The organism is Wolbachia endosymbiont (group B) of Episyrphus balteatus, assembly GCF_947250575.1.
GTDB lineage: Bacteria > Pseudomonadota > Alphaproteobacteria > Rickettsiales > Anaplasmataceae > Wolbachia.
Genome location: NZ_OX366325.1, coordinates 173,015 through 288,357, shown reverse-complemented (window position 1 = coordinate 288,357; position 115,343 = coordinate 173,015). Strand labels below are relative to the sequence as shown.

The following is a 115,343-nucleotide window of genomic DNA, read 5'->3' as shown; positions in this document are numbered from 1 at the left end:
GTGCGATCAGCCAAACCGTTTGCTTTAACAATTGCTCCATAAAATAATGCGTTCTGTCTTACAGATTCTCCTATTGATTTAAAAATTGTCGGTTTAGCTGCATCTTCCACAGACCAAAAAGCGTATGAACACCTAACACCATTAACAAGAGCAGATGTACCTCTAATGGCATCACGTGCTTGCTCAACAGTCGATATAGGTTTTTCACTTTTTGGCTTTCTCATATGATGGGCAGTAATTATTGATGCTCCAGTGCTACCTGCTAAATCAGATAATAAAGACATCAAATAATCGCCTACGGCTGGGTCAGTATTTAAATCAGCATGCACAAATGATGCAAGTGGATCAAATACGATTAATTTTAAGTCTTTTATTTTATTAAGTTGTTTTGTTATAGATTCAAATTCAGGAGAAGTCTCTATAACTTTACCTGAAACACTCTTTATGATTGTAAGTGATCCACTAACATTTGGTAATGGTACAATAAAGAGCCTATCCTTATATTTTAATCTCTCGCATTGCGAATCAAGACGTTCTAAACGACGATGTATTTCACTCATATCATCTTCTGCAGAGAATATTACAACAGATCCATGTTCAGTAACTAAAGGACCAAAACCACATGGCTGATCTTTTCTACTCGCAACTTTCAGTGCTAAATCAAGCAGAAGCATACCTTTACCAGTATCTCCCATTGCAGCTAGAATAGATGTCACTCCTAAAGGAAATAACCCTTCAACAAGAAACTTTTGCTCTGGTACTGGACCTATAAAACGTTCTACGCTCCATTCTTGAATATTAAGCAATTGCTTAACAATTACTTTTCTCGAGTTACTTTCAATGAATTCAGAAATATCTATATTTGTTTGTACGCTATCTGCTGCATCCCATCCCTTTGGTTTATTCTCCGGTATTTCAAGAAGAGTAAGTGATAAAACACCAAGAAAAGTAAGCTTTTTCACAACTTTCTCAGCATATTGTTTACCTGGTTCATCATTGTCTGGCCAAATAATAACATGCTTACCCTTAAGTGGTGACCAGTCTGTTTTTTCTATTGGTGCATTTGCTCCTAACATTGCAGTTGTGGCAGTCATACCTTGCTCTATCAGAGCATCTGCACACTTTTCACCTTCAACTAAAATCACCTTATCAGATTTCATGATACCTGGAATATTATATAAAGGTCTAATTTGTGGTGGAGTAAAACTAGACCTTTTTACATCAAAAGGAAGATATCTTTTTCTTGAATCAGTGTTATAACGATAAACTGTAGCAATCACTTGATCACTTTCATCGTAATAGTTCCATGATGCCGTTGGTTGTCCCAGAGTGTTATTTTTTTCCGAATAACCAATCCACTTAGCAATATCTTCTATCGTGTCAGTAAATTGATTTTTTCCAGTAACAGCAGCCCAAAGATCAAAAATATCTCCTCCTTCTTCGGTAGAAAAATCGTGCCATAATCCTGCTTTATTGCCAGTTAACTCTACTATCATACTTTGTCCTTTATTGCCTTGTAGATTACCTACATAGAACTTATCACCACGAAAAGTTCCTCTTGGCAGTAAATAAGAAAGACATGACCTTATATTTGATAGGAGTTGAGTTTTTAACTGTTCTTTCTCCCCTAATAATTTATAACGTCCATTTCTTTGTGAACAACAAATATCCATATCTACCTGAAGAATTTGTGTTTTTTATGTTCTAGCTATAACATTAGCAGTTTTCCAACATCCATTAATCTTGTTGATGAATTTTGTTGGTATAGATCTACCGTTTCTAAGTTCATATACTACTTGCAAGATATTTGTACGTTTATTGGGTTGAAATATTACTATTCCAGATGTATAAAAACTTCTTAAAGCATTAGCACCAACGAGAGCTTGAAATGGATTCTTTTCCAATGTAGAGGTAGATACTTTTTTGGTGTGATTTGTAATGATTATTCCAGCCATAGGGTTAATCTTGGAACGTAGTTTTTCTATTGCATGCTGCAGACCATTGTTAACGGAATTATAAGGAGAATCAATCACAACTAAATCAAACTTTTCAGCTATCATATCTTTTATTTTTTCTATACCTTCTTCATTTAAGGTTAAGTTCATCTTGTTCGTCACAACTAAGTTTTCTTTTGCTAAATGAGGAAGTTTGTTGAGTTGTTGTATACGTTCTCTAATATAGTCATATTCCATTTCATTTTGTAGATAGAATATTTTTAGCGGTCTTGTAGGTTTCATGCCAAGAAATGATCTTCCTGCGGCCAGATGTACTAATAGAGAAAGAAGAAAATGACTTTTGCCAATCTTTGGAGTACCACCTATGACCAAAAGACCACCTGGTGTCAAAATTCTTGGGCCTATTATATCTTGTGGCATTGGTGATTTGTCGTTTAAGTAATGGTTTATAGAAAATGCTTTTTCTTCGTTTTGTTTTTCTTGCAGTATGGAACTTCTTTCATCTTTACCGTTCAACCATGTCTCAGCAGAATCTATATTACCTTTAACTAAAGTCCAAAGATCTATTATATTTCCTTTCTTTTCTTCGATCAGGTTGTACCAATTTCCTGCATTTTCTCCTTCCATTTCAACTATTATCTTATTTCCATTTCTACTTCCAATATAGAATTTATCTTGGTAAGATTTGCCATCAGGCAACAAATAAGATAAACAATCTTTGATATTATCAATTAATAACGATTTTACTTTCAAAGCATTTTTAGATGAAAAATCCATAAAGTTCTCCTTGTTTATTCCAAATTTGTTCAACATATTTTTTAGACGTTTAAAGTCAAGATTAGCCAGCTCACAAACAGTTTCAAAAGATCGTGAGCGAATCCATTGACAAGCCTCTTTTTTAAGTTTAGGGTTTCTTCCTACTGCATCCTGAATAGCTCTAGTAATAACAGCAGCCCACAACTTTCCTTCGTCATACTTCAAAATGGCAACCAATCATCTTGAAAACTTTTTTGTAATTCTGGAGTAATAACTGTAGTAATCCTATTTCTATCTCCGTATGTATTATTAGTTTCAACGCCTACTTTCGCTGTAAACTCTAAATCGTTGAAATCAGCTATAGAGTTGATTTTTCTAGCAGTAACTGCTTTCTCTGAAGTGTCATTTGCATGAATATTTCTGGATGATTCCAAAATACTACGCAGCATAGAACGTCCAGATTCTCCCCAGATGTCTTCTTCACCTTCTGCTTTGCCATTTTTGATACCTATAATCTGAAAAATCTTGCGTTTTGCATATGGGCCTTCAGTGACAGTAAATTCTACATTTAAATAGATACTGCCAGTAGTGTAGTTTTTAGTGAACCAATTTTCATAACCTCCAGGCTTTATTGCCATTTTTACCTTGACTATTGTACCTTTTGGTATTAAACTGCTTTGCAGTTTCGCGTTATTAAAATCAGTTAAAAAATCTTGTAGCATACGCTCTCCTATAAGTTGACTTTAAAGTGAAAATTAGCTATTCCATTAGCTGCCAATGACCATTTATCTTATCGACAAGTTTATTTTGCACGCGTTCACCATTACGAAGCTCAAATACTATCTGGCGTACACTACTTTCTTCATCATGAGCAAACATCACCATACCAGTACTGTAAAATCCACGTAAAGATCCAGCACCACTTAGGCCTTGGAATGGATCTTCTTCGAGCATCTTTTTTGATAATTTTTTTGTATGATGAGTAAGTACAATACAAGCATCTGGATTGACAGCACTGCGTAGCTTTTCAAGAGTCTTTTGCAGAAAAAACAGCATAGCACTATTGTCATTTTCATTTCCATATTCACTGCTAAAGATGTTACGTAATGGATCTATGGCCAAAACATCAGGTTTAAAGCGTTCATTTACAATCTCCTTAATTTCACTTATTTCATCATGATTAAATGATAAGTGCACTTTTGGCGTAATGATTAAGTTGTTAGCAGCTACATTCAAAAGTTCATTATCAAGTTGTTGCAAACGTTCTTTCATATATTCATATTCAATTTCAGTTTGCATGTAGAAGATTTTCAAAGGTCTATTTGGTGTCATACCGAGAAATGATCTACCAGCAGCCATGTAAACAAGCCAAGAGATCAAAAAGTCGCTTTTGCCAATCTTAGGAGGGCCACCAAATACTAACAAACCTCTTTTAGTTAGAATTCTTGGTGAGATTATATCCTCTGGTATTGGCGATCGATCGTCCAAGTATTCTTTCACACTGAAAAAAGGAATTTTTTGACCAATAGTTAAAAAGTTTTGTAGCATATAATAACCTCCTATATGTTGGGCGTGACAGGTTGAATTGCAAAAGCTTTAGTTTTAATTTTTGTAAGAAGTTTTCCTAGATGCGGTTCTTCAACCATATTAAGGCAACCACTTCGATCTTTAGCAGGATATCCCCAAGAATTAATCGTCTGACAGACAAATGAACGAACCTCTGTACCATCATCTTTCTTGATTCCAACCATACTGATTACCTCATCAACAATACCTGGAATTTCACTTGCAGTTTTAGCTCCTTCACATTGAGGTAGCCAAGTTGAGCGATTGAAATCATCGAGGTATTGTCCAAGAGTTCCAACTGTAATGATGTCTTTATTTGGAATATGTTGAAACTGATTGAGCCAAGCCATCATTTCTTGAGCAAGTAACCCGTAAGCAGCTCTCATATCTTGTTTTCCTGATCTTTCAGAAAAAGCTTCAGGTTGCATTTTTGCCCACAATAGACATAAACGCGAGGCTACTGTAATACTATCGATAAAAATACATCGATACTTGAGAAACTCTGAAGCAAGCTCTTTGTATTTACTGGATACATGCTCATAGTGTTTTTGGCTATATGCTGAGTCAGATTTTAACGCAGGATTAGGACCACCTATGAGACATGCAATATCTCTTGCCTCATTCCAAGTACGAATACTTACAGAATCCCCTTGCCAATCTTGAACAGCAAGTAAACCTGCCTCAAAATCAAGACAAAGTGTTGGTTCATTTATGGTCTTTAAGAGACTAGTTTTACCTATACCATAAGGACCAAAGATGACCATTTTTATACCTGTTTGAACTTTTAGCCGTTCATTGCTGTTCATTATTTTCATTTTTCTCCCAGTACCTAAATATATATGTACGATGACCTAGGCAATTCGTCCGCAATTTGCAAAAAAAAATTTTGAGCAAATATAATCGAGAGCTTATAACTTCTCTAAAACTGAGAATTTATCGCGTATTCGTTCTAGTGTGCGATAGATAGTTGTCTTTGGTATTTTGGTTATTACAGAAACTTCAGTAATAGTAAATACCTTAAGTAATTGACATAAATTACTATCTTTTTCAGACAAAGTTGAAATTATATTATTTATGTCAGTGCGAATTATCGCTTCGATTTCCGAGTTCCTATGATCTGGAATATCGTCGTTTATATCATCAAAAGTTATATTACGTTTTAGACATAACTGATTGCGTAACATATTGCGAGCACAATAATTAGCTAATCTAGCAACGAAAGTACTAAAACTACTTCTTTTCTCATCGTGCTGGTTAAGATATTGCCAAACCTGACAAAAAAGCTCTTGTTCTATATCTTCGAGACTTTCGTTAATAAAACAGCTTTTGGATTTAAGGCGCGAAGCTTGAAATCTCACATGTTTAACAATTGTAGAATCGATTCCTTGATAAGAATTCTTCATAAAAACTCCAAAAGTTTCATGAATAGAGATTTTTACCAAGACTTTGTATGACTAATTTATTATAAAAAAGTAGTAATAATTTTTTTATCTAAAAGAATAAAATCTTTAAAAATTAAAATAAGATTTAAACGTTTTGATACACTACTGAAGCTACTTTTTCATAGGTAAAAAACTACCAATTTCGTACCTAATTTCTGAGTTACTAATTAGTATTTCAGAAAGCAGTAATCGTTAAGTTATTGATAATATTGTCTTTTTTATGTTCTATTCCTAAAAGCCGTTTCTAAAGTTAAGTGGCTAAAATCGGCCAGTAAAGAGGGTTTACGGATTACTGAAGTCTTATATATATTATATATATATTTAAATACAGGTAAAATATAATATATAATAATATAAATATTGGCGTAATATAAGTTATGTAAAATAGTTATTAAGATAAGTAAAGATGAAAAAAACTCAAATGGCAGGATATGAAATTTTTTTTAATTTTTTTTCAAAATTGCGGACGAATTTGCGAGTCATCGTACATATATATTATACAGGGCATTGAACTTTAATTACACAAAGGAGTTTTTGTACGTCAATCTTAACGCTAGATCTCGGCAAGCAAACCGGCTGGGCAATTCTAACAGATGGAGTAATTGAAAGTGGAAGCAAAAGCTTTCATGGTAGCCGTTTCAGTGGAGGTGGAATGTGTTTTTTAAGTTTTCACAATTGGCTTAATTCTTTGAAACATGAGTTCACTGCAGTGTATTTTGAGGAAGTAAGAAGACATCTAGGAACTGATGCAGCGCATTGCTATGGCGGTTTTCTCGCAGTTCTGTCTGCTTGGTGTGAAGAGAACAATATTCCCTACCAAGGTGTTAATGTTAAAACTATAAAACGCTTTATAACAGGCAAAGGCAATGCAAGTAAGAGTGAAGTTATTGAAGCGATACGTGAAAAAAGTTTTTCACCTAGAGATGATAATGAGGCCGATGCTTTGGCATTAATGTTCTATATTAGTAAAGATATTAATAAGACAAAAAACCCATAAAAAGTGGGTCCTTTCGGCCATAATGGCGGGTTTGGTGGGTTCGACCCCAGGCCTTCTTTAGCGTCAGAGATATTTTGAATATTAACTTTTTAATTATTAAGATATGAATTTAGCAATCCACTATTATCCTACTCAAAATCTGGTCGAATATGAGCGTAATCCACGTAAAAATGATGACGTAGTAAATAGAATGTGTGCTTCAATCAGGGAATTTGGCTTTCGTATACCAATAGTTGCAAAAAGCGATGGCACTGTGGTTGATGGTCATTTAAGACTTAAAGCAGCAAGAAAACTTGGTATGGAAAGTATACCAGTGGTCTTAAGTGATAATTTAAATGAACCACAAACTAAAGCTTTTCGATTACTGGCAAATCAATCAGCTAATTGGGCAAAGTGGGATGATGAGCTTTTGAAAGTAGAAATTCAAGAGTTAGAAGATTTACAGTTTGATCTTAAAATGACTGGATTTGAATTAGAAAAAGTTCAACATTTCCTTGATGATTTAGATAGTGAAAAAGAAGATTTTTCTGACTTGGTTGGTGATGACAAAAAGGTAGAAATAACAAAACCAGGTGATCTATGGATTTTAGGTGATCATCGAATCTATTGTGGTGATAGCTCTGTAGTTGAATCATATAAAGCGCTGTTAGATGATAAAATGGCAGACATTACTGTTTGTGATCCTCCATATAACGTTGATTATGGTAGCAGTCAAGAAAGAGAGGATAAAAAGATACTAAACGATAATCAAGGTGAAAAGTATGAGCTTTTTCTCTATGATATTTGTACTCATATTTTAGCATATACTAAAGGTGCAATTTACATCTGTGCATCATCATCAGAGTTTTCAACGTTGCAAAAAGCATTTGAGGAAGCGGGAGGAAAATGGTCAACTTTTATCATTTGGGCGAAGAATCACTTTACGCTAGGAAGATCAGATTATCAAAGACAATACGAAGCAATGCTTTATGGATGGAAAAGCGGCAATAAACGTGAGTGGCATGGCGGTAGAAATCAAAGTGATCTGTGGTTTTATGACAAGCCAACGCACAATACACTACATCCAACGATGAAGCCAGTAGAGCTAATGGAAAGAGCAATAGTAAACAGCAGTAGACCAGGAGATATAGTACTTGATCCATTTAGCGGCTCTGGAAGTACACTAATTGCCTGTGAGAGGACAGGAAGAATCTGCAGAACAATAGAGCTAGATCCCAGGTTTGTAGATGTAACGATAAAACGTTGGCAGGTGTATACGGGGAGAGATGCTATTCTTGCTGATACTGGAAAGACTTTTGCACAAATTCAAGAATCAAGACAGTAAGGGGCGAAATAAGGAAAAAAAGAGGGGAAAGAAAGTTGGAAGAAGGGAAAATCACGCAGACGGAATGGGCAAGAGAGATAGGAGTATCAAAGCAATATGTCTGTTATTTAGTAAAAAAAGGAATAGTTGAGTTGGAGGATGGTTTGATCAATAGAGAACAAGCAAATGAAGCGGTGGCAGCAATAAGAGATCCAAGTCAGCCACTTAGGAGGAAAAATCCAGAAAACGAAAATACAAATAACCTTTCTACAATGTTGCTAAAAACGCGAATAAAAAATGAGATGGAACGTGGTAAACTGCTTGAGGCGAAAGCTAAGGCTGAGATTGGTGAACTTGTAGCAGTAGAGGAAGTAAAGCGCGATGCATTTAATGTAGCAAGAGTTGTCCGTAATAATCTGCTTAATATTCCAAATAGAGTTTCAGCGCTGCTTGCATCACTGAGTGACACTGAAAAAATTCATGGAACATTGACCGAGGAAATTACAAACTCACTTGAAGAGTTATCTAATATTAAATTTTAAATAATGGCTGATAACTTAAGTTTAGAATTAATAAAATGCCTCATCAATCAACCTGGATTAGATGTTAATGTTAGAGGATTAAATGGAAAAACCCCACTACATTGCGCTATAGAGTTTGATGAATTAAGTATGGTGGATCTGCTACTCACAAAAAAGAATATCAATCCTTTTGTAGAAGATAATGAAGGTAAAACATCTCTTGATTACGCCAAAGAAGCGAAAAAAGCAGAGATATTACAAGCGCTAATTAGTAACAAATACGGGTCAGAACAAGATAGCTTACTTCATTTGGCTGCAATGATAGGTGAAGTGAATGCAGTTAGATATTTGATAGGAAAAGGTATTGACGTTAATGTACGAAATGCTTTGCATCATACTCCATTACATCTAGCAGCAGGCATAGGACATGAAAATGTTGTCAAAATTTTAGTGGAAGAAGGAAAAGCCGAAATAGATGTCTTTGATGCACGAAATCAGACACCAATGCACTATGCAGTTAATAATAAAAAGTTGGAGATAGTAAAGTTACTGCTAAAGCTAGGAGCAGATGTAAATAGCGCGCGCATGGGACAAAACTCAATGAAATTGTCGCCTGTGCATATAGCTGTAAGTAATACTAATTATGATGAAAGAGACTTATGTCTTGATATCCTCAAATGCTTAATAAGGGAGCCTAATGCTCAAGTAAATTTGCAAGACTACGAAAATAAAACACCTCTACATTACGCTGAAAGACTTAAAACAATAGAGGTCTTACTAACTCGAGAAGATATAGACCCTCTGGTAAAAGACGATAGCGGCAAGACACCATTTGATTACGCTAAACCTGAGATAAAGAAGGCTTTGATGAGTAATAAGTACGGTTCTGAAAAGAATAGTCTACTCCATTTAGCTGTACAAACGGGAGAAATTGAGATTGTAGATGCAATTTTAAAAGAAGAAATCGATATTGATATTGTAAATAATAAAGGTCTATCACCGATTTACCTTGCTGCGGAAAAAGGGCATTTACATGTAGTAAAGTTATTGCTGAAAAAAGGAGCAAATTATACACCTGTTCTGCACTTAGCAATCAAATCAAACAATTTAGAGTTACTCAAAGTTTTGTTTACTGAAAAAAATGGGGCATTGCTCTGCAGAGATACCGTTGTTAATTTTCCAACCATTCATAATAAATATATAGCACAGAGAGAAATAGCAGATAAAAGGATGAAAAAACATAATAATATTGTCTGCATCTATGTTTCAATTAGTGCAATAGCAGTAGCGGCATATATAGGTTTAACGGCAACAACAATAAGCAGTGCAATCATTTTTGCAACAATAACAGGAGTATTTGCGCTTGTTATAGCAATAATGATAAGTGAGATGAGCAAAAGATATATAGAAAAGGAATTTCAGAAAAAGATGTTTATGGAATTGGAGGAGTGTAGTTCTACTGTTAATGATATCGAGATAGAACCAATTATGAGTAGATGCAGACAATGATATACGCCACATCTTTTTCTGAAGGTTTAAGACCAGATCCACTACTTAAAGTATCAGAGTGGGCGAATGAGTATCGAGTTCTAGCATCAACTGCAGCATCAGAGCCAGGTAAATGGAGAACAGAAAGAACTCCTTATTTAAAAGAAATAATGGATTCACTATCACCATCTTCACCTGCAGAAAAAGTAGTATTCATGAAAGGAGCGCAGATTGGGGGAACAGAAGCTGGTAACAATTGGATTGGCTACATCATAGATCAGACACCAGGTCCAATGCTGGTAGTACAGCCAACAGTTGAAATGGGAAAGCGTTGGTCAAAAGGAAGATTTGCGCCACTGATTGAAAGTACACCATGTTTAAAAAGTAAAGTAAAAGACCCAAGGTCAAGAGACTCAGGAAATACTGTGCAAAGTAAGGAGTTTCCAGGTGGAATAGTAGTAATAACCGGAGCAAATAGCAGTGTAGGACTTCGTTCTATGCCAGTAAAATATCTCTTTCTTGATGAGATAGATGCATATCCAGGAGATTCAGGAGGAGAAGGAGATCCAGTTTTACTCAGCATAGCTCGTACCAATACATTTGCACGGCGAAAGATTTTTTTAGTATCAACACCAACGATTCATGGAATAAGCAGAATTGAGAAGGAATTTGAAGCAACAGATAAGAGATATTTTTTTGTACCATGTCCGCATTGTAATTACTATCAAGTTCTAAAATGGTCACAAATAAAATGGGAAAACAACGACTCAAGAACAGCACATTATGTCTGCACTGAATGTAGCGGCAAAATAGAAAATCATCAAAAGACAGAGATGCTTGAGCGTGGAGAATGGAGAGCTACAGAGGCAAAAGAAGGGGAGAAAAAAGGATTTCATCTTTCAAGTCTTTATAGCCCAGTTGGTTGGTATAGTTGGCAACAAGCAGTAGAAGATTTTCTTCATGCAAAAGAAAGTGAACAATTACTAAAAGTATGGATAAATACTACGCTTGGAGAAACTTGGGTAGATAAAGGAGAAGTACCTGATTGGAAGCAATTATTTAACAGGAGAGAATTTTTTCAGATTGGCACAGTACCAAGGAGAGAAGTGGTACTTACTGCAGGAGTAGATGTCCAAAAAGATCGTCTAGAGGTGGAAGTTGTAGCATGGGGAAAAAGTCGTGAAAGTTGGTCAATAGACTACCGAGTATTTGAAGGAGATACAGGAGGTGGAGAAGTATGGGGAAAGCTTTCGGAGCTCCTCAATCATCATTTTATCGGTGAAAATGGGCTTGAATATATGATAAGTATGATGGCAGTAGATGCTGGATATGCAACGCAAGAAGTATACAACTGGGTAAGAGGTCATCAAGGATCTGGAAGAGTAATGGCAGTTAAAGGTGTAAATAAAGCCCTAGTGCCACTTAGCAGCCCAAGTAGAGTTGATATAACAGTTGGTGGTCAAAAGCTAAAAAGAGGAATAAAGCTCTGGCCAGTAGGAGTATCGATATTAAAGTCAGAGCTTTTTCAGCTACTTAATATTTTAAAAGAAGAAGAGAAAGTGCCAGCAGGATATTGTCATTTTCCTGAGTATGCACCCGAATATTTTAAGCAGTTAACGGCAGAGCAATTAGTCAGTAAGGTAGTAAAAGGATACACCAAACAGGAGTGGCAAAAGGTAAGAGAAAGAAATGAAGTGCTAGACTGCCGAATTTACGCAAGAGCAGCATCTATTGCGCTTGGAATCGATCGTTGGCCAGAGAGTAAATGGAATAGTTTAAGTGAAAAGCCAGAAAGCAAAAAACCTAAAAAAGTGAGACAAAGCAAATGGTTGAATGAGAAGTAAGATGTACAGCGAAGAGTATTTAATTCAAGTCGAAGAAGCGATAAAGAAACTACAAAACGGAGAGCGAGTAGTATCAATTGCATATGGTGACCATGTGGTGAGATATGCTGAAGTTCAGATAAATGACTTGCTGAATTTACGGCAACGTATTAAGGCTGAACTGAAAGTTGCAGGTATGAAGCCTAAACGAAAGATTATTTTTGCAACAAATAAAGGAGTTATATGAGGGAAAATTTTCTGAGAAAAGTTGTAAAAGAGGAATATTCTGAATTTTTAGAGCAATTAAAAACTTTCATAAAACTATGGGACAATAGAGAGAGTTCAGTAAATGGAATAATAGATTTGTCACATTGGCAAGAAAATGTGGATTTTGAGTTAGCTAAAGAGAGTGGTATAGTTGGAGTAATTCATAAGGCAACGCAAGGAACAGAGTACATAGATTCAAAATACAAAGAAAGAAGAAAAGAAGCTGAAGACTTGGGTCTATTATGGGGTTCATATCATTTCGGTGTAGGGGAAGATGGAAAGGATCAGGCAAATCACTTTTTGAATACAGTGGGTAAAGCTAAAAATACAATTGTTGCTCTTGATATTGAAGAGAACGAAAGTGGAAAAAATATAGAACCAAGACAAGCAGAAGATTTTATTAAAAAAGTTCAAGAAGAAACAGGGCGTTCACCTTTAGTGTATGGAGGTGCTAATTTTTTGAAAGATTTTGCCACACCAATTTTGACTAAATGTCCATTATGGATAGCAAGATATGGAGATCAACCTGTTTTACCGCAAGGCTGGAATAAGTGGATTTTATGGCAATACACCGACGGTAAAAATGGTCCAGAGCCACATGAAGTAAGTGGAATCGGAAAATGTGACAGAAATAAATTTAACGGCACATTAAAAGAATTAAGAGAATTTTGGTTAGTATGATGCTGAAAAATTTCAAACAACTATTTAGCAAGCCAAAAATCAAAAGTTCAGCCTGGGATGCAGCAGGGTCAGGAAGAAGATTTTTTCACTTTCAACCAGAGTTAGGAAGTATAAACAATTTGCTGTCTCAAAGCCTTGAAACTTTACGTAGTAGATCACGTGATATGGTGAGAAAAAATCCATATGCAGCAAATATTATTGATACAATAGTAAGTAACTCTATTGGAACAGGAATAAAGCCGCAATCAAAAGCAAAGAATGCAGAATTTAGAAAGAAAGTGCAAGAATTATGGCTAAAATGGACAGATGAAGCAGATAGTAACGGAGTAAGTGATTTTTATGGTCTGCAGGCTCTAGTATGCAGAAGTATGATAGAGGGAGGAGAATGTTTTGTACGTTTAAGAACGAGAAAGCTGGAAGATAGATTTTCTGTACCATTACAACTGCAAGTACTTGAGTCTGAACATTTAGATAATAAAACAAATCAAACTTTAGGAAATGGTAATGTAATAAGAAACGGGATTGAGTTTAACAGGCTTGGGCAAAGAGAAGCATACTACCTATTTAAAGAACACCCTGGTGAAAATACCTTTGGAGAGTCAGTAAGAGTGCCAGCAAACGATGTTTTACATATCTATAGACCACTAAGACCTGGGCAAATTAGGGGAGAGCCATGGCTTTCTAATATACTGCTAAAGCTTTATGAACTTGATCAATACGATGATGCAGAATTGGTAAGAAAAAAGACTGCTGCGATGTTTGCAGGGTTTATTACAAGACTCGATCCTGAAGCAAATATTTTAGGTGAGGAGCAAGCAAATGAGCAAGGAGTAGCACTATCTGGCCTAGAACCTGGAACAATGCAGCTTTTAGACCCAGGAGAAGATATAAAATTTTCAGAGCCATCAGATGTTGGAGGAAGTTATGAAGCGTTTATGAGACAGCAACTCAGAGCAATAGCGATTGGTACAGGGATAACATATGAGCAGCTAACAGGAGATTTAACCGGTGTTAATTATTCATCCATTCGAGCAGGGCTGATAGAGTTTCGCAGAAGGTGTGCAATGTTACAGCATAACGTGATAGTGTTCCAGTTTTGTAGACCTATTTGGAATAGATGGCTAGAATTAGCAGTGCTTTGTGGAGAACTAAGTATAGATGAAAAAGTAGCAAAAGCAGCGAAAGAAGAAGTGAAATGGATACCACAGGGATTTGATTGGGTGGATCCTTTAAAAGATCAACAAGCACAGCAAATGGCAGTAAGGAATGGCTTCAAAAGTCGATCGGAAGTAGTATCAGAAATGGGTTACGATGTAGAAGAAATAGATCAAGAAATAGCAGAAGATCAGAGTCGTGCAAATAGTCTCAACTTAATGTTTGACTCTGATTGTAAAGGATTATGATGCTCTTAGGAAAGCCATTAATGCTTGAACCAAGGAGTTTTGAGCTACTATCGCTATACAAAGGAAAACAGCCAATTTTCAAAAATCACTCTATCAAAAGTAACGTAGAAAGAACTGCAATTATACCAATTCATGGAATCTTGACGAAAAAACCAGGTGCGTTTGATGAAATGCTTGGGATGACATCATATGAGCAAATAGAAGAACAAATTGCACAAGCATTAGCAGATAGTAGTATAGAGACTATTTTACTGGACATAGATAGCCCAGGAGGAGAGGTAAATGGAGTATTTGACTTAGCTGATTTTATCTATAGTGCAAGAGGAAAAAAGAGGATAATAGCGATAGCAAATGATGATGCATATTCTGCAGCGTACGCTATAGCTTCTAGCACTGAGAAGGTATTTGTGAGTAGAACTTCAGGAGTAGGAAGTGTTGGAGTAATAGCAAGTCACATAGATCAAAGTAGGTTTGATGAAAAGCAAGGTATTAAGTATACCACAATCTTTGCTGGTAGTCGAAAGAATGATTTAAATCCACATGAGCCAATGACGTCTGAAAGTCTGGGAAGCTTACAAAAAGAAGTAGACCGACTATATGAAATGTTTTTGCAGCTAATAGCAAGGAACAGAGGTCTTTCAATTGAAAAGATTCGATCAACAGAGGCAGGGCTATATTTTGGGGAGAAAGCAGTAGAAATAGGCCTTGCAGACGGAATGACAATTCTTTCATCTATTAATAAAAATAGGAGTATTACTATGAATGAACAAACTACAAATGACCTAGAAACTGATAATTTAACCAAGTATCGTACTGAAGTTCTTGAATTAATACGTTTATGTAATTTATCGAAGATGCCAGAAAAGATAGGAGAATTTATTGAGCAAAGTGTAAGTGTTGAGCAAGCAAGGGAGGTTTTAATGGAATTACTTGCAGAGCGAACGAAAAAGACAGAGATACTGAGTGCAATACCACAGAATTCAGGAGAAGAGTTGATGATGCAGGTAGCGAAAAGTCGTGCGCAATCAAACATTTAAAGTATGTGTATAACCGCCGTGTATAACAACCACAAATATGGCGGTAAAAAAATAAAAAAAGGAGAGAAAAAGACATGATAAGTATAACTGAAGGAAATAATTTAGGAGATCTTCTGAAATATGAAGTGTCCAACTTATATTCAAGAGATCAGATAACAGTAGCCAAGGGACAAAATCTAAAGCTGGGAACAGTAGTTGGTTATGATACTAAAGATGGTTTTATTAAAGCTTTAAATCCAACTGCCACAGATGGTACACAAACGGCGATAGGAGTGATAGCAAGCGATGTAAACGCAAAGGAAAATAGTAAAGGAGTAATTATTGCTCGTGGTGCAATGCTAGCTGATCATGCAGTTGTGTGGCCAGCAAATATTACTGAAGAACAGAAAGCTACAGCAATAAAGCAACTTGAAGGACGAGGAATCATTATCCGTAAAGCGGCCTAAAGCTATATTAAACAATAAAAAACACAAAGGGGGAAAAGAAAAAATGCAAAATCCATTTACAAATACAGCATTTAGCATGACGGCACTAACAAATGCGATGAATATATTGCCGATAAATTATGGACGGGTTGAAAATTTAAATTTATTTCCAAATAGGTCAGTAAGATTTAGACATATTACAATAGAAGAACATAACGGAGTTTTAAGTTTACTACCAACGCAAGTTCCAGGGGCGCCAGCAACAGTAGGAAAAAGAGGAAAAAGAAAGGTAAGAACGTTTACGATTCCACATATTCCACATGATGATGTAGTACTGCCAGAGGAAGTACAAGGAATAAGGGCATTTGGATCAGAGAGTGAACTGAAAGCGCTGGCAGATGTAATAACTGACCATTTGCAGCTAATGAGAAATAAACATGCAATAACGTTGGAGCATTTGCGGATGGGAGCGCTGAAAGGAATAATTTTAGATGCTGATGGGTCAGAATTACTAAATCTGTACAACGAATTTGAAATAACACCAAAAGTAGTAAATTTTGCACTAGGAACAGCGACAACCGATGTCAAGCGTAAATGTCTAGAAGTATTGCGGCATATTGAAGATAATCTAAGTGGTGAATATATGACCGGGATTCATGCTTTGGTAAGCCCTGAGTTTTTTGATGCATTAACTTCGCATAGTAAAGTGAAAGAAGCATACGAAAGATGGCAAGAAGGAGCAGCACTTCGGAATGATATGAGGTCAGGATTTACGTTCTGTGGCATAACATTTGAGGAATATAGAGGGCAAGCAACTGACCCTGAAGGAACGGTTAGAAGATTTATTGAGAAAGATACAGGGCACTGTTTTCCAGTAGGAACAGCAAGCACATTTACAACATATTTTGCACCAGCAGATTTTAATGAGACAGTAAATACTCTTGGACAGCCACTATACGCAAAACAAGAGCCGAGAAGATTCGATAGAGGGACCGATTTACATACGCAGTCAAATCCTCTGCCAATGTGCCATCGTCCGGCCATTTTGGTAAAAATTACTGTGTAAATTTGTGAACGTATTGTAATCTTAGCAGTATATTTTTATTTATAGGTAAAATATGACAGAACTATTAGGAAAAATAATTCCAATATTAATTATAAAAGACGCTACGTCTGCTATTGAATTATATAAACAAGCCTTAAATGCAAAAGTATTGGAAATTCACTTTGATGAAAACAATAAGAATATGGTAATGCATGCAGCAATACAGATAGGTGATTCATTAGTATATATCGATGATGTACAAAGTAATTCTATCGCTGGCGGGAATGTTTTACAAGCTGCTAAGCTATGTGTCTATGTTGAAAATGCTGACGAGTTGTTTAATAAGGCAGTAAGTAAAGGAATGCAAGTAGAAAAGTCGTTAGAGAATATGCATTGGGGTTACAGATTTGGTGTAGTAAAGGATGAATACGGTATTCAGTGGTGTTTCTCCAGTCCATTGAAAAAGTAGCAGAAGGTGAAAAACATATCAAAATTATTTAAAGATTGCTTCGAACATCTGGGGCAGCAAGCTTTGTATGAGTCAAAGGATAAGTCATATATGGTACAAGTATTAAAGCAAGAGCCAGATAAATTATACGAGATTGGTGAAGGACAATTTGTGGGAGAGATGCTTTTTCTTGAGGTAAGCATTTTTGATATACTGAGGCCAATTGTAGATACCGTCTTGCAAGTCAACAAAAAAATTACAAAAATTGTTCAAGCTGTATCATAAAATTAAAAAATACTTCCAATTCACATTTTGTGTAACGGTACACAGATTATAGTTAGTGAATATGTTGATAAGTAAATTTCCGCTTTTTTGTACGTATAAAATTAATTTACTTATCAACATATTCACTAACCAGTTACAAAATTTGTGTAAGATACTATTTTACATAATTGGAGCGTTTTTTGATTTTAAAGCACTAAACTTTCAGCCAAACTCCTAGCTCTGTAGTTTTTGATATGATCTGGATCAAAAGCCTTCTTTGACCTTAAAACACCAAAAACAATATGGAGTAACTTACGCATTGCAGCTCCCACAATGGCCATGTTATGCTTGCCTTTCTCTTTTAACCTTTTGCAAAAAGTCATAATAGTAGGATTATGATTCTTAGCTACTATGGCAGGAAAGTACATTGCCTTACATAATGTTCGTGAACCGGATTTACTTAATCTGGGCTTGGCATGTACAGACGTACCTGACGTTATATTTCGTGGTATAGCTCCAGCATATGCTGCCAATTGCCTGGCATCCTTGAAAGCTTTTATGTTAGGAACTTCAGCCAAAATAGCTACTGCTGATTCTTCTCCTATTCCTGGAATGGTCAATAGAAGTTGAAAATTTTCCAACAATTCTTTGTGTTTATTTAATAGTTCACGTAAGGAGTTTTTTATTCTTTCTATTTTTTGTTTTATGTTCATTGCAAGGTCTTCCCAAGCATTTGCAACTTCTTTAGGCAGTCTCTCTTTTTTTTCTAAGTGGTTATTTACTAATGTCAATTCATCTTTTAACGCAGCCGAGCAACGATAAAGATGCTTTAATTTCTTTAACTCAGGAGAAGGTGGTGCCCAACGAATAGGTTCCTGTCTTTGGCAATAATCGGCAATTATCTCTGCATCAGTCTGATCATTCTTTTGTCGTATAAGCTTACTTTTTGCATAAAATCTTATACAAGCTGGATTAACAACACTCACAAAATGTCCAGTATTGTGTAGAAATTCAGCTAAGGCTTCACTATAACAACCAGTAGCTTCCATGCAGGCTTTTACTTGTTCTACATTATGCTTTTGTAGAAAGCTCAGTAAACCTTGAAACCCATGATCATTATTCTTGAAACTCCTTTTCCTGGTTTCACGTTTTCCTTTGTTGCTTATGAATGAAAGAGAAACATCAAAGCGATCTTTTGATATGTCTATACCCAAAAAGTTGTTGATCATATATAACTCCATACGTTACTATTAAAATGAAAAGTAAGGCTAACCTTGTGGATACAGAATTATAACCATTTAGGTCTTTCTACGATACCGTTCAGCCTATACTTTTGAGAAGGGAACTCTTGTCTACCACACAGATTTTATATCTAAGGAGATATTCAAAGTTCTTCCCTTCTCCACCTAATGCTTAAGCTTAAAACATCAGATGCTTTTGACAAGATACAAGGAGATATTTTTGTTATAGGTGATTGCAAATACAAAATACACACGCCACCACTTAGGGATAAGTCTGGAATGATCTGGAGAATCGAAGCATCTGGGGTGTAAAATGTCTGTGCATATAGAAGTTGAGGTAATAGAAAGTGTAAATGCTAAAAGAAAAAAAATAGAATTAGCAATAGTGAGAGCATTAAACAAAACAGCACTATGGTTAAAAGCGCAAGCAGCTAAGGAAATCAGTGAGGAAAAGAAGATAAAATTAAGTTTGATAAGAAAGAGATTAAGAATTTTTAAGGCGAAAACTAGCAGATTAGAAGTGTTAATTAGAGCAAATCTCTATGACATTAGAGCATCGGCAATTGGCAAAATACAAAAAACAAAAAGAGGATCGAAAGTAGGAAAGCATGAGTTTATAGGAGGATTTGCAGCAGTTATGCCAAAAGGAAATAGCGGTATGTTTAAACGTGAAGGAAGAGCAGCATTTCCAATAAAGGAAGTAAAACTACCACTGGAACCAGAGGCTTCAAGGATAATAGGGAATCTTGTTAATTATGAAGTTGAAGAAGTCTTTACAAAGTTTTTTGAACGTGAATTGAGCTATAAAGGATGAATTTGAAAGATTTACATGATAAAATTTGTACCACGCTGAAGAGAGAAATACCAGCAATTCAAACTTGTGAAATTTATCCATCGATAAGAAAAGAATTATTAGCGCCAGCGTTATTTGTAGAGCTTGTGAGTTTAGAATCGGGAAAAGATCCTGGAACAGAGGAATTAGCGCTGAAAGCAAGATTTGAAGCACGCATTGTGACTGATAGCACAATAGAAAATGCCCCTATTATTGTCAGAACATTAGCAGCAGAAGTAGCAAGAGTAGTAAATAAAAATACTTGGAATGTGGAAAATGTTTCACCAGGAGAATTTATCTCTGCGGAAATTGACGGATTTAGACCCGAATTAGATGCGTATTTGTTGTGGTTGGTTGAGTGGAGTCATCAGCTTCATTTAGGTAAATCGATATGGACAGAAAATAAGATTAAACCACATACGATTACAATAGGAGAAAATGTTAGAGAGTAATTTTGCTATTTCAGAGCTGCAAAGAAAATTAGCAAACATTGTACGAATAGGGCTTGTAAAAGAAGTAGATTATGAAAAAGCAAAAGTAAGAATTAAAATAGGCGAATTTTTAACAGATTGGTTGCCATGGATAACAAGCAAAGCAGGAAAAGATAGAAATTGGTCTCCGCCAGGTATTGATGAGCAAGTAGTGATACTTTCCCCGCTAGGAGAATTATCTTTAGGAGTAGTACTTCCTGGAATATATCAACAAAAGTACTCTGCTCCAGAAAATAAAAAAGAGGTGAGTAGCTTAACATTTCAAGATGGAACAAAGTTGTCATACGATAAAGATAAACATCATTTAGAGATTGAAGTAGTAGACAAAATAACACTGAAAGCTGGGGAATCGAGCATAGAAATGACAAAAAGTGGAATAAAACTGAAAGCAGAAAGGATCGACTTAAATTGAACAAAGGAATAGTAAGGTTAGGAGACTATTGTGGAGAAGCTATACCACATTTCTGCATTAGCGGAAGTAATAATGTTTTTGTAAACGGTAAGTCAATATGTAGACAAGGAGACAGTTTTAGTGAAGGAAAAGTAATGATTCAAGGATCAAAAATAGTGTTTGCAAATGGTCTTAGTGTAGGAAGAGTAGGAGATATAGTTTCATGTGGGTTTAAAGTAATAAAAGGCAGTGAAAGCGTCTTTGCAAAATAGAAATGAAGGGTATGGATGCTAAAACAGGAAAGACGTTAGAAGGAATAGAGCACTTAAAGCAGTCGATAATTGATATACTGACCACTCCTATTAACAGTAGAATAATGAGGAGAGATTATGGCTCAAGATTATTTGAATTGGTGGATAAGCCAATAAATCGTGATTTTACACTAGAAATTTATGCAGCAGTAGCAGGAGCACTAGAAAAATGGGAGAGAAGGTTTAAATTAGAGAAAGTGAAGATAACAGAAGTAAAAGAAGGGAGAGTAACATTGAATTTAGAAGGTGTCTATCTTTCAGAAGGTAAGTTCATAAATATTAATGGAGTAGTTGTTTAAAAATGCAGCAGCCAAATATTATCGAACCACTGAACTTTGAAGAGATTTTTGCTCGGATGAAAGAAGAATTAATAAGTCGAGATAAAAGTTTTACAGCACTAATTGAAAGTGACCCAGCGATGAAGATTTTAGAAGTAGCAGCCTGGAGAGAGCTTTTGCTGAGACAAAGAATAAATGAAGCGGTAAAAAGCAATTTACTCAAGTTTGCAAGGGGAGAAGAGCTTGATAATTTAGCTGAGTTTTATGGAGCAGAGAGGCAAGATGGAGAAGAAGATGAACGCTTCAGAAAAAGAATCAAGGCAAGAATAGTTGGCTCAAGCACAGGAGGGAGTAAAGAGCATTATCGGTTTCAAGCACTCTCAGCAGATAGAAGAGTAAAGGATGCGCTGGTTGAGTCAAAAGTGCCAGGAAGTGTAGAAATCTCAATTTTATCCACAGAGTTATCCACAGCGTCAGAAGAGCTACTAGAAATTGTAAAAAAGCAGGTTACTAGAGATGATATAAGGGTTTTAACCGATACAGTAAAAGTGATAGGTTGCAATATTATGGAAATAGATATTCACAGCAGAATGAGCATAAGTCCTGTAATATCAAAGGAGGAAATCAAGAAGCAATTTATTAAGAAGTTTGAAGCAAGCAAAAGGTTGGGATGGAACGTAACAAGATCATGGATAATAGCAAATTTGTTTGTAGAGGGTGTAGAAAACGTAGAATTAATCGAGCCAAGAGAGGATGTTGTGGTTCTGGGGAATGAGTGTGCAGTGCTTGGCTACGTCAAGTTAGATAGGATTTAAAACGTATTTTTTTTGTTTTGTGCCAGTGAGGGGATTGCGTGCAATAAGTGGTTTAAGGTTTACTGGATCCAATGTTAGGGAGACGAAAGTATTGATTTTCTTCCAGAAGTTGTAACTTGTTTTTTAAAGTATGGATAATATGGTCAAATATTATGGAGAGTGTTTTCGATATTAAGAACATCTTTATTTTTCTGCAATGATCTCTTGCTTACTCATAAGCTACCTAAATAAAGGAAGTTAAAGCAACTTGAAAGAAAAGACAAATGAAAAGTTTATTACCGCCAAACGCAACAAAGCAAGAGCAAGCACTGGTTGATGCAATAGATTATAAGGTTGATCCAAGCTGTATCAGAGGGTTTAAGTTCAACCTGAAAGAAGAAACATTACCATGGATAATAGAAGAATATGGTTTAGAAGAGATATTGCGCTGGGTAAAAAATAAAAGAAGGGCGATAGTAGAAGGAGTAAAATTTCAAAGACTGAGAGGAACACCTGCATCACTTAAAATAGCACTAAAGTGGGCAAATATAGAAGATATTACAATTATCGAAGAACCACCTGGTAAACACTTCTTTGAATTACAAATAGGAATAAAAGATGTTCCAAATGACTTTTTTGTAGATGCAGTAGTAGAACTTGCAAAACTATCATTACCAGCAAGATCAAGGCTAATGAGGATTTTTAATGACTACTATAACGTTGATAGGTTTATATTAGATGAAAGTATATTCGGCAGCTTATTATCAGACTATTCAGGTAGAAAAGTTGAAAAAGATGGACCAGTGTTATCGTTTGGAAGAATAAATTTTTTCAGTTCTAGAGGTCCGTTAGTAGAGATTGTAGACAACTATTTAAGAGAGCATTATGAACAAACATTTAGTAATGACATATATCGATTAGATGTAGCAGTACTTGGAGAAACAGAGCCTCACACAAAGAATTATAACGGTATTTATGAAAGAAATCATTTGTGGTACAACTTAAAAGCACTATATCCATTACCACAGAGTTTATTACCATCGATTAAATTTGCAAAAGCGCAGATAGTATTATCAGACAGTTGGGATTTAGGAGACATAAATACGTGCTTTCCAGTTAGTAGCGTAGAAGAAAGAGGAAATAAATTTGTATTGGGAAGCGATAAACTTTCAGGGCAATATTGGAATTTAAAACACAAGCCAATTTTAGAAAGATTTAGCGTTACTCATAACTATAAAGTAGAAAATTATACAGATCAGAAGGTCAGAAAATATGTTTTAGCAGAACACAACGTTTACTATAAAAATGATTTGGATTCAGAGCAAAAAGACTCAATACACGAATTAGAAAAGCACATTTTAGTATTTTACCCGGGAGTACTGAAGTGGCATGAACATCGACATTTGCACAGAAGTTGGAAAGATAGTCGAATAATATCTTTAATAAGTTAAGTACTTATATTTAGATCCTCATATATATTATTAATAATAGGTAAAAGTGTATGAAATAAAAAGAAAAAGACTTGCTTTCTCATGCTAAAAAGGACATGACTTGAATAGCAGCAGGTAAATATAAGAAATTTGTCTGGTGCTAGAAAAGCTAATTTTGTGAGGTATGAAATGAGTTTTAGCAAGTTTTTTAAAGAAGTATCAAGTAAAAATATTAATAAAAGAAATGAAGAAGGAGAGACGATCTTGCATCAAGCAGTAGAAATCTCTGATTACAAAACAGTGAGATTATTAATAAAAAAAGGAGCAGAGGTAAATGCAAGAGATAAAAATGGTTATACACCTCTACACTGTGCAGTATTCGCAAAGAGTTTAGAAAATGTAAAAGTGCTGCTAAGGTCGGGAGCAGAAGTAAATGCCACTCAATATGTCACTGGATGTACGCCACTCCACTCTGCGTGCAAGATGGGAGGAGCAGGAGTTGAAATAATAAAAGAGCTGGTAAAGGCTGGAGCTGAAGTTAATCAACTGAATAAGTACGGCGCAACGCCAATGTATTACATCTGGGAAAGTGAAAAGTATCGTCTATGTGATAGCAAAGAGAGTGAAAAGGCGAGTAAATTTTTGAGAGAAAAAGGAGGAATAACAAAAAGTAGAGAACTGACGTGCTATGGAATAGAGGGGCTAGTGGGAGAAATAGCAGACATGTTGAATGGAAGCTACATGCCGGAGCTAAAAATAATAGAGATAGGAGAAATAAGGAAGAGAGACAAATCGCTAATAAAGAAAGAATGTCAAAATTTAGCAAGCAAGATAATCAGCCAAGTGAATGCAATGATAGATGAGGTGGTAAAAAGGAAGGCTTAGGTTTAAAGAAAAGGTGGGGTAAGTTATGGTAAAGCTGGGTAAAAAAGATAAGTCACTATTAGAGAACTCGTTTAAAAATATTTATGAAAGAGACGAAAAAGGAAGAACAGCTCTACATTATGCAGTAGAGGTAAAAACAGTGAGGTTATTAATCGAAAAAGGAGTAGATGTGAATGCAGCAGATGTAAGAGGACATACAGCACTGCATCTAGCGATAACGGAGAAACGTCTAGAAACAGTTAGAGAATTGATAAAATCAGGAGGGAATGTAAATGCTGAAGAGTATGGCAATAAATGCACTCCGCTGCATCTTGCATGTATGGTCGGAGAAAAAGAAATAGTGGAGGAGCTAGTAAAAGCAGGGGCTGAAATAGAGCAAGCAGATAAATTTGGAATAACAGCGATGGATTATGCGAAAAATAGCAAAGAAATAGCCGAGGTATTAAAGAAAGAAACAGAGAAAATGGAAAGTTTGTTAAAAAAATAAGAGTCGTATCAGAAAGCGCAACAGCAGTTGGCAAAGGAAGGGCTAGACCAAATTTGAAGGCTGTAGCTGATAAAAGTTGGTCTTTTTCATAAGAGTAAATGGATTGATGGAAAAAAGGAGTGGTAAGGCTCCTTGCACTACAAAAACATTTGCAGGAGAAACTATGAGAAAAAGAACATTAACTTGCCGATACGAGCCAGATGAATTAGCGGAACAACATCTAGCAGACGCCTATGAGCTGTTACTAAGGTATGCGGTAAAAAGAAACAATGAAAAGGAGATAAAGAAAAATGATAACAGTGGCCTTATATGCAAGAGTTTCATCGAAGAGTCAAGCGCAGAACAATACAATAGAGAGTCAAATTGCCGAGCTCAAGCATAGAATTGCTGCAGATAAGCATGAGTTATTGAATGAGTATGAATTTAAGGATGATGGGCTTAGTGGGTGGAGTTTAGAACGTGAAGGTTTAGATGCATTACGTGATAAAGTAGGAGAAGATCAAATTGATAAAATTTATATTCATTCACCTGACCGACTATCAAGAAAATCTGCACATCAAATGATATTACTTGATGAATTTGAAAAAGCAGGAGTAGAAGTAATATTCTTAAATCATAAGACTGAAAATAATCCAGAGTCTAAATTGTTATTGGGAATGCAAGGATTAGTGGCAGAATATGAGTGTACAAAGATTATGGAACGTAGTCGTAGGGGAAAACTCCATAGAGCAAAAAAAGGCTGTGTAAGTGTAATTGGCATTGCACCTTTTGGTTATAATCGTATAAAGCATGTAGATAGAGAAAAGACAAAGTTTGAAATAAATGAAGAGGAAGCAAAAATAGTAAAGCAGATATTCATGTGGGTAGGGCAAGAGAGAATAAGTATAAGGGAAGTGATACGTAGACTAAGAGATAAGTCAATTAGAACAAGAACTGGAAAGAAGGTGTGGTGTCCAATAATAATTTGGAAGGTGTTAAGAAATCCAGCATATAAAGGACAAGCAGCGTTTGGTAAATTAAAGAGGGTTGAAAAAAGAGAAAGAAATAAACAAAAGGTTTCTATCTGTCGCACAGATGAGGACAGCTGGATTTATATACCAGTACCAAAAATAGTTGATGAAGGGTTATTTAATAAAGTACAAAAGCAACTGGATGAAAATAGAAAAAGAGCAAGGATGCAGAGAGAGGGAGGAAAAAAGAAATATCTATTACAAGGTCTAGTTGTGTGTCAAAACTGTGGATATGCGTATAGTGGTGCACAATGTGGAGTTGAAGGAAAAAAGTTTAGCTATTATCGCTGTAGTAGTACTATACGTATTACTGATGGTAGGGAGAAGTGTACTAATAAATTGGTCCGTACAGATATGTTAGAAACAGCTATATGGGAAAAGGTGAAAAATTTACTAAAAAACCCAGAGATAATAAAAAATGAGTATCACCGTAGAATTGCAGAAAATAAAAATGATGAATCATCAGATAAGAAGTTTGCAAGAAGGGAAAATCAAATAAAACAAGGCATCGAAAAGTTAATGGAAGACTATTATAGTCAAGAAAATGTAGGAGATAAAGGATATATAAGTGAGGAAGAATTTAAACAGACGATGAAAAGAATGAGGGAACGCTTAAGAGGGATAGAAGAAGAGAAGAAAAAGGTAGTTGATCAAAAAGCAATAGAGAAGGGAATGAACCTTATCATCAACAGTATAAAGAGTCTTTATTCCAGTGTAAAATCTAATTTGGAACAGCTAGATTGGCAAACTAAGCGTGGCATCATTAAAGCATTAGTAGAACGAATTCAGATTGGTTATGATCAGGTAGAAGTGGCGTTTAGAATCGAAGAACCAGCACAGGATGGAGAGATTTTTAATTTGCAACATTGTACTGGACGTCATGACAATAAGAGTATTTATCCTTTAGAATTAATTAAGAGAAAATTTTTTCTTGACTTGTTGTATAATTTGATAAAAGTGATCAAAATCTAAGCTTGCACTACCAATTAAAACTCCCAATAGATTTGGAATACTGAGCAAGTTTCCTATATTTTCTGAGCTGACTGAGCCACCATATATAATGTGTTTTTTACCAGTACACAATTTTATTATCTCTATCACCTCAGCAATTGCGTCATTATTTGGCACATTTCCTGTTCCTATTGCCCATATCGGTTCGTATGCTATGGTATATTCACCTTGTGTTGGCAAACGGTTTTTGCATTGATATTCTATTACTTCTTTTGTTTTTTTATTTTTATAATCTTCTGAGTTTTCACCTACACAGATGATTGGGTGTAATCCTGATTCTATTGCTGTTTTCGATTTAAGTTTTATTTCACTATCTTTTTCATGAGCCCTTTCAGAATGTCCAAGTATTACGTAACTACATCCTAGTTCCTTCAACATTCCTGCACTAATTTCACCTGTGTAAGAACCGAACTCTTTATGATGGCAATTCTGTCCTCCTATTTTAATATTGTTATTCAACTCTATATTGCTTGGAAATGATGTAAAAGGAGGGCAAATTACTAATTTAGAGGTAATTTCGTTGCTCTTGTTGTTAAGTTTGCCTATAAAGTCAACAAATGAAGAACGTGTTCCATTCATTTTCCAATTTGCTACTATTAAAAAAGACATCAATTTTTCTTATATGAATGAGAGTGCCGGCTGTCGGACTTGAACTGACAACCTACTGATTACAAGTCAGTTGCTCTACCAATTGAGCTAAGCCGGCATTAAATACACTGACAATATACAATTATTGATGAATTTTCGTCAACTAATTTTTAAAATACTGCATACTAAGATCATATGAAAAAATTTTCACTGAAGCCAAAAAAAGAGTCTAGGGCAAAATTTTATTTTATCGAATGAGATAATAAAAAGAATAGTTGCCTTAGCTGGTAGCCTGAAAGATTTTAATGTTATTGAAATTGGTCCTGGGTATGGTGCGTTAACAAGAGAAATATTGGCGTATAATCCAAAGTTTCTACTTTCTATAGAAAAAGATAGTAGTTTAGTGAAACATCACGAACAATTGCTAAATGAGCATCAGGGAAAATATAGAATTATAGAAGCAGATGCACTTAATGTTGTAGAAAAAGAGCTGGTAGAATGTCCAGTCAAAGTCATTGCTAACTTGCCTTACAATATCTCAGTAGCGTTATTTTTAAAGTGGTTAAATAATATAAAATTTTTTACGAATTTGACGTTAATGTTCCAAAAGGAGGTAGCAGAGCGTATTACAGCAGAACCTAATTCTAAAGATTATGGTTCCCTATCAGTGCTAAGCCAGTTACTATGCGACATAAAAAAGGAATTTGATATTGAACCTAAAGAATTTTTTCCAAGACCAAAAGTATATTCTTCAGTAATTACAGTAAAACCTTTACCCACTCCAAGATTTGCAGTAAATTTAGAAACCTTAACAAAGCTAACACGTGCTGTGTTCGCTCAAAGAAGAAAGATGCTGAGAAATAGCTTGCAAAGTATAACTAGTGATGTCTCAACTATTCTTGAGAATACTAAACTGAGTGGAGACGAACGTCCAGAAAGCTTAACTATTGAGCAGTTCTGTTTGCTAGCAAATAATATAATTATGCGATAAATATATTAGGAGCTACATCCCTCTTCTATCCTATTTTGATCTAAAAATAGCTGGAGCCAGGCTAATTTTGCAAAAGCTCTATTGCAATTTCATTAATTGGCGTATAAGCTTTAAATAAAGCATATGAAAAAAATGGAAGCTTGTTATTCGTTTGACGATGTACTTCTCTTACCGGCCTATTCTGATGTATTGCCTCGTGATGCAGACACAAGAACTTATCTAACAAATAATATAGAACTAAATATCCCTCTCATATCCTCTGCAATGGACACTGTCACTGAATCAGGCTTTGCAATAGCTATTGCCCAACATGGTGGAATAGGTTGCATACATAAGAATTTATCAATAGATGAACAAGTGTTAGAAGTAAGAAGGGTGAAAAAATATGAAAGCTGGATCGTGTATAACCCAATTACAATTTCCCCAGATAAAACAGTTGCAGAAGCAGTTTCATTAATGAGAGAGTATAATTATTCCGGCATTCCTGTAGTTGATCAACGCAAGTTAGTGGGAATTTTAACTAATCGAGATGTGAGGTTTATTGAAGACCAGAACATGAATATAAAAGTTTCCGAGGTAATGACAAAAGATAAGTTAGTAACAGTTCGAGAGCAGGCAGTAAACAGCGCCTCAGCAATGAAATTGTTGCATGCAAATAGAATAGAGAAGCTTTTGGTTGTTGATGAAAATTCTTGTTGCATAGGTCTAATCACAGTTAAAGACATCGAAAAATACAATAGATATCCAAATTCATGTAAAGACAGTAAAGGTCGACTCAGAGTTGCCGCTGCAATTGGTACTGGTGAAAAAGACGGTATAGAAAGATGTGAAGCTTTGATCGGAGAGGAAGTCGATGTGGTTATTGTAGATACCGCTCACGGTCATTCCGAGAACGTTATCAGCACCATTAAGGAAATAAAAAAGATGTATCCGAATACGCAATTAATCGGCGGAAATATTACAACAAAGGAGGCTGCTGAAGCGTTAATTGATGCTGGTGTTGATGCAGTAAAGGTTGGAATAGGGCCCGGATCAATTTGTACTACCAGAATAGTTACAGGTGTTGGTATGCCGCAATTCTCTGCAATCAAGAATGTTGCAGAGGTGTGTAGAGCAAAAAACGTCAGACTAATTGCTGATGGTGGAATAAAATATTCGGGAGATGTTGCAAAAGCTATTGCAGCTGGTGCTGATACTGTGATGATAGGTTCAATCTTTGCTGGTACTGAGGAAAGCCCAGGTGAGATTATCATGTATAAGGGTAGAGCATATAAGGAATATCGAGGAATGGGATCTATTAGTGCAATGAAACGAGGGTCAGCTAGCCGTTATTTTCAAGATTCAAAACTTGATTTAGTCCCACAAGGAGTAGAAGCAAGAGTTCCTTTTAAAGGTCCAGCTTCAGGAGTGATCTGTCAGTTAATTGGTGGGTTGCAAGCTGCAATGGGTTACACTGGCAACCGTAATATAGAAGAGATGAAAAAAAACTGCAAATTTGTCACTATTACTTCATCAGGGTTAAGAGAAAGTCATGCTCATGATATAATCATTACACAGGAAGCTCCAAATTACGCTTACCAAGCATCTAATTTATCATCTGATTCAGAGTAAATACAATCCCCTTTTGAGTGGGTCATTTCAACACTGGTACACAATTGATATTAATATTAAGAGTCAAAAAGATGTCATCTAAGTGGCTGACACTGGAAAATCGATTGTAAATAAACTGACTACATAAAATTTTTGATCAAAATCAGTGCTATAAGTTGGAATAGCAACTTAAGGTAGATTGCCAGCTTAATATATTTTGATAAATCCAAATTATTTTAGCTATAAGAGAGCTTTGCTTTTTTGCTCCATCAGAATTGGCTTACTTTTAGTGATTCATGGAGTTAAAAAAGTCAGCATTGCTCTTTGTTAAAAGTAATTTGTCACGTAAAAACTCCATTGCTTCAACAGATCCCATAGGGTTAAGTATCCTACGCAATACCCATATTTTATTTAGTATGGCCTTATCAACTAATAGCTCTTCCTTCCTTGTTCCGGATTTTGTAATATCAATAGCAGGGAATATACGTTTATCAGCAAGTTTTCTATCTAGTATAATTTCAGCATTACCTGTGCCTTTAAACTCTTCAAAAATAACATCATCCATTTTTGAACCAGTTTCTATAAGGGCTGTAGCGATGATTGTCAAAGAACCACCATTTTCAATATTACGAGCTGCTCCAAAAAAGCGTTTTGGTCTTTGCAGCGCATTTGAATCTACACCACCGGTTAGAACCTTTCCAGACGAAGGAATGACTGCATTATAAGCACGTGCAAGGCGAGTTATAGAATCAAGCAAAATCACTACATCTTTTTTGTGTTCAACCATTCTTTTAGCTTTTTCTATTACTATTTCAGCAAGTTGGACATGACGGTAGGCAGGTTCATCAAATGTAGAGCTTACCACTTCACCCTTTACAGAGCGTATCATATCTGTCACCTCTTCGGGTCTTTCATCTATAAGTAATACTATTAGTTCTATTTCAGGATGATTTGTAGCTATAGAGTGAGCCATTTGCTGAAGCAATATCGTTTTTCCTGTACGAGGTGGAGCAACTATCAATGCTCTTTGTCCTTTTCCAAGAGGTGTAACTATATCTACAGCACGCATGTTTATATCTTTTTTATTATCTCCGCTACTGTTGTTTTCAAGGATGAGGCTTTTTTCAGGATAAAGCGGAAGCAAATTATCAAAATGGACGTACTTTCTTAATTCACTGATTTCAGTAGAGTTTATACTGTGAACCTTAGTTAAAGTAAAATATCTTTCCTTATCACCAGGTGGCCTTATTTCTCCACATGCCATATCTCCTGTACGTAAATTAAACTTCTTTATTTGGCCATTGGAAATATAAACATCATCGGTACTTGGAGCATAATTTGCACTTGATGAACGTAAGAAACCAAAACCATCAGGCAATATTTCCACTACTCCACTTCCTGTGGTTATGCCTCCTTCTTCACTCATTTTCTTCATTAAACTGAATATCATTTCCTGTTTTAGCATCCTGCCATTGCCTTTACCACTAGTTGAAATTTTTCTTTCTTCAGCTAGCTCTAACAATTCTTCTGCTGTTTTCTCTTTCAATTCGCTCAGGTCCAACGTTTTCTTGTTTTTTTCAGCACCTTCACTGGTCATTTGTTTTACTGCGTCAGCATTATGAATTTGTTCGCTTTTTTCAGGTTGACCTACAACCTCTCCTTTTGCTAAGACATCTTCATTGATTGTTGTCATAATCCTCCAAAAATTTTAATTGATGCTTACTAACCTAAAATGTGAGTATAAAACAATAAATTAGGCTGAGCTAGTTTTTAGTGCGTATTTAGACTTAATTATTATTAAACTAGATACTTTACTTACATTATACTGATAAAAACTAACAAGTCAAGTCAATTTAATATTAACAAAGTACAAGAATTTGAGAATCATCAATAGCTATTATTTATATTTTTTAATCTTTGTTTCTTCTCTTCTTCTACTTTCGCTTTTTCTACTTCCGCTTCTAAATTTTCCTGGCTACATAAACCAAGTAGTACAGGATCTTGAGGTTTGATATTGAGTATGTTATGATGAGATCCATCTCTTACCTGCTCAACTGTGTAATTTGTTGTACTAACTAGCTTAGCTATCACATTATTGTTCAAGATAGGAAATTTTTTTACCAAATAATAAATCGCATTAGGTTTATCTCTACGCCTTGCTGTGGAAGCAAAGGCAAGAAAGCTAATCGTCTTTGCCCTTTTTTTTATATTTTTTATAATCAAATTTGGTACACGATTTGGATTTTTTTTGCAATTATCGATTTCTTTTTCAGTAATTATTTCAGAAATAATAGGGTCATACTTTTCAACTTCTATTTCCTCATCAGCTATGTCTTGTACTTTTTCAAGGGATAACTTGCAACATTGTGCTATTTGATCAAAAGTTAAGCTAGTGTTATCAACCAACCAAGCAGCTACCTGCATGAGAAATTGTTCATTTCTATCTTTATTGTCTTTAGAAGATTCCATTGACATCGAAAAAACATCTCCCATTTTAATATTCCTTTACTGTTATAGAAATAAAATATAAACCATTAAAACTAAAAAAGCATTAACTTTGTCATCCAATGGCTTTTTGGTTTATATTTCTTATCTCTTAGAACCTGTTCATAATCTTTTAAGGAGGAAAGAAGTAAAAGCAAATTTGTAGGCTAGTATTAAGTTTACGCTCGCAATTTTTCCAAAGTCGCCTACATTTTTCCAACCAGGCAAGAGATCTCTCACGTTAGCTAGTTGTTACTCTCTAATCCTGAAAATTGGCGTTCTATACTGTCTTAAACGTTTTATAAGCTCGTTTCAGCTTATGTAGGTAAAAACCTAGAAATATTGTGAAGACATAAGGTGCACATAGTGCAAAAAATTAAAAATAAGACGCTAACTGTATAATACTTTTGTCGTTTAATCTGCACAGATTGAAGATAATAAAATACCTTCAGTCTTATGATAAGGAAAATGGAAAAATGTGTAAAGTAATCTTTTTCACCTCTGTGAGCTACTTGAATTAAAAAAGAAGAGATACTAACCTCTTGCATTCAAACTCACATAAATCATGAATTATGCATGTTTCACACGAAGGTTTTTGCGCTTTGCAAACATATCTACCATGCAAAACTAGCCAATGATGAGCATAAAGTAGGTATTTTTTTGGCACTACATTCAAAAGAGACTGCTCTGTTTTAAGTACATCTTTTTCTTTCACAAGCCCAACTCTATTGCTCACTCTAAAAACGTGAGTATCAACTGCCAATGTTGGAATACCAAGCCCTGAATTTAAGAATACATTAGCGCTCTTTCTCCCAACCCCTGGTAAAGATACCAAATCATCGAAATTAGTAGGCACTTTGCTATTGTACCGCTCAATCAATATTTTACTGAGCCCGATTATATTTTTTGCTTTAGAATTATATAAACCAATACTGCTTATGCATTTTCTCAGCTCACTTTGCCCAAGATTCAACATTTTTTCTGGCGTATCAGCGATACTAAATAGCTCCTTTGTAATTTTATTAACACTTATATCGGTTGTCCGCGCTGACAGAACTATTGCAACTAATAACGTAAAATGATTGGTATAATTTAGCTCTATTTTTGGCGCAGGATTTGACTGTTGAAATTTTTCAAATATTAATTCTACTTTTTTTGAGTCCATGCATAGAGCTAAAAGCTTATACTATACTGTTTGCTGTGCAAATTCAATTGCTCGAGGATGAGGTAGTCCTTCAGTATTAACATCAGACATATCAGTTTTTACCTCATCAAAATTCCTTTCAGCAAACTCGCTTGCCACTTCTGCAAAACATTTTCTAACAAGAGGCATGATAATTGGCATTAACAGTTTTCGTGGATCATACCGTCCTAACAGATCAGTCTCCTTTTGCACTCTATCTCTTGGATCCTCTTCTAGTAAATCTTTTGTGTGCTTGTCAGCATATATTTCACAGCCTTTTGAGAAAATAGGAGCTAATGCTTCAATTAATACTGCCAATAACAATAGTGGACCAAGTACAGCTCCACCAACAGTTAATCCATTAGCAATGAAATTTATTGTAACTAAATAAACAGAAAAAGCAGCTAAAGGATAGTTGATAAGAAGTTTACTGCTTAGCTCGATATAGCTCATCTTACTTATGAATTCATCAGTAGAAATTTCTGAATTTTTATACTTTTCCATATAATAATTCACTAATAAACCAGAGGCTCTACTAATAGCGATGTTAAATGCTATGATCCACCATGAAAAATAGCAACCTATAGTAACTGTAGTTAATATAGCTAAAGGCAGAAAACTTATTTTTGGTACTAACATTAGAGCATTTTTGCGCTCTATAAATTTCAATGCTAATGTCTTTTTATCTTCTTCAATTAGGCTTCTCTTTTCTTTTAGAGGAGTAATATAATTGAATAATTGTATGCTTGGCTTTGCTATATATTGATATAACTCTTGCATTAACTTTGCACTTTGTACACTCTTCTGAAAATTATCTAAATTTGGATTTAGCAAAATCCTCTCTATTTGAGCCTGAAGTTCATTATAGCTTTTTAGGTCTTCTCCAAACGAACAATCATTTCTTTTTAGTATAGCAATCAACCCATCAAAATCTTTACCTACAGCTTCTTCCTCACTGATTTTTAGCTCGTTAAACAACTTTCTCCTATAGTGAAACTCTCTTGCCGTTAAACGTCCATTACTTTCAGCACCAACACTGACTTTAACACAAGGATTTCCTGACTCCAAAGGTTCAATGTACTTTTTTAGCTCTTGATAAGCTTTATAAATCTGATCAAATCTATTTTTGTCTCCACCTTTGTCAGGATGGTTTACAAGAATTAACTTCTTATGCTGCTTCTTCAAAATTGCGCTAAGCTCTTCATAATTCTTGTCTACAACTTGCTTAGCTTCTATTTCTAATATGTCGAACAGATTAGCATTATCACGAAACTCCTGATTAGTTAACTTAAAATGTTGACTCATTACTATTCCTCACATAAATATATCATATTTAGTGTTTTACGCAAACACAAAAACATTAAACAATAATCAGGAGAAAAAACCCTCTTTTCCATCATATAAATACAATTTATCCATTCTCACCACGTCAAAGCTATTTTCTTCAAGTTTGATTAGCAAGTTATTCACATCAATATTTGTAATAGCTTGCTTTTCATTATTTGCGATAAACCTGCAGGTTATTTGGTCACTTGAAGATTTCGAGCCTCCTGGCCAAATTGCAAGTCCTTTTGAGTATATTGCTATCATTTTCAGATTACTCGATTCAAATAATCTTACTATTTGATCAAAATTGTTGGATTTGTCCCAAGCAAGCGCTATATCACTACCCACTAGCTTTTTAACTTTGTAATCTTGTTCGTAATGGTCTTGTACTTTATTTATTTTACTATCCAAATCACTGCTAATTATAAGCTCAGGTAATGTTGCAGGTTTCTTTCCTAGATTATCTATAACAGCTTGTGCAAATTCTTTTGTCCCAACTTTCTGCTTGCTCTTTTTCTCCTTATATAAATCAGCAGTGTGTATTCCATCTTCTAAGGTTTTTAACCATGCATTGTAAATTAGCCTTGCAGTACTCACTTGACCGATATAGACCAACATATGCACTGCAGCATTTAAAAGACCAGAAGGATTAGCTATGTTTTTTCCTGCAATATCAGGAGCAGAGCCGTGAACCGCTTCAAACATTGCATATTCATTACCTATATTGCTACTTCCTGCAAGCCCTACAGAACCTGAGGTTTGTGCCACTATATCTGATAATATGTCGCCATATAGATTTTCAGTTACTATAACATCGAAATTCTCGGGTTCTGTGGCAACACGTGCCATTCCAATATCAACTATATAATGTTCCGCCTTTATATCCGGATATTCTTTTGCAATACGATCAAACGCTGCATGAAAAGCGCCGTCAGTCATTTTCATTATGTTGTCTTTAGTCAGGCAAGTTACTTTCTTTCTGTTATGTTTTTTCGCATATTCAAAAGCGTACCTGCATATTTTTTCTGAGCCAGATCTAGTAATAATTTTAGTGCATTGGTACGAGTCACCAGTGAGCCTATGCTCTATTCCGGTGTAAACATCTTCTTCATTTTCGCGTATTACTACGATATCAAACTTACCGAATTTATTTTCTATAACAGGATGATATGAAATGCATGATCTGATATTTGCATATAACCCTAGGTTCTTTCTGAGCGCCACATTTAGGCTTTTGTGCCCTTTGCCTTGAGGAGTTGTCGTCGGAGATTTTAGTAATATCTTTGTCCTTTCAATAGATTCCCAACCACTTGGAGAAATGCCGTGAGACCATTCTTTACTATAAACACACTCTCCTATTTCAATAATATCTATTGAGATTTTCGCTTTCGCTTCACGCAATATCGACAGCACCGCTTCCATAATTTCTGGTCCGATACCATCACCATACGCAACTGTGATTGGTGTTGACATAACTTTCCTAACTATAAATAATTTAATGTTAATTCAAATAATAGAGTGGGTCAATATTATCCAAATTGGCATATTTACGATTGTTTAATAACGTATCTTTATATTAGTTGGTAATATAAAATATAGGTGGGGTATATATGAATACTGAAACGAGTGTTAAAGTAAATTATGTAGGGTTTACAAGGCGTACTGTAGCAGAAGTACTTGACTATATCATATTTTTCTTTCCTTTATTCATTCTATACATTGCAGTATCTGGCAATCACGAAGTTGATAACTTTCATGACGAAATTAAACAGTTAACATCTCCTTATACAATCTTTACATCAATGCTGTACACAGTATTAGAAATATTAATGATAACAAGACTGGGAGGTACTCCAGGACAGTTGTTATGTGGTATGTATGTCAAAGATGCAAATACATTTAAAAGTGTTACTCTAATGCAAGCAACAATAAGGTGCATTTCTGAGGCAGCTTTATCATTTGTTTTTCTTTTTTTAATTGATTATGTTTCTCAGTGGTTTGCAATTTTACCGATTCTAGTTTTTATATTCGCAATATTTGACCAACGTAAGCAGTTTCTTCATGATAAAATTGCAAAAACAGTAGTGATAGACTATAAACCTAGTTGATATTTTTCTATGTGTATTACTACTTGCAAAGTGACTTTTTTTGTTTCTGCATGAGCTAAATTAACTACCAATATCATACCTGAAGAACCCACCTGACCATTCTAGAAAATTTAACGCTGAGTACACTTTACTTTTAGCTTCTTCCACAGTGTTTCCTTCTCCTACTATATTTAGCACTCTTCCGCCATCGGAAATCCAATTACCACTTTCATCCAACTTAGTACCAGCATGAAACACTAGTACACCAGGAATGTTTTCAATTTTATCCAATCCTTTAATTACTTCTCCCTTTTGATAATCACCAGGATAGCCTTTACTTGCAACAACTACACAAACTGTAGCTTTGTCATTAAACTCCACTACTTTTGTATTTAACTTTCCTTCTGCAACTGACAACATCAATTTTAACAAATCACAACTTGAATCAAGCCTAGGTAACATGGATTGTGTTTCCGGATCCCCAAACCTAACATTATACTCAAGAAGCTTTGGACTATCTTTGCAAATCATTAAACCAGCAAAGAGTACTCCTTTATAGGATGTTCCCATGTTAGTCAGTGCTTGAATTGTAGGATATATTATTTTTTGGATAATTTTTTGCTCCATCTCCTTACTTATAATCGAAGGTGATGAGTATGACCCCATGCCTCCAGTATTTTGTCCCTCGTTATTTTCACCAACTCTCTTGTAATCTTTTGCACACCCAAAGGTTACTACCTTCAACCCATCAATAAGAGCAAAAAAACTTACTTCCTCTCCAATTAAAAACTCTTCTATGATTATTTCTTCACCTGACTCACCAAGATTTTTCTCCACTAGCATTGAATCTATTGCTGAAAAAGCCTCATTTTCTGTGTGGCATATTATGACACCTTTCCCTGCTGCAATTCCATTTGCTTTAATTACAAGCGGCAATTTTATTTTATTACTACGGACAAAATTTTTAGCTAACCTTTCATCAATAAAACGTTCATATTTGGCGGTCGGTATACCATATTGTTTACATAGTTCCTTCGTAAAAGACTTTGATGCCTCAAGTTTTGCAGCTGCTTGACTTGGAGCAAAAACGTTTATCCCCTCCGCAGTTAAATCATCAGCAAGCCCATTAATTATCGGCTGCTCTGGACCAATAATCACTAGCTCTATATTTTCTTTCTTGCAAAATTGTGTAACATCCACTGAATCTTGAATATTTATATTCACAAGAACTCCAAAATTTTCCATGGCCGGGCGACCAGGAGTAACATATAACTTAGTCAAGGTAGGAGACTTCTTTAAAGCCCAAAGTAAAGCATGCTCACGCCCACCAGAACCTATAACCAGAACCTTCATCTTTATTTCCTCGCTTTTCTATATGTCAAAATTATTGTTTGCTTATAACAGTATCATTACTCATGTATCTTTGCAACACGTTTGGTATTGTAACTGACCCATCGGAATTTTGATAATTCTCCATTATGGCAACAATTGTTCTTCCTATGGCTAAAGCTGAGCCGTTTAAAGTGTGAACGTATTTTTTTGTTTTTCTGTCAGTTTCTAAGAAGTATTTAGTATTCATTCTTCTTGCCTGGAACGTACCGCAATTTGAGCAGCTTGATATTTCTCTATATTTATTTTGCTCAGGTAACCATACCTCTATGTCATAAGTCTTTTGTGCAGCAAAACCCATATCGCCACTGCAAAGTAGCATTACTCTGTACGGTAATTCTAGTTTTTTTAATATCTCTTCAGCAACACTAGTCATACGTTCAAGCTCGTCTTTTGACTGGTCTTCAGTTGTGATGCTTACCAACTCCACTTTACCAAATTGGTGTTGCCTTATCATACCTCTTGTATCTCGTCCTGCACTGCCAGCTTCTTTACGAAAACATTCTGAATATGCAGTAAAACGAATAGGCAGTTCTTTTTCCTCTACTATTTTATCAGCAACCAAATTCGTTAAAAACACTTCACTTGTGGGAATTAATCTCAATTCGTCGGTAGTTAAATACGAATCGTCAGAAAATTTCGGTAGCTGACCAACATTATACATAGCTTCGTTTTTCACCAAAGCTGGGTGGTACACTTCAGTATAGCCAAATTCATTAACATGCATTTCAAGCATAAAATTTATTAGCGCTCGTCCAAGCTTAGCTAACTGTCCTTTTAATATCGCAAATCTTGATCCGGAAATTTTCGCCGCTTGTTCGAAGTCTATTAAACCTAATTTTTCTCCGAGTTCATAATGAGATTCCGGTACAAAATCAAACTGTCTTTTTCCTCCATATCTTCTCACCTCTAAATTAGAGTTCTCATCTGCGCCTATTGGCACATCTTGCGCAGGAATATTCGGCAAGTTAGATAAAACATTCACTAACTTATCCTTTTCTGCTTGTTCCTTTAAGCTAATTGCCTCTATCTCATTCGTGATGTCTTTTGACAACTCTATTTGCTCTTCACAAGGGCTCTTGCTCATTTTAAGCCTCTTTATTTCTTCCGTGACCTCGTTTCGTTGCTTATTTAAAGCTTGCAATTTAGTAGTCAGTGATCTTTTTTTATGGTCTATCTCTAATATTTCTTTTGCAGTAAATTCTTTCACCCCTCTGCTTTTTATTGCTTTTTCAAATCCTTTAGGGTTTTTGCGTATATGTTCTATATCATGCATATGTTGTGCTATTACTAACATCATTACTCTACTTCAAAAGCTTTGAATGCTCAATATTTTTACATATAAATGCTAATATTGATTTTACCTTCATAATTTGCTAGAATTGATAAACGTGAAATATAATATGTTAGCCATCATAGAAAGATACAATAAATCTAAAGAGAGTACTCACTTCACTAAACTTAAGTCTAGTGGAAGATTTGCTGTCTACGCTTTTTGTATATATTTGGCGACTACATTTACCATTGGCTGTTTGGGATTGATAATGGGATCTTTCCTCTTAACCTTACCACTTGCTATGCTCATCTCCAACCCTATAGCTTGGATCTTAATGGGAATAGTGCTTGCAGCGACATACAAGATGGTTATTGAACCTTTATTTTACTTGGTAAAAGGTTATGTTGATGAAAAAGGAACTGTAAAGGAAGAAAAGAGTCCAAAAGAGCAAAAATTCACAAGAAGTAAATCACTGGATAGTGGACTAGATACTATATCAAGACAAACAAATGATTCGGATAAGAGGGTACGTAGAAATTCCTATTCTCCATCTACAGATAGTGGTATTGTACCAGGAAGTGAACCTGCCTCAAGTAACAATAGTCGTAGAAATTCTAATGCTTCAGGAGATAGTGGTTTGGGTGGCAAAGAGTTTCATGAAGATTTACAAACTCTTATGCATCAGACAAATAGAGAAAATTACTATTACTGGCTACAAGAACATGATATTTCTCATATTGCAAGAGCTGTATATAACTATTCAGAAAATTCAAGTGGCAATGTAGTTTTTTGTATTCCTGGTGATGTGAGTACTTTAAACTCAAAACTGAAAGAGTATAAAATAGAACAAGGGAACACAAAAAAAATCTTTGCCTCGATTATTAATTTAGGAGGAAATCACTGGGTAACACTGATAGTCACATGTAATGGTAACAGACAATTTAGAGCTTATTATTGTGACTCATTTGGTAATAAATTACCAAATGAGGTTGAAGGAAAGGTAAAAGACGATATAAGTCTTGCTAATGAGATTGCTGAGAAGTGTCTAGTACCCTTAAATAATGAGGTGGGAAGTTTAATACGGAAAAGAGAAAATAATCCAGATAATGCTAGCCTTAAAGAGAAAAAAGATGATGTTGAAAAAACATTAGGTCATGCAAGAGAATATAGAAATAAGTTAGTTAGTAAGCCAATTGATACTAGTTATATAGTGGGCATATTGCAGGAAACCTTAGAGATAGGAAATGATAGCATAAAGAGTTCTGCGGTTGATCAGCAAAAAGATGGCTGTAATTGTGGAGTATTTGCTTTAGAAAATGCTCATAGGATTACGGAAATGCTCAACGAGGATAAATCATTTGATGAAATTGACAGAGAGTTATCAAAGTACAAGCCTAGGCCAGGACAATTGCACGAGAAGAGAGTTCGCAAAAGCACTTATGGAGGATGAAGAGTGGAAAGAATCCATTGCTGAAGGTGGAATTTTACATGATACTATACAGCAGCTCATTTCTGAAGATAGTAAGAAAGAGGAGGCACAATCTACCATAAGTTCGATTATTCAAAATGTTACTACAACGTGTGCAAGACGTTTGGGCTTAAGTAATTAATCTATAAAATCTATGTCCCTACAAATAGGAAGTTTGACGATTGATTCTCCAGTTATTTTAGCGCCAATGTCTGGAGTGACTGACTATCCATTTAGGAGTATTGTAAAGAAACTTGGTGCAAGTTTGCTAGTCTCAGAAATGATTGCAAGCAGAGCTATGATCATGCAAACTCGCCAGAGCATGCAAAAAGCAAAAGTCGATGAACTAACCGCTGTACAACTTGCTGGTTGTGAGCCTGATGTTATGGCGGAAGCTGCAAAGTTAAATGAGGGCATGGGTGCAAAAATCATAGATATAAATTTTGGTTGTCCAGTTAAAAAAGTTGTAAACGGTTACGCAGGGTCAGCACTTATGCGTGATGAAAAAAAGGCTGCTGAGATAATAGAAGCTGTAGTCAAGGCAGTGAGTGTGCCAGTTACAGTAAAAATGCGTACTGGATGGAATGACGAAAATCGTAATGCTCCGCGCTTGGCAAAAATTGCAGAAGATTTGGGAGCAAAGATGATTACTGTACATGGAAGGACAAGGGCACAGCTTTATAATGGTCAAGCAGATTGGAAATTCGTTAGAAATGTTAAAGAGCAGGTAAAAATTCCAGTTATAGTAAATGGAGATATTAAGAGTTTGAATGATGTTCAAAGTGCACTTAAAGAATCTGGGGCAGATGGAGTAATGATAGGTCGTGGTGCTTACGGCAAACCTTGGCTGATTAATCAAGCAATAAACTTTTTGAGTGGAAATAAAGTTTCTGAGCCAACAGCCTCAGAGAGATTAAGCATAATACTCAAGCATTATGACAGTATTCTTGAGTACTATGGAAGCGATACAGGAATAAAGATGGCCCGCAAACATATAGGATGGTACAGTAGCGGGCTTCAAAACTCATCTGAATTTCGTGTAAGAGTAAATAACATAATAGACAGCACAGAGGTGAAAGAAAATATAATTGATTTTTTTAGTTAAAAACAGATTAAACATACTACCTCATTAGATATATTCAATTTGACTGATCATAGTGCGATGCCACCACACTCTCTTCTTCATCAGAATGTAATTGATAACTATTATCACTCAGCAATTTTTCGTCATAAGTCTCAATATCAAAATATTTTTCATATTTATCTATATTTTCACAAAGCGAAAGTGCTTTCACCTTATTCATAATCAGACCCGTACCAGCAGGAATTAACCTTCCTACTATAACATTTTCTTTTAACCCACTCAAAGGATCACTCTTTCCGCAAAATGCTGCTTCCGTAAGTACTTTTGTTGTTTCTTGGAAAGAGGCAGCAGAAATAAAGGAATTAGTTTCAAGGCTTGCTCTAGTAATTCCCTGCAGAATAGGAAGATAATGAGCAGGTCGTTTTCCAGAGTTATTCATAGCATCATTTTCTCTATCAATTTCCAGCCTGTCGATATTTTCTCCAATTAAGTACATAGTATCACCAGGATCGGTAATTTCTACTTTTTGTAGCATTTGCTTTAAGATCACTTCTAAATGCTTGTTATCTATGCGCACACCTTGCAATCTATAAACTTGCTGTATTTCAGAAATCATATAGTGTGCTAACGCTTCTAACCCAAGCACACGTAGAATATCATGAAGATCAGGATCGCCATCCATCAATAAATCACCTTTACGCACAAAATCACCTTCATTGACTATTACATGCTTACTTCTTGATACTAAATACTCAACTTGAGAAGCTTGCTCATCTACAGGTTTAATTACTACACTGCGTTTTCCTCTACGGTCTTTTTCAGAGAACGTTACATAGCCATCTATTTCACTAACGATAGCATGCTCTTTAGGACGACGTGCTTCAAATAATTCTATAACCTTAGGCAAGCCACCAGTAATATCACGAGTTCTAACTGACTCTCTCGGCGTTCTTGTGATAACATCACCTGCATGAACCTTTTGGCCATCCTGTACATTAAGCACTGCACCAACTGGTATAAAGTAACATGCTTCCACACCACTTGAAAGTGTTATTACTTTTTCATTATCATCAAGCAGTGCAATACGAGGACGTAAATTAGCTACACCAGAGTGCAATTTCCAATCTTTTACTACTCTATTTGATATTCCTGTAGATTCATCCATCACTTCAGTGATTGAAATTCCATCTTTTAAATCTTGGTAAGATATTGTACCACTCTTTTCCGTAATAATAGGTAGTGTATACGGATCCCATTCCGCAACTTTATCACCAATTTTTACTAACTCACCCTCATTTACATAAAGTTTAGCACCATAAGGCACACTGTGCTTCAATTTTTCACTACCAAGGCTATCAATTAAAACGACTTCACAGGAACGGCTTATCACAATTTTATTTCCGTTTTTATCTATAATTATATTACTATTGTTTAGTTTTATTCTAGCATTAATAGAAGCTATAATATTTGAGGATTCAATACCTCTAGTCATTACCCCACCTATATGGAAAGTACGCATCGTTAACTGAGTACCTGGCTCTCCAACAGATTGAGCAGCGATAACACCAACTGCTTCACCTATTGAAACAATTTTACCAGTTGCAAGGTCTCTTCCATAACACAAAGAACACACACCAGGACTTATTTCACAAGTTAAAGGCGATCTAATTTTTATAGCATCAAGACCTGCAATGTTGATTTGCTTTACTTTACCTTCATCAATTAATTCCCCTGCTTTTAATAATAACTCTTTGGTTACTGGGTTATATATATCATTTGCAGCTGTTCTACCCAGTACAACACTCTCTAGAGATGCAACTATAGTACTACCTTCAACTATAGCTCTTACAATAAGGCCATTTTTCGTTTTACAGTCATGTTTTGTAACTATGCAATTTTGAGATACATCAACCAAGCGACGAGTTAAGTATCCAGAGTTTGCAGTTTTAAGTGCAGTATCAGCTAAACCTTTACGCGCACCGTGAGTAGAATTAAAGTATTCAAATACATTTAATCCTTCGCGAAAATTAGAAATTATAGGTGTTTCTATAATTTCACCAGAAGGTTTGGTCATTAACCCTCGCATTCCTGCTAACTGCTTCATCTGGGAAGTAGAACCTCTTGCACCTGAGCTAACCATCATATATATTGAATTGTACTTACTATTTTCATCATACACAGATATCGCTTTTAACATATCATTCGCTATTATATCTGTGCACTTAGACCACTCATCTATAACTTTATTATACCTCTCACTTTTAGTGATTAGTCCGTCTTGATACTGTGCAGAAAATTTCTTAATTTCACCCCTTGTATAATCAACGTGTGTAGCTTTAGTTTCAGGTATGACCATATCGCAACGACTAAAAGAAGTACCAGAAAATGTAGCATACTCAAAGCCAAGTGTCATCAATTTATCAGAAAATACCACTGTAGCACTTTGACCGCAGCTACGATATACTAAATCAACAATACTAGTTATTTCCTTAACTGTTAATACCTGATTTATTAAATCGAAGCTTAGATTCTCATGTTTAGGAAAAATCTGCCATAATATTAAACGTCCAGGAGTTGTACAAATAGTTTTATACTGAATGTTTCCATCGCTATTGATGTATTCCATTTTGTACTTTATATGAGAATGAATATGTAGAGTACCGTTGTTTAAGGAATGCTCAACTTCACAAAAAGAACAGAAAAGTGGTAAATCATCCTCCTTAAGTTGCTGTAAAGTTAGGTAGTATATACCAAGCACTATATCTTTACTAGGAACTATAATCGGTCTTCCATTAGAAGGACTTAAAACGTTATTAATTGACATCATCAACACTCTAGCTTCAAGTTGAGCTTCCAATGAAATTGGCACATGTACCGCCATTTGATCACCATCAAAGTCAGCGTTAAATGCTGTACAAACAAGTGGATGAAGCTGTATTGCTTTACCTTCAATAAGGACTGGCTCAAAAGCCTGAATACCAAGCCTATGTAGCGTAGGCGCTCTATTTAGCAAAACAGGATGCTCTTTTATTACTTCTTCAAGCATATCCCAGACTTCTGGCTTTTCTGCTCTTATTAACTTACTAGCAAATTTAATAGTTGGAGCCATTCCATATATTTTAAGCCTTGAGTAAACAAAAGGCTTGAATAACTCAAGAGCCATTCTTTTCGGTAATCCACACTGATTTAGTTTTAAAGTTGGACCAACAACTATTACAGAACGTCCAGAATAATCTACCCTTTTTCCTAAAAGATTCTGACGGAAACGACCTTGCTTTCCTTTCAGCATATCGCTAATAGACTTTTTATATCCAGTAGCGCCAGCTTTATTTACCAGAGCATTACGACGACTATTATCAAAAAGAGAATCAACTGCCTCTTGTAACATTCTTTTCTCATTACGAATCATAATCTCAGGAGGATTCAAACTTAACAATTTTCTCAATCTATTATTTCTATTAATAATAGTTCTATAATGATGATTTAAATCAGAAACTGCAGGTCGACCACTTTCAAGCGATACCAAGGGACGCAAGTCAGGTGGTAAAATAGGTATAGCTGTAAGTATCATCCACTCAGGTCTGTTTCCAGACTTGATAAAATTTTCAACAATACGTAATCTCTTTATAATTTTCTTTCTTCTCATTTCAGAAGCAACAGACTCTAACTCCTGTCTTAAATTCTTCCTAATTTCATGTAAATCAAGGCGTATTAGCAATTCTCTTATAGCTTCAACACCTTGCATAGCTATAAAGCTATCAACCCCATAGCTATCTTTAGCTTCATTATAAGCTTTCTCACTAATAATTTCACCTTTTTCAAAAGAGGAAACAAGAGGATCTATTACAACATAATTATCACTATATAAAATACTTTCGATATCTCTAAGAGACATATCTAATAATGCTCCAATTCTTGAAGGAAGTGACTTCAAAAACCATATATGAGCAACAGGAGATGCAAGCTCTATATGACCCATTCTTTCTCTTCTTACTTTAGAAGATGTAACTTCTACTCCACATTTTTCGCATATACGGCCCCTATGTCTTCTTTTTTTGTACTTTCCACATAAACATTCATCATCATTGACAGGACCAAAAATTTTAGGACAAAATAATCCACCTTTCTCAACTTTGAATGTACGGTAGTTTGCAGTTGAAACATCTGTTATCTCTCCATAAGACATACGTTTAATACTTTCAGGGCTAGCAATGGAAATGCTAACCTCATTAAAAGATTGTGCGATATTAGTGTGAGATATATCTTCAATTACTATGTCATTTTGCTTCAAATCCACATTAAAACACAAGGAACGCAACTCTTTTATCATGACATTAAAGGATTCAGGAATTCCACATTCAAAGTTACTGTCACCTTTTATTACCGATTCATAAATCTTAACCCTGCCATTAATGTCATCAGACTTCACAGTTAACATTTCCTGCAAAGTGTAAGCAGCACCGTAGGCTTGCAGTGCCCAACATTCCATTTCACCAAAACGCTGACCACCAAAATGAGACTTTCCTCCAAGAGGTTGTTGAGTAACCAAACTATAAGGTCCTACTGAACGCGCATGAATTTTACCATCTACTAAGTGATGCAACTTAAGCATGTACATGTAACCAACTGTAACTTTGCGATCAAACTTCTCACCCGAGCAACCATCATATAATACAACTTGCCCAGAGTTATCCAATCCAGCAAGTTCAAATAGCTTTACTATTTGTTCATCTTTTGGACCTTCAAATACAGGTGCAGTAACAGGAATGCCATCACGCAACTTATACGCAAATTCAATGAGGTGATTATCATTAATATCGCGAATGTTATTACAAATAGATAAATTACTGCCACAACTATAAACCTCAATCAGGAAGTGACGTAAACTACTGTGTGCATCTTTACAAGAGTTGAAATAATTCTCTACTAATGTAGTCAATTCATTATTTAATTCATCCTTATTAGGCGTATCTAAAATAGAAGCCGTTATTTCATCATCATTAATATCCTCAAATTTTTTATTATCAAGATATAATGCTGCAAATTTTTCAAAATCATCATCACTGAGAGATCTAATTGCCTCACAAAAAGCACGTTTGATTTTATTGATCTCATCAAGAATATTGCCTACTTTTTCTCCTAATTTTTTACAAGCCCAACCTACATGCGTTTCCAATATTTGACCTACATTCATTCGCGAAGGAACGCCAAGAGGGTTAAGAATAATATCAATAGGAGTACCATCTTCTAAATAAGGCATATCTTCTACTGGAACAACTCGAGAAATCACACCTTTATTTCCATGTCTACCAGCCATTTTATCCCCTGGCTGCAAACTATGTTTTACAGCAATAAAAACTTTTACTGACATCGACACACCTTGAGGCAGATCATAGCCTTCATGCAATTTTTCTACTTTTCGCTTAAAGTTTGCTATCGCATGTGATACTTTTTCATCAAAATCTATTTTTAAGCTCTCAACTTGCTTAGAAATAGATTGGTTTTTCAATCCTATATCCCACCATCCCTCACGTTCAATAAAATTAATACTTTCTCGATCTTGAGAGCCAGAATTAATAAGAATTTTTCTTAATTCATCATAGAAATATTGATTAATAACATTGATTATATGGTCTCGTTCTTTCTCAAAGTCGTTTGCCTCTTTTTGTTTAATAAGAAACGCCCTTTCGTTTTCTTCTTCCCCTCTGCGTGTAAAGACCTTCACATCAATCACTATCCCTTCAATATCTGGAGATGTATATAAAGAGGAATCCACACAATCAAATGACTTTTCACCAAAAATTGTCATTAACAATTTTGTCTCAGGAGGCAATGAAAGAGAATGCTTAGGTGTAACTTTCCCCACCAAAATATAACCTGGACCAACTCTTGTACCAACCTTTACTATACCACTATCATCCAAGTGATAAAGATTTTCTTCATTAACACCGGGTATGGCACGAGTTATTTTTTCCGACCCTAAAGGAGTGTCATGTACAACACATTCAAATTCTTCTATATGAATAGAAGTAAATAGATCTTTTTTAACAACTTCACTAGAAATAATGATTGAGTCTTCAAAATTATAACCTTGCCAAGACATAAAAGCGACTAGCAAGTTTTGGCCAAGTGCCAATTCACCGTTATTAATAGCAGGACCATCAGCTATCACATCACCTTCCTTAACACAATCACCTACATGCACCAGTGGTTTCTGGTTAATACAAGTATTATGGTTAGAACGCTGAAATTTTCTTAGATGATAAATATCTACATCCAAGTAGTTAATTCCTCCTTTGTCAAAAGCACGTATAACTATAGAGTTACTATCTGAGCTGTCAACTATGCCACCACGTTTTGCTAAAACTACAGCACCAGAGCCAGAAGCTACGAAAGACTCCATGCCAGTAGCAACCAAAGGAGCAGTAGGCTTCAATAAAGGTACAGCTTGACGCTGCATATTTGAACCCATTAACGCTCTATTAGCATCATCATTTTCTAAAAATGGAATTAAAGAAGCAGCAACCGATATTACCTGCTTAGGAGATAAATCAATGTAACTTACTTGATTACTATTTACCATTACAAAGGTACCAGCATACCTACAGTATAACATATCATCAACAAAGCAGTTGTTCTCATCAAGCTTTGCGCTGGTATCGGCTATATAATATAAACCTTCATCTATAGCAGACAGATACTCAATTTGATCAGTAACAACCTTATTAACTACTTTCCTATAAGGACTTTCAATGAACCCATATTTATTAATACGAGCGTATATAGCTAAGCTATTAATTAAGCCTATATTCTGCCCCTCAGGAGTTTCAATAGGGCAAATTCTTCCGTAATGAGTTGGATGAACATCACGCACTTCAAATCCCGCCCTCTCTCTTGTTAAACCACCAGGACCTAACGCTGACAACCTTCTTTTATGTGTTATTTCAGATAATGGATTAGTCTGATCCATAAATTGAGATAATTGGGAAGAGTTGAAAAAATCTCTTAAGACATTGGTTAACACTTTTGGATTTATAAAATCAGATGGAGAGACTTTATCTAAACTAGAAGTAGACATAGAATCAACTACTGCCCGTCCCAATTTTAATAATCCAGTTCTAAATTGATTTTCTATAAACTCTCCAACTGAACGGACTCTTCTATTTGCTAAATGATCAATATCATCTACAGATCCTTGACCATCACGTAACAATACTATTTTTCTTATAATTTCAATAATGTCTTCATGTGTTAAAGTAGTTAAATTTTCCTCATAATTTAACCCAAGGCAAGAGTTAAGTTTTAATCTACCAATGTTAGACAAATCATAATATTCCGAACTGAAGAAAAGATTACGAAAAAACTCCTCTACTATCTTTAAAACAGGAACTTCACCAGGACGCAAAACCTTATATATTTCATATAGAGCGTTCTCATAAGACATGTTTTCATCTAAGAAAAGTGTGTTTAATATGTAAGGTCCAACAGAAACATTATCTATGTTCAACACTGATATTTTATCTATAGATAATAATTCAAGCTTTTTTATATCCTCTAATTTTATAGATTCACCAGCAGATAAGACTTTTGTAGAACTAGCACTATCTATTAAATCTTCTGCAAGAAATAAACCACATATAGAATCATAAGGAATTAGATACTCTTTCAATCCGTTATCATATAGATTTTTAGCTAATTTTGAAGTAATACGAACATTAGCTTTAAGTAACACATTGCCTTCAACATTCTTTAAATCAAAAGGAAGCCTCACTCCCTTGAATTTATCAGGGGAAAAAGGTACTCTCCAGCCACTTTTATGTTTTATATACTCTATTTTTTCATAAAATTTATTAAGTATGTCATTATTTGATAAGCCCAAAGCCTTTAATAAAACTGATATTGGCAACTTTCTCTTTCTATCAATACGAAAATACAAATGATCTTTAACATCAAACTCAATATCAAGCCAAGAACCTCTATAAGGAATAACTCTAGCAGAATAGATCAATTTGCCAGAATTGTAAGTTTTTCCCTTATCACTATCAAAAAAGACTCCAGGAGATCTATGCATTTGTGAAACGATAACTTTCTCTACGCCATTGATGATGAAAGTACCTTTATCAGTCATCATAGGCAGTTCACAAAAGCGAACCTCCTGCTCTTCAGCAGATTTTATAACAGTTGCAAGCTTAGAATGATCATCATCTTCTTTAATCTCTTGATATTTTTCAAGAGAAACACCATCCTGCATAATAACAAGACGTATAGAAGCAATAACCTGAGCAGAAAAAGTTATACCACGTTTTATACATTCAGACTCACTATACTTAAGATCATCTACCCTACAATTCAAAAATTCGATAGTAGCCCTATGCAAAGGATCAGATATTGGAAAAATTGTATGAAAGATAGCTTCAAGTCTTTCATTACTCTCATTATTAGGAGTAAAGGAATTATATGACCCCTTTTGGACTTTAACCAAATCCAACAAAGAATCTTTTAAATCAATCGACCTGGAATAAGAAACTCTAGGAACAAAAGCACTAGAAGCACACATATAAGAAGAATCAACCATTAAAATACCTTCACTAATTAAAAGAGCTATATCAACATAAAATTAATATACTAACATTTTATTCAAGCTCAACTTTAGTTGCTCCTGCTTCAATAAGTTTTTGCTTTATTTTTTCTGCTTCGTCTTTAGAAACATTAGCAGTCAAATCTTTGGGTAAAGACTCAACTAATTCTTTCGCTTCTTTTAAATTCAATGTAGAATTAACTTCTCTAATAGCTTTAATCACTCCTATTTTTTTGCTTGCATCAATCTCTTTGATTACAACTTTATATTCAGCTTTTTCTTGAGCAACAGGAGCATTAGCATTATCACTAATAGGCACCCCAGCACCAACAGCTCCACCAAGAAAAGAACCACTAGGCAACCCTATTTTTTCTTCTAGAACTTTTACAAGTTCAGAAGCTTCTAATAGATTTAAAGATAATATTTTATCAACCAAATCACTTGTTACATTATTCATACTGACCACCTTATTTAACAACAAATTTATTTTTTAGAACTATAGTAATCCAAAACTCTCATAAGCCTCATAGAAGATGAATTAATAGACAATGCTAACCGAGCAGGAATATCATAAGATATTAAACGCATAATTTTAACACGCAATTCATCCAGAGAGGGAAGCTTAGCCAATTTGTTAACATCTTCCACTGTTAACAATTCATTTATATGAGCCGCACAAATCACAGACATTTTTTCTTTGTTAGCATTAATAAAATCAACTATTAACTTTGCAGCTTCTACTATAGCACTAGAATATATAATAGCAACAGAACCAGAAAATTTACCTGATAAATAAGAAAATTTACCAGTCCTTTCCAAAGCCAAGCAAGCTAGAGTATTTTTAACTACTAACATCCCACCCATTACAGATTTTAGACTATTCCTAAGAATTAATGAATTGCTAACATTCATAGACTTGAAATTTACCAATATTAAGAAATCATTATTTACAAACACATTCATTATGTTTTGTATAAATTCATCCTTATCTTTACGCTTCACAATTTCGCTCCCTTAAATTATATCTTCTACTTTGTTTATTTTATGAGCTTTACCCATAGTTGAATTTAAAAAAACGCTTTTAAAGTAAACTCCTTTCACAGAAGCAGGTTTATTGTCTCTAATTACTTTAAGAAAGGCTTTTAAATTTTCCAGCAAATCATCAATATCAAATTTAATACTTCCTAATTTACCATGAATAACCCCATTCTTATCCGTCCTGAATTTTATTTGACCGGACTTAATGGTTTTAGTAGCTTCCGCAATGTTAGAAGTCACAGTACCAAATTTAGGGTTAGGCATCAGCCCTTTAGCACCCAATACTTTTGCAATAGGAGTGATTTTTGCCATGAAATCAGGAGTAGTGATGCACCAATCAACATTCAACTTTCTACCTTTTTTTATCTCTTCAATTAAATCTTCTCCTCCTGTAATATCAGCACCAGCTTTTTCAGCTTCTAATAAATGTTTATCTTGAGCAAAAACAGCTACTTTAATATTCTTCCCGATACCTTTAGGCAACACTACTGTACCACGCACCTGCTCTTCAGATTTACGTGAATCTACACCTAAATTGACTGCGATATCAACTGATTCATTAAATTTTGCTGAAGCAGACTCAACAATCTTCTCCAAACACTGCTTAAAATCATCATTATATGTACTCATTTACCTAACCTTCCACAACTTCTATACCCATAGATTTTGCAGTGCCTATAACCATCTTCACTGCTGAATCTTCATTATCCACTTTCATATCAACCATCTTACACTTTGCCACTTTAATGATAGCAGACATAGATAATTTAGCCACTAATTCTTTACCAGAATTACCAGAACCTTTACTTAATTTAGCTTCCTGCTTAAGCAAATAAGCCACAGGCGGACCGCTGACAGTAAAATCATGAGAGCGATCATCCTTTATGGAAATTCTCACTGTTACTAAATCACCTACTTTATAACTAGCGTTAGCAGCGCTAGTAGCTTTATTAAAAGCTTCACAAAATTTAGGAACAGGTATACCACGCGGGCCAAGTACTGAAGCAATTTTCGGCCCTGGAACTGCTTTTCCAGCTTCCATAAGCAAGTTAATCTTAGCAACTACATTACTCATAATTAATCCTCTATTTTCTCTACTTGAGCCAAATCAAGCTCTATTATTGTTGGCTTACCTAAGATTGATACTTCAATATTAATAATTTTTTTCTCATCATTTACCATATCTACCTTACCAGTAAAATTTTGAAAAAGACCATCATTAATTTTTACTTTTTCACCTTTCTCATAACCATAACTCAACTTTTTCGTTTCTTGAGCATTGTAAAGCGCACTACACATTGAGCGAATCTCATTATCCTCAATCACCTTTGGAACATTACCATTTTTCAAAAATCCATAAACCTTAAGAGATTTTGGTATATTATTAATAAAATTTAATACCTCATCGCATAAATTCATGTATAAAAAGACATAACCAGGAAAGGACTTCCTTCGTTTAGCATTTTTTTTAGATTTTAAATCCATCTCACTTAATTCTTCACAAGGAATAAAAACCCTATTAAAATAATTATTAATATTCAATCTCATAGAATTTTCTAATATATATTGGCGCACTTTCTCTTCATAATTAGAGGCAACTCTTAAAATGTACCACTTATATCTATTAAATTCCTTACGTTTTAAAATTACCTCATCATCTGAAATCATCTCAAAATGACCAGACTCATCACCACAAAACCCAGTCATTTGATTCAAAATATTTTTGCTTTCATCACACAGATGCATACATATATATACTTCACATAACTCTTTTATATCAGATTTTACATCACATACTGTCTGATAAGGAATAAACACCTCCTTAAAGTAAACAGTATTGGTTGCCAACTCGCATATATCCTTCTCATACCCGTAATCGACTTTAATGATATACCATTTATACTTATATTCCATAAATAATTCCAAATAAAGTCTTAATTACGTAAAGAGACATAAAATCTACGAAGCAAAAGAAAATCGAAAAGCATAATATAACAGTTATTACAATAAACAAAGATGACAATACCTGCTGTTTTTTTATCCAAGCAATTCTCCTTATTTCTTGCTTTATATCGCAAAAAAAAACATACAGGTTTTTTAACATTTCTACCATAATATTAATGCAGGAGCGATAGGAATTGAACCTACAACCTCTGGTTTTGGAGACCAGCGCTCTACCAATTGAGCTACACTCCTATAATTCAAAGTTTACTCTAAAATTTCCGAAACAACGCCAGAACCAACAGTTCTACCACCTTCTCTTATCGCAAAACGTAATCCTTTATCCATTGCTATTGGTACTTGCAACTCCACTTCTATACTTACATTGTCCCCTGGCATTACCATCTCCTTTCCATCTAGCAATTTTATGCTCCCAGTTACATCCGTTGTCCTTAAATAAAACTGTGGCTGATAATTTCCAAAAAATGGTGTATGCCTTCCTCCTTCTTCTTTCTTCAATATATACACCTCCGCATTAAATTTCTTATGCGGGGTTATTGTCCCTGGTTTTGCCAATACTTGCCCTCTCTCCACTTCTTCTCTCTTTGTTCCTCTTAGTAGTATTCCTACATTGAGTCCTGCACTTCCCTTATCTAGCAACTTCTTAAACATCTCAACACCAGTACATGTCGTCTTTTGCGTCGCTTTCAGACCTATTATCTCTATATCATCCCCTGTCTTTATCTCCCCCTTCTCTATTCTTCCTGTTACTACCGTCCCTCGGCCCGATATTGAAAATACATCTTCTATTGGCAACAAAAACGGCAAATCTACAGGCCTTGGAGGTACTGCCACATACTCATCTAACTTCTCCATCAATTTATCTATTGATTTCTTTCCATACTCACTACTATCATCCTCTAATGCTTTTAACGCAGACCCAACTATCACAGGCACTTCATCACCTGGAAATTTATACTTACTCAGCAACTCTCTCACTTCCATTTCCACCAAATCTATCATATCAGCATCAGCAACATCAGCTTTATTTATATATACCACGATATATCCAACACCCACCTGTTTTGCCAGCAATATATGCTCTCTCGTTTGTGGCATCGGCCCATCAACCCCTGACACTACCAATATCGCTGCATCCATCTGTGCTGCACCTACTATCATATTCTTTACATAATCAGCATGTCCAGGGCAATCAACGTGTGCATAGTGTCTCTTTTCTGTTTGATATTCAACATGCGCTGTTGCTATTGTTATACCTCTCTTTCTTTCTTCTGGCGCTTTATCTATTTGATCATATGCTACAAAATTACCATAATGCTTTGTTATCGCCGCTGTTAACGTTGTCTTCCCATGATCCACATGTCCTATCGTTCCCACGTTTATATGCGGCTTTCCAAATGCTTCTACTATCGCTGTCATAATTACTAACCTTTAATTATACTTTAACTTTAACTCATCAACCACATATTGTGGCACTTGTTCATAACAAGAAAAATGCATACTATACTGAGCTCTTCCCTGAGATATAGAACGCAAAACATTTATATAACCAAACATATTTGCAAGAGGAACCGAAGCAGTAATTATTTTGCTATTATTACCTAAATCCAGCATATCAACAACACTGCCTCTTCTACTATTTATATCACCCATAACATCACCCATATATTCTTCAGGAGTAATGATTTCCACTTTCATTATAGGTTCTAGCATTTTTGGACCAGCTTTATTTGCCATTTCCTTAAAAGCACCTTTAGCAGCAAGTTCAAAAGCCAAAGGACTAGAATCAACATCATGAAAAGCACCATCAAGAAGAGTAGCCTTAAAATCAATCAATGGAAAGCCGGAAATTATACCACCTTCTTTTATCAACTCCAAGCCATTTTGCACTCCAGGTATATACTCTTTTGGAATAGCACCGCCTACAATTTTACTTTCAAACTGAAAGCCAAAACCAGGCTCAAGAGGTTCGAATTTTATTTTAACTTTAGCAAACTGACCAGCACCACCTGATTGTTTTTTATGAGTGTAATCAATTTCAACAGATTTAGTGATAGTTTCACGATATGCAACTTGAGGCGCACCAACGTTAGCTTCAACATTAAACTCGCGCTTCATTCTATCAACAATAATCTCAAGATGCAGCTCACCCATACCTTTCAATATAGTCTGCCCACTCTCTGCATTTACTGACATCCTTAAAGAAGGATCTTCTGCAACCAATCTATTCAAAGCAACACCTAATTTTTCCTGATCTGAGGTGGTTTTCGGTTCTATAGCAATTTCAATAACAGGATCAGGAAATTCCATACGCTCTAATAGTATAGGAAAATCAGATGAACATAAAGTATCACCAGTAATTGTTTTCTTTAATCCAACTAAGGCAACTATATCACCAACTTTAGCTTCGTTTATATCTTCTCTGTTATTTGCATGCATAAGCAACATTCTACCAATTCCTTCAGTCTCATTCTTTCCAGCATTTAACACAGCAGATTTAGATTTTAACTTACCGGAATAAATACGAATAAACGTCAAGCTACCTACAAATTTATCCGTCATCACTTTAAACGCAAGAGCAACGAATTTCTCTTTTTCTGAAGGTTTGATCTCAATTTTCTTTTCTGAATCTTTAGGATCAGTTCCAATAATTACATCAACATCAATAGGAGAGGGTAAAAAATCAACCACACCATCTAAAAGTGATTGCACGCCTTTGTTTTTAAAAGCTGACCCACATAATACAGGGACAAATTTTCCTTTAATGGTCCCGCTTCTCACACACTTTTTCAACAAATCAATTGGCAGATCGTTAGATTCAAAGTAAGTATTTATCGCCTCATCATCCATTTCAGCTGCAGCATCTAATAAAAAATTTCGATACTCTTGAGCCTTATCAAGCAAATCAGAAGGAATATCTTCATAAGAAAATTTAGCGCCTAATGTTTCTTCTTGCCATATAATAGCTTTCATAGAAATAAGATCGATTATGCCTTTAAAATCTTTCTCACTTCCTATTGGCAACTGAATAACTAAAGGTGATGCGCCAAGCTTCGTTTTTATCATATCGACACATCGATAAAAATTTGCCCCGATTCTATCCATTTTATTAACAAAGCAGATACGAGGAACGTTATATTTATCAGCTTGACGCCAAACTGTCTCAGACTGAGGCTCAACTCCAGCAACTCCATCAAATACAGCAACCGCACCATCCAAAACCCTCAAAGATCTCTCAACTTCAATAGTGAAGTCAACATGACCAGGAGTATCTATTATATTAATCCTATGATCATTCCAAAAACATGTTGTTGCAGCAGAGGTAATTGTAATGCCACGCTCCTTCTCTTGCTCCATCCAATCCATAGAAGCTGCACCATCGTGCACTTCACCAATCCTATTTTGTTTGCCAGTATAAAATAAAATACGCTCTGTTGTGGTGGTCTTGCCAGCATCTATATGAGCCATTATTCCTATATTTCTATACCTAGATATTAAAACTTCCATACCACAATCAATCAGCTAATATTAAAAACGAAGATGAGAAAATGCCTTATTAGCTTCAGCCATTTTATACTTTTCTTCACACATCTTAAATGCACCACCACATTTATTATAAGCATCTAATATTTCAGACTGCAAACAATAAACAGTAGTTCTACCGCTCTTTTTTCGAGCAGCAGAAGTTGCTCTAGCAATCCACCTTAATGCCAAAGAAATTGCTCTATCTTGACGAATTTCAACAGGGACTTGATAAGTTGCACCACCAATACGCCGAGAGCGTACTTCTATAGAAGGGGTAACATTTTCTACTGCTGTTTCAAAAATTGATAAGGCATCTTTGCCTATTTTCTTTTCAGCTAAGGACAAAGCACTATAAGCAATCTTTTCTGCAATAGATTTTTTACCACATTTCATAATTATATTAATAAAACGCATAAGCAAGACACTATCATAACGAGAGTCAGGGCTTGTTCTTTTTTTTGCTTTATTACGACGCGCCATAAATTTTAACCAGATTTCTTTACACCATATTTTGAACGAGCTTTCTTTCGATTTTGCACACCACGTAGATCAAGAGCACCTCTTATTATGTGATAACGTACACCCGGCAAATCCTTAACTCGCCCACCACGTATTAAAACAACAGAATGCTCTTGTAAATTATGACCTTCGCCAGGTATATAAGCCGTCACTTCACCATATCCACTAATCTTTACTCTAGCTACCTTGCGTAGTGCTGAATTAGGCTTTCTAGGAGTTGTAGTATATACCTTAGTGCAAACACCCCTTCTTTGAGGATTGCATTTTCCCAAAGCTGGCACCTTCTTCTTGCGAGTTAACCCTGATCTACCTTTACATATTAATTGATTTATCGTAGGCATATACTGTAAACTTAAAACTCTAAAAATAACTAAGTCTTAGTTATAAAATAATAAACCTCAATAGTCAATATAAAAATAAACATTACTACTCTAATAATCTCAGCCTAATTGCTTTGAAAGCTACTGATAATTATATGCTAAAGCGCATATTGGTTTTAATATTAAGAAATTATCACTTGCTGTGGTCTAATTAATATAGATATGGAACAAGTAATATACTGTGATGGCTATCAAAGAATATGCAGAAAATAATGCTTATAATAGAGCCAAGAGCTTCTAACATTAATGCAAAAATACCAACCGAATTACCAGTAAAGCCGGATGATTTTTACAATCCTACTCTTGACACTTAGATTTAATGCAGCTACCCTAAGTTCAAAATTCTATACTCAATTTTGCTGTTCTTGCATGCAAGGAACACGTTTTTAGAATAATGAAAACAATCAGCGCTTTAATTAAAGAAGGGTCAAAGCTACTATCATCACATAGAATTGAATCACCACATTTGGATTGTGAAATCATCATGCAGTACGTACTTGGAGTAGAAAGATCATTCACAATCATGAATCACATCAATCAGGTACCAAGAAACAAAGAACTTCTATTCTGGAAATTAACAAAAAAAAGAGCAGAAAGATATCCAATATCGCAAATAATAGGTAATCGTGAATTCTGGAGTAAAAATTTTATAGTTAACCAACATGTTCTAGATCCAAGACCAGATAGTGAGACAGTAATTTCAACAGTGTTAAAATATTACCAAAATAAGAAGCAAAAAATAAAAATTGCAGATTTTGGCACAGGCACAGGCTGTTTGTTGATCTCCGTACTTAGTGAGTATGAATATGCTATTGGAGTTGGTTTTGAAAAAAGCCTGGAAGCATACAAAATTACCTGCCAGAACACAAAGAAACATAATCTTCTCAACAGAGCTAAAATATTTCCAAATTCGTGGACAGAATGCAGAGATTTATTTGATCTCATAATAAGCAATCCTCCATATATTAAAAGAAGTAAGTTAAAAGATCTGCAAGCTGAAGTGCAAAAAGAGCCAAGAATTGCTCTTGATGGCGGTATCGATGGATTGAGCTGTTACCTGAGTATTTTTCCAATATTGAAAAAGTGCCTTAAAAAAGATGGGTTTGCGATATTGGAAATAGGCGAAGATCAAAGCAATATTGACAAAATAATACCCTTATATGGACTGGCTTTTCAGGAATACGTATACGACTTGGCTGGAATGAAAAGATGCATTGTTGTAAAGCAAGATAAAGAACATGACTAGTAGAACGCTAGCTTTCTAAGAACCTGTTCATAATCTCAAGAAAGGCATAAAGTAAGAAATAGAGTGTATAAATTAGGATATATGAGGAGTGTATACCCAAGTGACATAAGTCGAGAGAAGTTTGAGATTATTTCACCAGATCTGGAGTCTTGTGGAAAAAACAAAACCAAGAAAACTTGATTTGTATGATATATTTTGCGAAGTGTTGTACGCCCTAAAAAGTGGTTATCAGTGGAGGATGCTACCAAAAGAGTTTCCAAAATGGCGCAATTGTTATGATTATTTCAAAAATGGAGTGAAAAAGTAAAAGGAAATAAAAAAAAGTATTTTGGAGTGCATGTTAAAAAAAATAGTTAGTGTGGTCCGACAAAACAATGTTTGGAAAGAAAAAATCAGCTTTTGCATAATTGACACTCAGAGTGTAAAGAACGCAGACACTGATGAAGAAAAAGGCTATGACGCTGGTAAAAAAATCTCAGGAATAAAACGCCATATCGCACGAGATATAGATGTTTGCTATTTATTCTTAAGCTTGGGAGTGTTAAATAGCATTTTACTTTTTTTAGTATGCAGAGATTTTCTAGGAATTATTCTATTGAATTCTATGATATTATTTTTTGTAACATTGTTATACATACCATAAGAGTGAACTGACGAAATTTGTAAAGGAGTTTTATGGCTTAGCTACATGGTACTAACACTCAAGTAAATTTTCATCAATGACGCAATTTGCTATGTCTATATCTCACATAGCTTACAACTTGCTTTACTCCTTTTACTTTTCTTGCAATTGCTATTACAGCTTTTAATTCCGCCTTATTTTGAGCTATACCCATCAAATAAACGACTCTATCAACTGTATTAACGCTATAATTAATTGATTTAATATTTCTTTTTCCCAGAAGCCTCGTGCTTATCTCTGCTGTTATCATACCATCTACAGTAACATCTAGCATAGAAGCCATTTTAATTGGTGTGACTCTTATTTCATTTATCACTTCTTTAATCTCTTTTTGCTGCCAAGCTATTTTCTCTGCTGTGAGTTGCTTTTCATGATTATCAACATTTCCAATGAGTAATACTCTTCCTTCACTCACTTTAACTTTTATAGATGAGAACAGTCCGTGTTTTAAGAGTCCCTTATTGATTCTTATTACTATAGTTGTATCATCAATAATGTTTCCCAAGGATTTATCTTGCATTGTTATTGCTGTAGCCGCTGCAGTTGCTGTTACCACTATACCACTCACAAGAGTCGTACAGCCACTCTGTGTAATCAGAAAAATTGCGAGTAAGAAGCTTGCTATTAATCTCATTATTAATTTCCAGAGTTTAGAGCTTTAATTAAAGAATATTAATAAGCTTTTTTTATTGTGTAAATACTATAAATTGAATAAGCCTTGAATATTTCTAAGACAGTACTTATCTCAATAATGTTAGTTAAAGTAATTCAGGCTTAGATTCATAGTGGAGTTAACCAGTATTATAAGTTCAGTCTGTGGTACTAAAATCTAATCTTTAAATTGCATAAGATGACAGAAGTGGTTATCTATAAGTTAATGAAGGGTTCTTGCGGATATGGCGAAATTGGTAGACGTGCCAGGTTTAGGTCCTGGTGAGCTTGCTCGTGGGGGTTCAAGTCCCTCTATCCGCACTTAAAGTCATGTAACTCAGGTTTTAAGAGAAAATTTATAATCACTAAGTACACTTTTGTTTGTATAAGAACCTGTTCTTAAGGATTGTATTTAACTTAAATTCTGGTAAAATGGCTTTATTAAAACATAAATAAAATATTGATAACAGGTTGTAATGTCTAGTAATATAACTCAAAATGCAGTCGAAGCAGATACATTAAGTAATATATATACCTATAAGGAACTTAGTGTAGATAAACTAAAGTATGAGTATGAAATCACAGTTAGTAGTGATTATATAGAACAAAAGATAAACTCTAGATTACAAGAAATAGCGAAGGATGCAAAATTGCCTGGATTTAGATCCGGAAAGATGCCTTACGATCTTGTTGTTACAAATTATAAAAACGAAGCTTTGGAATATGTGATAAAAGATACGATTGACTATTGCTCAAGTGATTTAATGAAAAAAATCGAAGTTAAGTCTCACATCCATCCTAAGGTTGATATTATGTCATTACCAAACCTGGATAAAAAGGATGAAAAAGGCGACTTTCTGTACAAATTATCTTTTGAATCGATGCCAAAAGTGCCAGTAATAGATCTTGATAAAATAAATTTGAAGAAAGTTAAGGCAAAAATCAAAGAGGGAGACATAAAAGAATTTATTGATTCTATAAAAACAAAATTTCCTAACTTTGTCTCTGTTGATGATGCTTCTTATCAAGCAAAAAACGAGGATAAACTGATAATTGACTTTGAAGGGCGAATTAGAAATAAGCTCTTTCAAGGTGGAAGTGGCAAAAATTTTACTGTTAATTTAGGATCTGGAACATTTATAAATGGTTTTGAAGATCAATTAATTGGCATGAAAAAAGGGGAAACAAAAAGCTTTAAGTTGAGATTTCCTGAAGATTACCAGGTAATTTCCCTTGCGGGGCAGGAGGCTGCTTTTTCTGTTCGAGTTAATGATATTCAGATTGCCGAAGATTTGCAAAGTGATAATGAAATAGCTAGGAGAATTGGTTTTGAAGATCATTCTTCGCTAATAAATCATGTAAAAGAAGTAATTGATAATCAGTGTAAAGAAATGGGAGATCTCTTAATTAAGAAAGAGCTATTTGATTGTTTGGATGCTAGTTATAGTTTTGATTTGCCTATAGAAGTAGTAAAACAGGAACAGCAGAGAGTGGAAAGAGAGTTGAATGCTAAAGATGATTCTTGTAAAGAAGCTGAAAGACGTGTAAAGCTTGCAATGCTATTTATGGAGTTCAGTAAAGAACATGAAATATCATTAACTCAAAGTGATATTATGAATGTTATTGTAAATCAATATGTCAGTAAAGATGTATCATTTGACAGAGTATTTAAACATTTTAAATCAGACGGACAATTTCAGGAATTAGTTAGAGGGCAAGCGCTTGAGTATAAAGTGACAGATTATATGATAGAAAAAGCTAGTAAAGAAGAACAGATTGTTTCTGTGAAAGAATTAAAGGAATTATTTGATAATATTTGATAGGAAAAGGTATGACTCTTATACCAATTGTAGTTGAACAAACTAGTCGCGGTGAGCGGGCTTATGACATATATTCAAGGCTAGTAAAAGAAAGAATAATTTTCGTAACTGGCCCTATTGAAGACAACATGGCCAGCGTAATAGTAGCACAGCTTTTATTTTTAGAATCGGAAAATCCTGATAAAGACATTCATATGTATATTAATTCGCCAGGCGGTGTTGTAACTGCTGGTTTATCAATCTACGATACAATGCAGTACATAAGTCCAGACGTTTCAACTTTATGTATAGGTCAAGCTGCATCTATGGGTTCTTTGTTGCTTGCAGCTGGTGCGAAAGGTAAGCGCCACTCTCTACCTCATTCAAGAATTATGATACATCAACCATCTGGTGGTTATCAAGGTCAAGCAACTGATATAGAAATACATGCTAAGGAAATTTTGCGAATTAAGAAAAAGCTAAATCAAATTTATGAAAAACATACTGGGCATTCACTCAAGAAGATTGAAGGAATGATGGAAAGAGATAAATTTTTGGATCCTATAGAAGCAATGAAACTTGGCTTGATTGATAAAGTAATAGCTGAGCGTAAAGATATGAAGATTGAAAATATTAAAGTTAAACAAAAGGTAGTTTAATGGATAACAATAATGATTTACACTACTGTTCTTTTTGTAACAAGGCACAAAACGAAGTAGATAAATTGATTACTAACTCTTCAGATGGTTTAAAGGTGTTCATTTGTAATGAATGCATAGAGTTATCCCATAAAGCAATAAGTCAAAAGAAAGAGAGAGCTTTTAATTCAGATCATATATCTGATATGAAGCTATTACTAAAGAAACCTGAAGATATAAAAAATTTTCTTAGTAAGCATGTTGTAGGTCAGGAACATGCGCAACACGTTTTATCTGTGGCTATGTATAACCATTGTCAATCCATGGTGCAACTTCATTCTATAAGTGATATTGAAATTGAGAAGTCAAATATAATGCTTATTGGCCCTACTGGTTCTGGTAAGACTTTGCTAGCAAAAACACTTGCTAAAGTTTCAGATGTGCCATTTGCTATGGCCGATGCGACAACTTTGACTGAGGCAGGTTATGTAGGTGATGATGTAGAAAGCGTGTTGTCACGTCTATTACAAGCTGCAAATTATGATGTTGCAAAGGCACAGCATGGTATAGTGTTTATCGATGAAATAGACAAGATCACAAGAAAGTCTGAAAGCGCTTCAATAACCCGTGATGTTTCAGGTGAAGGGGTCCAACAAGCTCTACTAAAAATCATGGAAGGTACGGTTGCTTATGTTCCTCCACAAGGAGGGCGAAAACACCCGCAACAAGAGTTTATACAAGTAGACACTAGTAACATACTATTTATTTGTGGAGGAGCTTTTGAAGGCCTAAATAAAATTATTGAGGCAAGAAAAAAGGGAACATCAGTTGGCTTTGGAGCAGATATAAGTCAGTCTAAAGCACAAAAGAAAAAAAATGCTTTACGCGATGCTCAACCTGAGGACTTAATCAAATTCGGTTTGATACCCGAATTTGTAGGACGGGTTCCAATAACTGCTGTTCTAGATGAGCTGGATCACGAGGATTTAATACATGTGTTGACAGAGCCAAGAAATGCGCTAGTAAAACAATATAAAGCATTGCTTGCATTTAGTAAAGTAAACCTTGAGTTTTCAGATGAAGCAATATCAGCTATTGCTAAAAAAGCTATAAGCTATAAAACAGGTGCAAGGATGTTACGTGCTATCTTAGAGTCACTTTTGCTTGATGTTATGTATATATCCGGCAACGGAGGTTTTGAAGGTAGCACTATAACGGTTACTAAGAAAATGGTAGAATTAGGCAAAGCGACGATTAATCATAATAATAAGGGTAGTGTTATAACGGTTAATGATTAATTTGAGGCATATATTATGAGTATTGGACGTGCTGTAAACTTTAATTCTACTGTATTACCAGTATTACCTCTAAGAGATGTAGTAATTTTTCCAAATATAATGTTGCCTTTATTCGTAGGTAGAGAAAAATCTGTTCATGCACTAGAATATGCAATAAGTAGCAGTAGTCACCAAAACGAGATTTTTCTCATAGCACAAAAAGATGGTTCTATTGATAATCCAGAGCCAGAGAATCTTTATGAAGTAGGCGTGTTAGCAAACATTATACAACCATTAATAAAACTGCCTGACAATGCAGTAAAAGTCATGATTCATGGGGTAAGAAGGGGAAGAGTTATAGAATATATTAGCTCTCACACTTTGTTACAGGCCAGAGTAGCGTTAGATGGTCATTATGAGTATGGAGAAAATGAAGATAATATTGATTTAGAAGCTTTAAGGCGTTCTGTTATAGATGCATTCGACAATTGGTGTAAACTAAGCAAGAAAAGTCGACCCGAGATTATTATTGACCCCATTGATCAAGTTAAAGAGGTTAATCAAATTGTAGATATGATAGCTTCGCAATTAAATATAAAGGTATTAGATAAGCAAAACATACTTGAAGTTTATAACCCAAAAGAGCGTTTAAAAAAAGTTTTTGCTCTTATTGAGAGAGAAATAAGTATTTTGAGTGCACAAAACCGCTTGTATAAGACAATTAAATCACAGGTTGAAAGTACTCAAAAAGTTTACTACCTTAATGAGCAATTAAAAGCTATACAGAAAGAATTAGGTGAGTTTGAAAATGGAGATGAAGGGAATATACTCAATGAATTTGAAAAAAAGATAAATGAAACAAAGCTTTCTGAGGAAGCAAAAGAGAAAGCCATAACTGACTTAAAGAGATATAAGAAAATGAATCCCATTTCTCCTGAAGCAACAGTTATATCTAGTTACTTGCATTGGTTGCTTGATTTGCCATGGGGAAAGTACAAAGATGCAAAAATTAACTTAAATGCGGCTAAAAAAATCTTAGATGAAAATCATTATGGCATAGAGAAAGTAAAAGATAGAATAATAGAATTTTTAGCAGTATTAAAGAGAGTAAAAGAGATAAAGGGTCCTATACTTTGCTTAGTTGGACCACCTGGTGTTGGTAAAACTTCTTTAGCTAAGTCTATGGCAAAAGCAGTAGGAAGAGATTTTGTTCGCATATCTCTTGGTGGTATACGTGATGAGTCTGAAATACGAGGACACAGAAAAACTTATATTGGCTCAATGCCTGGTAAAATCATTCAACACATGAAAAAAGCTAATTCATGCAACCCGCTTTTTCTGCTTGATGAAATAGATAAGATGGGTTCTGATTCGCGTGGTGATCCTGCATCTGCATTACTTGAGGTTTTGGATACTGAGCACAATAAACACTTTACGGATCATTACTTGGAAGTTGAATTTGATCTTTCAAGTGTAATGTTTGTAGCTACGGCAAACAGCTTAAATTTGCCACATCCTTTGCGTGATAGGATGGAAATTATACAATTATCTGGATATAGCGAAGATGAGAAGATCAGTATTGCTACGCATCACCTTATTCCAAAATTAAAAAAAGAGCATGGTTTGCATCAGAAGGAGTGGAAAATAACTAATGAAGCATTATACGAGTTGATACGTTTATATACACGTGAGAGCGGCGTGCGAAGCATGGAAAGGGAACTTGCAAAGCTCATGAGAAAAGCAGTTAAAGCAATATTAACTGATAAAAATAAGAAAATATCCGTAGAGGTTGGTAATTTACAAGATTACCTAGGGGTACGTAAGTATACCTTTGGCATTGCAGAAAATGAGAGTTTGGTAGGGGTAGTAACTGGTCTCGCCTATACTGAAACAGGTGGTGATATTTTAATGATAGAGTCAGTCCTAATTCCGGGCAAGGGGGAAATAAAATACACAGGAAAGCTTGGAGAGGTTATGCAAGAGTCTATAAAAGCTGCGTATAGTTATGTGCGATCAAATTGTTTATTTTTCGGTATAAAACCCGAAAAATTTCAAAATAATGATATACATTTGCATGTACCTGAGGGTGCTGTGCCAAAAGATGGTCCCTCTGCTGGCAGTGCAGTATGTACATCTATTGTTTCTCTTATGACAAATATACCAGTTAACAAAAGTGTTGCTATGACAGGTGAAGTAACATTGCGTGGTAGAGTGTTGGCTATTGGGGGTTTGAGAGAAAAATTGCTTGCTGCGCTAAGAGGATCAATCAAAACTGTGATTATACCAAGTGAAAATGAGAAAGATATGCAAGAGATTCCTGCAAATATAAAAGAAGAAATCAATGTAATTTTTGCTGAGAATATTGATGAAGTTATAAAAGTTGCTTTGATGCACCCTATTACTTCAATTGATGATAATAACGAAATTAGTGTGTCTAGCTCCATAGAAAATAAGGATAATACCTTCCCTTCATCAGAAACATTAAAGCACTAAATTGAAAAGGTTTATGCAATTTTCGTTTCTTTTTTTTAACCTCAAAGCTCTGATTTGAATATATAAATTACAAGTAACATATATGGCAATTTCATAAGTTCATTTTTCAAGCATATATTGCAATATCTCACTAGCAATTGCAACATCTTGGCGTGGAGTTTTACCATGTTCTATAAACACTGAGATTGCATAGCGCGGATCATGGTAGGGGCCATAAGCGATAAACAATTTATGACTTTCACCTTTAGAGTTTATCTCTGGTGTTCCGGTTTTGCCAGCAATTTGTATACTGCCTAGTCCTTTTCTATAGTTAGAATTCACCACGTCAAACATAGCTTTTCGAACCACACTAAGATGCTCATGATTCACATCAATATCAAGAAAGTCTTGCCCTGATTTACTCATCTCAATGTGGGGAATTACCTCCTTTCCTGTTGCAACCCTCGCTGCAAGAACCGCAAGCTGTAATGGCGTTGTAAGTAAATACCCTTGTCCTATAACTAAGTTAATGGTATCACCTAAATACCACTCTGAATATAGCTTGCGTGCACGCCAATTCATGTCAGGCAACAATCCCGGAGCTTCTTCCTTAAACATTCCAATTAATGGTCCACTTCCTATACCAAATTTGCTAGCCATTTCTAGTAGAGAATCTACATTTATTTTTTTTCCTATATTATAAAAGTAAGTGTTGCATGAGAGAGCCATTGCCTCATTTAAAGATACATATCCATGAACTTTGCTTTTCATGCAACGAAATTTCCGCTCACCTATCTTCATATATCCCCTACACGAGAATTTTTCTTCTGGTGTTATTATTCCATCTTTTAAACCCGCAAGCGCATCTATTATTTTAAATATTGAACCAGGTGGAATTTGATATGATAATGCACGGTTTACAAGCGGTAACGAAGGAATATTTAAACTTTCCCAAGTTTCATTTGATAATCTGCTAGTGAAAAGATTATTATCGTAAGAAGGTGAGTTATACAATGCTAAAATTTCTCCGTTATTTACATCAATTACCACTGTGGAACCTTGGTGGTCTTTAAATATCTCTGCGATTTTTTTCTGTAAATCAACATCAATTGTCAGCTGTACATCTTGTCCGTCTTGTTGAGGTATGCTAGACAACTCTCTCATGATACGCTTCTTAGAATTTATTTCCTGCTCAGACTTGCCTGTCCTGCCTTTTAATATATCATCATATGTATATTCAATGCCACTAACCCCTGCTTCGTTTATGCCTTGCTGTCTTTTCGTGTATCCGATTATATGAGAACATATCGAACCAAATGGGTAGTAACGTTTATAAAGAGCAGTTATTCTTCTTTCTGATGATTTTATCGCATCAGGTTTAATTTCTGATAACATCTGCAAGTCAACTTCCCTAGTAAAGGTTTTCTGCCCATCAAATAAAACAATATACGAAATTTTGTTTACTGCGAGTTCAACGCTATTCCTATCCAAAATCCTGCCTCGTTTAGGCACAATAGTAACAACTTTTATCCTATTATTATTGGATAGCACTTCATATTTTTGTCTATCTCGTACTTGTAAAGTATACAACCTACAACTAAAAATAGCAGAAATAGTAAGCTGAATACCACCTAATATGAATGACCTACGGTTGAAGACCTTGTTTTTTGTCCACATAGAATTCCTTTAGAACGCACTCATCCTCCTTTTATTGGCACATTTCTAGCTTTCACTACATCACAAACCCTTTCTTCCCACTCACTTAAGGTAACAAGTTTGTAACCCGATTTTTTTAGTATTTCAATAATCTGAGGTAAAGCTTCAACTGTATTTGATTTGTTATCGTGATCATGGAACAATATAATCGCTCCATTATGTACATTGCTTAAAACTCTTTCAACCAAAATCTCTGATTTATCGCCTTGCCAATCCAGAGAATCAACTGTCCATAATATGGAATACATATTTAATCGATTAGTATTTTCGATCAAATTATCGTTATGACATCCATATGGTGGGCGAAACCATTTTACATTCTGTTCTGTTGCATTTTTAATTGCCACATTTGTCTTTTCCAGTTCTTGCAATTGCTCCTCACTTGAAAGTGATGTCAACTTCCTATGCGACCAAGAATGATTACCTAATTCATGACCTGCTTCATGGATTTTCTTTACTATTTCAGATGTTTTTTTATTTATACGCTCACCAAGCACAAAAAATGTCGCTTTTGTTTTATTGCTCTCCAGAATATTAATAATATCTCCTGCTCTATTATAAGATGGTCCATCATCAAACGTAAGTGCAACGAACTTATCTTTGTTATTCAATAATTTCTTTATATTACTTAAATTTCTATATGATAGATCCAAATCACAACTGAGCCCACGATATGGTAAGTTAAAGTTACAATCACTACAGAAAACTGCGCTTGAATATAGCAAAAGAAAAGCGATTATTCTTATAAACATATATAATCAGCAAAGTGATAGAGTACTACACTTTTTTGCTAAATTAAACCACTTTTAACAGCTACTGTTTACTTCGTTACTTTGTCAATATATTATATTAATAACTTTATATAATATAGTATGATTGCAAATATAAATACCGTTGCTCTTCAGGGAACCAGCACAGTAAATGTTAATGCACAAATTCACATGGCAAATGGTATTCCAGCTTTTAAAGCAACAAGGACAACATTGCAAATTTAGAGTTCAAAAGGGTTATTCCTCGAGAACTACTGCGTCAGAAAGCTGGCGTTGAATTTGTATATAATGTTGACCTTGGAGGTTTTTATGAATAATAGTGAGAGAAAAGAAAAATTGGAAACTCGCATTTTATCAAGTAGAGGCAGGTCTTTACTTGACCATGAGCTACTGGAACGTACTCTATCTGAATGTGAAGAAGGAAGAGAAGTGGCCAAAAAGCTAATAGAGCTCTTTAGTAGTTTAGGAAGGGTAATTAACGCTGACTTTCATGAGCTAAAAAATGTTACAGGAATGAATGATGGAGCAATAGCAAGTATCTTTTGTCTGAAAGAGATTTTCGATAGGATACTGAAAGGTAAGTTAAAAAAGCTGTCGATTCTTGATAACAGAGAAGAGCTACTAAAATACTTTAAAACAGCAATAGGGCAGTCACGAAAGGAAAGCTTGCGAGTAATATACTTAGATCGAAGTGGTCATTTGATATACGAGTATATTCAAGACTGTGGAACTATAGACAGAGTACCTCTATATGTGAGAGAAATAATCAAACAGGGATTACTGATCGATGCATCATCTATTGCAATTTCACATAATCATCCAAGTGGAGATACAGAACCATCAAAGGAGGATGAGGATAACACACTTACATTAGCTGCAACCTGCGAAAATGTAGGAATGAAATTAATAGATCACATAATCGTAACACAGAAGAGCCACTTTAGTTTTTATGATAGTGGTTTATTGTAATCTGTAGACCGGAAGGAAAGTTCTCCAACTTTCCTTCTTTTTTTCTACTTCATAAATTAAAAAATTCAATATAAGCTTGAGCAGCTAAAATTAGTAATGAAAGGTGGAATTAGGCAAAAAAATAAAAGAACTTAGATTATACTGTGGTTTAACACAAACTGAGTTGGGAAAGAAAATAGGCGTTTCGTATAGACAAATACAAAGGTACGAAAATAGTTCAAACCAAATTTTGGCCAGTAGGCTATACGACTTAGCAAAAGCACTATCGATTAATGTGGCTGATTTTTTTACTGATGTGCATGTCGACTCACATGAAACTTATGATGAAGAAATACTAAAATTAGTCAAAGGATATAATGAAATTAAAAGCAAAAGGTTACGTAGCGTAGTTTATATATTGGTAAAATCTTTTTCTCAAAGTTACAATGAGAGTTAGTATTGCTTCAATACCTCAGTTAATATATTAATAAATGATTGTACAAGATGAACAACATCCTATTGATAAACAAATAGGTGAAAGAGTAAGGAAGAGAAGGTTAATATGCGGTTTTAGCCAAAGAGACTTAGGAAAAAAGCTCGGAATTTCATTTCAGCATATACAAGGATATGAAACTGGAGAGGTAAGGCTTGTAATTGATAGATTGTATAATTTGGCAGAAGCTTTGTCCGTTGATATGTCATATTTTTTTACCAAAGCTTCTGAAGACTTACACGATAAGGCCTTTTGTAGCGATGTGGGTAGTGAAGAAATATCAAGGCTAGTGAGGGAATACAGGAAAATTAAGGATGAAACGTTGCGTGATATTGTGCATTCAGTGATAAAAGCGCTTGCCAATAAATAATATTGCCTGAATATATCTTCAATCCACTTCTACAAGCAATGCTAGTTAAGGTAAATTTTTTATGGTAATTTTGATTAAATTTCAAGAACTACTTTACTTTGCAATAATTATGGCTATGTAAAAACATAGCCACCAATCAAGAACGTCCTACAGATGTCGTTTTGGTATCTTTTAATTTGCTCACCCAAGAAAAGGTCTCACTACTTTTAGAATTTTGGTCGCCCCACCTTCCACATCTAGTAAAGCTGCCTTTTTCCACTACTTCTTTAACAGACATTCCACCAAATAAACAACCCTTTCCTACGATTTCTCCTATTTCTTGCAACTCGTTCCACATTTCTTCATCTTCTACCTCAACTTGTACTTGATGATAGTCTTCTGTGTCATGATATACCATTAAATTTAGCTCTCCTAGGCTAGTGCAAAGTGTTACTGTAAAAGCGCTGTTATCGGATATATCTACGTAATTTCTTTTACCGTCTTTCCCAGTTTTGACCTCAACTTCACCATCACCTATTTTTATGATACTACCGCCAAGGTTTAAGTCTCCTTTACTTAAGCCCAAATTTTTTGCACCTTCTACAACTTTGGCAACATCAACTATGCAGCTATGTGAAAATTCAATATAGAAGGTCTTATTATCGATTTCTACATCTTCAACAGTTCCTTCTATAGTAGCGTCTTCTCCAACTTCCCTAAGTTTCTTGAGCCTACTATATATTTGTGGCTCAATTTCTTTTTGCACTTTTTGATACATTTCAGCTATTTTCTTATCAACTTGTACATTAAAATCTGCTCCATGTAAGGCTAACTTTCTGATTATATCTTCTTGTTTATTTTCTTTGAATTCATCACGATACATCTTAAACATTGTAACGTTAGTGAAGCTAAAGCCATCTTCGTTGCGAGCGTTTACTCTTATTCCTAAATCCAAAGCTTCATCGACGATTTTACTTAATTTGTCTAGATTTTCAGCTGCAATAGCTTTTTCCAAGAATTCATTTAATTTCACATTTTCATATTCACTTAGCCTTATCTTGCATAAAGCTGATCGAAATGGATTGAGCTCCTCAGGATATGTTAAGACAGGTAATTTACTAATCTTTTTATTTGCTGTTGGAGCAGCTTTTATAAAATTAGGTAATAACCCTTCTTTTGCTATTCGCTCTACCGCTTTTAACATTTTACTAGACAATTTTTTACCATTTATTTTTTTCATTGTAACCCTCACTTAATTTCATTACTATTCGATCATATCGTGATAAATATTATTTAATTGTTAATATTATACGACTTATTGATTTACTGTATATTATAATAACAAGTTTTGCGGGCATCTACACTAGAAAAACACATCCTATAAAAATTATTTCAGTTTCAACAAAAATGGGGTATCGTAATCGTAAAATTGAAAAAAATGGATATCCTATCTTACTCTACTGAAAAGCTGAAAAAGCATTGTCAGCTACTTGATGATGAAGAAAAAATAGTTCTATATGAGCAGCTGCTAGACAAGGCTAAAGATATACTTGAAAACTCAAGAGATGATATTGCAAAGTTGAAAGAGGTAAGCAAAGCAGTTGTAGCAATAGAGGAAACTACCGATAAGCAGTTACTAGAAAAGTTTAATGATGATCACCCGCTAAGAGAAGTGGACATTTTAATCTACTCTCCTCAAGGAAACACTGAAGTGGCAAATTACCTGTTCAGCATAGATAACTCATCAGAGCTTTATGATTTAAAAAAAGATAAAGAAAAAGCTCTTTATAATGCAGTTAAGTCAAATGATGTTGAGCTTGTAAAAAAGCTGCTAATGATCCTTTTACCTACAGAAGTAGGTGATTTTGATGTAGAATACTTGGAAGAATTAAAAATATTGCTATCAGGAATTCACAAAGAATTGCAATTATCACAAGATATGAAAAATTATCTTGAGAAGACAATAAAATTCTATAGTTTTTTATGTAGTAATTTTAACTTACTAGTTGCAAATCCCACTGACGTAAAAGCCATGATTGATCTATTTGCTGCTCAACCAAATATTGATTACCAAATAGATAAGCTTCTACTTTCTTTTATTGTAAGAGATGTTGAGGAAAAAAAGCTAAACTCTGAAATTAGTCATATGATAGAACTTCTTGAGCAACACGAAAGATTTGCTGAGCTCGAATACAAGGTTAGAAGATTAAGATCAGAGTTTGCAAGTGGCAAAAGCAGATACTCGGCTGAAGTAATACGAAATAGCATTGCAGAACGAGAAAAAGAGATGAGGGAAATTGAGAAAAAATACGTAAGGCCAAACGATTTAATTAGCGAGAGGCAGAAATTATTAAAGCAATTACTTTGCTAGCTTTTTTTCCACTTCATAAAATTTGTTGTAAATTTGAATAAGAGGTGAAAAGTGCAATTAGGTAAAAAAATAAAACAACTTAGGTTAGATCGTGCTTTGACACAGACCGAATTGGGAAAGAGAATAGGTGTTTCGTATAGACAGATACAAAAGTACGAAAATGGTTCAAATTGTGTTTTGGCCAGTAGACTATATGATTTAGCAAAAGCACTATCGATAGATGTTGCTAACTTTTTTACTGATATGCACACTGACTCACATGAAGCTTATGATGAAGAAATACTAAAGTTAGTCAAAGGATATAACGAAATTAAGAGCAAAAGGTTACGTAGTGCAGTTTATATATTGGTAAAATCTTTTTCTCAAAGTGATAATACATAGTTAATATTACCTGATACGTAAAATGACTATACAACATCCTATCGATAAACAAATAGGTGAAAGAATAAGGAAAAGAAGGCTAATGTGTGGTTTTAGTCAAAGAGACTTAGGAAAAAAGCTTGAAATTTCATTTCAGCATGTACAAGGATATGAAAGCGGAGAGATTAGGCTTGTAGTTGATAGGTTATATAAATTAGCAGAAGTACTATCGGTTGATATGTCGTATTTTTTTACCAAAGCCTCTGAAGACTTACATGATAAGGCCTTCCATAGCGATGTAGGCAGCGAAGAAATATCAAGGCTAGTGAGGGAATATAGAAAAATTGAGGATGAAACTCTGCGTGACATTGTTCATTTAGTGATTAAGGCTCTTGCTAATACAGGCTTTAAAGCATAGTTCTCTCCTTGAGTCGTTGAAGAAAACTTAAACTTTCATTTTCTTCATCATTTTGCTTTTCTTTCACTTTGATGCGTGTAGTTATACCCTACACAAAGTATAATGTTTTAAAAATCAAAACCTGCACCATAAAATACTGAGATTTAGAATATTAACTTATAAAGTCTTTTCGGCAGTTTTAGTGAGGGTCTATTAGCAAGGATGTTGGAGGTTAGAAATGACTATATCTGAAGGTGTAATACAGGGTATAAGGCATAATGATAAGAACGCGATAGGGGGATGATTTTTTGGTCAAGATGGCTGTGCACCATCCAGCTAAGTTTGATAGCTTAGAAGTAACAAAATTTTTAGTAAATAATAAAGGTGTAAGTTTTAACGCTAAAACTAATGACGAAAACAAGCCTATTCATATTGCAGCTGATTTTTGAAATATCGATATTGTAAAATTTTCTCTCAATAAGGGAGTAGAAGTTGGTACAAAAGGTAAAAACAATTGGACTCCTTTGCATTATGCTACCAATAAAGGATATCTAGGAATTGTAAAGCTTCTAATAGAAAAGCAACAACAAGAATCATTTATTAATAATTCTAAAACTACAGATCAGTCTACTATGCTGCCAAGGAAGGCCATTTACCATCTGTAGAATTTCTCATAGAATATAATGCACCCCATAAACTAGACCAAAAAAAATGGTTGATCCGAGTAGGAAAGTAAAGGGGTAAAAGTATGGCAACAAAAAAATATGAACCAGAGTTAAAAGCAAAGATAGCTTTGGAAGCAATAAAAAATCAAAGAAGCACAGCTGAGATATGTAGTGAATATAAAATACCATCAACAAATCTATATGATTGGCGTGATAGAGTATTGGCAAGGTTAAAAGACCTATTTGTTGAAGAAAGTGAAAGTGCGAGAAAACAAAGAATCTTAGCGCAAGAAATAGAAAGTTTACATAAAGTAATAGGAGAATTGACAGTGGAAAATAGTTATTTGAAAAAAAAATTACTGAAATAAGCAAAAAAGATAGAGTAAGATTTATAGAAAAAGATTCTGATCTGTCAATTAGGAAATAGGCTGATTTACTGGGGATTTGCAGATCTAGCCTATATTATAGGCCTATAATTAATAACGAAAGTGAAATTTGATTCAAGAAGTATATTTGGCTTCTGATTGCCGTTATGGATATCGTAAAATTACTGCTGAGATCATAGCGAGTGGAGTAGTAGTCAATCACAAAAAAATCTTAAGAATTATGAAAAAAATGAAGATTAGTGGGCTGTATTGTAGAAAAAGATGTAATACAAGTATTAAAGAAAAAAAGCATAAAATATATCCTTATTTACTCAAAGATTTGATTATTTGTAGAGTTAATCAGGTATGGGCTACTGATATAACATATATTATGGTAGAAGGTAAGTTTGTCTATTTTGTGGCAATAATGGACTTGTATAGTCGCTATATTATTGCTCATTCATTATCACCATATCTCGATGCTGGATTTTGCCTTTATACTCTCAAAGAAGCTCTAAAACAAGGTAAACCTGAGATTTTTAATAGTGATCAAGGGGTACAGTTTACTAGCTACAACTTTATTATGGAATTAGAGCGTGCTAATATTAAAATCAGTATGGACCATAAAGGACGTTGCTTCGACAATATATTTGTTGAGCGCTTATGGAGAACTTTAAAGCAAGAAGCTATATATTATTATAGACCAAATAGTATCAGAGATTTGAATCTTATAATAAACGATTTTGTTGCTTGGTATAACTATAGAAGGCGACATCAGACTCTACATTATAAAGTTCCTGCTGATCTCTATTATCATAAACAGTAAATGAATATATTCATAAATACTTTAAATATGTGTCGACGTATTTATCAACATATTCATTTTAAAAATCGGATCACTTTGAAAAAAATGGTCTAGACAAATGGGTGCATTATACTTTGCACTTTTCGATTTCGTTTTGGGGGCTGTACATCCCTTGCTTTCGAGACTTGCAACAAAAACATTGCTATCGCAGCCTTTATCAGCAACTAAAGTAGTATTATAGACGTTTTCAGTTAATGTTGCTGCTGTGTGTAATCTCATTCCTTTGATCAACAGTTAGAGCAAACTTATAAGAGGATTTCCAAGTGCATCAATAAGTGCATGTATCTTAGTTATGAAACCACCTTTGTTTCGCCCTAAAGCTTCTTTCTCCTGGGAGTGTTTTGTATAGCCATACGCGTCAAGTTAAGGAAATACTGTCAAATATAGCAACATTTAAAGAGGGTATTTTATTTGTTACATTTATTTTTTAGGAAATTCTTGCCTAAAATAATGTAAATTATTAACTTAACTACTTAATATATAAAATAGTTTTTTGCCATTTTCTTCCCTCATTATGTCACTTTTCCTTAACTTGACGCGTATGGTTTTGTATAGCCAGCTGAACATTGGTGGATCAATTATAACAGTTTCTAAATCTGACCCTCGTTTTGCGTACTCCAATAAATTTTTCCAAATATCCCTTTCGCACCACCTCTTAAATCGTTTGTGTATACTTATGTAATTGCCATAGATTTTTGGCAAAAGCCTCCACTGTTTGTGCCATATGCCACACTGCTTCTATTTAAACGTTTTTCGTCTTTGCTATGTATTCCTTTCACGCTTTTTATGAACTCTAAAATTTGTTTCCAATTTCTTTCTTTTATATAATATTCCATTCGTAGTTTTTCCATTCTTATGCTCATTAGATTAAACTACCTCTTTTTTTTCTTTTCTCTCTTATTTTTTGTCCACAGAGCCTAGTGATGCTAGAATTTTTTTTGCGTAAGTTTCAGTTTCAAAACACACTACAAAATTTTTGGTTTAAATTTTTTTCAAACTATAAGTCCAACGTATATCAGTAAATAGAATAGACAATAATTAAAGTAACCTATATGATGAGAAAAAAACTTTTCTTGTTTCATTCTAGCTAATGTTAAAGGTGTATATTGATTTTTCATGTAAAATTTTAACCTTCACTCTTTTTTTTCATTTGCCACTTCTTGCAAAGGAAAAACCAGATATGTTTTACGATCAAAACAGTGGTTTGCAGCTACCACTACCTAATAATATGATTATAGGTGATAATAATAGTGCCCTGATAACTCATTACAAAAGTGATTCTCTCATAAAAGACTCAAGAAAAGTTGTCTCATTCGAAATTGATAAGTCTGATATCTACCACTATTACATAAGAGGAGATGTGCTAATTAGCAAGGGTGATGTTTCAGAAGAAACATGTTATAGTAGTTACCCAACATGTATGAATTACGAACGTCATGTTAACAGTACAGGAAAAGTGTTACCAGATAAAATATTGATAAATGGATATCACTTTATATATCTTCATGCAAGTGAAGGTGCAGCAGGTATTGCTTATGATACATATATATACAGAGGTATGATTGATGACAAGTGTGTTTTCTTTGACATTTACTCACATCAGGTAAATCCTTATAACTACTTAGATACTACTGGTGATGTATCTTCAGTACAAAATGCATACCGCTCTTTTAGTAATGATATTGAAACTGTAAATAATATTATAAGAAATGCTTCTACCGTCATTTTTTAACGCTTTTGTAAGCCATGACGAATCAAGATCAAGTTGACTCTGTGCAAATACCTTACAAACATTTCTTAAAGACTTTACAGTAAAGTTCATATCAGGTTTAAGATGTTTAAGTACCTGTGCAACTGCGTGAAAGAAACAATCTCCTTCAACAATAGCTTCCCCTATTGTAAAACCTTCTGGCAAATCTAAATCAATCGGTATTTGTTGATTACTAGATGGTAGTGTATCTTTTTTTTGCTCTCTTATTTAACTCAGATCGATTAACTGCTTGTTTAAAATAATTTACAGAACGCAATGTCTTTAACACAATACTCCCACATATTTATTACGTAAAATGTAACTTTATTATGAATAATAAAGATCTAACAAGGCAAGAGTTTTTTGCATGTTTTAGCATTTTATTATAGTTTGTGTTTTTAAAACTAAAGCCAGTGCTTGCAGAAACACTTCTGTTTTTTTACTGCAATGTACTCTTTGTATTTCTAAATAAATTAACACTCACTTAATCTCATATGTCATTAAAAATTTAAATAATATAGTCATTTCCAGCAACTAAAACCAGCAAGCGTGAGAAGTGTTTTTCTTGGAATGGGTTAGTCTACCACTAGATCTGTTGGAACTTTTCTTTATATCAATTTATCATCTTATTTCTCAAATTTTGTGAATATTCCTCTCATAAAATGAGATAGCTTACTGTAAAATTATCTTCTTAAGTTTTTGTTATTCACAGGTTCTAAAGCAACGCTATCAAATGAATACGCGGGCATCTCACTATTTATATTAATCATGCTCTTCGTTCTATCAGCAAGATCCTCAAATTGCATTGATATGTTCAATGGTAGATTCTGACTACCTTGAAGCAATTGTGTATTTAATGCATTTTCTTCAAATGTTATACTAAATGTTATACTAATATTTTCTAATTTTCTTTTTTTAGACTCGCTGAAATATGTAGATCTTTTCTGGTGTCCTTTATGTGATTGTAATCTTAAGTCTAAAGCTAAGGATTGTGCTCTAGGGTAACAAATGACTAGGGCATGATTGTTCAAAAGAGTATTGTGTAAGGAGTTCACATCAATTCCTTGCGCTAAAGAAGAACAATGATTAATAAGGCGGAAACTAATATTTGGGCAGCCAATTGTAATAGAAAGAGCATAAAGTAAAGGGCTTACATCACATTTATCCTCTAGATGTATATCAGCCCCTTTCTCTACAAGGTACTTAACACTACCTAAATGACCATGAATAACAGCAATATGTAAAGGAATTAAGCCTTCTCTATTCTTCTTATTTATATCAGCCCCTTTTGTAATAAGATAGTCAATAATATTTAAGTGATTACATGCGGTAGCAATGTGCAAAGGACACATACCTTCTCTACCCTGTTCATTTACATCAGCCCCCCCTCTTACAAGTTGTTCAATAAGATCTAAGCGACCATATATGGTAGCAAGGTACAAAGCACTCATACCTTCTTTGTTCAGTGGATCCACCATAGTGCTTCGCATTATAAGGGACTTAATATTATTTAAGCGATCATAAAAGCCATCAAAGCGGAAAAAATCCATACTAACTTTATCAGATTTATTTAAAATTATGCTAATCTCTTTCTCTATAAGATATTCAGCAATATCTAATCTATCATCTTCAGTACCATAGTACAAAAAACTCATAACATTTTTCTTACATAGATTTCCAGTAGACTGTTCCACTATATATTGAACAATATCTAATTTATCACTTTCAGTACCATAGCACAAAGGGCTCATATCATTTTCGTCCTTTAGATTTATATCAGCCCCGCGTGTAATAAGACATTTAGCAATATCTAAAAAACCATTTTTAATAGCATAGTGCAAAGGGCACATACCATTTCTATCATGCAGATTTACACTAGCTCCTTTTTCGATAAAATATTGAACAATGTCTAAACGACCCTCTTGAGCAGCAAAATGCAAGGGCCCTGCAGTTTCATCCTGTAGATTTACATCAGCCCCTTTTTCTACAAGATATTTAACAAGATCTATATTACCACTGATAACAGCATAGTGTAAAGGAGTACCACCCTCTCCACTTAACTTATCAACCTTCCAATATTTATTGTCAATAATAAGCACTTGATCAGTGGAAGTAACTTCTCTCAGGCTCTTATTGTTTGCAGGTTCTACAGCAATGGTGTTAAGCGGAGATATAGGCATCCTATGATTACTACTGCACTTAAGAACATAATGTTCCAGTTTATTCTTCAGCTCAATTAGTGATTCTTTCGAGTCAAATGGTAGTAGATGATCTACAGTATCTTGAGGCAACTGTATAGATGTTACACTTGTATCTTCTAATTTTCTTTTTTTACATTCGCTTAAGTACATAGATTCCTTTTGGCTTCTTTTATGTGATTGTACTTCTGAGTGTGAAGCTGAATACGCTGGTACTTCAAAGTGGCTAATAACACTTGGATAACCAATAGCATAATGGCACAAAAGATCCTTGTATTTTGGATTCACATTAGCTCCTTGTTTTAAAGAAAGAAGGTGCTCATCGATGTTATAGTAACCAAACTCATCAGCATAGCCTAAAGAAATATTATTATCTCGTGGATTCATAACAGCCCCTTTCCATGTAAGGTAATTAACGATACTTGATTGACCATGTGTGATAGCAAAGTGCAAAGGACTCATATAATTTTTGTCCTGTAGATTAACATCAGCCCCTTTCTCTACAAGATATTTAACGATCTCTAAGTGACCATGTGTGATAGCAAAGTGCAAAGGACTTATGCCATTTTTATCTTGTAGATCCACACCGGCTACTTTTTCTACAAGATATTTAACGATCCCTAAGTGACCATATATGACAGCAAAGTGCAAAGAACTCATATAATTTTTGTCCTGTAGATTAACATCAGCCCCTTTCTCTACAAGATATTTAACGATCTCTAAGTGACCATGTGTGATAGCAAAGTGCAAAGGACTTATGCCATTTTTATCTTGTAGATCCACACCGGCTACTTTTTCTACAAGATATTTAACGATCCCTAAGTGACCATATATGACAGCAAAGTGCAAAGAACTCATATAATTTTTGTCCTGTAGATTAACATCAGCCCCTTTCTCTACAAGATATTTAACAATACCTGAGTAACCATATAATGCAGCAAAGTGTAAAGGACTTATGCCATCTTTGTTCCTTAGCTCTATTATAGCCCGTTGTGTTATGAGATATTCAACACTATCTAAGTGACCATGTATGACAGCAAAGTGCAAAGGACTTATGCCATTTTTATCTTGTAGATTCACATCAGCCCCTTTCTCTACAAGGTAGTCAACAATGTTTAACCTACCATTTTTAGCAGCAAAGTGCAAAGGACTTATGCCATTTTTATCTTGTAGATTTACCTTAGCCCCTTTCCCTACAAAGTAGTCAATAATATCTAAGTGACTATATATGACGGCAAAGTGCAAAGGACTTATGCCATTTTTATCTTGTAGATTCACATCAGCCCCTTTCTCTACAAGGCATTTAACAATACCTGAGTCACCATATAATGCAGCAGAGTGTAAAGGACTCATGCCATCTTTGTTCCTTGGCTCTATTATAACCCCTTGTATTATGAGATATTGAACAATATCTAAGTGACCATATATGACAGCAAAGTGCAAAGGACTCATATAATTTTTGTCCTGTAGATTAACATCAGCCCCTTTCCCTACAAGGCATTCAACAATGTTTAACCTACCATCTTTAGCAGCAAAGTGCAAAGGACCCATGCCATTTTTATCTTGTAGATTCACATCAGCCCCTTTCTCTACAAGGCATTTAACAATACCTGAGTAACCATATAATGCAGCAGAGTGTAAAGGACTCATGCCATCTTTGTTCCTTGGCTCTATTATAGCCCCTTGTATTATGAGATATTCAACAACATCTAAGTAACCATACACAGTAGCAAAGTGCAAAGGACTCATGTCATTTTCATCTTTTAGATTAACATCAGCCCCTTTCCTTATAAGGCATTCAACAATGTTTAACCTACCATCTTTAGCAGCAAAGTGCAAAGGACCCATGCCACTTCTATTTTGTAGATTTATCTTAGCCCTTTTTTCTGCAAGGTATTCAACGATATTTGAGTGATCACTGTCAACAGCATAGTGTAAAGGACTCATACCATCTTCGTCTTGTGAATTCACATCAGCCCCTTTTCCTACAAAGTAGTCAACAATATCTAAGTGACCATTTTCAACAGCAAAGTGCAAAGGACTCACATAATCTTTGTCCTTTAGATTCACATTAACCCCTTTCTCTACAAGGTATTCAATGATACTTAACTTATTAGCTTCAATGGCATTGTATAAAATAGTAGTATTATTATCATATATCCAATTAAGCTTGAAATATTCGTTATCAGTAAAATACTTAAATATTTCTACTTGACCATATAAAGCAGCTATATGTAAAGGGGTAGAATTATCATTTGTCCTCAATTTGGCCCCCTTTTTTATAAGATATTTAACTATCTCTAAGTGACCATACATGATAGCAAGGTCTAAAGGGGTATCTTTCCGTTTATCAGCAATGTTAACAATTTCACTTAATTTCTTTGAATCTATACTATTTAATATATCTCTAATAACTTCTTCATTACCATCCTCGGCTAGCAAATGTAAGATATTACTCCCATCATAATCAGATTCAATAAATTTATTAACTAAACTGCTATATTTACTTGCATAATTCCAAACAGATACAATGTGGCTTACGTTTGTAATGCCATTATCCACCAGCGATACCATAATTTTTCTTAAAGTTTCTTCTTCTTTTTCCTCTTTCTTTTGCTCTGATCTTATCATTCTTTGTTTTTCTTCATGAATTTTTGCAATCCCTTCTTTTAATTCAATCACTGAGAACTTATTAAGTAGATTAAGTGCATTTGAAATCTTTAGCTGATCTTCTGTTGATTTCCCCTGGAAAAAAATTTCTTTTGTATCAACTTGATTAGGGTCTAGATAAGCCATGGATGTTAAAATAGTATATGCTTGCCACCCAATATTTTCCTCTTTTTTTATTTCATCAATGTTGATCTTTAAAACTTTGAATAATTTTTTATTTATACCTTGTACCTCCAAAAGATCAGGCTTTGATTGTTGTGTTACTTTACATTGTTCTAGATATTTGCTAATACTAAGCCCTTTTTGTTTGATATATGTTGTTGCTTCTGTCAAACCCAATGGAAAACAATCCAATTCTTCTACTAACTTTACTATAGAGCCATTCTCTGGGTCATCTTTTCCATCTTTATTTAAGTATCTTCGAACAAATTCTTCACCTTGTCCTAAAGTAAAACCACTCAACTTTATTTCTCCTATCTCTTCTTTCCAACCCGTGTTACGAGAAGTAATTAAAATGAAAGGCTTTTCTTTGTTAGTAGGAAAAGGGAAACTGGATGGTAAAAATTTTTCAATCTCTTTATAATGATTGGAGTTATCAAAAACAAAAAAACTTTTTGTATCTTGAAGATACTTATATGTATCCTCGACAATAGATTCAATTCTTCTCTTTTTTCCACCTTTTATAGAAATTTTTAACTCTTTAGCTAAATCACAAAATGAACTTGAAAGCTTGCTATGTGATGAAGCATCCATCCACATAATCTTTGCCCAAGTACCCTTACGCCTTTCACTAAACCCATAACCTCTAGCAAGTTCGCTTTTCCCCACTCCAGGCTCGCCACTAATTAAGACCATTCGTGACATTTCTACTTCTTGACTTTTACTGTGTAACCTTGTGGTTAGTTCTTCCAACACCTCTTTTCTTTTTATGAAGACTTTTGGTATCTTGTCAAAATTAAAGGAAAATTGACAGGTATTTTCATCTTGTCTTCTAAGATGTTCTTTTACATTTTCTATGTCTTTCCTTTGCACATAATCTTCTTCATTAATCTCTTTTAGTATATCAATGGCTAATTTTTCCTTCTTTTCCTTATCAAAAAGATATACATATTCTTTTTTAGGTGGTTCACTGAGTACATATTTTTGTTCTACCTCCTCCCACCTTTCTAATTCCCATGCAAAGGGAAGCCGATAACCATACATTTCAACACAGCTATATTCCTCTGAATTATATTGATAATAGTTAACAGTTTGATCCTCTTCTTTCCTTATTCCTACATTCTCATATAGTTGTGAAGTTATTAAAGCTACATTTCTTTCCTTATCTAGTACTGTATATACCTTTTTTGATTTACCTAAAGCAACACCTTCAGTTATATAAGCAACGGAAAGTTCTTCTTTCTTCTTAACAACTGAAAAGTAATTTATTATTCTATATACAGCATCTATTGCTAATTTCTTAACTTCCCTACTACAAAGACGTTGATTATCAAACATAACCTTAGTCAATTGTTCCTCAAAACTTTGGAAAATTTCCAAGCCAGCATCTACTAAAATTTTTCTTGTTTCACTTTTGCAGTGAGGCTCAATTATTGCAGAAATCTTTTTTGATGTTGCCTTATGCTGTCTTTCTGTAGTACAACGAGCCAAAAACTCATTAATTTTAATCAAACCTAATTTAAGTGGAGTTGGTGGAATAGTATAATTCACAATAGAATTGATGGTGGCTGAAGTTTTGCCTCCTTTCCGTATATTTGAATCTGGTTCTGCCTCTTTAGAATATTGAGATAATTCTTTCTCGAATCTTGTAATAAAAGTCTTAACAAAAAGAGCTGCTCCTTCTATTATTTTGTTATCATCGGAATCTGATTCGTATTCAAGCTCACTAATGTATTCATCTACATAATCACCTCCTATTGCTTCTGATGAAGGTCCTGCTACTCCTACTACTCCTATTGTTGACTCAGCAGGCAATACCCCTACAATATCTTCATAGTCCATTTTATCATCTTCTACTTGCTCCCTTATATTCTTTTTATTTGGCATAAAATTCCTCATATTTTAATATTCACGCTTAAATTGTTTTACCAGAAGTCTCTTCTCTAGAGATTGGCTTCAACATCTCTTTTAAAGCTTCACTTCCCGATTGCTCAAGCTCATATACGTATAGTTTACAACTTATCTACAAAGCTAATTTTTGCTACTTGTAATAGAACCTTTCTCTATTTGCTCTTGTATAATCACCAAACCAATTTACTGTAAAACCTTACGGTAACTCTAAGTAGCTTTGATTACAGTGTGCTTTTCTTTTAATTTTTGACTAAACTAGATATGTTCTTAAAAAAGTCAGGATTGCCCTCTGAATGATGTACATAATACAATGCATCTAATTCACACTCCATGTATTTATTATGTTAAGCTGCAGTATAACTAAAAAAATTTAGTAGAACAAGAACTTTTTTGTATGTTTTAGCATCTTATTTTAGTTTATATTTTTAAAACTAAAGCCAGTGCTTGCAAATACACTTCTGTTTTTTTACTGCAATGTACTCTTTCTATTTTTAAATAAATTAATACCTACTTAATCTCACACATCACTAAAAACCTAAACGACACAGCCGTTTCCAGAACCCAAAACTAGCTAGTGAGAGAAGAGTTTGTTTTGGGATGCGTTGGTCTACCAAGTGATACGTTCAAATTTTTGTTTATAATAATTTTACTATACGCTAAAATCAGCTATTTTAGCCTACTTTCACCAAATTTATATACGAACTAATTTGCCTGATTTTGTTGCAAAATTTTACATCTTTATTTTCACAATCCTGCTTTTATTTGAGCTGCTCTCACAAATGTATGTACTTTTTTGCGATTTTTAAAAGAGTAAATGATCAAATTTGTTGTAACGCTATAGAATCCAGTATTTTCTGCAAACTATAATATAGTTCAGTTAATATATTAGTAAAGTTGATAATTGTAAAATAATTTGTTATAATTGTTAATTAAATAACATTAGTAGGTAAAAATGATTTTCAGTCAGTATGTTGAAGGCAACAGATTACATTTGTATGATAAAAAAGTAGATATCAATAATTTGATAAGCTATTTGCAAGAGAACAAAAATATTAAAGAACTTTCTCTCAGTTCGTGTAAGATTGGTAACGAAGGAGCAAAAGCTTTAGCTAATGGTAATCTTACAAACCTTACTCAACTTAATTTAAGTTTCAATAATATTGATAAAGAAGGAGCAAAAGCTTTAGCTAATGGTAATCTTACAAACCTTACTCAACTTGATTTAAGTTTCAATAATATTGGTAAAGAAGGAGCAAAAGCTTTAGCTGATAGTAACCTTAAAAACCTTACTCAACTTAATTTAAGTTCCAATAAGATTGGTAACGAAGGAGCAAAAGCTTTAGCTGATGGTAATCTTACAAAGCTTACTCAACTTGATTTAAGTGTCAATATTATTGGTAAAGAAGGAGCAAAAGCTTTAGCTGATAGTAATCTTAAAAACCTTACTCAACTTAATTTAAGTTTCAATAATATTGATAAAGAAGGAGCAGAAGCTTTAGCTAATCTTACAAACCTTACTCAACTTAATTTGGCGGATAATAATATTGGTAACAAAGGAGCAAAAGCTTTAGCTGATGGTAATCTTACAAAGCTTACTCGACTTGATTTAACTAAAAACAATATTGCTAACGAAGGAGCAGAAGCTTTAGCTAATGGTAATCTTACAAAGCTTACTCAACTTGATTTAACTAAAAACAATATTGCTAACGAAGGAGCAGAAGCTTTAGCTAATGGTAATCTTACAAAGCTTACTCAACTTGATTTAAGTTACAATAATATTGGTGCAGAAGGAGTAGAAGCTTTAGCTAATGGTAATCTTACAAAGCTTACTCGACTTTATTTAAATGACAATAATATTGATGCAAAAGGAGCAAAAGCTTTAGCCGAATCTGAGAAATACTGCGAATTCATAGATAAAATTACTCATATAAAAGGTAATAACGAACCTATGGGTTTTTGTAAACGTCTGAAAAAATCATGGTCTCAAGCAAGAGCAAAATCTAAGAGTAATGTTCGCAAGCTAGATGAAAGCACTATAAGAAGTTTGTTTTTTGATCTTGCACAACACGGTTATACAGGGGGAATAGAGGTTTTGCTGGATGACTATGATAAATATCCTTTTCTAATTAATTCAAGAAATGAGCAAGGACACACACTATCTCATTTCTATAATCACGACCCTGGAATGCAAAGATTTTTCTTTGAACGTGGTATGATACCTAAACAAAGACCTGAACAAAAAAGAGATGACTTGCGCATTGCACGAGATAGCCAATCTGTCCATGCAAGTCCAGTAGTTAAAAAAACAAACTTTCTTGCTAAAAAACTGGTTGAATCGACGAAAGCAGATGAAGAACAGTTAAAGCAAGCAGCGACTTCTTACGTAGAAAGTATAGAACTACTTAAACAATATCAGAATGATCCAATAAGACTAAATCTTCTTAGTGTAAATGACAAAGAAAAAAGAGAGGTGATGGAGAAAACATTAGGTGATAATCCTGTGCCGAATGATAAAGATTTTATTGGGGATATTATTGATAAAGTTAAGGAAGCACTAAAAAAGAATTATTTAAAAAAGAACTCCCACGATGAATATGACCAAGGATATCCTACACAAGGATTACAATATGATTATACAAAAGATGATGCAAAAATTACTATACCCGAATCTATAGGCCGTATAAAACTACTCATTGATAATTTCAACATTCCACTGGAAGAGAAAAAAGAGTTGCTAGTTACTCTTATGGAAAAAAAACAGAACTAGTAAGAGAAAAATTACCTATAATAAAAAAAGAACTTGGAAATAGCGGAATTTTTGATAAAGAACAATTTGATAAAAGAGAATTACATGAATTGTTAAATGATATAGACGACAATAAAAAAGTAGATGTGTTATTTAAAGAAATCAGTGGTCTAGACATAGAAAAGGTCTGGAGAGAGCAAAAAGAGTTCATTCTTCTAAAACGAATATATATAGCGTCAACAACATATGGTGAAGGTCGCAGTGCCTGCATTCAAGGTACATGGACCCAAATTATTAATAGTATAGACGAAATTAGCTCTGAGATCTTGGAACAATATGATCATTATTTAGAAGAAGAACAAAAGCTAGAAGCACAAAAAGATGTTATTACAGAAGAGAACATTGAGCCATTTATGGAAGATTTAGCCAACAGATTAATTCAATATGTCAAGGATAACCCAGAGTTGAAAGAGGTTTTGCAAGATCACTTATCATACTTTAAACATATAGATGTTGATCATCCTGAGAAAGTTACGTTTGAACAGCAAAAAATTTTAGCAGAGATAAATAAGTACTTTAGCGTAAGTATTAAAAACGTTTTACCTAATTACAATAGAAATATACCAAATAGGGATGAATATCGCATCATCATCGATGGACTATTAAAAGTGGCGGTAATGCAAAACTTTGCAATAGCAGTTCAAGAGCAGTCTAATGCAGAAGATAATAGTAATAATTATGCAACTATTAGAGAGAGCAATACAGATGAAGAACCGTTAGTTCCAGAAAGGTTATACTCAGAAACTTCAGTTGTAGCAACAGATCAAACAAATGGTATTCAAAATAATAATCAACAGCCGAGTAATTTAAATAATGATGCTCCACGAAGTAAAGAAAAAAATAAACTGCCTACTGTATGTGCTTTCACATTAGCAATAGCTGGAATTGTTTCAGGAATAGCTATTGCAGTTTACTCAGGAATGTTAGCGGTAGGAATAGCAGTTGGAGTTTTTTGTCTAATTGCTGCTGAAATCATATACTATTGTAATAAGCCTTCAAAGTTACTTGAGAATAGCAATGCTGAAGTTATAGTGAATCAAATAACAGTGGAATGATTATAACTCAAGGTAAGGAGAAATAGCAGGAGGGTTGAGTTTGCTATCTATAAAAGGGAATGTTCAAAAAAGTGTGTCAAGCCGCATTTTTAGTTCAACTCAATTTTCAATCTATCTGGAAAGAAAATATCAAGTTGAGACATAGTTAAAGCCCAATTAGGTAGAGCCATAATCCACTTTTACTCTACCTTTTTTATAGCACAATATACCTGTTTGTACAAGGCATTTGTACTAGTAAATGAACCCTTAGTTTTAGTAAATTTCCTGATTTGTCTATGCAACCCCTCAATTGGATTAGTGGTGTAAATCAGCTTCCTAACTGGCCCAGAATACTTAAAATAACTGGATAAGTTTTCCCAATTGTTCTGCCAGGATTTTATAACTAAAGGATACTTTTCTCCCCATTTTTCTTCCAGCTCAAGAAGATAATTCTCAGCAATTTCTTTACTTGAAGCACGATATATTTTTTTCAGATCATTCATGAAAACTTTCACTCGATACATATTTCAGAGAATTTCTTATCTGATGTACTATACATTTCTGCTTTAGGAAATACGCTATTTATAGCTGTAGGAAAGCTTTTTAACACAAGCTATCAGAATATCATCTACTCCTCTCTCCTTTAGGTCATTTATAGCCCTTCTCATAATAGTCCAAAAAGAGTAAGATATGGATTGATAGTAGTGGAAGGTAAGGATGCCAGTAGCATATAGTTATGACTTAAGAAAAAAGGTAATGGAAGCATTGGATGAAGGAGAGAGTGGAGAAACTGTTATCCTTGATAATGCTACTTTTCATAAGTCTAATAAGATTTGCTAAAGGAGTTGGTACAGAAATTTTATATCTTCCTCCATATTCTCCAGATTTTAACAAAATTGAACATTATTGGTTTGCTATAAAAAACAGAACCAGGAAAAACATTCCTTTATTCAAATCTTTTCGTCATGCTGTCGATTCTTCTTTCTTATGACCTTTTTGGACTATTATGGGAAGGGCTATAAATTTTTGAGAGAAAAAGGAGGAATAACAAAAAGTAGAGAACTGACGTGCTATGGAATAGAGGGGCTAGTGGGAGAAATAGCAGACATGTTGAATGGAAGCTATATGCCGGAACTAAAAATAATAGAGATAGGAGAAATAAGGAAGAGAGACAAATCGCTAATAAAGGAAGAATGTGAAAATTTAGCAAGCAAAATAATGAGCCAAGTAAGTGAAATGATAGATGAGGTAGCGAAAAGGAATGCTTAAAAGAGGGATTTAAATTTAAAGAAAAGGTGGGGTGGATTATGTTAAAGCTTGGTAAATTTAATAAGTCAGTAAAAGAATTATTAGAGAACTCATATAAAAATATTTATGCAAGAGACGAGAATGGAAGAACAGCTCTGCATTATGCAATAAACGCAAAAACAGTGAGATTATTAGTTGAAAAAGGAGTGAATGTAAATGCAGCAGATGTAGGAGGTTATACAGCACTACACTTAGCGGTAACGGAGAAACGTCTAGAAACCGTGAGAGAATTGATAAAATCAGGAGGGAATGTAAATGCGGAAGAATATGGAAGTAAATGCACACCTCTACACCTTGCATGTATGATAGGAGAAAAAGAAATAGTGGAGGAGCTAGTGAAAGCTGGAGGAGAAATAGAACAAGAGGATGAATGTGGGATGACAGCAATAGATTATGCAAAAAATAGTAAAGAAGTAACTGAAGTATTGAAGAAAGAAACGGACAGAATTGAAAAGTTATTTGAACAAATAGAACCTTCTATGAGAGGCTGAAAATATGGAAAGAGAAACAGAAAAGAAAGTAATGAATTTAGAGAGAAAACCTTTGGATGAGCTGAGAAAAATATGGAAGAAGGTATTTGTGGAAGAAGCACCTAGATACTCAAAGAAATATCTGATACCAAGATTAGCTTATAGAATGCAGGAAAAAGTATATGGAGAAATGTCAAGAAAAGGATTAAAAAGACTAGAGTATCTGACAGATCGGCTAGAGAAGGGAAAAAGAATAAGTAGCGATAAATTACCAGTAGAAGGGACAGAATTAATACTAGAGAGAGGTGAAGAGACGCATGCGGTAATGGTAACAGATAAGGGTTTAATCTACAGAGAAGAGTTTTATACATCATTGTCAGCAGTAGCTGGAAAAATAATGGGAATGAGTTACAATGGGCCGCTCCTATTTGGTTTGCGTGATCAAAAGGGAAAGGAAAATGTGTAAAGGGATAAGATGTGGAATATATACGAGAAAGTCAAATGAAGACGGTCTGGAACAAAAGTTTAATAGCCTTGATGCGCAACGAGTAGCATGTGAAAAATACATAAAGAGCAAAGAAGGCTGGGTAGCATTGGTAAAAAGGTACGACGATGGAGGTTTCTCAGGAAAGAATTTAGAAAGACCATCAATAAAGGAATTATTTGAAGATGTAAAAAAAGGAGAAGTAGATTGTGTAGTAGTATATACGCTAGATAGGCTCTCAAGAGAAACAAAAGACAGCATCGAAGTAACGTCATTTTTTAGAAGGCACCGAGTAAATTTTGTAGCAGTAACGCAGATATTTGATAATAATACGCCAATGGGAAAGTTCGTACAAACGGTATTATCAGGAGCAGCACAGCTAGAAAGAGAGATGATAGTAGAGAGAGTAAAAAATAAAATAGCAACATCAAAAGAACAAGGACTATGGATGGGTGGAACTTTACCGCTTGGATATGATGTAAAGGATAAAGAATTAATAATAAATGAGAAAGAAGCAAAGACAGTAAAGCATATATTTGAAAGGTATGTAGAGCTGAAGTCAATGGCAGAATTGGCAAGGGAGTTAAACAGAGAAGGTTATAGAACAAAATCAGATATCTTTAAAAAAGCGACAGTAAGGAGAATAGTAACAAATCCAATATATGTGGGAAAAATCAGACATTATGAGAAAGAGTATGAGGGAAAGCACGATGCGATAATAGAAGAGGAAAAATGGCAAAAAGCACAAGAATTGATAAAGAATCAACCATATAGAAAGGCGAAATACGAGGAAGCGTTGCTAAAGGGAATAATTAAGTGCAAGAGCTGTGGTGTAAATATGACACTAACGTATGCAAAAAAAGAAAATAAAAGGTACCGATATTACGTGTGCAATAACCATTTAAGGGGAAAAGGTTGTGAATCAATAAACAGAACTATAGTAGCGGGAGAGGTGGAAAAAGAAGTGATGAAAAGAGCCGAATGCTTATATGGGGATGGAGAAAATTTAAGCTTCAGAGAACAGAAAGAAGCAATGAAAAAATTAATAAAGGGAGTAATGGTAAAAGAAGATGGAATAGAAGTGAGTTCAGAGGATAAGGTGGAATTTATACCAATAAAAAAGAAAGGAAACAAATGTACAGTAGTAGAGCCAGAAGGAAAAACAAATAATGTACTACTGAAAGCAGTGGTAAGAGCTCATTTGTGGAAACGGCAACTAGAAGAGGGAAAATACGAAAGTGTGAAGGAGCTGAGTGCCAAAATTAATATAGGTACAAGACGTATACAGCAAATTTTGAGGTTGAACTATTTAGCACCAAAGATTAAAGAAGACATAGTAAATGGGAGACAGCCAAGAGATTTGAAATTAGTTGATTTGAGAGAAATACCGATGCTGTGGAGTGAGCAATTGGAGAAATTTTACGGCTCAGCGTCGTAACGTTTATAAAAACAACAATATGAAAAAACATCGAAAAAAGTATGTACCAGAAAATTAAAAAAGGTTATTGCAAAAGGAGCTACTACAAAGGGCCACACAAAAAGATGTTGAAATTGATATAGAAGAGCAAATAAATGTTACAAAATCAATTATGTAAAAATATCAATATAAGTGATGAAGATTTTAGCATATCGGACACAACAGTGATAGAAAATGTATCCAATTTTAGCTGCATATTTTAATAGTAAACCTGGAGTATAAAAGGCAGCTCAGCCAATTGTATGTTCCATATCCTCATTTTGTAGCCAGCTTAAAAACAATATAAAAGAGTATTCTTAGAAGACATTGGTACAATTTCCTTAATCTATAAATTATAGTAGTTTGTATTTAAATAATAATCGGGAGTGTTAAACAAACTGTGTCAAACCAAGAAATGATGTATTTTAGTTAATATAAAAACGGAGGTTTTACACATGAGTGAAAAAATAGCAAATAACTATGTTGGGTTAGTAAATTATCAAGAGTTAGAGTCAAATATCCTGTCATCTATACGAGAAGGTAGGCCACTTACCGGAAGAGATGGTACCATTGATAAAGAAGCTGCTAGAGGCAAGTTTAGAAGGTGAAATGGAGAGCCATCTATCAAATAATAGGAACGAAGAAAACAATCGCAGAAACGGCAAAAACTCAAAGACTTTACGAACAAGTATTCGAGCTGCTAACACCAAGAGATAGAGAAGGAAGTTTTGAGCCACAAATAGTCAAAAAAAGACAAACAAGCCTGCATTCTGAACTTGAAACAAAGATCTTGAGCATGTTTGCCAGCGGTATGGGATATAGAGACATAATGTCACACGTCGAAGAAATTTATGACAATAAGGTATCGGTTGCTGAAATATCCAGTATTACTGATAAATTATTGCCAGTGATTAACGAATGGCGCAGTCGTCCTTTACAGGCAGTTTATCCGATAGTTTTTATGGTTCTTTAAAGTAAAAGAGGACGGACGATGTGTAAGCAAGTGCATGTATAATATATTGGGCATAGATCAGAATGGCAGAAAAGAGGTATTAGGCTTCTATTTGGCTGAAAGCGAAGTTCTGGTTAGGTGTGCTAAACGACCTCAAGGAAAGAGGTGTAGAAGATATTCTAATAGCCTGTGTTAAAAAGTTTTCCTACAGCTATAAACAGCGTCTTTCCTAATACAGAAATGTATAGTGCATCAGATACGCAATTCATTGAAGTATGTGGCTAGCAAAGATACAAAGAGCTTTTTAAGTGATTTGAAGAGGGTATATCAAGCACCAAGCAAGGAAATTGCTGAGAATTATCTACTAGAACTGGATGAAAAATGGGCCCTACGGTTATAAAATCGTGGCAGAGTAACTGGGAAAATTTGTCTAGTTATTTCAAGTATTCTGATCCAATGAGGAGAGTAATTTACACCACTAATCCAATTGAGGGGTTGCATAGACAAATTAGGCAAGACCAAGGGCTCATTTACCAGTATAAATGCTTTGTACAAGCTGGTATATTGTGCTATAAAAAAGGTGGAAGAAAAGTGCTGTACGTATTAACTATGTCCCAGCTCGACATTTTCTTTCCTGATAGATTGAAAATTGAGTTGAATTAAAATGTGGTTTGACACAGTTTATTTAACACTCCCTAATAATCTTCAACTTTTTTAGCAAATTAATCTACCTAGAAACTTCTCTCCTAGGATCAGAAGTCCTTCTTAACTCTTCACGTTCTGTCCATTTGTTGTTAGACTCGCTTATTACTTCAGGACGCATTAATCCACCAGATCTAACAAAAAAACCTCGGTTTATAGCTTCAATAACTGATAAACCTCCCAATAAGCAATTTTGTCCTATTTCTTCATTATAACTTTCTATGTCCTCCAGTAGATCTTCATCACTCACTTCTACTCTTATCAAGTTTTTATTTGTTTCATGAGGATATAATCTAACTTCTAATTCTCCCAAACTAGTATAGAAAGTTAATACCACATCACTACCTTCTGTAAGATCTACATAATTTCTTTTTTCTCCTCTATTATCAATTTTTACTGTACTTTTTCCTATTTTTAATATGTGAACTCTGAGTCCTCGATCTATTATTTCTTGATTGGCTATGATTTTTATGGGTTCAATTATACTAGTTTATGGATATCTTATATAAAAGTAGATATTATCAATCTCTACTTCTAATTTGTCTTGAGTTTGCTCGCTCTTGTTTACAACACACTCATATGCTATACCCTTTAACTTTTTTTTCATTTCTTTATACTGTTCAATGAGATATTCATCAAATTGTTTATAAGAATTGTTATCTATAAAAGCAGTGGTCGAATATCTTATCCTATCATGATAAAAGAGGCTCTCTTTTACTTTTCCTCCTTTTTGTAATAAACCATGAGCAATCTCTCTTATGATATCCAAGTTGTAGTAATCTTCTTCATCATCGTCAGAAGAATCATAGGGCTTCATTTCAGGAGCTACAGTGCGGGAATTTATAAATACAATATTATCGAGAACACCTGCGATTTCTTTAAATATTAAATTTACTATAACCTCACCATCATTATCACAGTATGAGTTTATTCTTATCCCTCTCTCTAAATATTTATCCGTTATGGATTTAATATATTCTAAAGCACTTTTTGTATTAGCTTTGCTTTTAGCATCTTGCATTTCTTTATAAAACTCACTAATCAGCTTCCTTTCATTTTCAATTAAAGTTACTTCTTGCTCAATTAAGAGTGAACTTTCTTCAAAGAAAAAGGTTTGCTGACTATCATCTTTTGTTTGGTATGGATCATCTTCTAACTGTGAGTGCGTGTTACTAAAATTATGATTGTTTAGATCTTGCAACACAAATTCAGCGCATTCTTGAGCAAGCTTTTTATTTTTTATATCATATTCATCTGTATTTTCCGCTTTACCTTCAAGGATTTTTTTGTCATCACTTCTGTCTTGCCAATAGTTAATTACTAATGGCCCTTGATTTTGATGTACTAAGTCGTTAGAATTCTCTTTACTATTTAATTTAACCTCACTCATATATATGTGTATTACTTACCTACCTATTAAAGTGTATTATAATACATATATAAATCAATAAATTTATATTAGACCTCTTTCATAACTCATATGGATAATTCCAATTTTTTTTTTGCCTCTCTATTGATATTTCTGTTCCATCTACTATCCATAACCTGATACTCTACATTCGAATCTAATAGCTCTTTTTCTTCCAGAAGTGTAAATGTTTTATTAACGTATCCTCAATCCAACCGATAACAGGCACTTTAGCTTATTCCATACCAATATGAAATATGTCACGCAAATATTCTAGCGCCATTAACAAACATGCATTGTTTATTTGGTTTTCCTCCTCTTGCCTTTTTCTTACTCCATTAAAATTTCTGTTATTTTTTCGAATGTTTTTCTTTTTACTTCTGTTAATCTTCGAAACTCCTCTTCATCTAGGTTACTTATTTGTTCAAATTTCATACCTTCACTAATATTACTTTTGGTATTATTTCCTCAGTTATGCAAGAAGTCTAATCTATGCCTGTTTTACTTCATCATCTAAAAATTCTTAATTTTTGTTGATTTTTTAATGAACAGACTTAGTATGATAAAGAGAATAAAAGATAGGAGGCATGTATCATGAAAATATTTGTCATATATGTTGGAGGTAAAACTGAAACCTCTTTAATCGAGCTACATGATATATTTTTTGTAGTAGCAGAAAAGATCGAAGATACTTATGAAGAAGTAAAAGCAAAATGGTGGGGTGTAAAAAAAGGTTTCCATATTGATGCTTGGGGTATATTAGAAAGTGCTGAAGATTATAATATTACCTTAACGAGACAACCTACCCACGTTGAAGAAAAGCTTTATTTTGTCAACCTTGGTGGTTACGATAGTAAAAAATTTACGGAGTTGCATAAAAATGTATTTGTTATTGCAAAGAATGAATCGAAAGCTAAAGTGAAAGCACTACGCCAAATACTTAATTGGGAATCACATCATAAGGATTACCTGTATGAAGTTGAAAATTGTTGCTGTGTGAACAACGTTACAGAGAATAAAGAACTTTATATTCACTTAGAAAAGACAGATAAACCTAAAGAATTTGAATTTACCTGTAAATATACACCATTATCTAATTAGTATTGCTATAATAGCGTAAAGAATTCTGTCCATAAAAAATCTATTTCAATTGTTTCCTAGCTTGATTGATTAAACAGTGTAATACTACAGAAGAAAAATTCATCATACTCCAAAAATCATAAGCATCGGAATAACTTTTTTAGAAATTATCTTAAGTTATTAACTTAACAAGGCATTCCATACAAAAAAACACGAAAGGAAGGTAAAAGATGACCCTCCCTTCTGCTTGACTGTAAAGCTTTTGTTAACAAACTTCTGGAACCACTTGCTGTTTAGCTATTTCTGAGTCAGGGTTATCTAGCTTATCACTAGGATTAAATACTAAATATATAATACCACTAGCAATAGTTTCTATTATTAAAAACGTAGCTACTGCAGCTATAGCCAATATTGATAATTCAACACCGGCAGCAAAACATCCACCACTAACTACTAATGCAGCTATAAAACCATAAACACTACCAATCATTATTGATCTATTAATAGTTTTTACTGTGTCTTTCTGAGGATATTTGTCACTATTCTCTCTTTTGGATATATTACTTTCAATTTTAAAAGTATCTTTCATACCTTCATTATTAGCTATATTTTCTTCAGCTTTAGGTATGCTACTTTCGGGCGCTAAAGGCTGTTTATCACTTTTGTGACTACTAGATACGTTCTTTGTAAGTATTTCTAGCCAACCATCAATTTTAGTTTTTTGCTCTTCATTCTGCTCTTGATTTTTTAATGTTTCTAAAATCTTCTTAAGTTTTGTATGATCATATTCTTCTATACCAACAAAAACTTCTTCTAACACACTATTATCTTGAGCTACATCTAAAATAACTTTGATTATTTCCTCAAAATCATTGAAATTCATAGCATAGGCAAGGGGTGTTAGATTATACTCTATACCATTTGATAACTTTTCAGTTATACTTGCAGTAGTAAGAACTTCTTTTTTATCTTTACTTGCTTCTAAAATAACTTTGATTCTTTCCTTAAAATCATTGCAATTCATAGCATAGGCAAGGGGTGTTAGATTATACTCTATACCATTTGTTAACTTTTGAGTTATACTTGCATTAGTAAGAACTTGCTGTAAATCCTGCTTTGAAACGTCTTTAAGAATAGAAAAAATATCCTCTTGTTTTTCTATTGCAGTCTTTAACTTATCATATAATTCTTTTTGCTTTCCTGTTAAATCTTTATACTGTGGCATATCAAGCTCTTCTATTAAAAATAATAATATACTTTAATTATCAAATATTTTAATAAAAAAGTCAAGATTTTATATAAGATTATTAATAGCCACTTTAGATTGATTAGTATAGAAACATACTAAAAATTAGCGCCATAAAAATCTTGAATGTTTACTTTTTAAAAAACATAAAAAAGATCGTATATTTTTGAGAACTTTTTACGTAAAAGCGGTGTTATGAAAATAAAAGTTTGAAATCTTTGCAACAAAGCTAAGCAAATTAGTTCGTATGTAAATATGGCTGAAACAAGCTAATATAGCTGACTTTGCAATGTAGTAAAATTACTATAAATAAAAGTTCGTATGGCACACTTGGTAGACCATGCCATCCCAAAACGAACAATTCTCATCGCCATTGGTTTTGAGCGCTGGAAATGGCTAAATTGCCTGAGTTTTCAACACAATATATTGCTAAATTAATAATATTTAACTTGAGGATAAAAATTAAGATAGGTTTATAATAAGTAAATAATTTGAAAGCAATCAACTGTAACAAGCCTATTTAGGAAGCTTTTATCAAAAATGGCTTAAAATTAAAATTTTTTCTAAAATAGTAGTTGACAAGCCTTAAAAATGGAGTGATTATACTAAAAGTAGTTTTTAGAGTAAGTTTCACGTTGTAAAAGGGTGATCGTCTAAGAGTAGGTAATTAATGTATTCAAGGTGGTCCCTCAGTATATAGGCTCCTCCACTTTGGGTGTTAGTGTAAGTAATTTATAGGGTGTTATGTCGTGGAATCTGATAAAAACGTTGATTATCTTTTGAATTCTGCAGGGGCTGGTGATATAGAAAATGTTAGGTTCTATATTGAGTCCTGCGGCGTGGATGTAAACTCCGCTGATGACATTGGGCGTACTGCACTGCATAGGGCTGCTTACAGAGGTAGAAATTCAATTGTAGAATACTTGTTATCAAAAGGGGCAAATATTGATTCCAAAATTGAATGTTCTGATCCAGAGCTCTCTGGTGCTACGCCTCTCTCCTGGGCGGTAATGTCTGGGCATGTAGATATTGTTAAAACTCTTATTCAGCGCGGTGCTAAGGTTGATGTGGTGCTAAATGGCTCCAACCTTCTGGGTGTTGCTGTGCTTTCGGATAATCCTTTTATGGTAGAACTATTATTAAATTATATTCCTGATATTAATGGGTATGGTCATGATGGTGAGACACCATTGATAATTGCTCTAGGAGAAGATAAATATGAAAGTACGCGTTTTTTACTGGAGAGAGGTGCAGATTATAGGAAATTCGATGCTGATGGGCATTCTCCATTACTTATTGCTGTACAAGAAAAAAAGGGAAGTAAGTATACTGAGTTACTACTGAAGCATGTAAAGGAGAAAGAAGGAAAGGAAGGGTTGGTAGAGTATATAAATTCTATCGACTCTGGTAGTGGTCGTACTGCATTACATCTTGCTTGCTCGGTTCAGAACTATCATACGGTAAAGGTTCTTTTGGAACATGGTGCAGATTATAGGATAAGAGATAAGGAAGGTTTTGAACCTGATGATCTTGTGGTGGGAAATTCACATTTGTCTTATCAAATAAGGTATTTGTTTGGACCTTAGGAGAGTAGACCAGTGGAACTTCCCCTACCAGTCTCTCGCAGAACTGTACATAAACCTCTCAGCTTATACAGCTCCCATTATTTAGCCTTTTTGACCCTAAACCTAGTGTCCAATGATAGAAAATATTTGGAGACCTATCTCTCACCTTTCCTAGAAATTGTCTTGCTAGTCTTCCGTGACTCCTGAGTCTCTTATATTTCCTTTTGACCCACTTTTCTAGATGCCGCTCTACATTCTTTAGAGATTTGTAGACCTCAGTTCTGTAAAATTTGCCATAGTACTGATACCAGCCTCTGACTATTGGATTTACTTTTCCTGATATCTCCTCTAATGTTATATGCGTATTTCGTAGCATTTTCCATGATCTTATGGTTGTAGTAATCTTTTTCTTGGCCTTGTTGCTAATTGCTGGGAGAAATGAAACAAAATGCTTCCCTATTTTATTTCTTGCTAACCTGGGTCTGAATGTGTAACCCAGAAAATCAAAACTTTGTTTAGGAAATTCATCTCTCCTATTGTCATCCTTACAGTACACTATCTGTGTCTTTTTAGGATGTAATTTCAACCTATACTCAGCCAATCTTTCTTCGATCATTACTTTCACAAATCTTGTCTGTTTCTCTGTTCTGCAGTGCACTATCGCATCGTCCACATATCTCTCAAATGGTACCGTCGGATAGTTCTTTTTCATCCATATATCAAACACATGATGCATGAATATATTAGAGATGATTGGGCTAACTGAACCTCCTTGCGGAACTCCTTTATCCCTAACTACTTTACTGCCATCTGCAAGTTGTATAGGGGATTTCATCCACCTTTCAACATATAGTATGACCCATTTGCAGTCTGTGTGTTTCTTGATAGCCTGAAGTGCTAAGTCGTGATCCAGATTGTCGAAGAACCCTGATATATCAAGGTCTACCACCCAATCGTACTTCCAGCATCTCTTACGCGCTGTATCTACCGCATCCAATGCTGATTTATTCGATCTATAACCATATGAATCCTCATGGAATTTTGGCTCCACTAACGGTTCGAGATACATTGTTGCTGCTGTTTGCGCTATCCTATCTGATACTGAAGGAACACATAAAATTCTTTGTCCTCCTCCCATATCTTTCGGTATTGCTACAGCTTTTACAGGCTCTGGAAAATAACTTCCGGATGTCATACGATTCCATAGTTTGTATAGATTATCTTTTAGATTTTCCTCAAACTTTGTTATCGAAACCCCATCTACACCAGCAGCACCTCTATTTTTCGATACTTGTTTATAAGCTCTCCAAATAAGTTGCTTTGGTATATCAAAAGACTTTGTTTTATTCATTAACTCCTCCCTTTCGGTTGATAAATAACTAAAACTAAATAACTCAGCTCCTTCGCTCCATTTCCATTACAGAAACTTCTTCACTACTACGAGCTGATCCGCCCCTGTTTTCCGCATCGGTACTCTCATCCTCAGAGATCAGCTCCTTGGATTTCTCCCTTATCATCGAAACGACAGGTTCCCGCAGTTCCACGCAATAGCCCAAAATAGATTCATGCCACCTCTATGCCGGACGCCATCTATCCAGTAAACAAGCTCCCGATAGATTTATCCCAGGTTAAGTCTAACCCCTGGTTTTGACATCATCCAATTCCTTTCGACACTTTATCAGTGGTTCATTTTCATTCATCTCTCTATTTTACACATGACGCATATTTGCGCCTTTTCCATAACGCTCACTACCTTAGCTTTTTACCAAAGCAGCTTATGGTTGTTTGAAGCCTGCTCTTGTAAGCCGGCTCCGAGGGGCCCACCCCCATCTATTGCGTAGCTTTTGCACTTAGTTTGCTCTTACTTGAACATTCCTTGTGTCTCTACGGCACACTAGACATAGGGATTTTGCAGTAAATAGTGTAGGTAAGTGATTTTATGTTCGTGAATTTGTTTTTGAGAGGGTTTGTGTATGCTAGATTGTACTGATACGAGTAAGCTTATTAACAATGAAAAAGGCCATCGCAGAGATTTTATCCTTCTATCCCTACTGACTAAATTACATTTGGAATGCTTGAAGCAAATTCAAAGTGGTGATCGTTCTAAATTTCCAGAGGACCAAGAGAACTTTCTCTTCGATAAGATTGAAGCTGAGGTCAAAAATCTTAAAAGTCAGCTAGTTCAGTTAGATGCTGGACATCTTAAATTTATTGAATTAGCCCTCATTGATTATAAAAGTGTGGGAGATATTACCCTTAATAAGCAGCATTTAGTAGAATTTCTTATCTCATCTTACGAGGCAATATCAAAGACAATTTCAACAAAAAAAATGTCCCAAGGAACTTTGGACAAGAAAGAATTGAGAAAAGTCGAGCTACTTCAAAAATGGAAAGAAACTATTGCAAAGTTTGACAAAGATGAAAAAATCAAAGTCTTTTTAGATGAGGCTATCCTGAGTAAAGTTAATAAGTATTTAGGTATTAGAAGGGATGCTGAATCTTTATACAAAATTTATTCTACCATTGATTCATGCAAAAAATATTTTGAAAAAAAAGGAACAACTATAGAAGAAAAGAGGTTAGTTCTGCAAACAGTACTACAGAAGGTTGGCGAGTATCTTAAAAGCACTTTAGATACTCCCAATTTATCAGATGATACAAGGAAATCTCTAGAACTAGAACAATTGCCTATCAAGCTTTTAACTGATTTTAGAGACCAGATAGTGCATTATCAGGTATTCTCTCTGGAATTAGATGGCCGGGATATAACAAAGCTACTTGATGAAGGTTTGGTACCTATTAAGGAGGTTGTCTATAATAAAATAATTGGGATAGAGAAGGGTTTTATTCAGGATCTTGTGAAAGAAAACGCGTCTGGGATTGGAGGCAAGAATGTTAAAGAGCTTATATACTCTTACGCCGATGAAGGTATAACGGGGCTTATAAAAGGTATTGAGCAGATAAAAGGAAGGGGAAATAGTGAGTATAACTCTATGGATGATAAGAGCAAACAACTGGTTGACGAAATTTACGGAAGTGCTCTGCAGATGAAATCTAGGGATTTTCCTTTACAGAGCGAAGGGGCTTCTAAAATAAAACTAGATGCTAAAAAATTAGAAATTATTGAAAAATGTACTGAGAAAAGTAAATTGAAAGTGAACAAGAAGGTAAATGAGGTGTTGGGTTCATGTAATCTAGATCTACACTTAAGTGACGTATCCAAGATAGAAGAAGTAGTTAACTATCTTCAATATGGTATTCCTTCGGTAGTTAATAAAAAAAAAGAAGCGGATGTCGTTTTAAATAATTTCCTTAGTAGCACCGAAGTACTTGATAAAATAACCATATTTGAGAACGGTCAGCGGGTTCCCCTCAAAGGTCAGCTGGAACAATATTTCGATCTACAAAGTTTTAGAGAAAAGCTCTCCTATTCTGAATTTAGAGGGATTAAAAAGGTCTCTTTAGTTAATTTGTTGAATAGTGTCAATGTGGATAGTGGCAATAAAAGAGCTTTACTTAAATTTTTAAAATCTAGTAATCAAAATCAAGGTAGTCCTCACGATTTTATTACACCTGATCGATATGAAGAACTAGTTAAGGGACTTAACCTTACTCCTAAAAGCGAAGAAAAACTACTTTCGTACTCAGTAGAGTGGAGAAGAAATAAATGTATTAATTTACTTGAAAGTAACCCTACTGCTCTTAAAGTAATATGTGATAGAATAACAGAAGGTAAGGTAATACCAGATCAGGTGTTTAGAAATCTTGCTTACCAGTATAAACCTAAAGGTGAGAATAGTGCTGATACGGAAAAGAGAGCCATTTCTTTACAGCAATCCATTGAGAGTAAAGTGGGAAATCTCTACTTAAGGGAAGTAAAAAAGAAAATTGATGTGCTGGGTAGATTGTCCCATCCTGATGCGGTGCAAATGCAGTTTGTTAGTATATATTCTCTTTTAGATAGAACTAGAAAAAATGGAGATGACCCTTTTCTAATAAGAAAGTTACGTAATCATTTAGCACATAGTGAACAAAGAGAACTTTTTAGAGAACAATTTCTGCAGTTAATAGAAGGAGCCGTAAAAAAAATAGATATTTCAAAAGAGGTCACTCTTTCCAGTTTCAACAAGGCTGTTTCTGATGTACAATCACAACTTAAATTATCTGAGATAAAAGAAGTTGTTGATGAAACTGATACTAAATCCAATTCTGGCTTTTCAAAGGGAAACCTAAATCATTGTGGAAGTCGAGGCTCGGCGAGAAGGGCAAGAAGTATTACCGAGTGCCTGTTTTCAAAGGAAGACGTAGAAAAGTTTAGTAAAGGAAAGGTAGATGAAAATAATGTAGATAAGGTCATAATTGATAGCGAAAGGTTCCTCACTTATGTTAAAAGAAGTCAAGATGAAGCAAAAAATGCTCAGCTTATAAAGTTTGTTGGGGATAAAAGTATTGAAGGTGATTATAGATATTTAGTTGACAGGGTGGCTCAAGAGCAAGGGTATGAACGTTATATTCAGAATGAGCGTATTAAGGATTTGTACGGTGGCGTTTCACAAATGGATGCTGGTTCAACAAAAACCTCAAAATTAAAAGGTAGGTTAATAAATGCTGCAGGTAGAATACAGTTAATAAGAGGAATTCATGGAACGGTTGTATCTTGTGCTGATGGAGACTCCATAGATTGTGGACTGAGTGTGAGTGGAATGGCATGGTCTTTTGCATCTCAACCAATTGAGAATATAATAGTTAAAACTGCCCCAAAAATTGTAAAATCAGCTGGGCAATTTGCAGGAAAAATGATACCAGGTGCTCTAGGGAGACAAGCAAAATTTGCTATTACATTTACGGGAGTAAAAATTGGAAGTAAAATGGCAAAAGGTGTAGGAGGTGCAGCAGGTGGTGTATTTGATCTTGTTGATATAGGTATGTCAGCAAATAACCTTGTTGATTGTAAGAATAGGGAAAATAGTGATAACCTATGTACGGAGAAGGAAATAAGGGATAATATAGCATCTATATCATTTTCTGGTGTGTCCTTTATTTCTGGTGTTGCTCTTACAGCAGCTAGTATGCCAGGAGTTGGTGTTGCAGTTGGATTTGCGCTCATGCTAGGTCAGGGAATTTATAGTGGTGTTAGCAATATTATAGAGTATGAAGAGAAGTATGATACAACTCATGATGAGAATTGGAGCATATTCTGGCGAACGCTTCTTTTACAACCTATGGCATACGATGTACAGCTCCTTAAAGCCAGGGGTGATGGAGTCAATATCAAAGCTAAAGCAGCTTGGGAGAGCTTAAATGATAGCCCTGGTGAAGTGGTTGCCTACGCAGTTGGCCTTGGGCAGATCAATTATGATACACTGTCTTTTGATGCAGGGTATGGAAAGATTCTAATGAATAGAACAGATGCTGATACAGAGAACCTTTCACGTGCTCTACCTAAGCCGATTCAAGATTCTGAGATGATTTGCTTGCCACAATTTATTGAGAGGGCTTACGAAAAAAATATTAAAAAGTCAATTCCAATAGCTATACATTACTGTGAAAATGCGATGGTTATTGCTGATAAAAGAAGAAAAAGTGATGGTACAACAATTATTTATAATTTAGAGAGCATAGACAAGGGTACTATCGTCGGGAGCAGCAAGTTAGTGAACTACTTCTTAATTTTTGCAGGAAGCACAACAATAACTGGTGGTGATAATACTGTTAACAGATTCATTCTTTTTGATAGAGGGTTTTTTGGTGGAATCAGGGGTGGCTATAATGCTACTAATATAATTGATTTGAGTAAGTTGAAAAGTCAGGATTTCGTTTTAGAGGTAAAAATTGAATGTGATACTTTATCCAATAGTATTCTTCTTTTAAAATTATTTATAAATTTTGATGTACTGATCCACGATTATATTGATAAAAATGCCGATGTTCTTGATTATATCTATATTGGAATGGAAAATAGGCAGGATAATGTTGTGTGTACCTATGATTCTCAGCGCACTACGACAGATGACAGTAGTCAAATCCTTATAAATAGTGGTGGAGGTTTGAGCAAAGATAAGAAAGATATAGTTGATAGCTGTAAAAAGGTAGTCGTCTTGCCATATACTAAAGTTACAGGTGCGGAAAATTATTATACGTTTTATATAAAAACTGCAGGATACAGGGCTAAAGAATTATACTCAGAAATTGATGTAGGGGGCACAGGAACTATAGTCTTTCCAGAAACTAGCCTGCTGGACGACTGTGATGAAATAGCTTATTCGTCAGGTAGTAATACTTTATCTTTAAAAATAGGGTTAGTTCAAGGTAATCAGTACACTATTGAAATTAAAAGTTATATTAATACGAATAGTCATCAGCCTAATTTCATACTGATAGATAAAAGTGGTAGTAACGTTATTCCCAAGATTAAGAAACTAGAATCATCTTTTACAAAGATTAACTCATTTGATCTGCATGCAGAATATCCTCTTGATGATTTTGATGCTGTAGAGAAGCATTACAATAAAATTCTGAGAAATAATAAGGGCTATAAAGTTTTCGGTGTTCTTACAGGAAAACTACAAAGTCAAAGCGATAGCACGTTAGAACGTGCAGTGTTTGGTTCCTCAGGAGAGGATATAATAAACTTTGATCAAAAGAGTATGTTTGCTAGAGGTGGCAGTGGAAGTGATATGTATATTGTTGATAGTAGCATGGAAAAAAGAGAGATTACCATTGACAATAACTCAGATGATAAAATGCTAGATATACTGATGCTACCGGAAGTTCTTAAGGAGTTTTTAGTTCAGCAGTGCGACTTGCATTTAAGAGCCAATAATACTAATGTTCAAGTCAGAAATTATCTCCAGGATAACAGCTATAGGCACTTTATGGTTATGAATAGCAAAGGAGAAACCTTTATTCCTTATGTGGAATCAATGTCATGTGTTGGTTCTCCAATAGAAAATGGTAAATTACTTCCTTTTCTCCAGGCTACACCAACTCAGAATATTTTTTTATTACCTAAAGATTTGCAAGACGATCATGTAGTGATCAGTTCTCGTCTTGAAGAGATTGAGAGGTATAAAGACAAAGATGATCTTTTATTAGTAAGAGAAGGTAAGATTCCTTTCCTAATAAAAATAGAAGATTTTTATAATGATCAAGGTAAATGGGAGGATGTTAATTTTCTTCTATGGGATAATGGTAATTTTTCTCCATATTCTGGTTTGTACCAGGAAGTTAATGAAGTAATGGATTATCAAGATAAGCTTAAGAGTGATTATGAGAAATCTATCAAAGAGTATGTTATAGATTTTACTCAGTCTGTCAATATTACGCATAATCAAGACGATGCTTTAACTCCTGTGGGGCAAGACAAAGAACGTATAGGGATAATGATATTAAAAGATATTACTCCGGATCGGATTATGGTTTCCAGTAGTGATAGGAATTTGGTATTCTCTGACAAAGTATCTAAGCATGTAATCAATGTAACAGGTTGGAATGATTCTGAATCTTATAGGATTTCTGAGTTGGAATTTGATTTAGGGTTAGAACCGATAATTATCAGAAGATTGGATGGATTTAGTTTGTCTAGTATAGCACAAGTACAAAATCTAATTGATAAAGCCTCAGAAACTTGTAAAAAGAGAGATGCATTAGAAATAGATATAAAATTGCCGGTTGCAGCACAAGATGGTGATTTTAGTAAAGTTAAAGCTCTTTTGGATCGATGTGCTAGTATCAATGCTAAGAATAAAGACGGCTTCACACCTTTGCACTATGGTGCTGCTAATGGTAATCTAGGAGCAGTAAAATACATGGTAGAAAAAGGTGCTGATTTTAACGTACAGTGTGATCGTCTCCGTACACCTTTGCACTTGGCTGCTATGTATGGTCACCTAGAGGTAGTAAAGTACCTGAAAGAAAGAGGAGCTGCTTTCAATTTGAAGGATCATTATGAGCAGAGCCCTTTGCACTCTGCTACTATTAACGGTAAGCTAGAGGTAGTGAAGTACCTTGTAGAAGAAGGTGCTAACATTGATGATAAAGATAAAAGCGGTAGAACACCCTTAGACTTCGCTGTTCAGAAAGGTCATAAGGATATAGTAGAATTTTTAAAACAAAAGCAGTCACAATCAGATTTAAATAGTAATCTTCAGGGTGCTATCAATGAAGGGGACTTAGATATAGCAGAGTCGCTCGTAGATAGAGGTGCTGATATTAATGTAACAAACGAATCTGGACAGACGATTTTGCATTCAGCTGCTGGTAGTGATAAGATAGAGTTAGTCAGGCGCCTTTTAGAAAAGGGAGCTAATATTAATTCAGTGAACGCCGTTATGGAAACACCTCTACACTATGCTGTTGCTGAAGGTGGTGATCTAGGAACAGTAAAATTATTGGTAGATAAGGGTGCCAATATTAATGCAGCGAATATATATGATCGGACACCTTTGCATTTGGCTACTATTTTAAATAGGCTAGATCTAGTGAAACATTTTGTAGAAAAAGGCGCTGATTTTAATTTATCGGATAGATATGGGGATACACCTTTGTCCTTAGCTACTAAAAAAGGGTATGGTGATATTATTGAATATCTAGAAAAAAAACTCAATGAGAGAAAAGAAATCTCTAAACAACGCAAGCGTCGCCATCACCATGGAGATCACGATCGTCATCACTTATCACGCAAACCTCGTGCTACAGATTCAATTAATCAACCTGAAATAGTAGCAAGTAGTGGTGCAAGGTCATCTTCGTGGATAAATGATTTATTTGGTTGGGTAAAAAACTCTATAGGTGGGTTATTAGGTTCTAGAACTGCCTTATCCAAGGAGACATCAAGCACTCTAAGTTCAATCTCACAAGTTAATGCACCAGTGGATATAAATAGTACAATAATGTTACTTGACGTGCTGGTTAGAAAAGTTACAGGTAAGAAGTATATTTCTACAGTAGATCAGCCTATATCTCCACTAGAAGCACAGGGATATGCACTCAATATTACAAAGGGATTTGAGAAAGTAGTAGAGCAAGCTGGATTAAAAAGTGGTGTATCAATGCACCGGTTAAGTATTGATTATATGGGAATGCAAAAAGAGATTACTAGAAAAGTCATGAGTGGTAAATTTAATGAGATTTCAGGGATTTTAAGCTCATATGTAGAGAAAGCATGTCCTGACGGAGAAGCTGGTAAATTAAGTCCGAAAAAGTTTGACAAGTTTATGATTGAATTTAATAAGGGGCTAGATATAACATTAAATCAATCAATAGAGCACAACGGAGATGGTAGATTAGAAGTTAATGATGTAAAAGAACAACAAATAAGTTTAGAGCCTCAAAGTTATTTAAGTAATGCTTCCATTCAAGGCCATTTGACTCGGAATAAGGTTAAATTAATTTCTTAATCTCATCTAAAGAAAGGCCCGTAGTTTGCGATACGACGTCAATAGATACACCAGCTTTAAGTAAATTTTTTGCCACTACTATTTTAGCCTGTTTTTCGCCCTCTGCTATACCTTCAATTTTACCTTTTTGATGGCCGATTAGAATGCCTTGATGAAGTTTTTCTTCAAGACTAGATAAATAATCATCGGTACGTTTTTTAGCTTGATCATAAGCAAGACGTTCTTCTTTACTCCAATTATATTGGTTTAGCTCATCATAAGCCCTGCCAATAATTAAATCACTTCCTATTATTTTTTTTAGATCCTCTTCACTTGTTTCACCGGCGTGTTTAAAAAAATAACACCATTTCTCTATTATATTTTCTAATTGATCTTCTCTTTTTTTAAATTTAGGTAACTCTATAAAAGTAAAACTAAAGTCTTTGAGATCATGTTCAAAAGTTATCTTATCAAAAGTAATATGATCAGACTTATAAGCCAGCTTATTAGGAAATAAGATGAAATCAGCAATGGCAATAAAGATAACGCCTTTAAGATCATGATACTGGTCACCTACATCAGCTTGACTTGAATAGGCCTTAGCGGCATAATATTGGGCACGTTTTTCAAAGCCAGTAGTTTTAGCGACTTGCATCTCAATTATAGTTTTTATCCCTGTAGAATCAACACAGAGAACATCAACAATGCTTTGCTTTTGAGAGGCAATGACAGGGTCTTGAATGGGACTGAGAAAGGAGACATCTTTAATCTTGTTGTCATCGGTAAGACCTAGTATATCATTAAGAAAGTGAATAAGAATATCTTTATTTTTTTCGGTACCAAAGATACGGCGAAAAGCTATATCATTGCGTGCATCAAGAAACTTCGAAAGAGCCATGAGAAAGTAAGATAAAAAGTATTAATAATTATACACAATTGTGAAGAAATATTCAACTAAAATGCAAACATTTTGTATATCTTTATTTGTTAGTATTAACCTGTATAATATTTATGGCAAATATCTCTATAAGGTATCAGATAGAAGAAAAAGTAAGAAATCGTAGATTAGCAAAGGGGTATACTCAAAAAGATTTAGCAAAAAAATCGGAACAACCTATCAGGTAATACTGCAATATGAAAAAGGAACGCGCAGAATTTCAATTAAGAAGTTATATGAATTAGCAGAAGCATTATTAACAATTGCTAGAGATCTAGCTTGCGGACAAGAAGTATCAAATGAGAAAGGGTATGAGGGAGAAGAGGTTAGTAAGAAGACATAGAGAGATTAAGGATCAAGAATTACGTGAAACGTTTTATTTATTAACTAAATTCATCCGTATTAGTGAGGAAGAAAGTGGAAAGGCAGTAAAAATAGAGGTGGCAAAGGGTTTAGTTAAGGAAGGAGTTTCTGCTCATGTTATCTCTCGAACAACAAAAGCTTATGATATAACATGATTTTGGTATTTCTACTCTAGAATTTCCATAGTCAGACCCCAGCAGAGCATTGCTGAGGTGTGATTATAAATTATTAACTAACAGTCTGATTTAGTGCCCTGTCTGAAGTAGCAGATGGTTTATCAATTTCTGTATTTGGGCTCTTTTCACAAATTTTGTCAATACCAATAGCCATTAATGTAACTACTGCTGAAGCTACTAAAACCAATGCAACTATAGATAAATCGAACATAAATGCTGTAACAGCACCAGCTGCAAATAGTGTAACAATGCTTAGAGCTATTTTTCCTTTGTGTTTACTCCAGAAGGTTGCATCGCTCTTTTCCGAAGTATCTATTCTGACAGAAGGTTTAACCTCTTCTGCTGTTTTTGAAGGAGTGGTTAGATAATTTATTATCTTGTCCATGTCTTCTGAATTAGTACTTTCCTTATGCATTTCAGCCCACTGTAATAGAGGACGTCCTGCGCACACTTCTATATTAAAATTAGCTCCTGCATTTTTCAGCTCGTTGAATACCTTTAAATTGGCACGCTCAACGGCTTTTTTTATTGTAAGATTTACACTTTCTTTTCCTTCCTGAACATGAGATGTTAATTTTGGTAATAGTAAATTCAGTATCGATTCTGCCCTTTCCTTATTAGGCGTTTCCTTACCATATAACTTCTCAATAATAATAGTAAAAGGATTATCTTCTCCAGCTATTACGTTAACACTAGCCCCTGTATCTAGTAAAAGCTTTACCACTTCTACATCGAAGTTTTGACAAGCACGTATCAAGAATGCGTTTTCAGTTTTGTGTTCTTCTCCAACTTTAAACACATAATCTAAACTAAAACCACTTTTTTTCCATGCTTCAAATTCAGGTGTGCCTTTTATATTTTGTTCAATTTTGTCATTTATCTGCTCCGTATCTTTGATGCCTTGAGTCAATATTTCCTTTAATTTATTGTATATTTCTGAAAACTGTGAATGGTTCATATCTTACTCCTATAAAAATTAAATTATTACATATATTTATAAATAAGTCAATTTTTATAAAAGAGAAATAAAATGTTAAATAGCTTTTTCTATTCTAATTCCAATACCATCATTGTACAGAGAGTAACTTTACTTTGCTATTCTCTTGCTTTGGTATACTCGTTATTGTTCTATATAATGGGCATTGGTAGCAAATTTATATTACCCTGTATAATATTTATTTCTGTATGGCAAAGTATACTACTATCTCTCTAAGATACCAAATAGCACAAAAAGTAAGGAGCTGGAGGTTAAAACAAAAATATACCCTGAAGGATTTAGTAGGCAAAACAGGCATAAACTATCATACACTGCTAAGATATGAGCAAGGAACATGTGGCATTCCAATTGAAAGGCTAAAAGTGATAGCAGAAGCGTTATCAATTCCTATTAGAAATCTCTTTCCTGGGCGAAGAGTACTAAAAGAAGATAGTTGTTTTGACAAAGCTAAGACCGAGGAAATGTATAATTTCATAGAAAAAACAGGAGGACACAAAGCAATTTATGCATTAACCAAATCTATCCGAGCTGAGGAAGAAAGTAATACAAAAGCAGCAAGAATAAGAATTGCAAGGAATCTAGTTAAGGCAGGGTTTGATAATGACATTATCTACCGAGCAACAGGCTTATCAACCGAAGAATATGCTGATAAAGAGAGATACGAGCCAAACGGAAGACAAGAGATAAAAAAGTGGAGGATAATAAGGGGGTATACGCAAGAAGAATTAGCAAAAAAGCTTAATGTAGGGCCCTCACAGATACATCACTATGAACAAGGTAGCGGTACTCTTTTTAGTGAAAGGTTGTGGGAAATAGCAAGGGAATTATCAGTGGACGCTGAAGATTTGATAAAAGAAGAAGATAATTATGAAGATGGTGAAGGAGAAAATGAATTATTAAGTTTGGCAAGAGAATATAGAAAAATTGACAATCAAGAATCACGAGATGAGCTAAATATATGGGTAGAATTTTTATTGCAAAGAAAGCAAATTTACAAAGAGAAGATTGATAAAGTAGAGGAAATGAAAGTTACAAATAATTTACTTCAGTTAGGTTTTTCTACTGATGTTATTTCTAAAATAATTGATTAACAACAACCTTTTTACATAACTTGAAAATAAATATGTATTAATATCTTTACCTATTCATAAAAAAGTAAGTAAAAAAGATTGAAAAATTGATTTGACTTCACTCGGAAGCTATGGCTCTATGCCAATGCTGATAAAAAACAGCAGTAAATAATTAAAAACAATTTGTTATTAACGAGGAGTATATTTTATGAATAATAGTGAAAAACTTACAGAAGAAATAGAGAGAGTATTACAGAGTGGAGGAGGAAGTGCTCTATTTGATCGTGAAATAGTGTCAGTGCTTCTAGGAGCAGTTCATGACAGAAAGCAAGCACAAGATGTTACTAAAACTCTAATGGATAATTGCCCAGGAATAGGAGAAATTTTAGGACGAGAAATCGATGATCTGAAAATGATAGAAGGAATGACTGAACATGCAGCTGCAGCAATTGAATGTGTAAAAGAAGCTTATAAAAGAGCACTCAGAGAAGGATTAAAGAGAGGCCCGGTAATGGATAGCCAAGAAAAGCTGATAGAGTATGTAAGGGTAAACATAGGCTTTTCAGCAAAAGAAGCTGTCCAGATAATATACTTGGATAAACAGCACCGTCTGATAAGAGATGAAGTGTATTTTGGTACAATAGATGAAGTACACCTGTCTGAAAGGAAAGTGGTAAAAAAGGCATTATCAATGGAAGCAGCGTCAATAATATTAGCTCATAACCATCCAGGAGGGAGTTTAGAACCATCAGAAGATGATAAAGTAATGACTAGAGAATTAGTGTCAGCATGTCAAGGAGTGGGAATTGAACTAGAGGATCACATTATTATGACAGACAAAGGATACTGCAGCTTTAAGGAAAGAGAGCTGTTATAAACCAAATTTCAATTGCTTGAGAAGTTTGGCTACTACACAGTAGCAAAAAAACTTAGTCAAGAATCTGTATTGGAGAATTACAAAATATAAAAGATCTTTGTATAGTTTGTATATTAAGTTGTAATTAAAGAATAAAAGTCCTAAAAATATATTCTTTTATTATAAATAGTTGCAAGATATACAAGATCTTTTTATAATTTGCGTATTAAGTTAATCATAAAGCAATAAGTTGCTCTGTAGACTTGAATAACATGCTTAATAGGAGGCTATATGACTACTAAAAAAACAGTATCATTTGATGATATGGATGGAAATACTTATGAGTTAATCATTGATTCTAAAAAATTACCAAAAGGACTATATAGTGCTATTGAAGGTATAAGGCGTACTGGCAAAAAAAATCAGCAGCCTATATTTGTAGACGAAACTGATCCGAAAATATTTGATGATAAAAGCAGGTTTGAGAAGCCTGAAGGTGTGCCTTCCCCTAGCGATGTTTCTGAAAAATCAATCAATCTTGGAGAAGGACGTGGAGTTTATAACAAAAAATCTTCAAATCGTCAAAATCCGTTTATTCCATCTTTAAGTAAGATAGAGCCAAGTGCAAGTGAAAATGCAGAATTGAGATGGTTTAAAAGTAGAGTAGTAGAGGCAAAAAGCGTGGAAGAACTGAACAAAACTATAGACCAAGCATTAAGTTCTGGAATCAGGATAAATGCGTATAGCGAAGGACAGAAGAGTTTTGCTGATACAGTAATATCGAAAATGCCTTTGATTAAATGCAAAGAAAATGAAAAGGAAGACATGATATGTGAATTGATGCTAAATGGAGCAATATTTAGTTACGATCTATTGCAGGATAAGGGAATAAGTGAAATGCATAACAAACTGTATCAAGAGATTCGTCCACAGATAGATGAGTGGCTTAAAGAACTGAGAGAAATCGGTGAAAGTGCCATTGAAAATGAAGGAATCATAGAAGACGTGGAAATGGATAATCAGACGTTTTTTATGAAATTTTCTGAAAATAGTAAGGTAAATATTGCAAGGGTATTGGAAGGTACAAAAAATTTAGGATTAACCACAGGAGAGGTAAAATTAGGAGGTGATGTTATAGAAATAGGAGATAGTAAGGTTGAAGTTAGAAGTGAAAAAGAAGGTGAGAGGAATTACGTTGATGTGTCTGACAATAGTGCTTTTGAGATAACATTTCCTACAAGTATTGGTAGCCTAAAAATTGTAGTATACCATAATGCGGAAAATGACAGTCAAGTAGAGGTCAGAGTAGCAGATAAAGAAATGTGGTCTGAACTACAAAAAAAAGGGGAAAATATAGGAAAAGGTTGCTTTTTTGGAGGAATGACAGTCACAGAAGCGGTAGAAAAAGGAAGTTTCCCTAGGAGTGGCAAGTGGAATAAAGAAAAGGCAAAAGAAGAAATAAAGGCAATTAGTAATAGTGAAACATTATCATGGGTTGATAAGGTGTGTGGAGGTAGTAAAGAAACTTCCCGGAAACTTTAAACAATGAGGAGGGGAGGGTTTTCTTCCCTTCTTACTTACAACCACAAAATTGCAACTTCTTTATAAGCTAAATTTTAGGTTATAGTAAAATAACAGATGGTTTATTTCGGTAAAATTGTTACGATATGGCAAATATCTCTATAAGATATAAAATAGCACAAAAAGTAAGAAGCTGGAGATTAAAACAAAAGTATACCCTAAAAGATTTAGTAGAGAAAACAGGCATAAAATATCATACATTACTAAGATATGAGCAAGGAACATGTGGCATTCCAACTGAAAAATTAAAAGTCATAGCGGAAGCATTATCAGTTCACATTGGTAGCTTATTTCCTAGACAAAAAGTACTGAGAGAAAGTTGTTCTTTTAACAAAGAATGGATGTACAACTTTATAGCAAAAATAAAGGGACAAGAATCATGCAAGTTGATTCGCGACTTAACTGGGTTTATTCAAGCTGAAGAGGAAAATAATGTAAAAGCTGCAAGGGTAAGCATGGCCAAGAACTTAGCGAAAGTAGGGTTTGATACTGATATTATCTATCGGGGAACTGGTTTGTCAATTGATGAATATGATGAGGAAAAAGGCTCTGAGCATTCAAACGAAGGACAAGAGATAAAAAAATGGAGAATAATAAGAGGGTATACTCAAGAAGAATTAGCAAAAAAGCTAGATGTAGGACCCTCACAGATACATCACTATGAACAAGGGAG

The 115,343-nt window shown here is 34.4% G+C and carries 97 protein-coding genes, 3 tRNA genes and 10 pseudogenes (2 of these 110 running past the window's edge); 67 read left to right on the top strand and 43 right to left on the bottom strand.

Annotation, left to right across the window (positions count from 1 at the left end):
• The 6 genes from OOL05_RS01440 to OOL05_RS01415 all read right to left on the bottom strand — a co-directional run.
• Positions 1–1,673: the 5' portion of an AAA family ATPase gene (locus OOL05_RS01440; protein WP_264730512.1), read on the bottom strand. It extends 376 nt beyond the left edge of the window; only the first 1,673 of its 2,049 coding nucleotides appear in the window; it begins with the start codon at positions 1,671–1,673; the stop codon falls past the left edge of the window.
• Between the two features lie 24 nt (positions 1,674–1,697).
• Entirely contained in the window at positions 1,698–2,948 is a 1,251-nt protein-coding gene (locus tag OOL05_RS01435) for an AAA family ATPase (RefSeq protein WP_264730510.1), read from the bottom strand.
• Positions 2,933–3,433, bottom strand: a complete 501-nt coding sequence (locus tag OOL05_RS01430) for a hypothetical protein (RefSeq protein WP_264686981.1) — start codon at positions 3,431–3,433, stop codon at positions 2,933–2,935. The genes OOL05_RS01435 and OOL05_RS01430 overlap by 16 nt, the downstream gene beginning before the upstream one ends.
• A gap of 37 nt (positions 3,434–3,470) precedes the next feature.
• On the bottom strand, positions 3,471–4,259 hold the full coding sequence (locus tag OOL05_RS01425) for an AAA family ATPase (protein WP_226079816.1): 789 nt from the start codon (positions 4,257–4,259) through the stop codon (positions 3,471–3,473).
• An 11-nt stretch (positions 4,260–4,270) separates the two neighbouring features.
• Positions 4,271–5,092 carry an ATP-binding protein gene (locus OOL05_RS01420; RefSeq protein ID WP_253303119.1) on the bottom strand — a complete coding sequence of 274 codons (822 nt, stop codon included), beginning with the start codon at positions 5,090–5,092 and terminating at the stop codon, positions 4,271–4,273.
• 93 nt (positions 5,093–5,185) lie between these two features.
• The gene (locus OOL05_RS01415; protein ID WP_019236463.1) at positions 5,186–5,680 is read right to left on the bottom strand and encodes a sigma-70 family RNA polymerase sigma factor; all 495 of its coding nucleotides are present in this window, start codon (positions 5,678–5,680) and stop codon (positions 5,186–5,188) included.
• 583 nt (positions 5,681–6,263) lie between these two features.
• Here OOL05_RS01415 and OOL05_RS01410 point away from each other — a divergent pair.
• The 13 genes from OOL05_RS01410 (at position 6,264) to OOL05_RS01350 (ending at position 17,442) form a co-directional block, all read left to right on the top strand.
• Positions 6,264–6,716 (top strand): crossover junction endodeoxyribonuclease RuvC, encoded by a 453-nt coding sequence (locus OOL05_RS01410; protein WP_226079873.1) that lies wholly within the window; start codon positions 6,264–6,266, stop codon positions 6,714–6,716.
• A 103-nt stretch (positions 6,717–6,819) separates the two neighbouring features.
• Positions 6,820–8,040 carry a DNA modification methylase gene (locus OOL05_RS01405; RefSeq protein ID WP_264730507.1) on the top strand — a complete coding sequence of 407 codons (1,221 nt, stop codon included), beginning with the start codon at positions 6,820–6,822 and terminating at the stop codon, positions 8,038–8,040.
• A gap of 35 nt (positions 8,041–8,075) precedes the next feature.
• Positions 8,076–8,561, top strand: coding sequence for a hypothetical protein (locus tag OOL05_RS01400; protein WP_236514944.1), 486 nt, complete (start codon positions 8,076–8,078; stop codon positions 8,559–8,561).
• 3 nt (positions 8,562–8,564) lie between these two features.
• The gene (locus OOL05_RS01395; RefSeq protein WP_236514945.1) at positions 8,565–10,049 is read left to right on the top strand and encodes an ankyrin repeat domain-containing protein; all 1,485 of its coding nucleotides are present in this window, start codon (positions 8,565–8,567) and stop codon (positions 10,047–10,049) included.
• Positions 10,046–11,872, top strand: a complete 1,827-nt coding sequence (locus tag OOL05_RS01390) for a phage terminase large subunit family protein (protein WP_236514946.1) — start codon at positions 10,046–10,048, stop codon at positions 11,870–11,872. Before OOL05_RS01395 ends, OOL05_RS01390 begins: the two co-directional genes overlap by 4 nt.
• A 1-nt stretch (position 11,873) precedes the next feature.
• The gene (locus OOL05_RS01385) at positions 11,874–12,098 is read left to right on the top strand and encodes a gpW family head-tail joining protein (RefSeq protein WP_143688727.1); all 225 of its coding nucleotides are present in this window, start codon (positions 11,874–11,876) and stop codon (positions 12,096–12,098) included.
• The gene (locus OOL05_RS01380; RefSeq protein ID WP_237350031.1) at positions 12,095–12,799 is read left to right on the top strand and encodes a glycoside hydrolase family 25 protein; all 705 of its coding nucleotides are present in this window, start codon (positions 12,095–12,097) and stop codon (positions 12,797–12,799) included. Before OOL05_RS01385 ends, OOL05_RS01380 begins: the two co-directional genes overlap by 4 nt.
• Positions 12,796–14,202: a phage portal protein gene (locus OOL05_RS01375; protein ID WP_236514950.1), complete on the top strand. Its 1,407-nt coding sequence runs from the start codon at positions 12,796–12,798 to the stop codon at positions 14,200–14,202. The genes OOL05_RS01380 and OOL05_RS01375 overlap by 4 nt, the downstream gene beginning before the upstream one ends.
• A complete protein-coding gene (locus OOL05_RS01370) occupies positions 14,202–15,239 on the top strand; it encodes a S49 family peptidase (protein WP_214303452.1) in 1,038 nt (345 codons plus the stop codon). The genes OOL05_RS01375 and OOL05_RS01370 overlap by 1 nt, the downstream gene beginning before the upstream one ends.
• A 74-nt stretch (positions 15,240–15,313) precedes the next feature.
• Positions 15,314–15,685 carry a head decoration protein gene (locus OOL05_RS01365; protein ID WP_038536951.1) on the top strand — a complete coding sequence of 124 codons (372 nt, stop codon included), beginning with the start codon at positions 15,314–15,316 and terminating at the stop codon, positions 15,683–15,685.
• 43 nt (positions 15,686–15,728) lie between these two features.
• On the top strand, positions 15,729–16,730 hold the full coding sequence (locus tag OOL05_RS01360) for a major capsid protein (protein ID WP_236514954.1): 1,002 nt from the start codon (positions 15,729–15,731) through the stop codon (positions 16,728–16,730).
• Between the two features lie 52 nt (positions 16,731–16,782).
• Entirely contained in the window at positions 16,783–17,178 is a 396-nt protein-coding gene (locus OOL05_RS01355) for a VOC family protein (RefSeq protein WP_007302872.1), read from the top strand.
• 6 nt (positions 17,179–17,184) lie between these two features.
• Positions 17,185–17,442, top strand: a complete 258-nt coding sequence (locus OOL05_RS01350) for a head-tail joining protein (protein ID WP_264730500.1) — start codon at positions 17,185–17,187, stop codon at positions 17,440–17,442.
• Between the two features lie 185 nt (positions 17,443–17,627).
• On the opposite strand, the gene OOL05_RS01345 is transcribed toward OOL05_RS01350, so the two are convergent.
• Positions 17,628–18,650 (bottom strand): IS110 family RNA-guided transposase, encoded by a 1,023-nt coding sequence (locus tag OOL05_RS01345; RefSeq protein WP_070357039.1) that lies wholly within the window; start codon positions 18,648–18,650, stop codon positions 17,628–17,630.
• Positions 18,651–18,866: 216 nt separating this feature from the next.
• On the opposite strand from OOL05_RS01345, the pseudogene OOL05_RS06815 reads away from it, so the two are divergent.
• The 12 genes and pseudogenes from OOL05_RS06815 to OOL05_RS01290 form a co-directional block, all read left to right on the top strand.
• Positions 18,867–18,974: pseudogene (locus OOL05_RS06815) on the top strand (head-tail joining protein); the annotation flags it as partial.
• A 1-nt stretch (position 18,975) separates the two neighbouring features.
• Positions 18,976–19,476: a phage tail protein gene (locus tag OOL05_RS01340; protein ID WP_264730498.1), complete on the top strand. Its 501-nt coding sequence runs from the start codon at positions 18,976–18,978 to the stop codon at positions 19,474–19,476.
• Positions 19,473–19,946: a hypothetical protein gene (locus tag OOL05_RS01335; protein WP_236514960.1), complete on the top strand. Its 474-nt coding sequence runs from the start codon at positions 19,473–19,475 to the stop codon at positions 19,944–19,946. The genes OOL05_RS01340 and OOL05_RS01335 overlap by 4 nt, the downstream gene beginning before the upstream one ends.
• Positions 19,933–20,397 carry a phage baseplate assembly protein V gene (locus tag OOL05_RS01330; RefSeq protein ID WP_012481798.1) on the top strand — a complete coding sequence of 155 codons (465 nt, stop codon included), beginning with the start codon at positions 19,933–19,935 and terminating at the stop codon, positions 20,395–20,397. The genes OOL05_RS01335 and OOL05_RS01330 overlap by 14 nt, the downstream gene beginning before the upstream one ends.
• On the top strand, positions 20,394–20,648 hold the full coding sequence (locus OOL05_RS01325) for a PAAR domain-containing protein (RefSeq protein WP_236514961.1): 255 nt from the start codon (positions 20,394–20,396) through the stop codon (positions 20,646–20,648). The genes OOL05_RS01330 and OOL05_RS01325 overlap by 4 nt, the downstream gene beginning before the upstream one ends.
• A gap of 2 nt (positions 20,649–20,650) precedes the next feature.
• Entirely contained in the window at positions 20,651–20,986 is a 336-nt protein-coding gene (locus OOL05_RS01320) for a GPW/gp25 family protein (RefSeq protein ID WP_264377831.1), read from the top strand.
• A gap of 2 nt (positions 20,987–20,988) precedes the next feature.
• A complete protein-coding gene (locus OOL05_RS01315; protein WP_264377832.1) occupies positions 20,989–21,780 on the top strand; it encodes a baseplate assembly protein in 792 nt (263 codons plus the stop codon).
• A 263-nt stretch (positions 21,781–22,043) separates the two neighbouring features.
• Complete coding sequence (locus OOL05_RS01310) at positions 22,044–23,210, top strand: phage tail protein (RefSeq protein ID WP_236514965.1); 1,167 nt, start codon at positions 22,044–22,046, stop codon at positions 23,208–23,210.
• Positions 23,211–23,378: 168 nt separating this feature from the next.
• On the top strand, positions 23,379–24,074 hold the full coding sequence (locus OOL05_RS01305) for an ankyrin repeat domain-containing protein (RefSeq protein WP_264730494.1): 696 nt from the start codon (positions 23,379–23,381) through the stop codon (positions 24,072–24,074).
• A gap of 25 nt (positions 24,075–24,099) precedes the next feature.
• Positions 24,100–24,561 carry an ankyrin repeat domain-containing protein gene (locus tag OOL05_RS01300; RefSeq protein ID WP_236514967.1) on the top strand — a complete coding sequence of 154 codons (462 nt, stop codon included), beginning with the start codon at positions 24,100–24,102 and terminating at the stop codon, positions 24,559–24,561.
• Positions 24,562–24,637: 76 nt separating this feature from the next.
• On the top strand, positions 24,638–24,943 hold the full coding sequence (locus OOL05_RS01295) for a hypothetical protein (protein WP_264730491.1): 306 nt from the start codon (positions 24,638–24,640) through the stop codon (positions 24,941–24,943).
• Positions 24,852–26,543 (top strand): recombinase family protein, encoded by a 1,692-nt coding sequence (locus OOL05_RS01290; protein WP_264730489.1) that lies wholly within the window; start codon positions 24,852–24,854, stop codon positions 26,541–26,543. The genes OOL05_RS01295 and OOL05_RS01290 overlap by 92 nt, the downstream gene beginning before the upstream one ends.
• On the opposite strand, the gene OOL05_RS01285 is transcribed toward OOL05_RS01290, so the two are convergent.
• Both OOL05_RS01285 and OOL05_RS01280 read right to left on the bottom strand, forming a co-directional pair.
• Positions 26,481–27,191: a triosephosphate isomerase gene (locus OOL05_RS01285; RefSeq protein ID WP_264686627.1), complete on the bottom strand. Its 711-nt coding sequence runs from the start codon at positions 27,189–27,191 to the stop codon at positions 26,481–26,483. The two genes, OOL05_RS01290 and OOL05_RS01285, sit on opposite strands and share 63 nt — an antisense overlap.
• Before the next feature lie 24 nt (positions 27,192–27,215).
• Positions 27,216–27,288 (bottom strand) — tRNA-Thr (locus OOL05_RS01280).
• A 77-nt stretch (positions 27,289–27,365) separates the two neighbouring features.
• Between OOL05_RS01280 and rsmA the strand changes: the two are divergent.
• Positions 27,366–28,161 (top strand): annotated as a pseudogene (gene rsmA, locus OOL05_RS01275) (16S rRNA (adenine(1518)-N(6)/adenine(1519)-N(6))-dimethyltransferase RsmA).
• A gap of 123 nt (positions 28,162–28,284) precedes the next feature.
• The gene (guaB, locus tag OOL05_RS01270) at positions 28,285–29,772 is read left to right on the top strand and encodes an IMP dehydrogenase (RefSeq protein WP_264730487.1); all 1,488 of its coding nucleotides are present in this window, start codon (positions 28,285–28,287) and stop codon (positions 29,770–29,772) included.
• 265 nt (positions 29,773–30,037) lie between these two features.
• On the opposite strand, the gene rho is transcribed toward guaB, so the two are convergent.
• The 6 genes and pseudogenes from rho to icd form a co-directional block, all read right to left on the bottom strand.
• Positions 30,038–31,444 carry a transcription termination factor Rho gene (rho, locus tag OOL05_RS01265; protein ID WP_264378026.1) on the bottom strand — a complete coding sequence of 469 codons (1,407 nt, stop codon included), beginning with the start codon at positions 31,442–31,444 and terminating at the stop codon, positions 30,038–30,040.
• A 194-nt stretch (positions 31,445–31,638) separates the two neighbouring features.
• On the bottom strand, positions 31,639–32,244 hold the full coding sequence (locus tag OOL05_RS01260; RefSeq protein ID WP_010402270.1) for a cell cycle transcriptional regulator TrcR: 606 nt from the start codon (positions 32,242–32,244) through the stop codon (positions 31,639–31,641).
• Positions 32,245–32,358: 114 nt separating this feature from the next.
• Positions 32,359–32,473 (bottom strand): annotated as a pseudogene (locus tag OOL05_RS01255) (IS5/IS1182 family transposase); the annotation flags it as partial.
• Between the two features lie 279 nt (positions 32,474–32,752).
• Positions 32,753–33,400 carry an endonuclease III gene (gene nth, locus OOL05_RS01250; protein ID WP_010402332.1) on the bottom strand — a complete coding sequence of 216 codons (648 nt, stop codon included), beginning with the start codon at positions 33,398–33,400 and terminating at the stop codon, positions 32,753–32,755.
• 21 nt (positions 33,401–33,421) lie between these two features.
• A complete protein-coding gene (locus OOL05_RS01245) occupies positions 33,422–34,723 on the bottom strand; it encodes a molecular chaperone DnaJ (RefSeq protein WP_264730485.1) in 1,302 nt (433 codons plus the stop codon).
• Between the two features lie 66 nt (positions 34,724–34,789).
• Positions 34,790–36,217 carry an isocitrate dehydrogenase gene (gene icd / locus OOL05_RS01240; protein ID WP_264375726.1) on the bottom strand — a complete coding sequence of 476 codons (1,428 nt, stop codon included), beginning with the start codon at positions 36,215–36,217 and terminating at the stop codon, positions 34,790–34,792.
• Between the two features lie 137 nt (positions 36,218–36,354).
• On the opposite strand from icd, the gene OOL05_RS01235 reads away from it, so the two are divergent.
• Positions 36,355–36,852, top strand: a complete 498-nt coding sequence (locus OOL05_RS01235) for an RDD family protein (RefSeq protein WP_264375727.1) — start codon at positions 36,355–36,357, stop codon at positions 36,850–36,852.
• Positions 36,853–36,912: 60 nt separating this feature from the next.
• On the opposite strand, the gene purD is transcribed toward OOL05_RS01235, so the two are convergent.
• The gene (purD, locus tag OOL05_RS01230; protein WP_264375728.1) at positions 36,913–38,184 is read right to left on the bottom strand and encodes a phosphoribosylamine--glycine ligase; all 1,272 of its coding nucleotides are present in this window, start codon (positions 38,182–38,184) and stop codon (positions 36,913–36,915) included.
• A gap of 31 nt (positions 38,185–38,215) precedes the next feature.
• Positions 38,216–39,496 carry a serine--tRNA ligase gene (gene serS, locus OOL05_RS01225; RefSeq protein WP_264375838.1) on the bottom strand — a complete coding sequence of 427 codons (1,281 nt, stop codon included), beginning with the start codon at positions 39,494–39,496 and terminating at the stop codon, positions 38,216–38,218.
• Positions 39,497–39,623: 127 nt separating this feature from the next.
• Between serS and OOL05_RS01220 the strand changes: the two genes are divergently transcribed.
• From OOL05_RS01220 to dusB, 3 genes are read left to right on the top strand one after another with little or no spacing between them, the layout of a single operon-like run.
• Positions 39,624–40,946 (top strand): hypothetical protein, encoded by a 1,323-nt coding sequence (locus tag OOL05_RS01220; protein WP_264730482.1) that lies wholly within the window; start codon positions 39,624–39,626, stop codon positions 40,944–40,946.
• On the top strand, positions 40,936–41,106 hold the full coding sequence (locus tag OOL05_RS01215) for a hypothetical protein (RefSeq protein ID WP_264730481.1): 171 nt from the start codon (positions 40,936–40,938) through the stop codon (positions 41,104–41,106). The genes OOL05_RS01220 and OOL05_RS01215 overlap by 11 nt, the downstream gene beginning before the upstream one ends.
• A gap of 12 nt (positions 41,107–41,118) precedes the next feature.
• A complete protein-coding gene (gene dusB, locus OOL05_RS01210) occupies positions 41,119–42,069 on the top strand; it encodes a tRNA dihydrouridine synthase DusB (protein ID WP_010402373.1) in 951 nt (316 codons plus the stop codon).
• Between the two features lie 34 nt (positions 42,070–42,103).
• Here dusB and OOL05_RS01205 read toward each other — a convergent pair whose 3' ends face one another.
• The 12 genes from OOL05_RS01205 to rpsL form a co-directional block, all read right to left on the bottom strand.
• Positions 42,104–50,623, bottom strand: a complete 8,520-nt coding sequence (locus OOL05_RS01205) for a DNA-directed RNA polymerase subunit beta/beta' (RefSeq protein ID WP_264730478.1) — start codon at positions 50,621–50,623, stop codon at positions 42,104–42,106.
• 58 nt (positions 50,624–50,681) lie between these two features.
• A complete protein-coding gene (rplL, locus tag OOL05_RS01200) occupies positions 50,682–51,083 on the bottom strand; it encodes a 50S ribosomal protein L7/L12 (protein ID WP_007301986.1) in 402 nt (133 codons plus the stop codon).
• A gap of 26 nt (positions 51,084–51,109) precedes the next feature.
• A complete protein-coding gene (rplJ, locus tag OOL05_RS01195) occupies positions 51,110–51,628 on the bottom strand; it encodes a 50S ribosomal protein L10 (RefSeq protein ID WP_007301987.1) in 519 nt (172 codons plus the stop codon).
• Positions 51,629–51,640: 12 nt separating this feature from the next.
• Positions 51,641–52,294 carry a 50S ribosomal protein L1 gene (gene rplA, locus OOL05_RS01190; RefSeq protein ID WP_264375820.1) on the bottom strand — a complete coding sequence of 218 codons (654 nt, stop codon included), beginning with the start codon at positions 52,292–52,294 and terminating at the stop codon, positions 51,641–51,643.
• A 4-nt stretch (positions 52,295–52,298) separates the two neighbouring features.
• The gene (locus OOL05_RS01185; RefSeq protein WP_010406829.1) at positions 52,299–52,739 is read right to left on the bottom strand and encodes a 50S ribosomal protein L11; all 441 of its coding nucleotides are present in this window, start codon (positions 52,737–52,739) and stop codon (positions 52,299–52,301) included.
• Between the two features lie 2 nt (positions 52,740–52,741).
• Positions 52,742–53,578 (bottom strand): transcription termination/antitermination protein NusG, encoded by an 837-nt coding sequence (nusG, locus tag OOL05_RS01180; RefSeq protein ID WP_010406831.1) that lies wholly within the window; start codon positions 53,576–53,578, stop codon positions 52,742–52,744.
• Entirely contained in the window at positions 53,568–53,768 is a 201-nt protein-coding gene (gene secE, locus OOL05_RS01175; RefSeq protein WP_007301991.1) for a preprotein translocase subunit SecE, read from the bottom strand. The genes nusG and secE overlap by 11 nt, the downstream gene beginning before the upstream one ends.
• Before the next feature lie 19 nt (positions 53,769–53,787).
• Positions 53,788–53,860, bottom strand: a tRNA-Trp gene (locus OOL05_RS01170).
• A 12-nt stretch (positions 53,861–53,872) separates the two neighbouring features.
• Positions 53,873–55,045, bottom strand: a complete 1,173-nt coding sequence (gene tuf / locus OOL05_RS01165) for an elongation factor Tu (RefSeq protein ID WP_264729962.1) — start codon at positions 55,043–55,045, stop codon at positions 53,873–53,875.
• A gap of 12 nt (positions 55,046–55,057) precedes the next feature.
• Positions 55,058–57,133, bottom strand: a complete 2,076-nt coding sequence (gene fusA, locus OOL05_RS01160; protein ID WP_264375824.1) for an elongation factor G — start codon at positions 57,131–57,133, stop codon at positions 55,058–55,060.
• 21 nt (positions 57,134–57,154) lie between these two features.
• Positions 57,155–57,631 (bottom strand): 30S ribosomal protein S7, encoded by a 477-nt coding sequence (gene rpsG, locus OOL05_RS01155; protein WP_264375825.1) that lies wholly within the window; start codon positions 57,629–57,631, stop codon positions 57,155–57,157.
• A 5-nt stretch (positions 57,632–57,636) separates the two neighbouring features.
• Complete coding sequence (rpsL, locus tag OOL05_RS01150) at positions 57,637–58,011, bottom strand: 30S ribosomal protein S12 (protein WP_010406837.1); 375 nt, start codon at positions 58,009–58,011, stop codon at positions 57,637–57,639.
• Positions 58,012–58,444: 433 nt separating this feature from the next.
• Here rpsL and prmC point away from each other — a divergent pair, with 433 nt between their 5' ends.
• Together prmC and OOL05_RS06745 are read left to right on the top strand one after the other, a co-directional pair.
• The gene (gene prmC / locus OOL05_RS01145; protein WP_139686898.1) at positions 58,445–59,296 is read left to right on the top strand and encodes a peptide chain release factor N(5)-glutamine methyltransferase; all 852 of its coding nucleotides are present in this window, start codon (positions 58,445–58,447) and stop codon (positions 59,294–59,296) included.
• Positions 59,297–59,377: 81 nt separating this feature from the next.
• Positions 59,378–59,801 (top strand): annotated as a pseudogene (locus tag OOL05_RS06745) (transposase); the annotation flags it as partial.
• A 211-nt stretch (positions 59,802–60,012) separates the two neighbouring features.
• On the opposite strand, the gene OOL05_RS01130 reads toward OOL05_RS06745, so the two are convergent.
• Positions 60,013–60,612: a BON domain-containing protein gene (locus tag OOL05_RS01130; RefSeq protein ID WP_010406846.1), complete on the bottom strand. Its 600-nt coding sequence runs from the start codon at positions 60,610–60,612 to the stop codon at positions 60,013–60,015.
• A 256-nt stretch (positions 60,613–60,868) separates the two neighbouring features.
• Here OOL05_RS01130 and OOL05_RS01125 point away from each other — a divergent pair.
• From OOL05_RS01125 to lon, 5 genes are all read left to right on the top strand, one after another.
• Positions 60,869–60,950: transfer RNA gene (locus tag OOL05_RS01125), tRNA-Leu, on the top strand.
• A 155-nt stretch (positions 60,951–61,105) separates the two neighbouring features.
• Positions 61,106–62,449 carry a trigger factor gene (gene tig / locus OOL05_RS01120; RefSeq protein ID WP_139686894.1) on the top strand — a complete coding sequence of 448 codons (1,344 nt, stop codon included), beginning with the start codon at positions 61,106–61,108 and terminating at the stop codon, positions 62,447–62,449.
• Between the two features lie 11 nt (positions 62,450–62,460).
• Entirely contained in the window at positions 62,461–63,087 is a 627-nt protein-coding gene (gene clpP, locus OOL05_RS01115) for an ATP-dependent Clp endopeptidase proteolytic subunit ClpP (protein ID WP_139686893.1), read from the top strand.
• Positions 63,087–64,364: an ATP-dependent Clp protease ATP-binding subunit ClpX gene (gene clpX / locus OOL05_RS01110; protein ID WP_010406852.1), complete on the top strand. Its 1,278-nt coding sequence runs from the start codon at positions 63,087–63,089 to the stop codon at positions 64,362–64,364. Before clpP ends, clpX begins: the two co-directional genes overlap by 1 nt.
• A 15-nt stretch (positions 64,365–64,379) precedes the next feature.
• On the top strand, positions 64,380–66,836 hold the full coding sequence (gene lon / locus OOL05_RS01105; protein ID WP_264730474.1) for an endopeptidase La: 2,457 nt from the start codon (positions 64,380–64,382) through the stop codon (positions 66,834–66,836).
• A 99-nt stretch (positions 66,837–66,935) separates the two neighbouring features.
• Here the strand turns inward: lon and OOL05_RS01100 are convergent, their stop codons facing one another.
• On the bottom strand, positions 66,936–68,492 hold the full coding sequence (locus OOL05_RS01100) for a penicillin-binding transpeptidase domain-containing protein (RefSeq protein WP_264730472.1): 1,557 nt from the start codon (positions 68,490–68,492) through the stop codon (positions 66,936–66,938).
• 20 nt (positions 68,493–68,512) lie between these two features.
• Positions 68,513–69,283 (bottom strand): polysaccharide deacetylase family protein, encoded by a 771-nt coding sequence (locus tag OOL05_RS01095; protein WP_264730470.1) that lies wholly within the window; start codon positions 69,281–69,283, stop codon positions 68,513–68,515.
• Positions 69,284–69,403: 120 nt separating this feature from the next.
• Between OOL05_RS01095 and OOL05_RS01090 the strand changes: the two genes are divergently transcribed.
• The 4 genes from OOL05_RS01090 (at position 69,404) to OOL05_RS01075 (ending at position 71,112) form a co-directional block, all read left to right on the top strand.
• Entirely contained in the window at positions 69,404–69,526 is a 123-nt protein-coding gene (locus tag OOL05_RS01090; protein ID WP_264337643.1) for a hypothetical protein, read from the top strand.
• Between the two features lie 84 nt (positions 69,527–69,610).
• The gene (locus OOL05_RS01085) at positions 69,611–70,270 is read left to right on the top strand and encodes a JAB domain-containing protein (protein WP_012673223.1); all 660 of its coding nucleotides are present in this window, start codon (positions 69,611–69,613) and stop codon (positions 70,268–70,270) included.
• A 103-nt stretch (positions 70,271–70,373) separates the two neighbouring features.
• Positions 70,374–70,706 (top strand): helix-turn-helix domain-containing protein, encoded by a 333-nt coding sequence (locus OOL05_RS01080; protein ID WP_041582615.1) that lies wholly within the window; start codon positions 70,374–70,376, stop codon positions 70,704–70,706.
• A 34-nt stretch (positions 70,707–70,740) separates the two neighbouring features.
• A complete protein-coding gene (locus OOL05_RS01075; protein ID WP_141457079.1) occupies positions 70,741–71,112 on the top strand; it encodes a helix-turn-helix domain-containing protein in 372 nt (123 codons plus the stop codon).
• Between the two features lie 136 nt (positions 71,113–71,248).
• Here OOL05_RS01075 and OOL05_RS01070 read toward each other — a convergent pair whose 3' ends face one another.
• Positions 71,249–72,331 (bottom strand): hypothetical protein, encoded by a 1,083-nt coding sequence (locus OOL05_RS01070; protein WP_012673224.1) that lies wholly within the window; start codon positions 72,329–72,331, stop codon positions 71,249–71,251.
• A 198-nt stretch (positions 72,332–72,529) separates the two neighbouring features.
• On the opposite strand from OOL05_RS01070, the gene OOL05_RS01065 reads away from it, so the two are divergent.
• The 6 genes and pseudogenes from OOL05_RS01065 to OOL05_RS01045 all read left to right on the top strand — a co-directional run bounded on the left by OOL05_RS01065 (position 72,530) and on the right by OOL05_RS01045 (position 76,075).
• The gene (locus OOL05_RS01065) at positions 72,530–73,462 is read left to right on the top strand and encodes a hypothetical protein (protein WP_264730468.1); all 933 of its coding nucleotides are present in this window, start codon (positions 72,530–72,532) and stop codon (positions 73,460–73,462) included.
• A gap of 51 nt (positions 73,463–73,513) precedes the next feature.
• Positions 73,514–73,843 carry a helix-turn-helix domain-containing protein gene (locus tag OOL05_RS01060; RefSeq protein WP_007549995.1) on the top strand — a complete coding sequence of 110 codons (330 nt, stop codon included), beginning with the start codon at positions 73,514–73,516 and terminating at the stop codon, positions 73,841–73,843.
• Between the two features lie 22 nt (positions 73,844–73,865).
• Positions 73,866–74,240, top strand: coding sequence for a helix-turn-helix domain-containing protein (locus OOL05_RS01055; protein ID WP_007549999.1), 375 nt, complete (start codon positions 73,866–73,868; stop codon positions 74,238–74,240).
• 296 nt (positions 74,241–74,536) lie between these two features.
• On the top strand, positions 74,537–74,668 hold the full coding sequence (locus OOL05_RS01050; protein WP_007551899.1) for an ankyrin repeat domain-containing protein: 132 nt from the start codon (positions 74,537–74,539) through the stop codon (positions 74,666–74,668).
• A 3-nt stretch (positions 74,669–74,671) separates the two neighbouring features.
• The gene (locus tag OOL05_RS06740; protein ID WP_141457360.1) at positions 74,672–74,884 is read left to right on the top strand and encodes an ankyrin repeat domain-containing protein; all 213 of its coding nucleotides are present in this window, start codon (positions 74,672–74,674) and stop codon (positions 74,882–74,884) included.
• 83 nt (positions 74,885–74,967) lie between these two features.
• Positions 74,968–76,075, top strand: a pseudogene (locus OOL05_RS01045) (IS3 family transposase).
• Between the two features lie 713 nt (positions 76,076–76,788).
• Here the strand turns inward: OOL05_RS01045 and OOL05_RS01040 are convergent.
• Complete coding sequence (locus OOL05_RS01040; RefSeq protein WP_264730467.1) at positions 76,789–76,965, bottom strand: hypothetical protein; 177 nt, start codon at positions 76,963–76,965, stop codon at positions 76,789–76,791.
• A gap of 329 nt (positions 76,966–77,294) precedes the next feature.
• Here OOL05_RS01040 and OOL05_RS01035 point away from each other — a divergent pair, with 329 nt between their 5' ends.
• Positions 77,295–77,846, top strand: a complete 552-nt coding sequence (locus OOL05_RS01035; protein WP_264730465.1) for a hypothetical protein — start codon at positions 77,295–77,297, stop codon at positions 77,844–77,846.
• A gap of 701 nt (positions 77,847–78,547) precedes the next feature.
• Here OOL05_RS01035 and OOL05_RS01030 read toward each other — a convergent pair.
• A complete protein-coding gene (locus OOL05_RS01030; RefSeq protein ID WP_264730464.1) occupies positions 78,548–84,778 on the bottom strand; it encodes an ankyrin repeat domain-containing protein in 6,231 nt (2,076 codons plus the stop codon).
• Positions 84,779–85,754: 976 nt separating this feature from the next.
• Here OOL05_RS01030 and OOL05_RS01025 point away from each other — a divergent pair.
• Both OOL05_RS01025 and OOL05_RS01020 read left to right on the top strand, forming a co-directional pair.
• A complete protein-coding gene (locus OOL05_RS01025; protein WP_264730462.1) occupies positions 85,755–87,569 on the top strand; it encodes a leucine-rich repeat domain-containing protein in 1,815 nt (604 codons plus the stop codon).
• Between the two features lie 89 nt (positions 87,570–87,658).
• Positions 87,659–88,663, top strand: a complete 1,005-nt coding sequence (locus tag OOL05_RS01020) for a TomO hydrophobic C-terminal domain-containing protein (RefSeq protein ID WP_264730460.1) — start codon at positions 87,659–87,661, stop codon at positions 88,661–88,663.
• 89 nt (positions 88,664–88,752) lie between these two features.
• On the opposite strand, the pseudogene OOL05_RS01015 reads toward OOL05_RS01020, so the two are convergent.
• A pseudogene (locus OOL05_RS01015) lies at positions 88,753–89,298 on the bottom strand (IS256 family transposase); the annotation flags it as partial.
• Positions 89,299–89,419: 121 nt separating this feature from the next.
• On the opposite strand from OOL05_RS01015, the pseudogene OOL05_RS01010 reads away from it, so the two are divergent.
• From OOL05_RS01010 to OOL05_RS06725, 8 genes and pseudogenes are all read left to right on the top strand, one after another.
• A pseudogene (locus OOL05_RS01010) lies at positions 89,420–89,633 on the top strand (transposase); the annotation flags it as partial.
• 20 nt (positions 89,634–89,653) lie between these two features.
• Positions 89,654–89,911 (top strand): annotated as a pseudogene (locus tag OOL05_RS01005) (ankyrin repeat domain-containing protein); the annotation flags it as partial.
• Between the two features lie 38 nt (positions 89,912–89,949).
• Complete coding sequence (locus OOL05_RS01000) at positions 89,950–90,441, top strand: ankyrin repeat domain-containing protein (protein ID WP_264730458.1); 492 nt, start codon at positions 89,950–89,952, stop codon at positions 90,439–90,441.
• 4 nt (positions 90,442–90,445) lie between these two features.
• The gene (locus OOL05_RS00995; RefSeq protein ID WP_264730456.1) at positions 90,446–90,886 is read left to right on the top strand and encodes a DUF2924 domain-containing protein; all 441 of its coding nucleotides are present in this window, start codon (positions 90,446–90,448) and stop codon (positions 90,884–90,886) included.
• Positions 90,879–92,342: a recombinase family protein gene (locus OOL05_RS00990; RefSeq protein ID WP_264730454.1), complete on the top strand. Its 1,464-nt coding sequence runs from the start codon at positions 90,879–90,881 to the stop codon at positions 92,340–92,342. Before OOL05_RS00995 ends, OOL05_RS00990 begins: the two co-directional genes overlap by 8 nt.
• Positions 92,343–92,815: 473 nt before the next feature.
• Positions 92,816–92,968 carry a hypothetical protein gene (locus tag OOL05_RS06735; protein WP_019236491.1) on the top strand — a complete coding sequence of 51 codons (153 nt, stop codon included), beginning with the start codon at positions 92,816–92,818 and terminating at the stop codon, positions 92,966–92,968.
• On the top strand, positions 92,965–93,333 hold the full coding sequence (locus OOL05_RS06730) for a transposase (protein WP_350224514.1): 369 nt from the start codon (positions 92,965–92,967) through the stop codon (positions 93,331–93,333). Before OOL05_RS06735 ends, OOL05_RS06730 begins: the two co-directional genes overlap by 4 nt.
• Positions 93,334–93,367: 34 nt before the next feature.
• Positions 93,368–93,975, top strand: a pseudogene (locus OOL05_RS06725) (transposase).
• 64 nt (positions 93,976–94,039) lie between these two features.
• Here OOL05_RS06725 and OOL05_RS00980 read toward each other — a convergent pair.
• Together OOL05_RS00980 and OOL05_RS00975 are read right to left on the bottom strand one after the other, a co-directional pair.
• Positions 94,040–94,351, bottom strand: coding sequence for a hypothetical protein (locus OOL05_RS00980; protein ID WP_264730452.1), 312 nt, complete (start codon positions 94,349–94,351; stop codon positions 94,040–94,042).
• Positions 94,352–94,504: 153 nt separating this feature from the next.
• The gene (locus OOL05_RS00975) at positions 94,505–95,404 is read right to left on the bottom strand and encodes a hypothetical protein (RefSeq protein ID WP_264730450.1); all 900 of its coding nucleotides are present in this window, start codon (positions 95,402–95,404) and stop codon (positions 94,505–94,507) included.
• Positions 95,405–96,016: 612 nt separating this feature from the next.
• Between OOL05_RS00975 and OOL05_RS00970 the strand changes: the two genes are divergently transcribed.
• Complete coding sequence (locus OOL05_RS00970) at positions 96,017–96,523, top strand: DUF1543 domain-containing protein (protein WP_019236488.1); 507 nt, start codon at positions 96,017–96,019, stop codon at positions 96,521–96,523.
• A gap of 244 nt (positions 96,524–96,767) precedes the next feature.
• Here the strand turns inward: OOL05_RS00970 and OOL05_RS00965 are convergent, their stop codons facing one another.
• Entirely contained in the window at positions 96,768–97,727 is a 960-nt protein-coding gene (locus OOL05_RS00965) for a hypothetical protein (RefSeq protein ID WP_264730448.1), read from the bottom strand.
• A 770-nt stretch (positions 97,728–98,497) separates the two neighbouring features.
• Here OOL05_RS00965 and OOL05_RS00960 point away from each other — a divergent pair.
• Complete coding sequence (locus OOL05_RS00960) at positions 98,498–99,334, top strand: ankyrin repeat domain-containing protein (RefSeq protein ID WP_264730446.1); 837 nt, start codon at positions 98,498–98,500, stop codon at positions 99,332–99,334.
• Between the two features lie 58 nt (positions 99,335–99,392).
• On the opposite strand, the gene ltrA is transcribed toward OOL05_RS00960, so the two are convergent.
• Both ltrA and OOL05_RS00950 read right to left on the bottom strand, forming a co-directional pair.
• Positions 99,393–100,664 carry a group II intron reverse transcriptase/maturase gene (gene ltrA / locus OOL05_RS00955; protein WP_264377358.1) on the bottom strand — a complete coding sequence of 424 codons (1,272 nt, stop codon included), beginning with the start codon at positions 100,662–100,664 and terminating at the stop codon, positions 99,393–99,395.
• Positions 100,665–100,707: 43 nt separating this feature from the next.
• The gene (locus tag OOL05_RS00950; protein WP_255446080.1) at positions 100,708–100,830 is read right to left on the bottom strand and encodes a hypothetical protein; all 123 of its coding nucleotides are present in this window, start codon (positions 100,828–100,830) and stop codon (positions 100,708–100,710) included.
• A 456-nt stretch (positions 100,831–101,286) separates the two neighbouring features.
• Between OOL05_RS00950 and OOL05_RS00945 the strand changes: the two genes are divergently transcribed.
• The gene (locus OOL05_RS00945) at positions 101,287–108,711 is read left to right on the top strand and encodes an ankyrin repeat domain-containing protein (protein ID WP_264730444.1); all 7,425 of its coding nucleotides are present in this window, start codon (positions 101,287–101,289) and stop codon (positions 108,709–108,711) included.
• Here the strand turns inward: OOL05_RS00945 and OOL05_RS00940 are convergent.
• The gene (locus OOL05_RS00940; RefSeq protein ID WP_264375753.1) at positions 108,695–109,588 is read right to left on the bottom strand and encodes an Rpn family recombination-promoting nuclease/putative transposase; all 894 of its coding nucleotides are present in this window, start codon (positions 109,586–109,588) and stop codon (positions 108,695–108,697) included. The two genes, OOL05_RS00945 and OOL05_RS00940, sit on opposite strands and share 17 nt — an antisense overlap.
• 113 nt (positions 109,589–109,701) lie before the next feature.
• Here OOL05_RS00940 and OOL05_RS00935 point away from each other — a divergent pair.
• Positions 109,702–110,124 (top strand): annotated as a pseudogene (locus OOL05_RS00935) (helix-turn-helix domain-containing protein); the annotation flags it as partial.
• Between the two features lie 94 nt (positions 110,125–110,218).
• On the opposite strand, the gene OOL05_RS00930 reads toward OOL05_RS00935, so the two are convergent.
• Positions 110,219–111,124, bottom strand: a complete 906-nt coding sequence (locus OOL05_RS00930; RefSeq protein WP_264730442.1) for a hypothetical protein — start codon at positions 111,122–111,124, stop codon at positions 110,219–110,221.
• A gap of 227 nt (positions 111,125–111,351) precedes the next feature.
• Between OOL05_RS00930 and wmk (OOL05_RS00925) the strand changes: the two genes are divergently transcribed.
• The 4 genes from wmk (OOL05_RS00925) to wmk (OOL05_RS00910) all read left to right on the top strand — a co-directional run.
• Complete coding sequence (gene wmk / locus OOL05_RS00925) at positions 111,352–112,254, top strand: WO male-killing family protein Wmk (RefSeq protein WP_264730440.1); 903 nt, start codon at positions 111,352–111,354, stop codon at positions 112,252–112,254.
• A 187-nt stretch (positions 112,255–112,441) separates the two neighbouring features.
• Positions 112,442–113,110, top strand: coding sequence for a JAB domain-containing protein (locus tag OOL05_RS00920; protein WP_264730438.1), 669 nt, complete (start codon positions 112,442–112,444; stop codon positions 113,108–113,110).
• A gap of 270 nt (positions 113,111–113,380) precedes the next feature.
• Entirely contained in the window at positions 113,381–114,631 is a 1,251-nt protein-coding gene (locus OOL05_RS00915) for a hypothetical protein (RefSeq protein WP_264730436.1), read from the top strand.
• Positions 114,632–114,756: 125 nt separating this feature from the next.
• A protein-coding gene (gene wmk, locus OOL05_RS00910; protein WP_264730434.1) for a WO male-killing family protein Wmk crosses the window boundary here: on the top strand, positions 114,757–115,343 show its 5' portion. Its footprint extends 346 nt past the window's final position; 587 of the gene's 933 nt are visible here — the first part of the coding sequence; its start codon is at positions 114,757–114,759; its stop codon lies beyond the right edge, outside the window.

What these genes read in the sequence shown, in the direction of transcription:
- OOL05_RS01430 (WP_264686981.1), bottom strand. Translation starts at nt 3,433, where the DNA reads ATGCTACAAGATTTTTTAACTGATTTTAATAACGCGAAACTGCAAAGC.
- OOL05_RS01425 (WP_226079816.1), bottom strand. Translation starts at nt 4,259, where the DNA reads ATGCTACAAAACTTTTTAACTATTGGTCAAAAAATTCCTTTTTTCAGT.
- OOL05_RS01420 (WP_253303119.1), bottom strand. Translation starts at nt 5,092, where the DNA reads ATGAAAATAATGAACAGCAATGAACGGCTAAAAGTTCAAACAGGTATA.
- OOL05_RS01415 (WP_019236463.1), bottom strand. Translation starts at nt 5,680, where the DNA reads ATGAAGAATTCTTATCAAGGAATCGATTCTACAATTGTTAAACATGTG.
- OOL05_RS01405 (WP_264730507.1), top strand. Translation starts at nt 6,820, where the DNA reads ATGAATTTAGCAATCCACTATTATCCTACTCAAAATCTGGTCGAATAT.
- OOL05_RS01395 (WP_236514945.1), top strand. Translation starts at nt 8,565, where the DNA reads ATGGCTGATAACTTAAGTTTAGAATTAATAAAATGCCTCATCAATCAA.
- OOL05_RS01390 (WP_236514946.1), top strand. Translation starts at nt 10,046, where the DNA reads ATGATATACGCCACATCTTTTTCTGAAGGTTTAAGACCAGATCCACTA.
- OOL05_RS01385 (WP_143688727.1), top strand. Translation starts at nt 11,874, where the DNA reads ATGTACAGCGAAGAGTATTTAATTCAAGTCGAAGAAGCGATAAAGAAA.
- OOL05_RS01380 (WP_237350031.1), top strand. Translation starts at nt 12,095, where the DNA reads ATGAGGGAAAATTTTCTGAGAAAAGTTGTAAAAGAGGAATATTCTGAA.
- OOL05_RS01375 (WP_236514950.1), top strand. Translation starts at nt 12,796, where the DNA reads ATGATGCTGAAAAATTTCAAACAACTATTTAGCAAGCCAAAAATCAAA.
- OOL05_RS01370 (WP_214303452.1), top strand. Translation starts at nt 14,202, where the DNA reads ATGCTCTTAGGAAAGCCATTAATGCTTGAACCAAGGAGTTTTGAGCTA.
- OOL05_RS01365 (WP_038536951.1), top strand. Translation starts at nt 15,314, where the DNA reads ATGATAAGTATAACTGAAGGAAATAATTTAGGAGATCTTCTGAAATAT.
- OOL05_RS01360 (WP_236514954.1), top strand. Translation starts at nt 15,729, where the DNA reads ATGCAAAATCCATTTACAAATACAGCATTTAGCATGACGGCACTAACA.
- OOL05_RS01355 (WP_007302872.1), top strand. Translation starts at nt 16,783, where the DNA reads ATGACAGAACTATTAGGAAAAATAATTCCAATATTAATTATAAAAGAC.
- OOL05_RS01345 (WP_070357039.1), bottom strand. Translation starts at nt 18,650, where the DNA reads ATGATCAACAACTTTTTGGGTATAGACATATCAAAAGATCGCTTTGAT.
- OOL05_RS01340 (WP_264730498.1), top strand. Translation starts at nt 18,976, where the DNA reads ATGTCTGTGCATATAGAAGTTGAGGTAATAGAAAGTGTAAATGCTAAA.
- OOL05_RS01335 (WP_236514960.1), top strand. Translation starts at nt 19,473, where the DNA reads ATGAATTTGAAAGATTTACATGATAAAATTTGTACCACGCTGAAGAGA.
- OOL05_RS01330 (WP_012481798.1), top strand. Translation starts at nt 19,933, where the DNA reads ATGTTAGAGAGTAATTTTGCTATTTCAGAGCTGCAAAGAAAATTAGCA.
- OOL05_RS01320 (WP_264377831.1), top strand. Translation starts at nt 20,651, where the DNA reads ATGAAGGGTATGGATGCTAAAACAGGAAAGACGTTAGAAGGAATAGAG.
- OOL05_RS01315 (WP_264377832.1), top strand. Translation starts at nt 20,989, where the DNA reads ATGCAGCAGCCAAATATTATCGAACCACTGAACTTTGAAGAGATTTTT.
- OOL05_RS01310 (WP_236514965.1), top strand. Translation starts at nt 22,044, where the DNA reads ATGAAAAGTTTATTACCGCCAAACGCAACAAAGCAAGAGCAAGCACTG.
- OOL05_RS01305 (WP_264730494.1), top strand. Translation starts at nt 23,379, where the DNA reads ATGAGTTTTAGCAAGTTTTTTAAAGAAGTATCAAGTAAAAATATTAAT.
- OOL05_RS01300 (WP_236514967.1), top strand. Translation starts at nt 24,100, where the DNA reads ATGGTAAAGCTGGGTAAAAAAGATAAGTCACTATTAGAGAACTCGTTT.
- OOL05_RS01290 (WP_264730489.1), top strand. Translation starts at nt 24,852, where the DNA reads ATGATAACAGTGGCCTTATATGCAAGAGTTTCATCGAAGAGTCAAGCG.
- OOL05_RS01285 (WP_264686627.1), bottom strand. Translation starts at nt 27,191, where the DNA reads ATGTCTTTTTTAATAGTAGCAAATTGGAAAATGAATGGAACACGTTCT.
- guaB (WP_264730487.1), top strand. Translation starts at nt 28,285, where the DNA reads ATGAAAAAAATGGAAGCTTGTTATTCGTTTGACGATGTACTTCTCTTA.
- rho (WP_264378026.1), bottom strand. Translation starts at nt 31,444, where the DNA reads ATGACAACAATCAATGAAGATGTCTTAGCAAAAGGAGAGGTTGTAGGT.
- OOL05_RS01260 (WP_010402270.1), bottom strand. Translation starts at nt 32,244, where the DNA reads ATGGGAGATGTTTTTTCGATGTCAATGGAATCTTCTAAAGACAATAAA.
- nth (WP_010402332.1), bottom strand. Translation starts at nt 33,400, where the DNA reads ATGGACTCAAAAAAAGTAGAATTAATATTTGAAAAATTTCAACAGTCA.
- OOL05_RS01245 (WP_264730485.1), bottom strand. Translation starts at nt 34,723, where the DNA reads ATGAGTCAACATTTTAAGTTAACTAATCAGGAGTTTCGTGATAATGCT.
- icd (WP_264375726.1), bottom strand. Translation starts at nt 36,217, where the DNA reads ATGTCAACACCAATCACAGTTGCGTATGGTGATGGTATCGGACCAGAA.
- OOL05_RS01235 (WP_264375727.1), top strand. Translation starts at nt 36,355, where the DNA reads ATGAATACTGAAACGAGTGTTAAAGTAAATTATGTAGGGTTTACAAGG.
- purD (WP_264375728.1), bottom strand. Translation starts at nt 38,184, where the DNA reads ATGAAGGTTCTGGTTATAGGTTCTGGTGGGCGTGAGCATGCTTTACTT.
- serS (WP_264375838.1), bottom strand. Translation starts at nt 39,496, where the DNA reads ATGCATGATATAGAACATATACGCAAAAACCCTAAAGGATTTGAAAAA.
- OOL05_RS01220 (WP_264730482.1), top strand. Translation starts at nt 39,624, where the DNA reads ATGTTAGCCATCATAGAAAGATACAATAAATCTAAAGAGAGTACTCAC.
- OOL05_RS01215 (WP_264730481.1), top strand. Translation starts at nt 40,936, where the DNA reads ATGGAGGATGAAGAGTGGAAAGAATCCATTGCTGAAGGTGGAATTTTA.
- dusB (WP_010402373.1), top strand. Translation starts at nt 41,119, where the DNA reads ATGTCCCTACAAATAGGAAGTTTGACGATTGATTCTCCAGTTATTTTA.
- OOL05_RS01205 (WP_264730478.1), bottom strand. Translation starts at nt 50,623, where the DNA reads ATGGTTGATTCTTCTTATATGTGTGCTTCTAGTGCTTTTGTTCCTAGA.
- rplL (WP_007301986.1), bottom strand. Translation starts at nt 51,083, where the DNA reads ATGAATAATGTAACAAGTGATTTGGTTGATAAAATATTATCTTTAAAT.
- rplA (WP_264375820.1), bottom strand. Translation starts at nt 52,294, where the DNA reads ATGAGTACATATAATGATGATTTTAAGCAGTGTTTGGAGAAGATTGTT.
- OOL05_RS01185 (WP_010406829.1), bottom strand. Translation starts at nt 52,739, where the DNA reads ATGAGTAATGTAGTTGCTAAGATTAACTTGCTTATGGAAGCTGGAAAA.
- nusG (WP_010406831.1), bottom strand. Translation starts at nt 53,578, where the DNA reads ATGGAATATAAGTATAAATGGTATATCATTAAAGTCGATTACGGGTAT.
- secE (WP_007301991.1), bottom strand. Translation starts at nt 53,768, where the DNA reads ATGTTAAAAAACCTGTATGTTTTTTTTTGCGATATAAAGCAAGAAATA.
- tuf (WP_264729962.1), bottom strand. Translation starts at nt 55,045, where the DNA reads ATGACAGCGATAGTAGAAGCATTTGGAAAGCCGCATATAAACGTGGGA.
- fusA (WP_264375824.1), bottom strand. Translation starts at nt 57,133, where the DNA reads ATGGAAGTTTTAATATCTAGGTATAGAAATATAGGAATAATGGCTCAT.
- rpsG (WP_264375825.1), bottom strand. Translation starts at nt 57,631, where the DNA reads ATGGCGCGTCGTAATAAAGCAAAAAAAAGAACAAGCCCTGACTCTCGT.
- rpsL (WP_010406837.1), bottom strand. Translation starts at nt 58,011, where the DNA reads ATGCCTACGATAAATCAATTAATATGTAAAGGTAGATCAGGGTTAACT.
- prmC (WP_139686898.1), top strand. Translation starts at nt 58,445, where the DNA reads ATGAAAACAATCAGCGCTTTAATTAAAGAAGGGTCAAAGCTACTATCA.
- OOL05_RS01130 (WP_010406846.1), bottom strand. Translation starts at nt 60,612, where the DNA reads ATGAGATTAATAGCAAGCTTCTTACTCGCAATTTTTCTGATTACACAG.
- tig (WP_139686894.1), top strand. Translation starts at nt 61,106, where the DNA reads ATGTCTAGTAATATAACTCAAAATGCAGTCGAAGCAGATACATTAAGT.
- clpP (WP_139686893.1), top strand. Translation starts at nt 62,461, where the DNA reads ATGACTCTTATACCAATTGTAGTTGAACAAACTAGTCGCGGTGAGCGG.
- clpX (WP_010406852.1), top strand. Translation starts at nt 63,087, where the DNA reads ATGGATAACAATAATGATTTACACTACTGTTCTTTTTGTAACAAGGCA.
- lon (WP_264730474.1), top strand. Translation starts at nt 64,380, where the DNA reads ATGAGTATTGGACGTGCTGTAAACTTTAATTCTACTGTATTACCAGTA.
- OOL05_RS01100 (WP_264730472.1), bottom strand. Translation starts at nt 68,492, where the DNA reads ATGTGGACAAAAAACAAGGTCTTCAACCGTAGGTCATTCATATTAGGT.
- OOL05_RS01095 (WP_264730470.1), bottom strand. Translation starts at nt 69,283, where the DNA reads ATGTTTATAAGAATAATCGCTTTTCTTTTGCTATATTCAAGCGCAGTT.
- OOL05_RS01090 (WP_264337643.1), top strand. Translation starts at nt 69,404, where the DNA reads ATGATTGCAAATATAAATACCGTTGCTCTTCAGGGAACCAGCACAGTA.
- OOL05_RS01085 (WP_012673223.1), top strand. Translation starts at nt 69,611, where the DNA reads ATGAATAATAGTGAGAGAAAAGAAAAATTGGAAACTCGCATTTTATCA.
- OOL05_RS01075 (WP_141457079.1), top strand. Translation starts at nt 70,741, where the DNA reads ATGATTGTACAAGATGAACAACATCCTATTGATAAACAAATAGGTGAA.
- OOL05_RS01070 (WP_012673224.1), bottom strand. Translation starts at nt 72,331, where the DNA reads ATGAAAAAAATAAATGGTAAAAAATTGTCTAGTAAAATGTTAAAAGCG.
- OOL05_RS01065 (WP_264730468.1), top strand. Translation starts at nt 72,530, where the DNA reads ATGGATATCCTATCTTACTCTACTGAAAAGCTGAAAAAGCATTGTCAG.
- OOL05_RS01055 (WP_007549999.1), top strand. Translation starts at nt 73,866, where the DNA reads ATGACTATACAACATCCTATCGATAAACAAATAGGTGAAAGAATAAGG.
- OOL05_RS01050 (WP_007551899.1), top strand. Translation starts at nt 74,537, where the DNA reads ATGGCTGTGCACCATCCAGCTAAGTTTGATAGCTTAGAAGTAACAAAA.
- OOL05_RS01040 (WP_264730467.1), bottom strand. Translation starts at nt 76,965, where the DNA reads ATGGAAAAACTACGAATGGAATATTATATAAAAGAAAGAAATTGGAAA.
- OOL05_RS01035 (WP_264730465.1), top strand. Translation starts at nt 77,295, where the DNA reads ATGTTTTACGATCAAAACAGTGGTTTGCAGCTACCACTACCTAATAAT.
- OOL05_RS01030 (WP_264730464.1), bottom strand. Translation starts at nt 84,778, where the DNA reads ATGCCAAATAAAAAGAATATAAGGGAGCAAGTAGAAGATGATAAAATG.
- OOL05_RS01025 (WP_264730462.1), top strand. Translation starts at nt 85,755, where the DNA reads ATGATTTTCAGTCAGTATGTTGAAGGCAACAGATTACATTTGTATGAT.
- OOL05_RS01000 (WP_264730458.1), top strand. Translation starts at nt 89,950, where the DNA reads ATGTTAAAGCTTGGTAAATTTAATAAGTCAGTAAAAGAATTATTAGAG.
- OOL05_RS00995 (WP_264730456.1), top strand. Translation starts at nt 90,446, where the DNA reads ATGGAAAGAGAAACAGAAAAGAAAGTAATGAATTTAGAGAGAAAACCT.
- OOL05_RS00990 (WP_264730454.1), top strand. Translation starts at nt 90,879, where the DNA reads ATGTGTAAAGGGATAAGATGTGGAATATATACGAGAAAGTCAAATGAA.
- OOL05_RS06735 (WP_019236491.1), top strand. Translation starts at nt 92,816, where the DNA reads ATGAGTGAAAAAATAGCAAATAACTATGTTGGGTTAGTAAATTATCAA.
- OOL05_RS00975 (WP_264730450.1), bottom strand. Translation starts at nt 95,404, where the DNA reads ATGAGTGAGGTTAAATTAAATAGTAAAGAGAATTCTAACGACTTAGTA.
- OOL05_RS00970 (WP_019236488.1), top strand. Translation starts at nt 96,017, where the DNA reads ATGAAAATATTTGTCATATATGTTGGAGGTAAAACTGAAACCTCTTTA.
- OOL05_RS00965 (WP_264730448.1), bottom strand. Translation starts at nt 97,727, where the DNA reads ATGCCACAGTATAAAGATTTAACAGGAAAGCAAAAAGAATTATATGAT.
- ltrA (WP_264377358.1), bottom strand. Translation starts at nt 100,664, where the DNA reads ATGAATAAAACAAAGTCTTTTGATATACCAAAGCAACTTATTTGGAGA.
- OOL05_RS00950 (WP_255446080.1), bottom strand. Translation starts at nt 100,830, where the DNA reads ATGATAAGGGAGAAATCCAAGGAGCTGATCTCTGAGGATGAGAGTACC.
- OOL05_RS00945 (WP_264730444.1), top strand. Translation starts at nt 101,287, where the DNA reads ATGCTAGATTGTACTGATACGAGTAAGCTTATTAACAATGAAAAAGGC.
- OOL05_RS00940 (WP_264375753.1), bottom strand. Translation starts at nt 109,588, where the DNA reads ATGGCTCTTTCGAAGTTTCTTGATGCACGCAATGATATAGCTTTTCGC.
- OOL05_RS00930 (WP_264730442.1), bottom strand. Translation starts at nt 111,124, where the DNA reads ATGAACCATTCACAGTTTTCAGAAATATACAATAAATTAAAGGAAATA.
- wmk (WP_264730440.1), top strand. Translation starts at nt 111,352, where the DNA reads ATGGCAAAGTATACTACTATCTCTCTAAGATACCAAATAGCACAAAAA.
- OOL05_RS00920 (WP_264730438.1), top strand. Translation starts at nt 112,442, where the DNA reads ATGAATAATAGTGAAAAACTTACAGAAGAAATAGAGAGAGTATTACAG.
- OOL05_RS00915 (WP_264730436.1), top strand. Translation starts at nt 113,381, where the DNA reads ATGACTACTAAAAAAACAGTATCATTTGATGATATGGATGGAAATACT.